This window comes from Azorhizobium doebereinerae UFLA1-100 (assembly GCF_000473085.1).
Classification (GTDB): domain Bacteria; phylum Pseudomonadota; class Alphaproteobacteria; order Rhizobiales; family Xanthobacteraceae; genus Azorhizobium; species Azorhizobium doebereinerae.
The window spans coordinates 1-90,495 of the sequence record NZ_AXBA01000029.1; the positions used below are offsets into that span (position 1 = coordinate 1).

Consider the following 90,495-nt stretch of genomic DNA (forward strand, 5'->3'; position numbering starts at 1 on the left):
AGCTTACCGGTACTAATCGCTCGATTGGCTTGATCGTTCTCATCCTCTATGTCCATCCGCTCAAAACGAGCCGGATCCGGACCCATCCTAAAACCAGCTTCATCCCTATCATGTGCTTCGCCGGCCTGGTGGTCATTGCGAGGAGCCTGAACCCGATTCCATCCCGAACTCGGCCGTTAAACTCCTCTGCGCCAATGGTACTTCATCTTAAGATGCGGGAGAGTAGGTCGCTGCCAGGCCTGCAAAGCACATGATCAGGATCCGCCCAGATCACAAGACACACAAGACCCCCGGTCCGCTCAACGCGGCCGGGGGTTTTGCGTTGCCCGCCCGCCGCGCGCGGCACCGCCCCTGAGCAACGGCTCAGCAGCCGGCCAACCGGCGCCCCGCCCGCCGGGCGGGGCCGGCGGCCATCCCGGGCGCCGCCCAGGCACCACGGCCGCCAGGCGCCGATGGCCGCGCCGGGCGCCCCGCCGAGCTCGCCGCCACCGGGAGCTCGGCCTCCGTCACCAGCCCCGGCACCACCGGCAATCCTGAGCGCAAGATCAACATCTCCGCTGAGCCCGAGCCGCCCAGCCCCGCCGAGCCAAGCCCCTGACCTCCGCCAACAACTGCTGGCCTCCGACCCAGCCCTGCGCCATGGTCCCGCTTCGAGCGATTGTGACCGCCGGCAGCGGCCGGCGCGGGGAGGCGTTGAATGACCTTGGAGACGGACCGCCATTTCTACGAACCATCGAAGGGCCACGGCCTGCCGCATGATCCGCTCAATGCGATCATCGGCCCGCGGCCGATCGGCTGGGTGGCGACGCGCGGCAGCGACGGCAGCGTCAATCTGGCGCCCTACAGCTTCTTCAACGCTTTCAACTACAAGCCGCCGATCATCGGCTTCTCCAGCACCAGCGCGAAGGATTCGCTGCGCAATGCGCGTGAAACCGGCGTGTTCGTCTGGAACCTGGTCACGCGCGATCTGGCCGGCCGCATGAACGAGACCAGCGCGCCGCTGCCCTATGGCGAAGATGAGTTCACCCGCGCCGGCCTGACCAAGGCGCCCTCGCGCCTCGTCGACGTGCCCCGCGTGGCCGAGAGCCCGGTGCAGTTCGAGTGCAAGGTGGCGGATATTCACCAACTCCGCAGCGCGTCGGGCGCGCAGATCGGCGCCTGGCTGGTGCTGGGCGAGGTGGTCGGCGTCCACATTCGCCGCGACCTGCTCAAGGACGGCATCTTCGATACGTTCGGTGCCGGTGTGGTGCTGCGGGCCGGCGGCCCGACGGCCTATGCGGAGGTGACGCCGGACACCCGATTCGATCTGGAGCGGCCGCTCAGCTAGAGCAGGTTCCGTTCAGACGCCCACCGTTTGAACGGTAAGACGTCCTCGACCGACGTGCCGGGGCGGATCCATCAATCAGTCTGTCGCAACCTGACGGGATCCGGCTCCAGGCGACATAGGTGTGCGCCGCGCCCGGCCCCGTCGCTGCCGTCGCATGGCGGCCCTTCACCCGCTGGCGGGCCTTCCCCTATGCTGGCGGGCAGATCGGGGAGGACGGCGTGGGACAGACGATACTCATCACCGGCGGAAGCCGGGGCATCGGCCGGGCGACGGCGAAACTGGCGGCCGCGCGCGGCTGGTCCGTCGCGGTGAATTATGTGCGCGACGTGGCGGCGGCCGAGGCCGTCGTGGCGGACATCGCGGCGCAGGGCGTGCGCGCCCTGGCGGTCCAGGGCGATGTCGCGTGCGAGGCGGATGTCCTCCGGCTGTTCGACGCGGCGCAGACGCTGGGTCCGCTCGCCGGCGTGGTGGTGAATTCCGGCATCGTCGCGGAGGGCGCCAAGCTCGCCGACATGAGCGTGGACCGCCTGCGGCGCATGTTCGACGTCAATCTGCTGGGGGCGTTCCTCTGCGCCCGGGAGGCGGCGCGCCGGCTCACACGGGGCGGGTCCATCGTGATCGTGTCCTCGGCCGCCGCGCGGCTGGGCGGGCCGGGCGAATATGTCGACTATGCCGCCTCCAAGGGCGCTATGGACACGCTCACCATCGGCCTGTCGAAGGAGCTGGGCCCCAAGGGCATAAGGGTCAATGCCGTGCGTCCGGGGCTGATCGAGACGGAGATCCATGCGTCCGGCGGCCGTCCCGACCGCGCCCAGGCGCTCGGCGCGACCACGCCCATGGGGCGGCCCGGCACGGCGGAGGAAGTGGCGGAGGCGATCGTCTGGCTGCTGAGCGACGCCGCGTCCTATGTGACGGGCAGCCTGATGGATGTCGCCGGTGGGCGGTGAGGCCGATGCCGGTCCTGCGCCCGCCCGCCCGATGAGGCCGCGGGCGGGCCATCCCGCCGCGACCGTGGCGGAGGAGGGCAGGGCGGAGGAGAGCACCGCGGAAGAGAGCGCCGCCGTGCGCGCGGCTCTTTCCCGCCGCGTGCTCGATCCGGTGTCGCGGGCGAGCGAGATCCTGTTCGGCTTGATCATGGTGCTGACCTTCACGCTGTCGCTCTCTGCCACCGGCGCGGGGCGGGCGGATGTACGGACCGTCCTGCTCGGTCTCCTGGGCAGCAACCTGGCCTGGGCCATCATCGATGCGGTGATGTATCTGATGGGCGCCTGGGGCGAGCGCAGGCTGGCGCTGGCGACGCTGCGGGCGATCCGCGACGCCAGGAGCGCGGCCACCGGGCGCGCCATCGTCGCGACGCATCTGCCCTCGTCCGTCCTGCCCGCCCTCACCGATCGCGAGCTTGAGCGCATCCGCGTCCATCTGTGCGCTGTTCCGGCCGAGAGCCTCCAGGCGCGCTTCAGCCGGGAGGATTATCTCGCCGCCCTCGGGGTTTTCCTGCTGGTCTTCCTGTGCCTGTTCCCGGTCGCCGCGCCCTTCATCCTGCTCGGCGACGTCGCTCTGGCTGTCCGGCTGTCCAATGCCGCTGCCGTCGCCATGCTGTTTCTCGCCGGCTTCACCTTCGGCTGGCAGGTGGGGCGGCCGTGGCGCACGGGTTTCATGATGGTGGCGATCGGCGGCGCGCTGGTCGCGGTTGCCGTCGCCTTCGGCGGTTGAAGCCGCGGCCACGACCCATCGGCCGCGTGACATCGCGGCAGCCAAGCTCAAGGATGAGGTGATCGCTCCGGGCCCTGGGCGTCAGCCGACATGGCCGTCTGTAGCGTGCGGTCGCAAGGGAGGCTGGCGGAGAGGGGGAGATTCGAACTCCCGATACGGTTGCCCGTATGCCGCATTTCGAGTGCGGTGCATTCGACCACTCTGCCACCTCTCCATCAGGAAGGCACGAGACCGATAGGTCCCGCCGTGGTTGCCAGCGCTTCTAGCCGAGACCTGGGGGCGAGACAAGAGCACCCTGTGGGCAATGCAAGGTCCGGGCAATCCCGCAGGGCGGGACGGCGGGCGGGGAAAGGCGGACGGAACGGCCCGCTGCCCCGCGCCCGGCACCGGCCGGGGCATCAGCCGTCGGTGGGGACGGGGCGGGAATTGCCCTGGGCGTCGATGGCGACGAAGGTGAAGATGGCCTCCGTCACCTTGCGCGTTTCCTCGCTCTCGCGCGCCCGGCGCCAGGCTTCCACCTCGATGCGCAAGGAGGTGCGCCCGACCGAGAGCAGCTTGCCGAACAGCGTCACCTCGTCGCCCACATAGACCGGGGAGAGGAAGGTGATGGCTTCCACCGCCACGGTGGCGGCGCGGCCGCGGGCGCGGCGGGCGGCGATGTTGCCGGCCGCGAGGTCCATCTGCGACATCAGCCAGCCGCCGAAGATGTCGCCGGAGGGGTTGGTGTCGGCCGGCATGGCGATGGTCCGGATGACCGGAACCTCGTCGGGCATCTTGGCGGACGTGGGCAGCATGGGCGGTCCTTTGCGGCGCTCGCCGCTCCATTGCCGCGGGCGGCGGAACGGGCGGGGTCTTCGACTGGGGGCAGGGCGCGGGTCCGGCCTTGCGGTCGGTGGCGCGTCGATGCCAAAGGATCGGCCGCCGCGCAAGCGGGATTGCAGGAATTCCAATGTCTCGCGCATTGACATGCGGCCCCCTCGCGCGTAAAGGAACCCCTCCCATGAGAGCCTTTTGGCACTTGCGGGAATTCCCAATCGACCGAAAGAAGCCTGCCCTTCGAGGCGTGGCTGAACACGAAAGCGAGACAAGATGTTCGCGGTCATCAAAACGGGCGGCAAGCAGTATCGCGTTGCCGCCGATGATGTGATCACGGTGGAGAAGCTCGAAGCCGCGGCTGGCGAGAGCGTGACCTTCCCGGTTCTTCTGCTGACGGGCGAAGCCACCCATGTGGGCGCGCCGATCGTGGAAGGCGCTTCCGTCACCGCCGAGGTGGTGGAGCAGACCCGGGGCGAGAAGGTCATTGCCTTCAAGAAGCGCCGCCGGCAGAATTCCCGCCGTAAGCGCGGTCACCGTCAGGACCTGACGGTGGTGCGCATCACCGAGATTTCGGGGCTCAACGGCGAAGTGGCCAAGGCCGCTGTCCGCGCCCCCCGCACGGCTCCGGCCGCCGCGGCCGAAGCCTGATAGGACGGAGAACGCAAAATGGCTCATAAGAAAGCAGGCGGTTCCTCCCGCAACGGGCGCGACTCCGACGGTCGCCGCCTTGGCGTGAAGAAGTTTGGCGGCGAAGCCGTCATCTCCGGCAACATCATCGTGCGCCAGCGCGGCACGAAGTGGCATCCCGGCCTCAATGTGGGCATGGGCAAGGACCATACCTTGTTCGCCCTCGTGGAAGGCCGAGTCGAATTCCGCACCAAATCCAACGACCGAACTTACGTATCCGTGGTCCCCGCCGCCCTTCAGGCGGCTGAATAAGCGGCGAGAATCCAAGGTGATGGATCCCGCCGCGCTCGTCGAGCCGGTGGGAGCCTGACCAGGACGCCTGGGCTTCCGGAAAACCGGGGAGACGAGTGAATCGTCTCCCCGGTTTTCGTTTGTCCACCGCCCTGCCTGCCAAGGAGCCTGCCATGACCATCGTCGAACAGCCTTTGGGCGTTCAGCTCGCGGAGAGCTGTATCCCCGTCCTCGAAACCGAACGGCTCGTGCTCCGCGCGCCGCGCATCGAGGACATCCCGGCCGTGGCGGCCCTGGCCAACAACCATAAGATCGCCGAGATGACGGCGAACCTGCCCTATCCCTATCGCCTGTCCGATGCCCGCGCCTTCGTGGAGACCCTGGCCCAGACGCCGGACGCCGCCACCTTCGCCCTGTTCCTGAAAAACGAAGGCGAGCAGGCCCTTGTCGGCATGTGCGGGTTCGGCCGCCGGCCGCCCGAGCCGGTGCACGAGATCGGCTACTGGATCGGCGAGCCCTTCTGGGGCCGCGGGATCGCCACCGAGGCCATGCGCGCCGTGATCGACTACGTCTTCTCCGAGACCGACATCGATCTCCTGGCCGGCGCGGCGCGGGTGGTCAATCCCGGCTCCCGCCGGGTGCTGGAGAAGTGCGCCTTCCAATGGTCCGGCGTCGGCCTGTGCCGGGTGCGGGCGTTGTCCGCCTCGGTTCCGGTGGACCGCTTCCAGCTGGAGCGCCGCACCTGGGCCTCGCTGCGGGCCTGGGGCTCCACCGCCATGCCCATGCAGCGCGCCCGCGCCCATTGAGGGATCCGGCAGGCGGGCCGGCGGTGCCGGCCCGCGAGGGTGCCGTGACGACCTCGCTTTGTGGAAGATCGCGTCCGCTTCGTTTCATCCGCGACCTTTTGCCCGGCGGCCCCTTGCCAGGGCCGTCCGCCTGCGCTTCGGTTGCGCGATGCGCCGGAGCAGGGCCGCCGAACCGGCGGCCGCCGGTCTGGAGTGCGGCGCAGCGGGAAAGGTAGTGATGGCACGTCTCGAGGATCTTCCCTACCGCCCCTGCGTGGGGCTCGCCGTCTTTCATCGCGACGGGCGCGTCTTCCTCGGCCAGCGCCTCGGCGGAGCCGAGCATGTGGACGCCACCCATTCCTGGCAGATGCCGCAAGGAGGCATCGACCGGGGCGAGGACCCCTATGAGGCGGCGCTGCGGGAACTCTATGAGGAGACCTCCATCCGCTCCGTGGTGAAGCTGGGCGAGGTGGAGGACTGGCTGACCTACGACCTGCCCGGCCGGGTGGCGGGCGAGGCCTGGCGCGGCAGATATCGCGGACAGACGCAGAAATGGTTCGCTTTGCGCTTCACCGGCGAGGAGGGCGAGATCGAGATCCTGCGCCCCGGCGGCGGCGCCCATAAGGCCGAGTTCAGCGCCTGGCGCTGGGACCATCTGGAGCGGGCCGTTGACCTGGTGATCCCGTTCAAGCGGCGGGTCTACGAGCGGGTGGCCCGGGAATTCCGCCGCTTCGCCCGAGACTGAGGCGGCAGGAAGCGGGTGATCGTTCGAATTTGTTGAACGTCGAGTGCAACATTATTCGACTATTTCCCGTCATCTTCCCATGCGAAGGTCCGGCCACGTTTCAGGCGGCGCGGTCGCGCGCCCCATGTCCGGGAGGCCGCAATGGCTAAGGTTCTGGTTCTGTATTATTCGTCCTACGGCCACATCGAGACGATGGCGAACGCCGTCGCCGAAGGTGCGCGCAGCACCGGCGCCACGGTGGATGTGAAGCGCGTGCCCGAGACCGCTCCGGAAGAGATCGCCAAGGCGGCCCATTTCAAGCTCGACCAGGCGGCCCCCGTCGCCGCCGTGGCGGACCTTGAGCATTATGACGCCATCATCGTCGGCGCCCCCACCCGTTTCGGCCGCATGCCCTCGCAGCTTGCCGCCTTCCTCGACCAGGCCGGCGGCCTGTGGGCGCGCGGCGCGCTGAACGGCAAGGTGGGCGCGGCCTTCACCTCCACCGCCACCCAGCACGGCGGCCAGGAAGTGACGCTGTTCTCCATCATCACCAACCTGCTGCACTTCGGCCTGACCATCGTCGGCCTGCCCTACAGCCACCAGGGTCAGATGACGCTGTCGGAGATCGTCGGCGGCTCGCCTTATGGCGCCACCACCATCGCCGGCGGCGACGGCTCCCGCCAGCCGAGCGCCATCGAGCTGGAAGGTGCCCGCCACCAGGGCGGGCTGGTCGCCAAGACCGCGGCCAAGCTGTTCGGCTGATCGCACCCGCTGCAACGAGAGGGCCGGCCCGGCATCCGCGGGGCCGGCCCTTTTCGTGTGCGGCGGGGTCAGCCGCTGTTCTTGGCCTTGTCCTTCAGTTCGCCGTTCTGCTTCGCCTTCTCCACCTCGGCCTCGTAGAGCTTGCGGATCTCGGCGATGTCCACGTCCGCGGCGGGCGGCTTCAGGGCCATGTCCTCCATCGTGTTGGCGATGATCTGCGAGATGGCGAGATCGCGGAACCACTTGTGGTTGGACGGGATGACGTACCAGGGCGCGTGGGTGGTGGAGCAATTGACGATCATGTCGTCATAGGCCGCCATGTAGTCGTCCCAGCGGGCGCGCTCGGTATAGTCGGCGGCGCTGATCTTCCAGTGCCGTTCGGGATCGTTCAGCCGGTCGCCGAAGCGCCTCAGCTGCTCCTCCTTGGAGATGTAGAGAAAGAACTTCAGGATCGTCGTTCCGGCCAGCCGCAGGCCGCGCTCGAAATCATTGATGACGTCATAGCGCGCCCGCCACACCTCCTCGTCCACCAGCTTATGGACGCGGCCGACGAGCACGTCCTCGTAATGCGAGCGGTTGAACACCGCGACGCTGCCGAGCGCCGGCGTGTGGGGATGCACCCGCCACAGGAAATCGTGCGCCTTTTCCGCCGCCGAGGGCTCCTTGAACGAGGCCACGTGGCACCCCTGCGGGCCGATGCCCTTCAGCACGTGCCAGCACACGCCGTCCTTGCCCGCCGCGTCGATGCCCTGGAGCACGATCAGCAACGCGTGCCGCCGCTCGGCATAGAGCTTTTCCTGGAGATCGCCCATGCGCTTGAGCTGGGCGTCGATCTCAGGCTGGGCGTCCGCCCGGCCGGAATAGGAATTGTGCATGGCCGGATCGCGCGCGGCGAGCTTGAACGGCGTGCTGGGGAGGGCGATCAGTGACGTGCGGTAATCCATGCCCTATCCTGCACATTCCGCAGGCGAATTTCGAGTGCCTCCCCGAAAGCGGCGCGAAAGCCGTCCCGGCGCGCGCCACGGGATACCGGAGAACAGCCTCGTGCAAGCTTGGCCCACCACGGTCCGGTCCGGTGGTGGGGATCACCGGAGCTGGCTCCTATGACCAGTATTTCATCGACGCAGAGTTCTGCGAGTACGAGTCTTTCCACCATTTCAAGCAGCGCTTCCAAGCTCGCGAAGCTTCAGGCCGACCTTGAGAAGGCCCAGCAGGCCCTTGAGACGGCCCAGAAGGAAAGCGACCAGGAAGCGATCACCACGCAGCAGCAGCTCATCGAGAAGCTGACGCAGCAGATCCAGCAGTTGCAGCAACAGCAGCAGGCCCAGCAGAGCCAGGGCACGCAGGCGACGTCCGCGTCCTCCAGCACGGACTCCACCTCGTCCACTTCGGCGACCTCCAGCACCGCGTCGTCGTCCAGCAGCACCAAGAGCGATGGGACCAATCCCTACAAGCCCGTGGTGAAGCTCGACCTCGCCGGCATCGCGGAAGCGGTGAAGGCGGCGCAGGAGAAGAAGGACGCCGAAGCCAAGGACGCCGCCGACGCGGCGGCGGAAGACGACAGCACCGCTTCGCTCGAAGAGACCGCCCTGACGGTCTGAGCGTAAAGGCTTCGTCTCTGGTGCCTGCCCGCACATGAGCCTCAGAGCGACCCGCGCCTCGCGGCCATTCCCCAGGCCGTACCCACAGCATGGTGGCCGCGAGGAACGGTGTGACCTGCTCGCGCGTTGATCCCCGGCCGAATTGCCGGGAGGATCCGCTTGGCTCCGCGCGCGCTCTGGAAGGGATTTCTCAAGGTGGCTGAGCTGTCCTGCGCGGTCGGCCTGTATGCCGCCGTGTCGAGGGCGGAGCGCATCTCATTCCACATGGTGGACCGGGCGAGCGGCCAGAGGGTCGCGCGCCAGTTCGTGGACGAGGAGACCGGCGCGGAAGTGCCGCGCGAAGACCAGGTGAAGGGCTACGAGACCGGGGCCGGCGACTATGTGGTGCTGGAGCCGGACGAGATCGCGGCGGTGGTTCCCGACAGCACCAAGACCCTGCCGGTGGAAGCCTTCCTCGCCTGCGACGATATCGACCCGCTCTATTTCGACATGCCCTATTATCTGGCGCCCGCCGACCGCGCGGCGGGCAAGGCGTTCGCGCTGATCCGCGAGGTGATGGCGGCGCGCAAGGTGGCGGCGCTGGCGCGCACCGTGCTGTTCCGCCGCGTGCGCACGGTGCTGATCCGGCCCCAGGGCGCTGGCTTCATCGCCACGACGCTGCATTATGACTATGAGGTGCGCTCCGCCGACGCCGCATTCGAGGATCTGCCGGAGATCAAGGTTCAGGGCGAAATGCTGGAACTGGCCGAGCACATCATCAAGACCAAGAGCGGGTCGTTCGACCCGGCGGCGTTCGACGACCGCTACGAGGCCGCGCTCGCCGAGTTGGTGAAGGCGAAGCTGGAGGGCCGCAAGGTGCGCGCGCCCAAGCCCGCCGCCACGGGCAAGGTGGTGGACCTCATGGACGCCCTGCGCCGCAGCGCCGGCCGGGACGCGCCGGCCAGCGGCGGCACCAAGCGCGCGACGAAGCGCGCGAGCGCCACCAAGACGGCCGCCAAGACCGCCACCAAATCCGCTTCCAAGGCCAAGTCCAAGGCCAAGACCACCTCCAAGCCGGCCGCGAAAGCCGCCGCGCCCGCACGGCGCAAGGCGGGCTGAGCCATGGCGCTCGACACCTATCGCGCCAAGCGCGACTTCTCCCGCACCCAGGAGCCCTCCGGCGCGGCGGACGTGGCCTCCGCCGGCCTCTATGTGATCCAGAAGCACAACGCCACGCGCCTGCATTACGACTTCCGGCTGGAGCTGGACGGCGTGCTGCTGAGCTGGGCGGTGACGCGCGGCCCCAGCCTCGTGCCGGCGGAGAAGCGCCTCGCCGTCCATGTGGAGGACCATCCCGTCGCCTATGGCGATTTCGAGGGCACCATCCCGCAGGGCGAATATGGCGGCGGCACCGTCATCCTGTGGGACCGGGGCACGTGGACGCCCCTCGGCGATCCGCACGCGGGCCTCGCCAAAGGCCATCTGGAGTTCGAGCTGCACGGCGAGAAGCTCACCGGCCGCTGGCATCTCGTCCGGCTGCCCGCCCGCCCGCGGGAGAAGCGCGACAACTGGCTGCTGATCAAGGGCGAGGACGCCGCCGCGCGCACCGAGGCCGACCCCGACATCCTGGAGGCCGAGCCCAATTCGGTGAAGACCGGGCGCTCCATCGCGGAGGTGGCGGGGGAAGCTCCGGGCTGGTCCTTCAGGACCGGGTCCATCCCCAAGGGCAAGGGCGCGGCCGAGAGCAAAGCCGAGAGCAAAGCCAAGGACAAAGCCAAGGGCAATGCCAAGAAGGGCACCGGCAAGAGCAAGGCGAAGGCCGCGGCCAAGGCGGACAGCGTGACCGGCACGGCGGACGCCTTGCCCGACCGGCCGGACCCGTCCGCCGTCGCGGGCGCGGTCGAGGCGGCGCTGCCCCGCTTCGTGCCGCCGGCGCTGGCCAGACTGGTGGCGAAGCCCCCGGTGGGGCGCAGATGGCTGCACGAGATCAAGTTCGACGGCTATCGCCTGCAGGCGCGCATCTCCGGCGGCAAGCTCAGGCTGCTCACCCGCAGCGGGCTCGACTGGACGGAGCGCTTCGGCCCCAAGGTGGCGCAGGCGCTGCTCGCTTTGCCGCTCAGGACCGCGCTGATCGACGGCGAACTGGTGGTGGAGGGCGGCAGCGGCGCCTCGGATTTCTCCGCCTTGCAGGCGGACCTCAGCGAAGGCCGCAGCGACCGCTTCATCTTCTACGCCTTCGACCTGCTGTATCTCGACGGCATCGACCTCACCGGCGCGCGGCTCTGCGACCGCAAGGCGGCGCTCCAGCGCCTGCTGGCGGGGGCCGACCCGCTGCTGCGCTTCAGCGGCGATTTCGGCGACGACGGCGCGCTGATCCTGCGCCATGCCTGCCGCCTCAGCCTGGAGGGCATCGTCTCCAAGCTGGCGGACGCGCCCTATCGCTCCGGCCGCACCGGCGACTGGGTGAAGAGCAAGTGCGCGGAGCGGCAGGAATTTGTCATCTGCGGCTATGTCCCGTCCTCCACCGGAGCGAAGGCCATCGGCTCGCTGGTGCTGGGCTATGGCGAGGGCGGCAAGCTGAAGCATGCGGGGCGCGTGGGCACGGGCTTTTCCGCCGCCGTGGCCCATGACCTCTACGCCCGCCTGGAGCCGCTGCGGGTGAGGGCGAGCCCGCTTTCCGAACGCCTGTCCGCCGAGGCGGCGCGCGACGTGCGCTTCGTGCGCCCGGAACTGGTGGCCGAGGTGGAATTCCGCGCCTGGACGGCGGACCGGCACGTGCGGCACGCTGCCTTCCGCGGGCTGCGGGAGGACAAGACCGCAGCGGAAGTGTGCCGCGAGACGCCGGAGGCCGCCATGCCGGGTGCCAGGGTCAAGGTGGAGACGAACGGGGCGGGCAAGACGGACGCGGGGAAGACGGGGGCAGGCAAACCCAAGGCGGCGCCGGCGCCGAAATCGCGGGTGACGTTGACCCATCCCGACCGGCTCTACTGGCCGGACGCCGGCGTCACCAAGGCCGGGCTGGCGGACTATTACGCCGAGGTGTGGCGCTGGATGGGGCCGCACGTGACCGGGCGCCCGCTGGCGCTGGTGCGCTGCCCGGAGGGCACGGCGGGGGCCTGCTTCTTCCAGAAGCACGTATGGCGCGGCGCCAGCAAGGCGATCCGCCTGGCGCGCGATCCGCTGGACGAAAGCGGGCAGGACCTTGTGGCCATCGACGATCTGGACGGCCTGACCGGCCTCGTGCAGGCGGGCGTGCTGGAGGTGCATCCCTGGGGCGCGACGCTCGCCGATCTGGAGCATCCGGACCAGATGATCTTCGACCTCGACCCGGGCGAGGGCGTTGCCTGGCCGGCCATCGCGGCGGCGGCCCGGGAGGTGCGGGCGCGCCTCGCGCAAGCGGGCCTGGAGAGCTTCGTGAAGACCTCCGGCGGCAAGGGGCTGCACGTGGTCGCCCCGCTCGTGCCCAAGGCCGGCTGGGACGCGGTGAAGGGCTTCGCCAAGGACCTGGCGGTCGCCATGGCCAAGGACAGGCCGGAGGCCTATGTGGCGGTGGTCACCAAGGCCAAGCGGCGGGGCCGGATCCTCATCGACTATCTGCGCAACGGGCGCGGGGCGACGGCGGTGGCGCCCTATTCGACGCGGGCGCGGGCGGGCGCGCCGGTGGCCATGCCGGTGGCCTGGGATGAGGTCGAGGACGTCGGTCCGGCGCGCTTCACCGTGGACACCGCCCCCGCGCGCCTCCTGAACCTGCCGCGCGACCCGTGGGCGGATTTCCGCGCCGCCGCTTCCGCGTTGCCCGGGGCGAAGGGCAAGCGGCCGCGGCGAAGCTAGCGGCCGGCGTCAACCGGGCGTCATACAACTGTAGCAAAGATCCGCCGCGCGGCCTTTCCTCCTGCCAAGCTCAGCCGGGGTTCCATGGATTATTTCAGGCGGTTCAAGTTCCTGTTCTCCACGCCGGCGTTCGATGGCGACGACCTGGAAGGCATCCGGTTCAACGAGATCGTCGACGAGATCGAGCGCTCCGGCTTCGAGGTGGTGAAGGCGCGCAAGGTCGAGGATGCGGAGATCGCGGTGCAGACCGACGCCGCCATCGGCTGCATGCTGGTGGACTGGGGCAAGAAGGGCCTGGAGGGCAAGACCGCCTCGCTGATCAACCTCATGCGAAAGCGCGGGCTGGATTTTCCCATCATCCTCCTGATCCGCCGCCGGCGGTTTGAGGAACTGCCCGTCGAGGTGCTGGACTTCATCGACGGCTACGTCTTCCTCGCCGAGGAGACGCCCTCCTTCATCGCCAAGAACATGATCAGCCGCCTCAAGCAGTATGCCGAGACGCTGAAGACGCCGTTCTTCGGCGCGCTGGTGGACTATGCGGAGGAGGGCAACCAGCTTTGGACCTGCCCCGGCCATAACGGCGGCGTGTTCTACTCCCGCAGTCCCATCGGCCAGGTGTTCATGGATCACCTGGGCGAAGCGGTGTTCCGCGACGACCTGGACAATTCCGTGCTCGATCTCGGCGACCTCTTGACCCACGAGGGCCCGGCCCTCCAGGCGCAGAAGGAGGCGGCGCAGATCTTCGGGGCGGAGAAGACCTATTTCGTGCTCAACGGCACCTCCACCTCCAACAAGGTGGCGCTCGCGGCGCTGGTCACCGAGGGCGACCTGGTGCTGTTCGACCGCAACAACCACAAGGCCGCCCACCACGGCGCGCTGATGATCTCCGGCGGCATCCCGGTTTATATCCCCACCGCCCGCAACGCCTACGGGCTGATCGGTCCGATGCGCTGGGAGGAACTGGACGAAGAGGTGCTGCGCGCGCGCATCCGCGAGCACCCCCTGGTCAAGGACCCGGAGGCATGGCGCCGGCCGCGGCCGTTCCGCGTGGCGGTGGTGGAGCAGTGCACTTATGACGGCACCATCCACAATGCGCAGATGATCATCGAGCGTATCGGCCATCTGTGCGACTACATCCTGTTCGACGAGGCCTGGGCCGGCTTCATGAAGTTCCACCCGCTCTATGCGGGGCGCTTCGCCATGGGACTGAAGGACCTCGGCCCAGAGGCGCCGGGCATCATCGCCACCCAGTCCACCCACAAGCAGCTGGCGAGCTTCTCGCAGGCCTCGCAGATCCACATGAAGGACCGCCACATCCGCGGCCAGAAGCGCCGGGTGGAGCATCGCCGCTTCAACGAGAGCTTCATGCAGCATGCCTCCACCTCGCCCTTCTACCCGCTGTTCGCCTCGCTCGACGTCGGCGCGCAGATGATGAAGGGCCGGCAGGGCGAGGTGCTGTGGGACGATACGATCCGGCTCGGCATCGAGCTGCGCAAGAAGATCCGCGCCGTGCGCCGCGAGTTCGAGGAGAAGGAGAGCCGCCCCGAGCGGCGCTGGTTCTTCGAGCCGTTCGTGCCGGACCGGGTGCGCATCCGCGACGTGCTGAAGGAGGACGGCAGCCACGACGTGCCGTGGGAGGCCATCGGCACCGACCAGTTGGCATCCGACCCCGCCTACTGGCAACTGGCGCCGGATGCGGGCTGGCACGGCTTCTCCGGCATGGCGCCGGGTTTCGCCATGACCGACCCGAACAAGCTGACCCTGCTCACACCCGGCTTCGACCGCGCCACCGGCGCCTATGCGGAGCATGGCATTCCCGCGCCCGTGGTGGCGCAGTATCTGCGCGAGAACCGCATCGTCGCGGAGAAGAACGACCTCAACTCGCTGCTCTTCCTGCTGACGCCGGGCGTGGAGGCCAGCAAGGCCGGCACCCTCATCAGCGGCCTCGTGGCCTTCAAGAAGCTGCATGACGAGAATGCGCTGCTGGAGGAGGCGATCCCGGAATTCTATCGCCGCCGCGCGGCGCGCTATGCGGGCGTGCGGCTGCGCGATTTGTGCGCGGAAATGCACGGCTTCTTCCGCGCGGCCAACGTCAGCGCGCTCCAGGTGCTCCAGTTCGCCGCCGCGCACCTGCCGGACCTCGCGCTCACCCCGCAGGAGGCGGCCCGCCGGCTGGTGCGCAACGATGTGGACTACCTGCCGATCGGTGATCTCGCCGGGCGGATCGCCACCACGCCGTTCGTGGTCTATCCGCCGGGTATCGCCACCATCGTGCCCGGCGAGCGCCTCACCGAGCGCGCCCAGCCGATGATCGACTACCTGAAGATGTTCGAGACCTGCTTCAACACCTTCCCGGGCTTCGACGTGGAAATTCAGGGCGTATATCGTGAGGTGGATTCGTCGGGCCAGATCCGGCTTTACACCTACGTGGTCGCCGAATAGGCGCGCCCGCGCAGCACCAGGGATGAGGATGGACGAGATTCCGGTGGTGATCCGGCCCACGCGCGATGCCGACGTGGATGCGATGCTGGCGATCTATCGCCGCCATATCCGGCGGGGGGTCGAGGAGGGGGTGGAGGATACCGACACGCCGCAGCCCGACGACCTGCGGGACCGGCGCAAGAACTTCCGCAACCGCCGCTTCCCCCATCTGGCCGCGACGCTGGACGGGGTGGTGGTGGGCTATGCCTATGTGGTGCTGTTCCGCAAGCGCCCCGCCTACCGCTACACGGTCAAGCATTCCATCTACATCCACCACGACTACGTGGGCCGCCGCATCGGCGGGTTGTTGATGCAGGGGCTGATCGACGCCTGCGCGGCGGCCGGCTTCCGCCAGATGATCGGCTATATCGACGCCGACAATGCCGCCTCCCTGGCGCTGCACGAGAAGTTCGGCTTCGTCCGCGTCGGCCATCTGCCGGCGGTCGCCTACCGTTATGGCAAATGGTCGGACAGCGTCATGGTGCAGCGGTCCCTGGGCCCCGGCGCCACCACGCCGCCACCGCCGGTGGTGGTGCGCTGAGATTCCGCGCGCCGGGGGCTCAGCGCTTCCGGCCGCCGGCCTTCTCGGCGGCGAGGCTGCGCTTCAGCGCATCCATGATGTCCACCACGTTGCTCGCCGCCTTGGGCGGCGGGGCGGCCTTCTTCGGGCGCTTGCGGCCCTTCTGCTTGGCGGCGATCAGGTCGAGCAGGCCGGCCTGCACCGGATCGGCGACCATGTCCGCCGACCAGGGCTTGGTGCGGGCGGCGATGAGGCCGGAGAGCATCTTTCTCAGGCCGGCGTCCTCGCTGTCCTTCTTCTCCACTTCAGGCGTGCCGAACACGCTTTCCGAAGTGCGGACCTCGTCGCCATAGCGCAGGGTCCACAGCATCATGCCCTTGGGCTGGGGTACCAGCATCACCGCGCGCTCGCGCCGGTAGAGCACGAGGCGCGAGATGCCGACCGTGGCGGTCCGTGCCATGGCGGCGCGGATCACCTCGAAGGCTTCCTCGCCCACTTTGTCGTCGGGCATGAGAAAGTGCGGCTGGTCGTACCAGATCCACGCGATGTCCCGCGCCGGCACGAAGGTCTCGATGTCGATGGTGCGGGTGCTCTCCAGCGCCACCGCCTCCAGTTCCCCATCCTCGAAGGTCACGTGGCTGCCCTCGGCCTGCTCGTAGCCGAGCACGAGATCGTCCTCGTCCACCGGGTCGCCGTCCGGGTCCACGTAGCGCGACCGCACGCGGTGCCCGGTGGCGGCGTTGAGGGTGTGGAAGCGCACCTTCTCCGCCCCGCTCACCGCCGGCTGCATGGCAACGGGGCAGGTGACCAGGGAGAGCTTGAGATAGCCCTTCCAGAAGGCGCGCGGGGCCATGACGCCGCTCAGGCGGACGTGTCAGCGTGGCCGGGCTTGCCCTTCTGCGGCGTCGCGGCCATGTCGTGTAATTCCTTTTCGTCCATGGATCTGTACATGGATTTTGAGGCGCCTTTCAGGTCCTTGACCTTGCGCTCGCCGCGCTTGGCCGAAAGGGCGGCACCGGCCGCCATCTGCTGGGCCTTGGATTTCGCCGGCATGGTGGCTTCCTCTCGCTGGGTCCCCTGCGGCCACAACGCCCGACCGGGGCGGAAGTTCAACCGGCCGGCGGCTTTGGCGCTAGCCCGGACATTCCGCCGCGCGACGGGCCGCGACAGGGGCATTGTCGCACGCCGGCCGGAGTGCTAATCAGTTTATAACTATTCCAAACAAGGCGTATCCCATGCTTCCCGGTTTTGCCGCGCGGCGGCAATTCTCCGACCTGTCCGAACAGGAAGTCCTCGCGCTCGCCATTTCCTCGGAAGAGGACGACGGCCGCATCTATGCCGATTATGCCGAGATGGTGCGGGCGGAATTCCCCGGCACCGCCCGGGTGTTCGAGGGCATGTCCGCGGAGGAGAACGGCCACCGCCGCCACCTCATCGCCGAGCATGAGCGGCGGTTCGGCAACCATATCCCGCTGATCCGGCGCGAGTACATCTCCGGCTTCTATGCCCGCCGCCCGGCGTGGCTGGTGAAGAATCTCGGCATCGCGCGCATCCGCGCCGAGATCGCCAAGATGGAGGAGGACAGCGCCAATTTCTATCTGGAGGCGGCCAAGCGCTCCAGCGATCCGGGCACGCGCAAGCTGCTCGGCGACCTTGCCGAGCAGGAGCGGCGGCACGAGGAGATCGCCGAGGAGCTGGAAGTCGCCAACCTGCCCCCCGACGTGAAGGCGGAGGAGGAGGGCAAGGCGCACCGGCAGTTCGTGCTCACCTGGGTGCAGCCTGGGCTCGCCGGGCTGATGGACGGCTCGGTCTCGACGCTGGCCCCCATCTTCGCCACCGCCTTCGCCACGCAAGATTCCTACACCACGCTGCTGGTGGGCCTCGCGGCGGCGGTGGGCGCGGGCATCTCCATGGGCTTCACCGAGGCAGCGCACGACGACGGCGTCATCTCGGGGCGCGGCTCCCCGCTGAAGCGCGGCCTCGCCTCGGGCGTGATGACGGCGGTGGGCGGCCTCGGCCATGCCCTGCCCTATCTCATCCCCGAATTCTGGACCGCGACGGTGCTGGCCGGCATCGTGGTGTTCGTGGAATTGTGGGCCATCGCCTGGATCCAGAACCGCTACATGGAGACGCCCTTCTTCCGGGCGGTGATCCAGGTGGTGCTGGGCGGCGCGCTGGTGCTGGCGGCGGGCATCCTGATCGGCGGCAGTTAGCCGCAGCGGGGCGGATAAGGCAGGCGTTCGAAGGGGTCGCCTGACGTTGGGTGATCGCCCGCTCAGTCGTCCTCGATCGGCTCCGCCGGCTCGGCCTCGGCCGTGCCCTTGCCATCGCGCTTGTTGGTATACATCGCGAGGTCGGCGCGGCGGATGGTATTCTCCAGCCGCTCGCCGATCCGGCTGGTGGCCATGCCCATGGAGAGCTTGAGCGGGGTCTGCGCGGAATGGAACTGGTTGTTCAGTTCCACCAGCTTGAACAGGCTTTCCAGCACCGCTTCCCCGCCCTCCGCGTCCACCCCCGGCAGCAGGACGGCGAATTCGTCGCCGCCGATCCGGGCGGCATGGTTGGGCTTCTCGACCAGCGAGTTCAGCACCTCGCCGATCCGCCGCAGCAGGTCGTCGCCGGCGGCATGGCCCCACTGGTCGTTCACATTCTTCAGGTCGTCGAGATCGATGATGATGAGGGTGACGGGGCGCGGCCCCTTGCGGTCCAGCCGGTTCAGTTCCTCCACGTAGAAGGAGCGGTTGTAGAGCCGGGTAAGCACATCGTGCTTGCCGAGATATTCGAGGTAGGCTTCGGCTTTCTTGCGTGCGGTGATGTCGGTGAGGGCCACCTGCACCTGCGACCAGTCCTGCTCGTGCCCCGGCAGAACTGAGAATTGCATCAGCACGTGCAGGGTCGTGCCGTCCAGCGCGTAATTCACCACCTCGCGCTGCTGGAACAGCTTGCCGTCCCACAGGTCGATGAGCTGTTCGCGGAACGCCACAAGCATCTCGTCGCGGAAGATGGTGTCGAGCGCCCGCAGCAGGCTGGCCTTGTCCGGCGCACCGAACAGTTGCAGCGTCTGGCGGTTGACGTCCAGCACCCGGATCTCGCTGGCGCACTGCTCGACGAACTCGGGGTGGACGTCGGTGAAGACCCGAAAGTCCATGATGCCCTGCCGCCGCACATTATCGAGCAGGCGCTTAACGTTGCTGAAGTCCTCCACCCACAGCGAGATGGGGGAATGCTCGAACAGCCCGCGCGCATAGGCCTCGCTCAGCACCAGCCGGCGGCGCGCCTGCACGCTCTCCGTCACGTCCTCCAGCGAGACCAGCACTCGTTCCCAACTGTGCTCGTAGCCGGGCATGATGACGCCATGCAGCTGCACGTCGAGCCGCCGTCCGCCCAGCGTGTAGTTGCAGGTGTGGCTGAAGAAGCCGGTCTCGCCCTCCCAGAGCTGTACCAGTTCCTCCGCATGAACCGACAGCATGTCGTCGCGGAAGATCTTGTCGAGATTGGCGGCCAGCTCCTCGAAGCTTGCGGCCTCGAACATTTCCAGCGTCTTGCGGTTCACCTTCACGAGGTCGATGTGCGCCGCGCAGACGCTCACCCGCCCCATGTCCTCGGCGAAATGGTGGCGCAGGTCACGCACGCCGGCCCGGCGCCAGGCCTCGAACAGTCCCTTCAGGCGGCTGTAGTCCTCCACCCAGAGCGAGACGGGGGAGAGGTCAAAGATCACGGAATCGTCGAGCATGGCGTGTCTGCGGAGAAGAGAGAGCCCGGAAGCAAGGCGTCTGGTATGCTGGCCGCGGGGCGAACCTGACGCGGACATGCCCCCAATGGCAAAGCGGACGGCCTTTGCCCGCGCCGCTGCGTGGGAAGTCTTGAACCTATCATCTACAGTTCCGAAATATCGGGCAGAAAATCAACCTAGCCATACCACAGGAACGCGTGCCCGCGCACACTTGCGCCCGACCATTGTGCGCGAGATGGCCTGCGGCAGGATGCGCGGAGGAAAAGTCTAAACAAATAGGCGGAAGGTGCCGCCTGACCTTGGGTGCGAGCTTGGCGGTCCGGGCGGGCAGCGGGCCGTGCATGGGAGATGCTGCATGGACGTCATGGTGCTGACCGCCGAGGGCCTGCCGCTTGTGGCCCAGAGCTGGGCCGACCCGGTGCCGGGGCCGGGCGAGGTGTTGATCCGCGTGACCGCGTGCGGGGTGTGCCGCACCGATCTGCACGTGGTGGACGGCGACCTGCCGCCGCTGCGCCGGCCCATCGTGCCGGGGCACGAGATCGTCGGCCGGGTCACCGCGCTGGGCGCCGGGGTGAGCCATCTCGCCCTGGGTGAGCGGGTGGGCGTCGGCTGGCTCGGCCGCTCCTGCCAGGCCTGCCCCTACTGCCGGGAGGACCGCGAGAACCTGTGCGACGATCCCGAGTTCACCGGCTATACGCGCAACGGCGGTTTCGCCACCCATGCGGTGGCCGACGCGCGCTTTGCCTATCCGCTGGGGGAGGTCGGGGAGGACGCCGCGCTGGCGCCGCTCCTGTGCGCCGGGCTGATCGGCTGGCGGTCGCTGGTGATGGCGGGCGAGGGGCGTCGGCTCGGCCTCTACGGCTTCGGCGCGGCGGCGCATATCCTGACCCAGGTGGCGCGGTGGCAGGGGCGCGACGTCTACGCCTTCACCCGTTCCGGCGACGCCCAGGCGCAGGACTTCGCCCGCCGCATGGGGGCGGTCTGGGCCGGTGGCTCCGATGAGGCGCCGCCCGAGCCGCTGGACGCGGCGATCATCTTCGCGCCTGTGGGCGCGCTGGTGCCCGCCGCGCTGAAGGCAGTGCGCAAGGGCGGCCGGGTGGTGTGCGGCGGCATCCACATGAGCGACATCCCGAGCTTTCCCTACCGCTGGTTGTGGGAGGAGCGGCAGGTGCTGTCCGTCGCCAACCTTACCCGCAGGGATGCGGCGGACTTCCTGGCGCTGGCGCGGCGGGTGGGCATTCATACGCAGACCGTCTCCTATCCGCTGGCGCGGGCCAATGACGCTCTGGACGACCTGCGCTCCGGGCGCCTGTCCGGCGCCGCGGTGCTCATTCCCCCGGCCTGAGGCTCCGGCCGGGGCGGCGGGCCGGCTCAGCGCTGCATCACGTAGGTGCCCGGTGCCGGGCCGAGCGGCGGATAGCCGGCCGGGCCGTTGCCCATCGGCGGCGGCGCGACCCGCATGGGGCTGGAGCGCGCCGCGAGCCAGGCGCTCCATTCCGGCCACCAGGAGCCCTGCTGCGGCTGGGTCGCGGCCACCCATTCGTCGGGGCTGATATAGGCATCCGCCGCTGCCTTGTGACGCAGGCGGAAATGGCGGTGCGGATGGCCGGGCTCGGAGACGATGCCCGCATTGTGCCCGCCCGAGGTGAGCACGAAGGTGACGTCGGTGTCGCTGAGATAGTGCAGCTTGTAGACCGAGTGCCACGGCGCCACATGGTCGCGCTCCGTGCCCACGGCGAAGATGGGCTGGCGCACGTTGGGCAGCGCCGCCGGATGGCCGTCCACCACGTAATGTCCGCTGGCGAAGGCATTGTCGAGGAACAGGTCGCGCAGATATTCGCTGTGCATGCGGTAAGGCATGCGCGTGGTGTCCGCGTTCCAGGCCATCAGGTCGATCATCGGCGATCGCGCGCCGAGCAGATATTCCTGGATCATGCGCGACCAGACGAGGTCGTTGGAGCGCAGCATCTGGAACGCCCCGGCCATCTGCTCGGCGGACAGGTAGCCCTGGTCCCACATCATGCTCTCAAGGAAGAACAGCTGGCTGTCGTCGATGAACAGCTGCAACTCGCCCGGCTCGGTGAAATCGGTCTGCGCCGCGAACAGGCTGAGGCTTGCCAGCCGCTCGTCCCCGGCCCGGGCCATGGCGGCGGCGGTGATGGCGAGCAGCGTGCCGCCGAGGCAATAGCCGGTGCCATGCACGCGCGCGCCGGGCATGATGGCGTTGATGGCGTCGAGCGCGGCCAGGACGCCCTGCCGGCGGTAGTCGTCGAAGCTGAGGTTGCGATCCTCCGCCGTGACGTTGCGCCATGAGACGCAGAACACCGTGTGCCCGCGCGAGACCAGATCCTTGACTAGCGAATTGTGCGGCGACAGGTCGAGGATGTAATATTTCATGATCCAGGCGGGCACGAGCAGCACCGGCTCGGCATAGACGTCCGGCGTCGCCGGAGCATACTGGATCAGCTCCATCAGATGGTTGCGGAAGACCACCTGGCCGGGCGTGACCGCCACCTCGACGCCGGGACGGAAATTCTCCGTGCCTTTCGCCGGCGCGCCGGACATGGCGGCGACCGTGTCGTCCATCCAGTTCTGCCAGCCGCGCATGAAGTTCGCGCCGCCCTCCGCATGGGCCGCCGCCAGCACGTCCGGATTGGTGAGCGGCAGGTTGGAGGGCGAAGCCATGTCCAGCATCTGCCGCACGAGGAAGGAGGTGACGTCCTGGGTGTGGCGGGACGTGCCGGGCACCTCGTGGGTGACATTGTGCCACCACTGCTGGGTCAGCAGGAAATTCTGCGCATAGAGGCTGTAGGGCCATTTCTGCCAGGCCGGCGAACTGAAGCGCTCGTCGCCCGGCAGCGGCGCGATCACCGGCGGGGCGTTGGCGTCGAGGCTGGCGCGGGCCGCGTAGCCGGCGAGCCGTGCCGCCTTGCGCCACGCCTTGAGAATCAACTCCGCCCGCTTGCCGGGGGCGGAGGCCATGTGGATGCCCCAGTCGGTCCAGGCCAGCTCCAGCGCCGCCGGCGACAGGCCGCCGGTGAAGCGGGCGACGAAGGCTTGGACCATGCGGTCGTAGGCGCGGAAGCCTTCCAGCCCCAGCGAGACATCCTCCACCGGGGCGGCCGCCACGGAAACGGGCGCCCTGTGGGCGGCGGGGGCCGCCGGTTTGGAGGACGCGGGCGGGATGGTGGCGGGCAGGGAGGCGGGAGCGGAGGGGGCGAGCGGCGCATTCATCGGATCGGACCCTATTCTCGCGGAGATGTTCCCATGGACCCGCGGGCCGCGGCCGGCCTTGAGGCGGATCAACGGGCGTTACAATCCGGCCGTCACATGCCGCCGCGCTCCTGGGCGATCATGGCGGCGATGTCCACTAACTGCGTGGCCGGGCTGTTGTCGGGCGCCGAGCCCCAGGCGGCATAGAACGGCAGGTCGGCCAGTTCCACCCGCGTCTCCACCAACGCCAGCCTGCCGCTCTCCAGTTCTTGGCTGACGATGGCGGGAGGAATGACGGCGATGCCCAGCCCTTCCGTCGCCATGTGCACCACGGTGGACAGCGAGGCGCTGGCGTGCAGGCGCACCGGCGGCAGGTCGTGGCGGGCGAACAGGGAGCGGACCGCCACATAGGGCTGGGTGTTGCGCGAGAAGGTGATGATGGGGTGGGTCGCCAGTTCCTCCAGCGGCACCGGCTGGCGCTGCCAGCGGATGTCCGGGCTGGCGATGAAAGTGACCGGATAGGAGCACAGCAGGCGGCTTTCCATCGTGGGCAGGATGCTCGGGCCGAGCATGAAGGCGACATCCAGCTCCTGCGCCGCCAGCCGGTCGCGCAGGTTGGGCGAGATGTCCACCTCGATCTCCAGGCCGAGCTGGGGATGCACCGCGTTCACGTGCTTGAGGAAGCGCGTGAGCCAGGTGTGGACGATGGTTTCCGCGAGGCCGATGCGCATGACGCCGCGCAGGCTGCTGGAATCGCCGAACGCGGAGAGCATCTCGGCCCGCAGCGCCAGCATCTTCTCCGCATAAGCGAGCAGGGTGCGGCCGCGCGGTGTGGGGGTGACGGTGCGGCGCTCGCGCTCCAGGAGCCGGGCACCCAGCTCGCCTTCAAGCTGGGCAATGCGCTGGGAAATCGCCGGCTGGGTTGTATGCAGCTTGTTGGCGGCGGCCCGGAAGCTGCCGAGCTCTGCAACGCGCACAAAGGTTTCCAGGGCCTTGAGGTCGATCATCCGGCTTCTCCGATAAGCCTACTTTATCGAAAATGATCCGAATTTAAAATTCGACAATATGATTGCGTGGTGATGACATGGGCATGCGCAACCAATGAGCAGATTCCCATGACAGCCCCTGCCTTCGCCTTGTCCCCCGGTGGGATCCCTCTCGCGACCGGGCGTGATGTGCGGCTCGCCAGCCGCAACGGCAGCCTGACCGGCTCCACGGCCGGCTTCGCGCCGGGCTATGTCCAGGCCAACCTCGCCATCCTGCCGGAGCGCCTGGCCAACGACTTCCTGCGCTTCTGCCAGCGCAACCCCAAGCCCTGCCCGCTGATCGGCGTGTCCGAGCCGGGCGACCCGAGCATCCCGTCCATCGGGCTCGATCTCGACATCCGCACCGATGTGCCGGCTTACACCGTGTTCAAGGACGGCGAACTGATCGCCGAGCCCACCGACCTGCGCGATCATTGGCGCGACGATCTCGTCACCTTCGCCATCGGCTGCTCGCTGTCGTTCGAGGAGGCCCTGTTGCAGGCGGACGTGCCGCTGCGGCATGTGGAAAAGGGCGTGAAGGTGCCGATGTTCCGCACCAGCATTGCCTGCAACCCGGCGGGCGTGTTCGCCGGCCCCATGGTTGTGTCCATGCGTCCCATGACCCCGGCCCAGGCGATCCGCGCGGTGCAGATCACCTCGCGCTATCCCGCCGTGCACGGCGCGCCGGTGCACATCGGCCTGCCCGAGGCCATCGGCATCAAGGACCTGTCGAAGCCCGACTATGGCGATGCGGTGGAAATCCTCGACGGCGAGATCCCGGTGTTCTGGGCCTGCGGCGTCACCCCGCAATCGGTGATCGCGGCGGCGAGGATCGAGTTTGCGCTCGCCCATGCGCCCGGCGCCATGCTGGCCACCGACCTGAAGAATTTCGAACTCGCCACGGGCTGAGGCCCGCGGCGCCCGCGTCGCACTGATGTCACTACCCCAATTCAGACAAACGCCGTAGAGCGTGAACGGGGCCATCCAACAGAGGGATCCTTCCATGTCGTTTTCGATCAATCGTCGTAACCTCCTCGTCGGCAGCGCCGCGACGCTGGCCTTCGGTGCCGGCGCGGTGCGCACCGCCAGCGCCCAGACCAAGGAAGTGGTCATCGGCGCCCTCTATCCCATGTCCGGCGCCAGCGCGCAGATGGGCGTGGACGCGCAGAAGGCCTTCGAGACGGCCCTCGCCTTCATCAACGAGAAGTCCGATGCGGACCTGCCCCTGGCCGGTGCCGGCGGCCTGCCGAACCTCGGCGGCGCCAAGGTGCGCATCGTCTATGCCGACCACCAGGGCGACCCGCAGAAGGGGCGCGCCGAAGCTGAGCGCCTGATCACGCAGGAGAAGGTGGCCGCCATCGTCGGCACCTACCAGAGCGCGGTCGCCGCCACCGTCAGCCAGTCGTGCGAGCGCTATGGCGTGCCGTTCTTCTCCGCCGACAACTCCTCGCCGAGCCTGACCCGCCGCGGCCTCAAGTTCTTCTTCCGCGCGGCGGCGCACGACGAGATGTTCTCCGCCGCCATGTTCGACTTCCTCGACGCCCAGAAAAAGAAGGGCGAGAAGATCGAGACCGTCGCGCTGTTCCACGAGGACACCATCTTCGGCACCGACAGCGCCAACGCCCAGCTGAAGCTCGCCAAGGAGCGCGGCTACACGGTGGCCGCGGACATCAAGTATCGCGCCAATTCGCCCTCGCTGACCGCCGAAGTGCAGCAGCTCAAGGCGGCCAACGCCGACGTGCTGATGCCCTCCAGCTACACCACCGACGGCATCCTGCTGCTCAAGACCATGAACGAGCTGGGCTACAAGCCGAAGGCGCTGCTCGCCCAGGCGGCCGGCTTCTCCGAGCAGTCGCTCTATGACGCGGTCGGCCCGCTGGCGGAAGGCTCCATCACCCGCGGCTCGTTCTCGCTCGACCTCGCCGCCAAGCGCCCGTCGGTCGGCAAGGTGAACGACGCCTTCAAGAAGCTGTCCGGCAAGGACCTCAACGACAACACCTCGCGCGAATTCATGGCCCTGCTGCTGCTGGCGGATGCCATCAACCGCGCCAAGTCCACGGACGGCGAAGCCATCCGCGCCGCGCTGGTCGCCACCGACCTGCCGGGCGAGAAGACCATCATGCCGTGGTCCAAGGTCAAGTTCGACGAGACCGGACAGAACCCCTACGCCGACCCGGTGCTGTTGCAGCGCATCGGCAACAAGTTCGTCACCGTCTTCCCCGCCCAGGCCGCGATCGCCGAAGCGGTGTGGCCGATGAACAAGAGCTGAGGCCGGAGGGCGCACGGAGCAAGGCCATGACAGCCGCAATCGTTATTCAGAGCTTGGCCAGCGGCCTGCTCATGGGCTTGCTCTACGGCCTCATCGCCGTGGGGCTGGCGCTCATCTTCGGTCTGATGGACGTGACCAACTTCGCGCATGGCGAATTCCTCATGTTCGCCATGTACGTCACCTTCTTCTGCTTTTCCTTCTTCGCCATTGATCCGCTGCTCGCCTCGCCCATCGTGGCGGCGGCGCTGTTCGTCTTCGGCGCGGTGGTCTATCTCGGCATCGTGCGGTTCGCCATGCGGGCCAGGACCAATGTCGGCATGGTGCAGATCTTCGCCACCTTCGGCCTCGCCATCGTGATGCGCGGCCTTGCCCAGCTGCTGTTCACGCCGGACTATCGGTCGATCCCGCACACCTGGCTGGGCGGCAAGACGGTGTCCATGTTCGGCATCTACCTGCCGGCGCCGCAGCTGGCCGGCGGGGCGGTCTCCATCCTCGCCTTCGCCGTCTTGTACGTCCTCATCAAGAAGACGGACTTCGGCAAGGCGCTGGAGGCCACCCGCGAGGACGCCGGGGCGGTGGCCCTGGTGGGCATCGACAAGAACAAGGTGTTCGCTTTGGGCTGGGGCCTCGGCTCCGCGCTGGTGGGCCTTGCCGGCGCCATCATGGCGAGCTTCTTCTACATCTATCCGGATGTGGGCGCCTCGTTCGCGCTGATCGCCTACGTCACCGTGGCGCTGGGAGGCTTCGGCTCGGTGTTCGGCGCCTTCGCCGGCGGCATCGTGGTCGGCCTGGTGGAAGCCATGACCGCCATGGTCCTGCCGCCGTCGCTGAAATCGGTGGGCATCTACGCGGTGTACCTGCTGGTGGTGTTCTTCCGCCCCCGCGGCCTGTTCGGGAGCATCTGATGAGCGCCTCCTCCTTCACCGCGCGCCGCACGCGGCAACTGGGCCTCGCCCTCGTCATCTTGGTGGTCGTCGCTTTGCTGCCGTTTGGCGTCAAGGACGTCTACACCCTCAACATCCTCATCCTGATGCTGATGTATGCGGCTCTCTCGCAGAGCTGGAACATCCTCGGGGGCTATTGCGGCCAGCTCTCGCTCGGCCACGCCTTGTACTTCGGCATCGGCGCCTACAGCTCGACGCTGCTCTACACCAAGTTCGGCATTCTGCCCTGGTTCGGCATGGCGCTGGGCGGGGTGATCGCCGCCGGCATCGCCATGGCCATCGGCCATGCCTGCTTCCGCCTCGCCGGCCATTATTACGTCATCGCCACCATCGTCATCGCCGAGATCGGCCTGCTGCTGTTCCACAACTGGGACTGGGCGGGCGCGGCGACCGGCATCGAGTTGCCGTTCGGCCGCGACTCGTGGGTGACCTTCCAGTTCGCCCGCAACAAGCTGCCCTATTTCTACTTCGCGCTGGGCTTCGCCGCCGTGACCTGGCTGGTCACCTGGAAGATCGAGAACTCCAAGTGGGGCTATTGGTGGCGTGCGGTGAAGGACAATCCCGAGGCCGCCGAGAGCCTGGGCGTGATGGTGTTCAATTCCAAGATGATGGCCGCCGCAGTCTCGGCCTTCTTCACCGCGGTGGGCGGCAGCTTCTACGCCCAGTTCGTCGCCTATATCGACCCTGAGTCGGTGATGACCTTCCAGTTCTCCCTGCTGATGGCCCTCCCGGCGGTGCTGGGCGGCATCGGCACGCTCTGGGGGCCGGCGCTGGGCGCGCTCATCCTCATCCCCATGACCGAGCTGACCCGCACTTTCATGGGCGGCTCCGGCAAGGGCATCGACCTCATCGTCTACGGCTGTCTCATCATGGTCATCGCGCTTGCCCGCCCGGATGGTCTCGTGGGCCTGTTCCACCGCCGCAAGAGGAGCGCCGCATGAGTGCCGCTGCCCTTCTCGAGGTACGGAACGTCTGGCAGCGCTTCGGCGGCCTCGTGGCCAACAGCGACGTCAGCCTCTCCGTCCAGGCCGGCGAGATCGTCGGCCTCATCGGCCCCAACGGCGCCGGCAAGTCCACGCTGTTCAACGTCATCGCCGGCCTCAGGCCCCCGACCGAAGGTTCGGTCTGGTTCGACGGCCAGGACGTGACCCGGCTCTCCGCGCCGGAGCGCTGCGCCCGGGGCATCGGCCGCACCTTCCAGGTGGTGAAGAGCTTCGACAGCATGAGCGTGGCCGACAACGTCATTGTCGGCGCCCTGGTGCGCACATCCTCCACCAAGGAGGCGCGCCGCAAGGCGGACGAGGTGCTGGAGTTCGCCGGCCTCGCCCACCGGGCCGAGGTCTCGGCCATCGAACTGACCCCGCCCGAGAAGCGGCGCCTGGAAGTGGCGCGCGCGCTCGCCACCGAGCCCAAGCTGCTGTTGCTGGACGAGGTGATGACCGGCCTCACCCCGTCCGAGGCGCGGGCGGGCGTGGACCTGGTCCGCGCGGTGCGGGCCAAGGGCGTCGCCGTGCTCATGGTGGAGCATGTGATGGAGATCGTGATGCCGCTGGTGGACCGGGCCGTGGTGCTCAACCTCGGTGCCGTGCTGGCGCAGGGCAAGCCTGCGGACGTGGTCCGCGACGAGCGCGTCATCGGCGCCTATCTGGGGGAGCGTCACCGTGCTTGAGGCCACCGACATCACGGTCACCTATGCCGGGCTGATCGCCGTGGCCGGCGTCTCCATCGAGGTGAAGGCGGGCGAGATCGTCTGCGTCGCCGGCGCCAACGGCGCGGGCAAGTCCTCGCTGCTGAAGGCCATCGCCGGCATGGAGAAGGCCAAGTCCGGCACCGTGCGCTTCAACGGCGAGGATCTGGCCGGCGTGCCGGCCCACCTCATCACCGCGCGCGGCATCGCTTATGTGCCGGAGAACCGCCGCCTGTTCCCGCGCCTGTCGGTGCGGGACAACCTGCGCCTCGGCAGCTACATCTACCGTGCCAAGGAGGATCGCGAGGCGCCGCTGGACATGGTGTTCCAGCTCTTCCCGCGCCTCGCCGAGCGTCTCGACCAGCGGGCCAACACGCTCTCCGGCGGCGAGCAGCAGATGCTCGCCATCGGCCGCGCGCTGATGACCCGTCCCCGCCTGCTGATGCTGGACGAGCCCTCTCAGGGCATCATGCCGAAGCTGGTGGACGAGATTTTCCAGGCGGTGACCACCATCCGCGACACCGGCATGACCATCCTCATCGTCGAGCAGCGGCTCACCGAATGCCTGGAGATCTCCGACCGGGCCTATGTGCTGCAGACCGGCCGTGTGACCATGAGCGGTCCGGCGGAGGAAATCCGCGCCAATCCGGATGTGCGCCGCGCCTATCTCGGCCTGTGACGACCCATATGGCCGGCGGCCGGCGTGCGCGCCGGCCATGGTCCCGAGGCGCTTGAAATCCGATCCGCTCCGGCCGATGGCTGGCGTGGGCCATATTGAAGAGGCAGATGATGCCGACCGTTGACCTGAATTCCGACCTCGCCGAAGGCTTCGGCGTCTGGCACCTGACGGAAGACGAGGCCCTGATGGGCGTCGTCACCTCCGCCAATATCGCCTGCGGGCTGCATGCGGGCGATCCCGAGATCATGGCCAGGGCGTTCACCTTCGCCAAGTCCAAGGGCGTGGCCGTGGGCGCGCATCCGGGCTTCCCGGACCTGTGGGGCTTCGGCCGCCGGCGCATGCCGTTCACCCCCGGCGAGATCGAGCGCCTCATCGCCTATCAGGTGGGCGCGGCGCAGGCCCTCGCCACCTATGCCGGCCACCGCATCACCTATGTGAAGACGCACGGCGCGCTGGGCAACATCTCCGAGCAGGAGCCGGAGGTGGCCGAGGCGGTGGTCCGCGCGGTGAAGGCGGTGGACCCCTCGCTCGCCATTCTCGCCGGCCCGCTGGGCGAGCAGGCGCCCGCCGCGCGCGCCGCCGGGCTGCGCCTCGTGGCCGAGATCTTCGCCGATCGCGGCTATACCGAGCAGGGCCGCCTCATTCCGCGCGGCCAACCCGGCGCCATGATCCATGATCCCGATGCCGCCGCCGACCGCATCATCGCCATGGTGAAGTCCGGCGCCATCATCACCGCCAGCGGTGCGCGCCTGCCCACCCCCATCGAATCCATCTGCGTGCATGGCGACGGCCCGCACGCGGTGGAGACGGCGCGCCACGTACGCACGCGCCTGGAAGCGGCGGGAATCACGGTGGCGCCCTTCGCGCCCTGACGGCTTGGCCAGAGTATGCAGACATGAGCGGTCCCAATGTCAGCGAGGAGGCGGCCTATGCCGAGCCTCGCTTCCTGAATTCCGGCGAGACCGCCCTGGTGGTGGAGTTCGGCCGCAGCGTCGATCCTGCGATCAGCGACCGCGTTCTGGCGCTCGATGCCGCCTTGGTGGCGCGCGCGCTGCCCGGCGTGCGCGAGAGCGTGCCGACCTATCGCTCGCTGATGATCCACTACGACCCGCTGGTGATCGATCGCGCGGCGCTGGTGGCCGAGGTGGCGGCCATCGCCCACGCCCCGCGCCCCGCCGCCGGCCCGGTGACGCGCTGGATCCTGCCGTGCTGCTACGACCCGGAATATGGCGAGGATGTCGGCGAGGTCGCCCGCATGACAGGCCTCTCCGAGGAGAGGGTAGTGTCGCTGCACGCGGGGGCGGTGTTCCGCGTCTACATGTACGGCTTCGCCCCCGGCTTCTGCTATCTGGGCGGCCTGCCGCCGGAGCTGTCGGTCTCCCGCCGCACGCGGCCGCGCCCGCCGCATCCGCCCAACACCACGCTGATCGGCGGCGGGCTCGCCATCGTGACCACCTTCTCCATGCCCACCGGCTGGTGGCTGATGGGCCGGACCCCCGAGCGCATGTTCTCCCCGCAGCGCGACCCCGCCTTCCTGGTGGCGGTGGGCGATGAACTGAAGTTCGAGCCGGTGGATCGCCCCACCTTCCTCGCGCTGGATGCGCGCGCCGCCTCCGGAGAAATCGTCGCCCGGCGGGAGGTGACGCCGTGAGCGGATCGGAACGAACGGCGCCGGACCAGGGCGCGACGGGCGCGCTGCGCATTCTGTCTGCCGGGCCTGGCGTGACCATCCAGGATGCCGGCCGCCACGGCCTGCTGCGCTTCGGCGTCACCGGCGCTGGACCCATGGACCCGCTGGCCTTCGCCCTCGCCAATCGTGTGGCGCAGGTCCCCGACGGATCGGCGGCGCTGGAGATTTCCATGGGCGGCGTCGAATTGGAGGCGGCGGATGCGCCCGTCACCGTCGCGCTCGCCGGCGGCGATTTCCGCGTCACGCTGGACGGCCAGGCCATGCCGGCCGCCGCCCGGCTCACGCTGGAGCCGGGCGCGCGCCTCGCGGTGAAGGCGGGCGCCTCGGGCGCCTGGTGCTATTTGGCGCCGGCGGCCCGCATCGACATCGCGCCGACGCTCGGTTCGCTCTCCACCCATGCCCGCTCTGGCATCGGCGGCCTCAATGGCCGGGCGCTGGCGGCGGGGGACGTGCTGCCGCTCGCCGACCCACGCGTGCTGCCGGGCGGTGCCATGGAGCTGAGCGCCCCCGCCCTCGTGCGCCCGGGCGAGGTGATCCGCGTGCTGCTCGGCCCGCAGGACGATTATTTCTCGCCCGCCGAGATCGCCGCCTTCCTTGCCGGCCCCTGGACGGTTTCGGTGCGCTCGGATCGCATGGCCTATTTCCTCGACGGCACGCCGATGACCCATGCGGGCGGTTTCAATATCGTCTCCGACGGCATCGCGCACGGCGCGATCCAGGTGCCCGGCGAAGGCTATCCGGTGGTGCTGATGGGCGATCGACAGCCCACCGGCGGCTATCCGAAGATCGCCAATGTCATCGGCGCCGATCTCGGCCGCATCGCCCAGCTCCGTCCCGGCTCCGTCTTCCGCTTCGCTGCGGTGAGCCTGGAGGAGGCAGTGGAGGCCCGCCGGGCGGAGGCCGCTGCGGTCGCGGACGGCTGGTCGCTGGCACCGCTGGTGCGGACCAACCTGTCGTCCGAATTCCTGCTGGGCTGCCGGCTGGTGGACGGCTGGGTGGACGCTTTCGCCGAGTGGTGAGCGGCGGCCGCGCGGGCCGTCGTATCCGGCAGTGTCAGACCAAAGAATTGGAGACGGATTTGCCGATCAGGTGTTGCAACCTGATCGGATCCGGCTGCACTGCCGGTGGATGAGGCTAACGGATTGAAACGTCACGGCTTCTCACGGCTGCATCGTATCTCCAGAAGGTAGCCGCGCCGCGTCGGGACCGACAGCGCGGGCTCGAGAACATCTGCACCGAGGTCACGGGGCGTTGCGTGCCCGGCTCATTGCACCTTCTCCCAAAGGTCGATGCGCGCCTTCAGCGGGTCCGGCTCCACGCGGATGCCGGCATCGGTGAAATTGAGGATGATGTCGTGCCCGGCCTCATGCATCGGCCAATGCGTCAGGCCGGGGCCGTTGGGGCCGCCCGTCTTGGCGAAGGCGACCCAGGCGGCGCTCATCTTCCGCCCCATCTCCACATCGGCCGGCGCGAGCTTGCCGGGCGGCACGTTCAGCTGCGGCATGTCGAAGGCGTAGGCCACGTCTCGCCCGTGGGTCGCGCCCTTCACCTGGGCGCGTTCGCTCACGGCCACATAAGAGAAGCGATAGAGGAAGGAGGGCTGGCCGGCGCGCCTGACGGCATCCGCCAGATGGCGGGTCGGCTCCACCATGGTGCGGTCGGCGAAAGCCTGCTGGATCAGTTCGTCCAGGCTTTCCGTGCCGGTGGGGTCGTAGAGGCGCCGGGCCTCGGCCGCGAACGGCCCGAAATAGGCGAACAGTTCCGCCTTGGTCTTGGCCTGCCCGACGCCGATGTCCCGATTGGTCGCGCCGGTGATGACCGGCACCTTGTTCCAGCGACCCGTCCGCAGCGCCGTCTCCGGCGCTTCGGCCAGCACAAGGCCGTCGCGTAGCGGGCCGGGAAAGCCGGGCATGGTCTCGCCGCGCACCAGGGCATTGAGCTCGTCCCGGGTCGAGGACAGCAGTCGCGCGGCTGGCAGTGCCCGCAGGGCGGCGAGCCCATCTGCGCCGCTCGCGGCAACCCCCAGGCCCTTGGCGTAGAGGAGTGCGTCGGCCTTAGCCGCCTCGGGCTCGGAAAGGGAGGTGATGTTCGCGCGCGGCGACGGCATGGCGGGGGATTGCAGGATGGCGCGCACGAACAGCCCATGCGACGGGGGCGAGACGAGATGCGTCAGCACGGAGCCGCCGCCCGCGCTCTCGCCGAACAGTGTCACGTTGCGCGGATCGCCGCCGAAGGCGGCGATGTTGCGCCGGACCCAGTTCAGCGCCGCCTGCTGGTCGAGAAAGCCGTAATTGCCCTTCGGCTCGTTCTCCGCCTCCTGCCAGAGCGCGGGATAGGCGAAGAAGCCGAGGCGCCCCAGCCGGTAGTTCAGTGTCACCACCACCACGCCTTGCCGCGCCAAGGCATCGCCCGGCGTCGCGGAGGCCATGCCCGCCACCAGCGCGCCGCCATAGATCCAGACCATAACCGGCCGGGGGGCCGCATCCGCCGCGAGCGGCCGCCACACATTGATCGTCAGGCAGTCCTCGGACTGGGGAATCGGGGTGGACTGCGGGCAGGCGGGGCCGAATTCGGCCGCCGGCCGCTCTCCCGCCCAGGGCGTCACCGGCTGGGGCGCGCGCCAGCGCAGGGGGCCGACAGGAGGCGTGGCGTATGGGATGCCTTTGAAGGCGACCACGTCGCCTTCCACCGTCCCGCGCACGGCGCCGGTATCGGTGATGGCGAGCGTCAGGTCCGTGGCGCGTGCGGGCGGGGCGGCGAAGGATGGGGAGAAGGAGAGGGCGAGCATGCCAAGCAGAGGCAGCAGCGCCGTGGACATCCGTGGCCGCATCGCGAGGCTCCCAGTTCGCCCGGGCGACCGCGGCGCGTCGGCAGATGCCGACGACGGCGCGCGGGTCACCCGCGAAGACGGGCCGGCCACAGGGTTACCTCTACAGATAACCCAGGTCGACCGGCTGATGGAACTGGAATTCAAGATAAATGGCGCGCCCGAAAGGATTCGAACCTCTGACCCCCAGATTCGTAGTCTGGTGCTCTATCCAGCTGAGCTACGGGCGCGTTTCCCTTTTGCGATCAACAGCTCGGCTGCGATCCGGAGGCTGGTCCTCCAGGGCCCGCTGGGGTGTCCCGCCAGCGAGGGTTCGTCAGTTACTGCCTTTTCCCGGGGCTGGCAAGGCCCTTCGGCGTCAAAGCGCCGTTCGGCATCGCCAGCCTGTGGACAGCGCAGGGCTCGGGTAGGCGCTCGCGCGAGGGAATGCCGGGGCGCTGATCCGGAGGCACGGAAAGGCCTGCGCGACTACGCCCGGGCGCGCTGGGCGCGCTGGCGCAGCTCGATGGGGCGGTCGGGCAGGGAGATGAGGAAGGTGGCGCCGAGCGTGCCGTCCAGCAGGCGCAGCTCGCCGCCATGGGCGCGCACCAGTTCGTCGGCGATGGGTAGGCCGAGCCCCGTGCCTCCCCGTCGCGCCGAGGCCTGGAAGGCGGCGAACAGCCGGTCGCGCCGCTCCGCCGGAATGCCGGGGCCGGTGTCGGACAGCTCGATCTCCACCACCGATCCCACACGGCGGGCGTTGATGCGGATCTGGTCGCGCTCCGGCGTGTTGGGCGCGCGCGCCTCCAGCGCCTGGAGCGCGTTGCGGGCGATGTTGAGCAGCACCCGGAAGAGCTGGTCGGGGTCGGCATCGGCGCTGAGGTGGCGCTCCACCGAGGCGATCCAGCCGACCGGCGCATCCAGGCCGAGGCCCAGCGTCTCGCGGACGTCGCCGAGCAGGGCGGCGATATCCACCTCGCGCCGGTCGGGCAGGGGCTCCTGGGCCCGGCCGTAGGACAGGGTCTGCTGGCAATAGGAGATGGCGCGGTCGAGCGCGGCCATGAGCTTGGGCGCGAAGCGCTGCACCGCCGGGTCGGGAATGTCCACGAGACGGTCGGAGATGAGCTGCGCCGAGGCCAGCAGGTTGCGCAGATCATGGTTGATCTTGGACACTGCGAGACCTAGCGCCGCCAGATGGGTCTTCTGCGAGAGGGTCTGGGCCAGCTCCGTCTGCATCTCGGCCAGGGTATCCTCGGCGACGCCGATCTCGTCGGCGCGGCCGCTGGGCACGATGATGCGGGAGGCGTCCTCCGGCGCGTCGCGGAAGTCGGACATGCGCGCGGTCAGGCGCCGCATGGGCCGGACGAACAGCCAGTGCAGGCTGAAATAGACCAGCATGCCGGCCAGCACCGACACCGCCAGCGAAATGCCGAGCACAGTGGCGGCAAACCGCAGCATGGCCACCCGCAGCGGCGTTTCGGGAATGACGATTTCCAGGAACTCGCCGCCGCGTGGCGCATCGCCGACCACCCGCAGCGTGCGGCCGTTGCCGGCCATGAGCGTGTCGAAGGCATCGGCCACTGCGCTCCACAAGGTGGTGCCGCGGGTGTCCACGTGCCGGTCGATGGGCGGGGGCATGTCCGACATGGCGAGCAGTCGGCGGGTATCCTCCCGCTTCACCACCACCACCTTTGCCCCGACGCTCTGGAGTAGCTGGCGGGTGAGGTCCATGGGGATGGTGTCCTCGGGCGCGGCGTCCAGCACCAGCGCGGCGATACGCGCCGCGGCCAGCCGGTCGGAGATCCACGAGAGGCGGAAATTGGCGATGGTGGGCACGAAGATCGCCACCTCCGCCATGGTGACGAACGCCACCGTCAGCGCCAGCAGCTTGGCGGACAGCCCAAAGCGCACCCGCCGCGCGGCGGCGGGTATCTCGGATGCCTTGATGCCTGACTGGCCCATGTCCCTCATACGCGCGACCATAGGATGTCGGATGCTCGCGCAATCGCGGATACGTGAAGAAGTGGGCGGTTTGGTGTGCGCTCGCGCAAACCGTGCATGCGGGGAGCTTGGACGCAGGAAACGTGGATGGCGCTGCCGCCGCTATTCCTCTTCGCCAAACCGATTGGCGACAAGGGCGTCCAGGGCGGCCAGCACGGCTTCCGCCTGGTTGCCGGTGGCGGTCACCACCACGCTGGTGCCCGGAGCGGCGGCGAGCATCATCAGCCCCATGATGGAATTGCCGTCCACCGCCTCGCCGTTGCGGCAGACGGTGACATGGGCATCGAAGCTTTCCACCGTCTGCACGAACTTGGCCGAGGCGCGCGCATGCAGCCCGCGCTTATTGATGATGGGCAGGCGCCGCACGAGGGCGTTGTCCGGCGCGGCGACACCGCAGGCGGCCTCCACATCCTCCCCCGCCACGGGCGAGGCGGACAGGCTATTTTCCGGCGAGGACGCGGCTGGCGACATTGATGTATTTCCGGCCAGCTTCCTGGGCCACGTTCACCGCCTCGGAGAGCGGCAGCTCGCCCCGCACCTTCGCCAGTTTCACCAGCATGGGCAGGTTGATGCCGGCGACGACTTCGACGTCCGGCGCGTTCATCACCGAAATGGCGAGATTGGACGGTGTGCCGCCGAACATGTCGGTGAGGATGACGACGCCCTGGCCGCTCTGCACCTGGGCCACGGCGTCGATAATATCGTGGCGCCGACGCTCCATGTCGTCGTCGGGACCGATCGTCACGGCCGCGATCTGGGTCTGCGGCCCCATGACGTGCTCCAAGGCGGAGCAGAACTCAGCGGCCAAACGGCCATGGGTGACGAGCACGAGACCGATCATGTTGCCTCCGCCTTCACCTCTTCGTGGGTGAAGGCCTTCCCGCACTGCGGGGAAGCCATATTCAGAGCGGCTCAAAAATTACGCAAGGGGTGCAGCGCACAATTGCTTGAAATGTTGTCAGCCTCGGCCGTGGACAGGGCGGCTGCCAGTAGCAGGGCTGCATCGGCATTCGGCGGCACCGCGATGCGGAAAACGCTTATGCCTTCTATGTTCTGCAATTGCGTGTCGGGTGCAGGAAGACGCTCGGCGTCCGCCGCGGCAAGGTCGATCACGAGATTCACCTTCACAGAAAAAAGATGGGGAACCCGCCGCAAACCGAGGTTCCGCACCTCGATGACGCCCGCGAGGGCATCGGGCGCACGCGCAATGAGCGTTCCTTGCGTCACCTCCAGCAGCACCCGGTCGTCGGCCACCAGCGTCGCCGGCGGCAGGATGCGGGGCGGATCGAGCATCAGCCGCAGGGCCAGGGTGGATTTTCCCGCGCCCGAGGGGCCGCGGATCAGCACGCCGTTCGGGCCGATGGCGATGCAGGTGGCGTGGATGCTCGGCTTCGGCGCGGCGCCGGCGGTCACGCCCTGGTCGCTGGCCGGGGCCACGGCGCCTAGCCGTTGGGCAGGCGGACGATGAAGCGGGCGCCCAGCACGGGCGCGTCCTCCTCGCCGGGGGCTGGCAGGGCGGTGCGGTTCTCGGCCCAGATCTGGCCGGCATGGGCTTCGACGATCTGCCGGGAGATGGACAGGCCGAGACCGGAATTCTGGCCGAAGCCCTGGTGCGGCCGGTCGGTATAGAAGCGCTCGAAGATGCGCGAGAGCGCGTCGGGGCGGATGCCGGGCCCCTCGTCGTCCACGACGATCTCGGCCCCGCTCTTCAGCCGTCGGCAGAGCACCCGCACCGTGCCGCCCTCGGGCGAGAAGGAGCGGGCGTTGGAGACCAGATTGTCCACCACCTGGCCAAGGCGCGAGGCGTGGCCGGCGATGATGAAATCGGCGGGGGCGCCCTGCGCCCGCTCGAAGGCGAGCGTGACGGTGACGCCGTCGTCCTTGCGCACGTCCTGCGCCATGCCCACCACCATCTCCAGCAATTGCTTGAGGTCGACGCTGGCGGCTTCCTGGCGCTGAAGCTCGGCATCGAGGCGGCTGGCGTCGGAAATGTCCGAGATCAGCCGGTCGAGGCGCTTCACGTCGTGCTGGATCACCTCCATGAGCCGCCCGCGCGAGGTGTCGGTCTTGGCGAGCGGCAGGGTTTCCACCGCCGAGCGCAGGGAGGTGAGCGGGTTCTTCAATTCGTGCGCCACGTCCGCCGCGAAGCTCTCGATGGCCTCGATGCGGTTGTAGAGCGAGCTCGTCATGTCGCGCAAAGCGCCGGAGAGATGGCCGATCTCGTCGGCGCGGCCGGTGAAGTCGGGGATTTCCACGCGCGTCTTGATACGCCGGCGCACCCGCTCGGCGGCGTCCGCCAGCTTGCGGACCGGGTCTGCGATGGTGCCGGCCAGCAGCACCGACAGCAGCACCATGACGGCGGCGGCCACCAGGAACACGCGCACGATGACGAAGCGCTCGGCCTCCACCGCCTCGTCGATCTCGCCGCCCTGGGTGGACAGCAGCAGTACGCCGAGGATGGCGCGGAAGCGCTGGATGGGCACGGCGACGGACACCACCACGCGGCCGCGGTCGTCCACCCGCACGGCGCTGGCCTTCTGGCCGAGGGCGGCGGAGGCGACTTCCGGATAGTCCTTGCCGCTCTGGGGCCCGAGTTCCTTGTAGAGCGGCAGGTCACCGCGGCCGATCCAGCCCTGCACCCCGCGCCAGGCCCGCTCCAGCAGGCCGGGCGGGGCCTGGGTGGGCGGCGGCAGATCGAAGCGCAGGATCTCACCCTTGGAATAGAGCGAGCGGGAATCCAGCAGCATGATGCCGTCGCGGTCATAGATGCGCGCGCGGGTGCGGGTCGGCCCCACCAGGCGGCGCAGCACCGGGGCCACACGCTCGGGATTGATGGGAAATTCCAGCGGCGCGAAGCCTTCCTCGGAGGGGCCGTAGCTCTCGCCCGCCTGGAGTTCCAGCAGCCGCTCGGGATCGATGGTGATGGCGTTGGTTTCGACCTGCGCCGAGGCGGCGATGGCGCCGGCGATGATCTCGCCTTGCACCAGCAGGCTCTGCACGCGGGCATCGATCAGCCCGGCGCGGAATTCGGAGAGATAGAGGATGCCCGAGACCAGCGCGCACAACCCCGCCAGATTGAGCAGGACGATGCGGCGCGTGAGGCTGGAGAAGCTCTTGAAGGCCACGAACCGGCGCACGCGCCGCAGGGCCGACAGAATCCCAAGCCCCCGCGGTGCGGGGACCTTGGGTCCGTTGAGTGGCTCCGCGGCGTCGGTCATGTCGAACGGCGACCTGTACCCGCCTTCAGGTTTCCTTGAAGCGATAGCCGACACCGTAAAGGGTTTCGATCATGTCGAAATTGTCGTCAGTGGACTTGAACTTCTTGCGCAGCCGCTTGATGTGGCTGTCGATGGTGCGGTCGTCCACATAGACCTGATCGTCATAGGCCGCGTCCATGAGGGCGTTGCGGCTCTTGACCACGCCGGGACGCTGGGCCAGCGCCTGGAGGATGAGGAATTCGGTCACGGTCAAGGTGACCGGCTCGTTCTTCCAGGTGCAGGTGTGGCGCTCGGGATCCATGCGCAGCAGGCCGCGCTCCAGCACCTTGGCGCTGTCGGTCTCGCGCGGGGCGGTGCCGTCCTTGGCGCCGACCCGGCGCAGCACGGCCTTGACGCGCTCCACCAGCAGGCGCTGGGAGAACGGCTTCTTGATGAAGTCGTCCGCCCCCATTTTCAGGCCGAACAGTTCGTCGATCTCCTCGTCCTTGGAGGTGAGGAAGATCACCGGCATGTCGGTCTTCTGGCGCAGGCGGCGGAGCAGTTCCATGCCGTCCATGCGGGGCATCTTGATATCGAGGATCGCAAGATCGGGCGGATTGGTCTTGAACCCGTCCAGCGCCGAAGCCCCATCGGTGTAGGTGTCGATGCGATAGCCTTCCGCTTCCAGGGCGATGGAGACGGACGTCAGAATGTTGCGATCGTCGTCGACGAGGGCGATTGTGGGCATGACACCTCTTTCAAGCGTCGGGGTCAGTCAAGATCTCGGCCTCCTGCGGTGAAGCCGGTTCGCGTGGCCGAAATGTGACACCGCGCCTATTTATGCCTGCAAAATAGCTGGAAAAGCTTGAGTCGCCAATGCGCCTGCTTGGAAGAGGTCGAACTTTGCCGCTGCGCCAAGCGGTCGGCTTGACAGCACCGGGACCGCGGCGGAGACCCTGAAGCCGGCTTTGGTACAGGGGAGAGGCGCCGTGGGAGAGGCTGTGACGCGCGCGACGGCGGTGATCCGGCGGCTGATGCGGGAGGCGCGGTTCGGCGCGCTGGGAACGCTGGAGGCCGACGGCGCGCCTTATACGTCCCTGGTCGCGGTGGCCCCCGATGCGAGCGGGGCGCCCGGCCTGCTGGTGTCGGGCCTCGCCCGCCATACCCACAATCTCACGCGTGACGGCCGCGCCTCCCTGCTGCTGGCGTCCGGCGGCGCCGACCCGCTGGATGCGCCGCGCGCCAGCCTCCTTGGCCGCGTGGTGAAGAGCGAGGACGGCGATCTGCGGGCCCGCTACCTCGCCCGCCATCCCGGCGCGGCCCAATATGCCGACTTCACCGATTTCGCCTTCTATCGCTTCGAGGTGGCCGAGGCCCACCTGGTGGAAGGCTTCGGCCGCATTGTGACCCTGCCGGCGGCCGGGCTGCTGGCGGACTGGCGTGACGCGGACGCCCTCCGGGCGGCGGCCGAAGGCGTCATCTCCCACATGAATGCGGATCATGCGGACGCGCTCGCCCTCTACGCCACCCGCCTGCTCGGCGAGCCGGACAGCGCCGTGGAATGGCGCATGGTGGGGCTCGATCCCGAGGGATGCGAGATCGCGGCGGGCGACGTCGTGCGCCGTCTGGATTTTCCGCAGCGCGTGACAAGTTCTGCTGCAGTGCGGCAAGTCCTTGTGGCGCTTGTTGCGCAAGCGCGAGAAAAATCGAAATAGTTTTTCAAACGATTTGAATGAATTCAGAAGAATAGACCGCCGCCTTAACGTCGCCTTATCCTGCCGGCTCCCTTAGGGGCAGCGGTGTGGCGCGCCCGTTACGTCGCGCGCAGAGGAGACGTTCCCGTGATCGAGACAGGACATCGCAACAGCGCGCAGGGCAGCGAAGCGTTCGGCCTCAAGAACCTCGCAGGCGTGCATTGGAACCTGACGGAACCGCTGCTCTACGAGCACGCCATCGCCAAGGGCGAGGCGCGCCTTGCGGCCGGCGGTGCGCTGGCGGCCGATACGGGCGTCCATACCGGGCGCAGCCCCAAGGACAAGTTCGTCGTCCGTGACGCCGTCACCGAAGGCGAGGTCTGGTGGGACAATAACGGCGCCATCAGCTCCGAGCAGTTCGAGACGCTGTACCAGGACTTCCTGACCGCCGCCGAAGGCAAGACGCTGTTCGCGCAGGATCTCTACGGCGGCGCGGACCCGGCGCACCGCATCTCCACCCGCGTCTATACCGAATATGCGTGGCACTCGCTGTTCATCCGCACCATGCTGCGGCGGCCGGAACGGGCCGAACTGGACGGCTTCGTACCGGCGCTGACCATCATCGACCTGCCGAGCTTCAAGGCCGACCCGGCCCGCCACGGGGTGCGCAGCGACACCATCATCGCGGTGAACTTCTCGCGCGGCATCGTGCTGATCGGCAACTCGTCCTATGCGGGCGAGATGAAAAAGTCGGTCTTCACCTTCCTGAATTATCTGCTGCCGGCCAAGGGCGTGATGCCCATGCACTGCTCGGCCAATGCCGGCAAGGACGGCGACGTGGCGCTGTTCTTCGGCCTGTCGGGCACCGGCAAGACCACACTGTCCGCCGATCCCAAGCGCACGCTCTTGGGCGATGACGAGCACGGCTGGAGCGAGACCGGCGTGTTCAATTTCGAGGGCGGCTGCTACGCTAAGACCATCCGCCTGTCGAAGGAGGCCGAGCCGGAGATCTTCGCCGCCTCCGACCGCTTCGGCACCATCCTGGAGAACGTCATCCTCGATGACGTGACCCGCGTGCCGGATTTCGACGACGGCCGGCTGACCGAGAACACCCGCTCCGCCTATCCGCTGGACTTCATCCCCAATGCGAGCCCCTCTGGGCGCGCGGGCATCCCGAAGAACATCATCATGCTGACGGCGGATGCCTTCGGCGTGATGCCGCCCATCGCCCGGCTGACCCCGGCCCAGGCCATGTACCACTTCCTCTCCGGCTACACCGCCAAGGTGGCCGGCACCGAGAAGGGGGTGAAGGACCCGGAGGCCACCTTCTCAACCTGCTTCGGCGCGCCCTTCATGCCCCGGCACCCGTCGGTCTATGGCAACCTGCTGCGCGATCTCATCGCCACGCATCAGGTGGATTGCTGGCTGGTGAACACGGGCTGGACCGGCGGCAAGTTCGGCGTCGGCCGGCGCATGCCCATCAAGGTGACGCGCACTCTGCTGACGGCAGCGCTGGACGGCTCGCTGAAGGACGCCGCCTTCCGCACCGATCCCTATTTCGGCTTCGCCGTGCCGACCTCGGTGCCGGGGGTGGAGCCGCACATCCTCTATCCGTCCAAGACCTGGGCGGACAAGGCCGGCTTCGATGCCACCGCGCGCAAGCTGGTGGCCATGTTCCAGGAGAATTTCGCCAAGTTCGAAAGCCATGTGGACGCCGCCGTGCGCGATGCCCAGCCGCATGTCCGCATCGCCGCCGAATAGGCGGGGGACGCGGGTGGGACCTGCGCCGCCGGGCCGCTCGCGCAACGAATAAGGGGCCGCCCCGGCTGCATAGTCCGGGGCGGACCCATTGCGTGAAAGGGGCGAGGCGACTTCACCGAGCGGATGACTTCGTCGCCCGGATCAGGCCGCTCTAGCGGGCGGCGTCGCAGCCGGTGTCGAAGTCCGCTGCGGCATAGGTGCCGGGCTCAAGGAACTGGAGCGAGGTGGCGGCGGGGCGGCCGGGCAGGCGGGTGCAGGCGACGGGCGCCGCCGGAGCGGCAGTCGCGGGAGCGACCGTTTCCGTCACGCTCTCGATGGTTTCCGGGGAGGCGGCGCGTCCGAGACCGCCGAAGATCGAGGCGCTCCCCGCAACCACCAAAGCACCCAGGATCACGACATCCAACCGCATGACACTCTCCGTCCGGCCCCCCGAAGATCTGAGATGCGGCATTGCAACATGATCTGCCGCATCGCACAATAACGTGAAGCTCATGGCCGCCCTGTTCCTGGCGCAGACCTGCGGCGCAAAGGGCGGCGGCCAGCCGTTGCACCGCAGCGCGTCGCGCGCCCTCCTGCACATTGTCGCGGCACGCTGGAACTGCTAAAAAACCGCATGGCCTGCCCGTCCCTCCATGCCCCGCGCCTGTCCAAGGCGGCGTTCTGCGCCACCGGACATTATGCGTGCACGACCATGGACTTCGCCGCGGTGCCCGACCATGTGCGGCTGCCCGGGCGGTTCTTCGGGCGCTTTACGACGGCCGCGCTGGCCGCCCTTGGTCGCTGACGCCCTTTTCTCGTCGCACCGTCTCGACCCGCCCGGCGCCTGAGGCCCGGGCCATGATCCTTAGGACATTCCCCATGAACGCGCCTACCAGCGGCCCCAGGACCCTCTACGACAAGATCTTCGACGACCATGTCGTCTCCCGGCAGGAGGACGGCACCTGCCTGCTCTATATCGACCGCCACCTCGTGCATGAGGTGACGAGCCCGCAGGCGTTCGAGGGCCTGCGCATGTCAGGCCGCCCGGTGCGGGCGCCGAACAAGACGCTGGCGGTGGTCGATCACAACGTACCGACCACGGACCGCACGCTGCCCAATCCCGACGCGGAGAGCGTCGCCCAGATCGCCGCGCTGGCGGAAAACACCCGCGAATTCGGCATCGAATATTATGACGGGTTCGATGTGCGCCAGGGCATCGTCCACGTGATCGGCCCCGAGCAGGGCTTCACCCTGCCTGGCACCACGATCGTGTGCGGCGACAGCCACACGTCCACCCACGGCGCCTTCGGCGCGCTGGCCCATGGCATCGGCACCTCGGAGGTGGAGCATGTGCTCGCCACCCAGACGCTGATCCAGAAGAAGGCCAAGAACATGCGCGTTACGGTCGACGGCACCTTGCCCGAAGGGGTCGGCGCCAAGGACGTGGTGCTGGCCATCATCGGCACCATCGGCACTGCCGGCGGCACCGGCTACGTGATCGAATATGCCGGCGAGGCGATCCGCTCGCTGTCCATGGAAGGCCGCATGACGGTCTGCAACATGTCCATCGAGGGCGGTGCCCGCGCGGGCATGGTGGCGCCAGACGAGAAGGCGTTCGCCTATCTCAAGGGCAAGCCCAAGGCACCCGCGGGCGTGCATTGGGACGAGGCCATCCGCTTCTGGGAAACGCTCAAGAGCGACGACGGCGCGTTTTTCGACAGCGAAATCCGCCTGGACGGCGCCAGCCTGCCGCCGATCGTCTCCTGGGGGACGAGCCCCGAGGACGTGATCTCGGTGGAGGGCCTGGTGCCTGATCCCGATGCCATCGAGGACGCGGTGCGCCGCGACGCCAAGAAGCGCGCCCTGGCCTATATGGGCCTCACCGCCGGAACCCGCATCACCGACATCACCCTCGACCGGGTGTTCATCGGCTCCTGCACCAACGGGCGCATCGAGGACCTGCGGCAGGCGGCGAAGATCGTCGAGGGCCATCGCGTCAACGCGAACGTGAACGCCATGGTGGTCCCCGGCTCCGGCCTGGTGAAGCTGCAGGCGGAGGCCGAGGGCCTGGACAAGATCTTCCTCGCCGCCGGCTTCGAATGGCGCGAGCCGGGCTGCTCCATGTGCCTCGCCATGAATGCGGACCGCCTCGCCCCCGAGGAGCGCTGCGCCTCCACCTCGAACCGCAATTTCGAGGGACGTCAGGGCTTCAAGGGTCGCACGCATCTGGTGTCGCCGAGCATGGCGGCCGCGGCCGCCATCGCCGGCCGCTTCGTCGACGTGCGGACCTGGCCGCAGGTCTGAGGGCAAAGCACCGCCGATGAGCGGACACAAGAACAACAACGGCCGCGGAAAGCATCCGCGGCCGTTTTATTGTCTGCAATATTGAGGCTGCCGCCGGGCTGTCGCGCCGGACGGAAAGCCGGGGCGGGCCCTTGTCAGTGCAGGCCGGCGAAGGTCGCGGCAATCATCCCCGCGTTCGCCTCATGGGGGGCCAGATACGCGGCGAAACCCAGTATCGTCACCAGCGCGCCGGTGACCGCAAGCTTGCGAAGCATGGTCACTCTCCAAATCTGTGTCTGTGACTGCAACGACGCTTTTCGCTAATGGTTCCTTAACCACGAAGGCGTGGCGTCAACTTGAGCGAAACTGGGCGGCCGGCGCCGGAACTCTGGCTTTGCCGTGACTTCGATCACGGGTGCGCGAGGCTGCCGCGAGCGTGGCAGCACGAGCCGGGGCGTGGCAGTGTAACGGCTTGATCCGCTGGAGTTCGCCCGCATGACCGACGTCCCGAACTGGCGCACCGCAGAGGCGCCGAGCCTCGAACAGATGGAGGTGCTGGCCGACGAGGTGTTCACGCGGCTGCCCGAGCGCTTCCGTCGCCTGTGCACCGGGATCATCATCCGGGTGGAGGACTTCCCCACCGAGGAGGTGCTGGACGAGATGGAGGCGGAGACGCCGTTCGACCTGCTGGGCCTGTTCCAGGGGGTGGGTCTCGCCCAGGATGAAGCGGTGGCCCAGACCGGACGCCTGCCCAACATGATCTTCCTCTATCGGCGGCCCATTCTCGATTATTGGGCCGAGCACGAGGAGGCGCTGGGCGCCGTGGTCGCCCATGTGCTCGTGCACGAGATCGGCCACCATTTCGGCCTGTCGGACGCCGACATGGAGCGCATCGAGGACGCAGCCGACCTGTAGGCCCTCCGCCGCGCCCCGCCCGCGCCCCTGCCGCATCTCGCCGAGCCGTGACATTCCGCCGAATTGCTCCCGGAGGGAGGAGGGCGTAGAGTGGAATCATTCTAAATTTTGGGGTGCGGGATGGAAACGGTTCACCGATATCCGGCGGCGCTACGCGCCATTCACTGGGTCACGGTCGCGCTCATCGTGATCGTCTACGGCATCACCTATGCCGAGGGCCTGTTCGAGCGGGGGACGGCGGCGCGGGCCATGGTGTGGTCGCTGCACATTTCCTTCGGCCTGCTGCTGATCGCCTTTGTCGCCGCGCGCCTGCTGGTCCGCGCCACCGCGCCCATGCCGCCGCCCTCGGCCGCGCTGAGCCCGCTCATCCACATGGCGTCCAAGGCGGCCCACGTGCTGCTGTACGTGCTGCTGATCGTCACCCCGCTGGTGGGGGTCTATCTCGCCTTCCTGCGCGGCAACGAGGTGTCTCTGTTCGGCCTGTTCACCATTCCCTCGCCGGTGCCGGTGGACCGGACCTTCGGCCGCCAGGTGCAGGAGGTGCACGAGTGGCTGGCCAATGCGCTGGTACTGGTCGCGCTGGTGCACGCGCTGGCAGCGCTCTGGCATCATTTCATCCGGCGCGACGATGTGCTGCGCCGGATGCTGCCGGGGCATTGAGACTGCTTTATCCGCGCCCGACTTCGGGTTAGAAACAGGACAGACGCGCCGCGGCGATGCCGTGGCGCGAGGCCCTGTGTGTTCCGCACCGCTCTGCGACGCGTGAACCGCCCCGGGGAGCCGCGCGCCGCGCGGCGGCATCCGCAGGCCGGGCGACAGAAGACTGGATTGAGGAGCCTCCGAGGACCATGGAAAAGTTCACGACGCTGGAAGGCGTGGCTGCCCCGCTGAAGATTGTGAATGTCGATACCGACATGATCATCCCCAAGCAGTATCTGAAGACCATCAAGCGCACCGGCCTCGGCACCGGCCTGTTCTCGGAGATGCGTTACAAGGAAGACGGCTCGGAGAATCCCGACTTCGTGCTGAACCAGCCGGCCTATCGCCATGCCAAGGTGCTGGTGGCGGGCGACAATTTCGGCTGCGGCTCGTCGCGCGAGCATGCCCCCTGGGCGCTGCTCGACTTCGGTATCCGCTGCGTGATCTCCACCTCGTTCGCGGACATTTTCTACAACAATTGCTTCAAGAACGGCATTCTGCCGATCGTCGTGTCGCAGAGCGACCTCGACAAACTGTTCGACGATGCCGACCGCGGCGCCAACGCGACGCTGAGCATCGATCTGGCGGCCCAGGAGATCCACGGTCCCGACGGCGGCACCGTGCATTTCGAGATCGACCCCTTCCGCAAGCGCTGCCTGCTGGAGGGCCTCGACGACATCGGCCTCACCCTGGAGAAGGGCGAGCAGATCAATGTCTATGAAGGCCGCAAGCATGTGGAGCAGCCCTGGCTCTGAACCGGCCGCGCTTCCCGCTGTCAGAAGGCGCCGCTCGCGGCGCCTTTTTTTTCTTTTCCCCGGCGCCTGCCGAAAAAGTTTCCCCTCCGGCATGCGGAAGTCACTGTTCCGCCTTCGATATTGGCTTAAACTGATCCGCGCCCCCCGCTTCGCGCGCCTGTGGCCTCCTCCCCGGGGGTCGGTGTGCTTCCATCATACCGCTCTCCGGAGGATGTCCCGTGCCTCATGAAACGCCGCTCGTCGCCACCATTGTGGGGGCCATCGTCCTGGCCTTCCTGCTGGGCACGGTGGCGCAACGGCTCCGGGTGTCGCCCCTCGTGGGCTATCTGATGGCGGGCATCCTGGCCGGCCCCTTCACCCCGGGCTTCACCGCCGATCCCGAGCTGGCTCTGGAACTGGCGGAGATCGGCGTCATCCTGCTGATGTTCGGCGTCGGGCTGCATTTCTCCCTCGCCGACCTGCTGTCGGTGAAAGCCATCGCCATTCCCGGCGCGGTGGCGCAGATCGCGGTGGCGACGCTGCTGGGCATGGGCCTTGCCCATGTCATGGGCTGGAGCCTCGGCGGCGGGCTGGTGTTCGGCCTGGCCCTGTCGGTGGCGAGCACGGTGGTGCTGCTGCGGGCGCTGCAGGAGCGGCGCATCCTCGAAAGCGAGCAGGGCCGCATCGCGGTGGGCTGGCTGATCGTGGAAGACCTCGCCATGGTGCTGGCGCTTGTACTGCTGCCGGCCTTGTCCGAGACGCTGGGCGGCAAGCCCATGGGCAGTTCCCAGGCCGAGATGCTGTTCGGCACCTCCAGCATCGCCGCGACCCTCGGGCTCACCCTCGCCAAGGTGGCGGCCTTCGTGGTGCTCATGCTGGTGGTCGGGCGGCGCGTCATCCCCTGGCTGCTGGACATGGTGGCCGGCCTCGGCTCGCGCGAGCTGTTCCGCCTGGCGGTGCTCGCCATCGCGCTGGGCGTCGCCTACGGCTCGGCGAAGATGTTCGACGTTTCCTTCGCGCTCGGCGCCTTCTTCGCCGGCATGGTGCTGAGCGAATCGCCGCTCTCCCACCGCGCGGCGGAGGAAACGCTGCCGCTGCGCGACGCCTTCGCGGTGATGTTCTTCGTCTCCGTGGGCATGCTGGTGGACCCCGGCATTCTCCTGCGCAACCCGCTGCCGCTCCTCGGCACTCTCTTGATCGTGCTGGTCGGCAAGTCGGTCGCCGCCTTCGCGCTGGTGCGGATGTTCGGCTACGGCAAGAGCACGGCGCTCACCATTTCCGCCAGCCTGGCGCAGGTGGGCGAGTTCTCCTTCATCCTGGCTGCGCTGGGCGTGGACCTCGGCTTGCTGCCGCAGGAGGGCAGGGACCTCATCCTTGCCGCCGCCATTCTCTCGATTCTCGCCAACCCCTTCTTTTTCATGGCACTCGACAAGCTGCGGCCGGTATTGGCCAAGGCCAAGCCCCATGCGGTGGCCGAGCCGACGGCCAGCGTGGTGCTGCCGGTGTCCGAGAAGACGGGCCACACGGTCCTCGTGGGCTATGGCCGGGTCGGCCGCCTGGTGGCGGCGGGGCTGGAAACCGCGGGTGCGCCCTTCGTGGTCGTCGAGGACCAGGAGGACGCGGTGGAGCAGCTCAAGGCCGGCGGCGTCGAGGTGATCGCCGCCAATGCCGCGCTGCCCGAGGCGCTCGTCGCGGCGAATGTGGCGGGAGCCCGCCGCCTGATCCTCGCCATTCCCGACGGCTTCGAGGCTGCGCGGGTGCTGCGCAAGGCGCGGGCGCTCAACCCCGAGCTCGACATCATCGCCCGCGCCCATTCCGACGCCGAGGTGGAGCATCTCCGCCTGGGCGGCGCCGGCTTCATCATCATGGGCGAGCGTGAGGTGGCGCGGGGCATGCTGGGCCATGTCTTCGGCCTCGACGGCGCCGCGCGCGAAGCGTCCCCAGGGGCGGAAACGGGCGCGCCTGCGACCATCATCACCCCGCAGGGCGAGGCGGTGCCGCTGGACGTCGCGGCCCTGCCGGCGGACGACGGGGTGCTGCCCGATATCGGCGAGGTGCTGGCCGGCACGGCGGACGGGGATAAGCCCGAGCCGCCCAAGGCCCCCGCCGCCACCACGGCGGACTGAGCGGCGGCCGCGGGCGGGGCCTTTCGCCTGTGCCCAGCGGGGTGTTCACCGTTGACGCGCGGCCCGCCCAGCCCTATAAGCCGACCCCGAACTCGGGTGGCTGCGCCTCCTGGGACCCTGCCTTGTTCCCGAGCCGCCCCCGTTACCGGGCCGGCCTTGGAAGCCCCGGTGGCACAGCCACCGGAAGGGTTCGGTCTCAAAAGCAGTTGCCGGAGCCCGGCGTCGGAAAGCGCGTTGCGGTTTCCAGGCGGTCGGGCTCAAGAACAGACGAAATAGACCAAGCCTTTGGGCAGGGTCGGGAAATCCGGAGACAAGACCCGTGAAGCGCACTTACCAACCGAGCAAGCTCGTGCGCAAGCGTCGGCACGGCTTCCGTGCGCGCATGGCGACGAAGAACGGCCGCAAGATCATCGCCCTGCGCCGCGCGCACGGCCGCAAGCGCCTGTCCGCGTGAGGCGTGCCCGCGGAGCTGCCCGTCGTGGATCGTCTCCGCAAGCGTCGTGATTTCCTGGCCGCCGCCAAGGCTGAGCGAGCCAGCGTCCCGTCCTTCCTTTTGCAGGGGCGGGACCGTCGCGATGAAGCGGAGCCCCGGCTCGGCTTCACGGTGACCAAGAAGAATGGCAACGCCGTCGTGCGGAATCGCATGCGCCGGCGGCTGCGCGAGGCGGCCCGCCAGGTGCTGCCGCAGACCGGCCGAAACGGCTTCGATTACGTTCTGGTGGCCCGCAGCCCTTGTCTCAAGGCGCCCTTCCAGACCTTGGTGCGCGATCTTGAGCGCGCCGTTGCCCGGCTGCATGCCGCGAAAAAATCCAAAGATTCATCCGCCCCCGCCGACGGAGGCCGCCCGGCATGACCGACAATCGCAACATGTTCATCGCCATCGGGCTGTCCCTGGCGATCCTGATCGGGTGGCAATATTTCTACGCGCTGCCGCAGGCCGAGAAGCAGCGCCAGGTGCAGGCGCAGCAGCAGGCCGCCCAGCAGAGCCAGACGCCGCCGGTCACCGCGTCCGAAACCACCACGCAGCCCGACGCCGCGCCTTCCGCGCCCGGCGCGCAGCAGACCGCCCCGCGCGCGGCGACCAGGGCGCAGGCTCTTGCCGCGAGCCCCCGCGTCCTCATCGAGACCCCGCGCGTGAAGGGCTCGATCTCGCTGCGCGGCGCCCGCGCCGACGACCTCTCGCTGTCCGACTATCGCGAGACGGTGGATCCCAAGAGCCCGAACATCGTGCTTTTGTCGCCGTCCGGCGCGCCTGAGCCCTTCTATGCGGAGTTCGGCTGGACCGCCGCGCCCGGCTCCAACGTGGCGCTGCCCGGGCCGGACACGCTGTGGACCGCAGAAGCGGGCGCCAAGCTGACGCCGGCGACGCCGCTGACCGTGACCTATGACAACGGCCAGGGCCTGCTGTTCAAGCGTACCTTCACCATCGACGACCATTACATGTTCACGGTGAAGGACGAGGTGGAGAACAAGGGCACCGCTCCGGCGACGCTCTATCCCTATGCGCTGGTGTCGCGCCACGGCATGCCGCACACCCAGGGCTTCTACATCCTGCACGAGGGCCTCATCGGCGTGATGGGCGACCACGGCCTGCAGGAAATCACCTACGCCAAGATGGACGACGCCAAGCCCGCGACCTTCAAGGCTACCGGCGGCTGGCTCGGCATCACCGACAAATATTGGGCGGCGACCGTCATTCCCGACCAGAAGGTGGCGGTGGATTCCCGCTTCTCCTCCAGCATGCTCGGGCAGACCCGCACCTTCCAGGCGGACTATCTGGCCGCCGCGCAGACTGTGGCGCCCGGCGCCAGCATCGCCTCGCAGTCCCGCCTGTTCGCCGGCGCCAAGGAAGTGGCGGTGGTGGACGGCTATGAGAAGCAGTACGGCATCGACCGCTTTGACCTGCTGATCGACTGGGGCTGGTTCTATTTCATCACCAAGCCGCTCTTCCTGGTCATCGACTGGATCTACAAGCTGGTCGGCAACTTCGGTGTCGCGATCCTGATCGTCACCGTGCTGCTCAAGGGCCTGTTCTTCCCGCTGGCCAGCAAGTCCTACGCCTCGATGGCGAAGATGAAGGCGCTGCAGCCGGAGATGGTCGCCATCCGCGAGCGCTATGCGGACGACAAGGTCAAGCAGCAGCAAGCGACCATGGAGCTGTACAAGAAGGAGAAGATCAATCCGGTGGCGGGCTGCCTGCCCATCGTGATCCAGATCCCGGTCTTCTTCGCGCTCTACAAGGTGCTGTTCGTCACCATCGAGATGCGGCAGGCGCCGTTCTTCGGCTGGATCCGCGACCTGTCCGCGCCCGATCCGACCACGGTGTTCAACCTGTTCGGCCTCATCCCCTGGGATCCGAGCGTGGTGCCGGTGCTCGGCCCCTACATGATGCTCGGCGCCTGGCCGCTCATCATGGGCGTGACCATGTGGGTGCAGATGAAGCTGAACCCGGCCCCGCCGGATCCGACCCAGCAGATGATTTTCAACTACATGCCGATCATCTTCACCTTCATGCTGGCCCATTTCGCCGCCGGCCTGGTGATCTACTGGGCCTGGAACAACACCCTCTCGGTGCTCCAGCAGGCCGCGATCATGAAGCGGCACGGGGTGAGGATCGAATTGTGGGACAATATCCGCGGTGCCTTCCGCAAGAAGGCCCCGGCCAAGGGCTGAGACGATCTGGGACGCTGACGAGAAAGGGCCGCGCATCGCGCGGCCCTTTTTTATTGCCGCGCTCATGACGTCCGCGTGAGCGGGGCATCCGGCGGCGAGCGCCAGCGTAAGAGGGGAGGGCGCGCACTTTCCTACCCCCTCGGGGGCGGGAGAGGGACGGGTGCCATCGCGGGAGGCTTTGACCTGCGCGGCGCGCCCATTCCGGGACATGGCTCCCACTGACCGTCGAGCTTGCAGGAGGTCGCCATGCCGTCCTTCCCACGTCTATTGTCCGCTCTGCCGCTTGGTTTTGCGGTCCTCGCCCTGGCGGCGCCCGGCGCCCGCGCCGAGACCTACCGCATCGATCCGGCGCATACGCAGATCCGCTTCGAGGTGGGCGCGCAGGGCTACCCCGTGACCAAAGGGGTCTTCCGGCGCTTCACCTCGAACCTGGCCGTCGATTTCGACACGCCCGCCCGCAGCAAGGTGAGCTTTCACGTGGCCGCCGGTTCGCTGGAGACCGGGACGCCGGTGCTCGATGCCTATGTGCGCGGCCCGGTCTTTCTCGATGCGGACCGCTTTCCCGAGGTGATGTTCGAGTCCGCCGCCGTGGAGAAGCTGGACGACCATCGGGTCCGGGTCAGCGGGGTCCTGACCCTGATGGGCGTCAGCCATGCCGAGACGTTCCTGGTGGACGTGAACCGCGCCACCGGCACGGCCTCTCTCAGCCTTTCCGCCGAGGGACGCATCCATCGCTCGGACTTCGGCATGGTGGCAGGGCTGCCGCTCATCTCCGACGACGTGGCGATCACCGTCGCCACGCTGGCCGATCAGCCATGACCGCGGCCGTGCGGCGGTGGAGCCTGCCGCTGCGGGCGCTGCACTGGATCATGGCCGCGCTGATCCTGGGGCTGCTGGCCTTGGGTTTGCTGATGACGCACCTGCGGTTCGACCTCGGCACCACCTTCGCGCTCTACCAGTGGCACAAGTCCATCGGCGTCGTCGTGCTGTTGCTGTGGGGCGTCCGGCTGGGGACGCGAGCAGCATGGCCGGCACCGCCGGAGGAGACACCGGCCGGATGGCAGCGCGCTGCCGCTCGCGGCACGCATCTGCTGCTCTACGGCCTGATGCTGGCACTGCCGCTCAGCGGCTGGATGCTCGCCTCCGCCTCGCCGCTGCATCTGCCGACACGGCCGTTCAACCTGTTCACCCTGCCCGACCTCGTGACGGCGGGGCCCCGCCTCTTCGCGGCCCTGGAAGGGGTGCATGCCGCCCTGGCCTACGGCCTGCTGGCGCTGGTGGCGGTGCATGTGGCGGGCGCGCTCAAGCATCGCTTCGTCGACCGCGACGGGGTGATGGCCCGCATGGGGTTCTGACGGCGGCTGGGGCCGGGGCGGGGCGCCCCGGCCGTGGGAGCCCGCCGTCTTGCGCTTGCGCGGAGCGGAGCGGCGGACCATAAGCGGGCATGACCGACACACGCGCGACCGAAACCCCATCCGACGAGCCGGAGGCTGTCGACCCCTTCCTGGAAAAGGGGCGGCTGCTGTTCGCTGCGGAATGGCGCTTCATCACCGCCGCGCCGACGGTGGAGTTCCTGCCTCCCATGGAGGGGATGGAGATCGCCTTGGCCGGGCGCTCCAATGTGGGCAAGTCGAGCCTCGTCAATGCGCTGACCGGCCGCAACTCTCTGGCCCGCACCTCGGTGACGCCGGGCCGCACCCAGGAACTGATCTTCTTCCGGGTCGGCCCGGAACTGACGCTCGTGGACATGCCCGGTTACGGCTTCGCCAAGGCGCCGAAGGACAAGGTGGACGCCTGGGTGCGCACCATCCGTTCCTACCTCAGGGGGCGGGTCAACCTGGCGCGGGTGTTCGTTCTCATCGATGCCCGCCACGGCATCAAGCCGGTGGACGAGGAGATTCTCGATCTCCTGGACAAGGCGGCGGTGTCCTACGCCATCGTGCTGACGAAGGCCGACCAGGTGAAGCCGACGGATTTCGTGACCCGCCTTGCCGAGACGCGGGAAAAGATCCGCCGCCGGCCGGCGGCCTATCCGGAGATCTTCCCGACCTCCAGCCACACGGGGGCGGGGCTGCCCGAACTGCGCGCCGCCGTGGCGCGGCTGATCGCCGAGCGGACCTGACGCCGGCGCGCGAGGATAGCTATGGCCTGCGTCAGCCCGGCAGGATAATGCGCGCGAAACGGCCGGTGCCCGGCCGCTGCGCCCGGTGGCGCTGCCCGATCCTGCGGAATTGTCGATGGCGGGGCAGGGAAGACCTGAGCCTGGACCGGCCCGACGAATGCCTGGAATGATCTCTGGCCCTGGGCCCGGCGATTGCCCGTCTTCCAGGCGAGCGGTGCTCGAGAGCCTGGATCTGAAAAGGGATCCGGCGCCGCCCACGTTCCCCTCGGGCCGGCGCCTGGAACCTTCGCGGTCAGCGCCGCTTGGTTTCTTCCTGCATGAGGGCTTCGGTGGCCGCGATGGCCCCTTCCAGCTCGGAAATCTTCCGGAGCGCCCCGTCTGACGGAAGCGTTGCAGTCGTCGCGGCAGTGAGAAGCAGATCCCGCTGCGCGACTTTCAGTCTGTGGAGGAGGCCTTTTAGATCCGCCTCGGCACTTTGAGCCATGTAACGCCGAACTCCCAAAACACAGGAACGGACGCCACCTGCGACGGCGGCGTCCGTTCCCGAACTCAAGTCGATGCTGGGCCGATCAGTCGGCGACTTCGATGCCGCGCGCCTCGGGGCCCTTCGGACCCTGGCCGACCTGCACCACGACGCGCTGACCTTCCGCCAGATCGGCAAGACCGGAACGGGACACGACGGTGACGTGCACGAACACGTCCTTGCCGCCGCCTTCCACCGCGATGAAGCCGAAGCCCTTCTCGGGGTTGTACCACTTCACGGTGCCGACACGCTCTTCGGTCGGGCCCGACGCAGCGCGCGGGCCGCCGCCGGCGCCGCCCATGCGGGGAGCGCCGCCGCCGAAGGCACCCGGAGCGCGGCGCGGAGGCGCGGCTTCGGCCGTGGAGGTGTCAACCTCGAGCACTTCGGTGACCTGACGACCCTTCTGTCCCTGGCCAACGCGCACGCTCAGCTTGGAGCCGGGCGGAACGCTGTCCTGGCCAGCGGCCTCAAGGGCGCGGGCATGGAGAAACACGTCGCCGGAGCCGTCAGCCAGCTCGACGAAGCCGAAACCCTTCTCGGGGTTGAACCACTTGACGGTGGCCTCGATGGGCGGACCCGAGGGCACAGGTGCGCTGAAAGAGCTGCTGGGCGAGGAGAAAGCACGCTCTCCACCGCCGAAGCCACGGTCACGTGACGGCGGGGCAAAATCGTCATCAAAGCCACGACGGCGCGGCTCTCGGAAGTCTCGGTTACGGCTCATGTGTATTTCCGTTGAGGTCAGGTCGCCAATTTTGGCTAAGGCCATCCACCATTTGCTGAACTTGTCGTCGTTGATACTGATACCGTCTTGGAACGACCTGAAAGAAGTCCCCCTCGACACGCTCAAGCCAGCTTCCCGCTTCTCGCCTCGCAGCCTTAATGGACACGGCCGGATTTTCCCCGCGTTCTATGCAGAAACGCGCATCACACCGGCATGTTGACACACTAACACACATTCCTGCCGATTTGGTACATCAATGTTTATCTGCCGTGATCGCATCCGGGGCAGATAAAGGCTTTGTTTTTCCATTCAGCGCATTGGCTGGGAAAGACCGGCCGCCGAGGCTGGTAGATGGTTTGCGCTTCATGCAGCCGCAGGTCGCCGCCGCCGCGAACTGCACGTGGAGGGAGAGGGCATGACGATTTCGCACCCGCCGGTCCCGGAGGCCGGGGCGCCCGGCGGGCGCCAGCATGGGGCCGCACCCCGGCACGATGGCGTCGCCTTGCCGAGGCGCCGCGTCGAGGCGGCGCTGGAGCTGCTGGAAAGCCGGCGCTCGCTGCCGCTGCGCTCCCTCGTCGAGCCGGGGCCGGACGCCGGGGACCTGGCGCGCATCCTGGCCGTCGCCGCCCGCGTGCCGGACCATGGCCGTCTCGTGCCGTGGCGCTTCATCGTGCTGGCCGGCGCGGCCCGCGCCGAGGCCGGCGAGCGGCTCGACGCGCTCTACAGGCGGCAGAATCCCGATCTGCCGGACGCCAAGGCCGACATGTGGCGCCTGTATCTGCTGCGGGCGCCGGTGACCGTGGTCCTGGTCAGCCGGCCGGACCCGGCGGCCAAGGTGCCGGTGTTCAATCAGGTCCTGTCGGCGGGTGCCGCCGGCATGGCGCTGGTGAGCGCGGCGACCGCACTCGGCTTCGGTGCGCAATGGCTGCTGAAATGGCCGGGGCGTGATCCCGAGGCGGCAGCACTGCTGGGCGTTGGCGTGGGCGAGCAGGTGGCCGGCTTCATCCACCTGGGCAGCCCGGCGGAGCGGCCGGAGGACCGCCCCCGTCCGGACCCGGCGCAGGTGGTGACCTATTGGTGGCCGGAGGCCTGAGCGGGCGGCGGCGCCCGCTCAGCTCCATGTCAGTCGAAAACGGCGGTGGTCTTGTCGCGCTTGCGGTCGTAGCGGATGGTGATCTTCTCCACCGAGCAGAGGTCGATGTCGTACCAGACCGCGCTGGAGCCATCGTCCGAATACACCACCTTGAGGTCCCATTTGCAGGTGCGGGTGGCGCGGTGGAACTTGATCTCCCAGGAATCGCCGTCGTCCAGCGTGTCCTTGCCCAGGACGTCCTCTTCCCAGTCCCCGGACTTGCTGGGGGAGACGAAGACCTTGTCGATGTCGTAGCCGGTCTTGTTGACCAGCGTGAAATCCTGCTTGGCTTCGGCTGCGGCCAGCGGTGCCGCGAAGCCGATCATGGCAACCAGCGCCATGGCGATAGCAAAAATCCGTCCCCGCATCGTATGCCCCTTAGTATGCTACCGTTATCGGCGCATTGCGGGGCATAGCGATCCGATCCCGGCGGGTCAATACAGCAGAAAGATGTGACGCAGGGGGCGGAATGCCTTGCGCGCTCAATAATGCGCGTTGGTTTCCGCCTGGATCGCCTTGCGCACGTAAAGGGCGCTCACATAGAGCGCGAGCAGGCCGAACAGTCCCATGAGGCCATATTCGCCGACGTCGCCGAGATGGAACAGGCCGCCGAGCGCCCAGCCGGCAGCGATGGCGACGGTGACCGCCTGGCAGGCCACGAGAATGCTCGCGCTCACCACGCTCACCAGACCACGTGCACTCAGCCCATCGCTCGTCCGCGCCATACCCGTCTCCCGTGCGCCGCCCGGCCAGTGCCGCGCGCGCGTGCCGTCGCATCTGCCTCGCGGGTACGCCCCTCCCTGCTTGCGCTTTCAGCGGGGCGAAACCTGCTCTATGAGGCCGGGACACTGCTCTGCAACGCCGCGCGGGTCAAGCGCGTGACAGGAACTCGCCCATGAGCCAGGAAAGCGTCCACGCCGCCCGCGGCATCGTCGCCGCGCCGCACGCCCTCGCCGTGGAGGCGGGGCGGCAGGTGCTGGCCGACGGCGGCAATGCCATCGAGGCGGCGCTGGCCACGGCGGCCGCCATCGCGGTGGTCTATCCGCATATGAACCATATGGGCGGGGACGGCTTCTGGCTGATCCGCGAACCCTCCGGCCGGGTGCGCTATATCGAGGCATGCGGCTTTGCCGGGGCACGGGCGAGCATCCCCTTCTACCGCGAGGAGGGCTACGACACGATTCCCGAGCGCGGCCCGCTGGCGGCGCTCACCGTGCCCGGGCTGGTGGGCGGCTGGGCTCTGGCGCTGGAGGCCGCCCGCGCGGCCGGCGGGCGCCTGCCCTTGCCGCGCCTGCTGGAAAACGCCGTGCAGCACGCCCGCGCCGGCGTGCCCGTCACCGCCTCGCAGGTCCGCCTCACCACGGAGAAGCTGGCGGAACTGAAGGATGCGCCCGGCTTTGCGGCGGCCTTCCTGGTGGATGGCAAGCCGCCCGCCGTTGGCCACGTGCAGCGGGCGTCGGCTCTCGCCGACACGCTGGAGCATCTCGGCCGCGCGGGGCTGGAGGACTATTATCGCGGCGACGTCGCGCATGAGATCGCCGCCGATCTGGAGCGCATCGGCAGCCCGGTGACGCGGGCGGATCTCGAACGCTACCGGGCCGTGGTGCGCGAGCCGCTGCGCGTCGATCTGGCCGCGGGGCGGGTGTACAATGCGCCTCCGCCCACGCAGGGTCTCGCCTCGTTGCTGATCCTCGGTCTCTACGACCGCCTCGCCGTCGCGCGCGCCGAGAGCTTCGAGCATGTGCACGGCCTCGTGGAGGCCACCAAGCGGGCCTTCCTGGTGCGCAACGCCGTTGTGCGGGACTTCGAGCATCTGGAGCATGATCCAGCGCACTTCCTGGCGAAGGCGGCGCTGGATGCGGATGCGGCGAAGATCGACATGAGGCGGGCGCTGCCCTGGCCGCAGCCGGCCAAGCGCGGCGACACCATCTGGCTCGGCGCGGCGGACGCCAGCGGGCTGGTGGTCTCCTATATCCAGTCCATCTTCTTCGAGTTCGGCTCCGGCTGCGTGCTGCCGCGCACCGGCGTGCTGATGCAGAACCGCGGCGCCAGCTTCAGCCTCGATCCGCGGGCGGTGAACCCGCTGGCGCCCGGGCGGCGGCCGTTCCACACGCTCAACCCGGCGCTGGCGGAACTGAAGGACGGCCGCATCATGGCCTATGGCACCATGGGCGGGGAGGGGCAGCCGCAGACCCAAGCGGCGGTCTTCACCCGCCATGTGCTGCACGGTGTGCCGCTGGCCGAGGCCATCGACCGGCCGCGCTGGCTGCTCGGCCGCACCTGGGGCTCGGCCCATACCAATCTGCGCCTGGAGGCACGCTTCGACGAGGATCTGGTCCGCCGCCTGCGCTCGGCCGGGCACGACCTGGAGGTGCTGCCGGAGGACTATTCCGACACCATGGGGCATGCGGGCGCGGTGATCTTCACGCCGAAGCGCGACCTTGAGGGGGGCCATGACCCGCGGGCGGACGGCGGGGCGGCGGGGCTCTGAGGCCGAGGCTGCACCTCCGGCGGCCGCGCTGGCGGGATTGACGTGAGGGCATGACCGTCGGCTCGCCCGGCGGGGCCGCCTGCGCCGTGCCGAAAGAGCGCCGTGCCAAAAGAAAAGGCCCTGCGCAGCAGGGCCTTTCTCATGTCTGTGCAGAAGTGGAAGCGCCGATCAGGCGGCCTCTTCCGCTTCCATGTCGGTCTCGACGTCGGCTTCGGTCTCCTCGACCTCCTCCGCCTTGGCGGCGCCGCGCTTGGGACCCTTCTGCAGGTTCTGCTCGATCAGCTTGACCGATTCCGTCTCGGTGATGTTCTGCACCGCCGACAGTTCGCGGGCCATGCGGTCCAGGGCGGCCTCGTAGAGCTGGCGCTCGGAATAGGACTGCTCGGGCTGGGCCTCGGAACGGTAGAGGTCGCGGACCACTTCCGAAATGGCGATCAGGTCGCCGGAATTGATCTTGGCTTCATATTCCTGGGCGCGGCGGCTCCACATGGTGCGCTTGACGCGGGCGCGGCCCTTGAGGGTTTCGAGCGCCTTGGCGACGACCGGGCCGTCGGACAGCTTGCGCATGCCCACGGTGGCGATCTTCGGCACCGGAACGCGGAGCGTCATCTTGTCTTTTTCGAAGGAGATCACGAACAGTTCGAGCTTGAACCCGGCGACTTCCTGTTCTTCAATAGCAGTGATCCGACCGACACCGTGCGAAGGGTACACAATGTGCTCTCCCGTCTTGAAGCCAAGACGGGCCTGCGTGCTGCTCTTTTTTGTCGACATGCTCTGAACCGCTCCTGATCCGCCCCGGAGGCCGGATCGAATTGGCACACGGAAACCGTCATCCGGCTTTACCGGCTCGCGTGCGCCTTGTGCTGACGACTGGGTTGCGGAGACGTCCGGCAACCCGCTCTGGCAGTCGAAAACCAACAATCAATCCTTCGCGCCAAGCCGTACCCCGCGGCTGGACACGCCAACTCTCGCCCCTATGTTCCCGAGAATGCGCAGATGATGTCAGCGCGGGATGGTTGACTGAGACGCAATCGACTGTAACTCCTTGTATAACACAAAAATCGCATGAATCAAAGCGCCGCTCTTTTCCTGCGCGGGCAGCTTCGCGCAAGGCACGCATGCGTTTCTGCGCCAAGTGCGATCGCAGGCGAGACCTGCGATATAAACATTTGTTTATATCCTTATTGATGCTTTTGCCTGTCCGTGCTACTGGGCCGACCATCGGTAGCGCGTACCCATAACCGCGCGGCCGCCGGGGCCCGACAGGGAGAGCAGACATGACCGACTATGTGGTGAAGGACATCAATCTCGCCGATTGGGGCCGCAAGGAGCTCGACATCGCCGAGACCGAAATGCCGGGCCTGATGGCCACGCGCGCGGAATACGGCTCGTCGCAGCCGCTGAAGGGCGCCCGCATCGCCGGCTCGCTCCACATGACCATCCAGACCGGCGTCCTCATCGAGACGCTGAAGGCGCTCGGCGCCGACGTGCGCTGGGCGTCCTGCAACATCTACTCCACCCAGGACCATGCCGCCGCGGCCATCGCCGCCGCCGGCACGCCGGTCTTCGCCGTGAAGGGCGAGACCCTGGAGGAATACTGGGAATACACGCACCGCATCTTCGAGTGGGCCGACGGTGGCGCGCCGAACATGATCCTGGACGACGGCGGCGACGCCACGCTGCTGGTCCACCTCGGCCTGCGCGCCGAGAATGGCGACACCGCCTTCCTCGACGGCGCGACCAATGAGGAAGAGGAAGTCCTCTTCGCCGCCATCAAGCGCCGCCTGAAGCACAAGCACGGCTGGTACACCCAGCTCGCCAAGTCGATCCGCGGCGTGACCGAGGAAACCACCACGGGCGTGCACCGTCTCTACGAGATGCAGAAGAAGGGCATCCTGCTCTGGCCTGCGATCAACGTGAACGACAGCGTCACCAAGTCGAAGTTCGACAATCTCTACGGCTGCCGCGAGAGCCTGGTGGACGGCATCCGCCGCGGCACCGACGTGATGATGGCCGGCAAGGTCGCCATGATCGCCGGCTTCGGCGACGTGGGCAAAGGCTCGGCGGCGTCGCTGCGCAACGCCGGCTGCCGCGTCATGGTGTCCGAGGTGGATCCGATCTGCGCCCTGCAGGCGGCGATGGAAGGCTATGAAGTCACCACCATGGAAGACGCTGCGCCCCGCGCGGACATCTTCGTGACGGCGACCGGCAACCTCGACGTCATCACGGTCGAGCACATGCGGGCCATGAAGGACCGCGCCATCGTCTGCAACATCGGCCACTTCGACAGCGAGATCCAGGTCGCCGGCCTGAAGAACTTCAAGTGGCACAACGTCAAGCCGCAGGTCGACGAGGTCGAGTTCCCCGACAAGAAGCGCATCATCCTGCTGTCGGAAGGCCGCCTGGTGAACCTCGGCAACGCCACCGGCCACCCGAGCTTCGTGATGTCGGCGTCCTTCACCAACCAGACGCTGGCCCAGATCGAGCTCTGGACCAAGCCTGGCGTCTACGAGAAGAAGGTCTACACGCTCCCGAAGAAGCTCGACGAGAAGGTCGCCGCGCTTCACCTGGAGAAGATCGGCGTGAAGCTGACCAAGCTCTCCGACAAGCAGTCCGACTATATCGGCGTGCCCCAGGAAGGCCCCTTCAAGCCGGAACTCTACCGCTATTGATCGTCGCCGGGCCGCATCCCTCCGGGGCTGCGGCCCGGGCGCAATTCCGGGCCGGGGCGTACCGCCCCGGTCCACCGCATTGTCAGCTTACGCGAACGGAGCTAGGTGTGGGCAGCGGCCGCCGAAATGGCGGCGTGTTGCGGGGGGCTGCCTTGGACCGTTTCGACTGGAATTCGGGGCGCGTCAGGCGCTCCCGATGCAGAGAGATCGCCTTGCGCATCCGGCCCCTGTCCGTCCCTTCACGACCGAAACCCTGAGCGACCGGAACTCGAGCAATGTCCTTGAGCTTCAGTCGTGACCGCCAGCGCGTGGTGCCGTTCGCCGCAGAGATCGGCGCGCTCGGCGTGGTCTTCGGCGATATCGGCACCAGCCCGCTCTATGCCCTCAAGCAGGGCGTGCTGGCGGTGGGCGGTACCGATTTCGTGCCCGCCGACGTGCTCGGCCTGCTCTCCCTCATCACCTGGAGCATCATCCTCTCCGTCACGGTGAAATACGTGATGCTGGTGCTGCGGGCGGACAATGACGGGGAGGGCGGCATCCTCGCCCTCGTCACTTTGCTCGACCTGCACCGCAGCGCGCTCGGGCTGCGCTGGTACCTGCTCGGCGCCGGCCTCGTGGGCGCCGCCATGCTGATCGGCGACGGCGTGCTCACCCCGGCCATGTCGGTGCTGTCCGCCATCGAGGGCTTGCAGATCATCTCGCCGGCCCTCAACGCCTGGATCGTCCCGGTCACGGTGCTGGTGCTGCTGGCGGTGTTCCTGTCGCAGCGGCTCGGCACCGAGCGGATCGCCAGCTTCTACGGGCCGATCATGCTGATGTGGTTCGGCTCCTTGGCGGTGCTCGGCGTCTATGGGATCGTCCAGGCGCCGGAGGTCCTGGCCGGGCTCGACCCGCGCGCCGGGTTCCGCACGCTGGTGGATCATACGGGCCTCGCCGGCGTCATCATCGGCGCCTGTTTTCTCGCCATCACCGGCGGCGAGGCGCTCTATGCCGACCTCGGCCATTTCGGCCGCAAGGTCATCGCCCGGGCGTGGCTGGTCGTCGCAATGCCGGCGCTGCTGCTGAATTATTTCGGCCAGGGTGCGATCCTGCTGCGCGACCCGGTGGCGGTGCGCAACCCGTTCTACGACCTCTGCCCCGATCCGTTCGACATTCCCCTGCTGATGCTCGCCACCGCGGCCACGGTGATCGCGTCCCAGTCGATCATCACCGGGGTGTTCTCACTGGCCAAGCAGGCCATCGAGCTTGGCTACCTGCCGCCCATGCGCATCCGCTACACCAGCGAGCACAACGAGCAGCACATCTATGTGGGCCGCCTGAACTGGCTGCTGATGATCTCCTGCATCGCCGTGGTGCTGGGCTTCGAGGCATCCGACCGGCTCGCCTCCGCCTACGGCATCGCGGTGGCCTTCGCCATGGTCACCACCTCCATCCTGTTCGTGGCCCAGGTGTATCGCGCCTGGAATTGGCCGAAGCCCGCCGTGGTGGCGCTGGCCATCGGCCTGCTGAGCCTGGACGCGGCCTTCGCCAGCGCCAACATGACCAAGCTGCATGACGGCGGCTGGCTGCCGCTCACCATCGCCGGCATGGTCATCTTCGTCATGATCAGCTGGCGTCGCGGCCTGGAGGGCGTGGTGGCGCAGCAGGTGCGCTTCACCGAGCCCATGGACGAGTTCGTCGCCCGCAAGGACCGCGCCAACGACGCGGAGAGCCCGCGCACGGCCATCTTCCTGTCCCGGGCCGGGGCCATGACGCCGGTGGCGCTGTCGCGCATGGCGGACCTGCTGAAGATCCGCTTCCAGCGGGCGGTCATCGTCTCGGTGTGGATCGCTGCCCGGCCGCGCGTGTCGGTGGACGACCGGGTGCGGGTGACGGTGCTGGACGGCGCCTATGTGCGGGTGGACCTGCGCTTCGGCTACATGCAGCAGATCGACGTGCCCTCGGTGCTCGGCCCGGCGCTGAGCGCGCGCGGCGTCGATCCGGACGAGGCGATCTATGTGATCGGCCATGAGCGCATCATCCCGCCGGACGAAGTGACGCGCATGCGCGACGTGGTGGCCCACGTCTTCGCCTTCCTGGCGCGCAATGCGGAGCGTTCCGTGGACCGCTTCGGCCTGCCGCGCAGCCGGACCGTGGAGATCGGCTATCCGGTAAAATTGTAAATCTGTTCACGGTGCCACGGGAGCGCCGTCTTGAGGCGCTAGGCCTTCAATGCAAGGATGGTGGCGACGTAGCGTCAGCCCATCCGATCCGCAGCGGTCCATCCGCTTGGACCTTTCCGGCATGTGGGTTCGGCCGTCGGCGGGGGAAACGGTGCCTTATGAGCGTTCCATCACGGGTCTGGCGTTTTTTGCGGGAGAAGGTGGGCCTGCACGGGCTGGGTTTTATCGCGAGCCTGGTGGTGATCGGCTTTGCCATCACCGTCCTCTACCGCATGCTGCACAAGCTGAATTTCGCCGACGTGGTCGCGGCGTTGCAGGCGAAGGATCCGCTGCACGTGGCGATCGCCTTCGTGCTGGTGGCCTGCGCCTACATCACGCTGACCTTCTATGACTGGTTCGCCCTGCGCACCATCGGCAAGTCCGAGGTGCCCTATCGCGTCGCGGCCCTGTCCGGCTTCTGCTCCTATTCGGTGGGGCACAACGTTGGTTTCACCGTCTTCACCGGCGGCTCGGTCCGCTATCGCATCTATTCCGCCTGGGGCCTGAATGCGGTCGACGTGGCGAAGATCTGCTTCGTCGCCGGCCTGACCTTCTGGCTGGGCAACGTGGCGGTACTGGGCCTCGGCATCCTCATCCACCCGGACGCCGCCACGGCGGTGGATCAGCTCCCGCCCTTCGTCAATCGCCTGCTGGGCGTGGCCGCGCTGGCCGCCCTGGTGGGCTATGTGGTGTGGGTGAGCGCCGCGCCGCGCAAGATCGGCCGCGCCAGCTGGTTCGTCACGCTGCCGGCGGGCAAGACCACCCTGCTGCAGATCGGCATCGGCATCCTGGATCTCAGCCTGTGCGCGGCGGCCATGTACATGCTGATGCCCGCCAGCCCCTATATCGATCCCATCTCGCTATCGGTGATCTTCGTCACCGCCACGCTGCTGGGGTTCGCCAGCCATGCGCCCGGTGGCCTCGGGGTGTTTGACGCCGCCTTGCTGGTCGCCCTGCCGCAGTTCGAGGCGGGCGAGATGGTGGGCGCCCTGCTGGTGTTCCGCCTGTTCTATTACATCGTGCCCTTCGCCCTCGCGCTGACCCTGCTGGGCGGGCGGGAAATCTATCTCGGTGGCCGCCGGCGCGCCGCCGGGGCGGCCGAGACCGCCGCCGCCGCACCGCCGGTGGCCGAGAGCAAGCGCGTCACCGCCGCCGAATAGGCGGGTGAAACGGCGCGGCGCCGCGGGCGTCGCGCGGCGTCACTGCGAGGGCGTGCCGAGCCCGGCGGTGAACGGCGCGAGCCCGGGCAGGGCCGCCGCGGCGTTCTTGGGGATCTTGACCGTCTGGACGCCGGTGGGGAGGACGAATTGGCGCGGGTCCTGCGGGCCGCGGGTGAGCGAGGTGACCTCGTACAGCACCTCCGTCTTGCCCTTGATGTCCATCTCGGTGCGCAGCGCGATGCCGTCCGCCGTGATGCAGGACACCGTCGGCCCCGTTCCCGCCTGGCTGGCGGTGGCATCCACCTTCCAGAGATCGCAAGGCTCGCCCGCCACTTCCGCGCTCCCGGTCTTGGTGCCGGACCCGTTCATCGAGGCGAAGGTGAAATCGGGCGGCAGGTCCATCTGCACCGCCATCTTCGGCATGGCCGGCACCATGACCACCATCTTGCCGGCGCGCAGGTCGAGAAGCCCGACCACCATGGCGGGGGCGGCCTTGGGCAGCATCTCCAGCCGCATCCGGCCGCCGGAATGGGCAAGGTCCAGCGTGCCGCCGTCGCGCGTCTTCGCCTTCAGCGCGAAGTCGCCGGTGGGGGTGGGGAGGGGATCGGCTTGGGCGCTGTGCGCCGCGCAGGCGGCAAGGGCGGCGGCGATCAGGCGGAGACGAACAGACATCGGACACTTCCCAGCAACACCGGGCCCCAGATCGGCCTGACGGTTAAAGCGCGCATCATGGGCGGCCGTTCCCATTTCCGCATTGAAAAACCAGACTTGCGGCGAAACGCTGTCTTATTGCCTTCGCACGCGGAATTCACCATCGCTGGGCTATTGAGTCGCAACCGAGGGAAAGGACACCCCGGCGGGCGCATCTTATGTGGTGTCTCTTTGAGGATCGAGCCCATGCCGGGCGGCAGGACGGACGATAGAGGTCGCAGCGCGACGGTGCCGGGGTACCGGGCAGGGGGGCGGTCATGAGCATGCTGCCGCCTGTCCCGGTGGTGCCGCCGGCCGATCCGCGCGCCCCGTGGTGGTGCTATGCCCGGCTTTGGTTCGCCCTCCTCGGCCTTGTCGCACTGGCGGGGGCGGCCGCCGGCCTGGTCCACCTTGCGGTCGCCGGCCTCATCCTCATCGTCGCGCTGGCCGGAGCGATCTGCGTGCGCCGGGGCCGGGCCTGGCGTGTGCCGCTGCCGATCGTGCCCTCCGCGGCGAGCGCTCCGCCCGCGCAGCGCCCCCGGGTCGACCCGCCGCTCATCGCCTTGGTGGCGGCGCTGCCCGAGCCGGCTCTGCTGCTGACCCCGGACGGGGAGATCCTGTCCGCCAACGAGCGCGTGGCGCTGGCCGTGGGCGCCGCGCGGGTCGGCGATCCCCTGTCGTTCCTGGTGCGCGTGCCGGAAGTGCTGGCGGCGGTCCGGGCCGGGGCCGAGGACGGCGTGCCGCGCCGGGTGGAATTCGCCGAGCGCATCCCGCTCGATCGCTGGCTGGAAGCCCATGTGGTGCCGCTGCACCTGCAAGGGGGGCGTCCGGGCGGCCGGCCGGACGCGGTGCTGCTGACCTTCCGCGACCTGACCGCGCAGCGGCGGGTGGAGCAGATGCGGGCGGACTTCGTCGCCAACGCCAGCCATGAGCTGCGCACGCCTTTGGCCTCGCTCTCGGGCTTCATCGAGACCCTGCTCGGCCCGGCGCGCAATGATGCCGCCGCGCGGGAGCGCTTTCTCACCATCATGGGGGCCCAGGCGCGGCGCATGTCGCGGCTGATCGACGATCTCCTGTCGCTGTCGCGCATCGAGCTCAACGTCCATGTGCGCCCGGATACGCCGGTGGACCTCGGTGGCATCCTCGCCCATGTGTGCGATACGCTGACACCGCTGGCCCAGGATCGCGGGGTGACCATCGAGCTCAGCCGCGGAGCAGGCGCCGCCATGGTGCGGGGCGACCGGGACGAATTGATCCGGCTGTTCGAGAATCTGGTCGAGAACGCGCTGAAGTACGGCCTCACCGGCAAGCGCGTGGAAGTCGGGCTGGCGCGGGAGGCGGGGCCGACGGGCGAGGTGGCGGTGATCAGCGTGCGCGACTTCGGGCCGGGCATCGCGCCCGAGCACCTGCCGCGGCTGACCGAGCGCTTCTACCGGGTGGACGTGGCGGCGAGCCGCGACCAGGGCGGCACGGGACTCGGGCTGGCCATCGTGAAGCACATTGTCGCCCGGCATCGGGGGCGGATGACGGTGGAAAGCAGCCCCGGCGAGGGCGCGAATTTTACGGTCCGGCTGGAGCTCGCCGAGGAAACTTCGAAAAACGAAGTCAATCCAGCGGCTTGAGCTGTCATTCTTGTGTCATGCGTCGGTCATAGAAGGTTCGGGCCACGCCGCTATGTCTGTGCGGCCCAAAGTTGCGTCGGGACGGCAACGTCCAGTGGCGGCACCTGATTGGCAATGGAGAGAATCCGTGAAGCTCACCACCATTTTCGGCGCGGCGATCGCTGTCGCCGGCACTCTGATCGCCGGTAGCGCGTCTGCCCTTGATTTCAACGGCGCTGGCGCTTCCTTTCCCGCCCCGGTGTACCAGTCCTGGGGCGCCAAGTATAAAGAGAAGACCGGCAACGGTCTGAACTACCAGTCGATCGGCTCCGGCGGCGGCCAGAACCAGATCATCAACCGCACGGTTGATTTCGGCGCCTCCGACGCGCCGATGGAGAGCGCCAAGCTCGCCTCCGCCAACCTGCTCCAGTTCCCGGCGGTGATCGGTTCCATCGTCGCCACCGTGAACATCGACGGCATCGCCTCCGACCAGCTCAAGCTGACCGGCCCGATCCTCGCCGACATCTATCTCGGCAAGATCACCAAGTGGAACGACAAGGCGATCGCCGACCTCAACGCCGGCGTGAAGCTGCCCGACCAGGCCATCGTGCCGGTGTATCGCTCGGACTCGTCCGGCACCTCCTACGTGTTCACCAGCTACCTGGCTGAAGTGAGCCCGGAGTGGAAGTCCAAGGTCGGCGCCGCCACCTCCGTGCAGTGGCCCGCGGGCGCGGGCGCCAAGGGCAATGAAGGCGTTGCCGGCACCGTGAAGAACACCAAGGGCGGCCTCGGCTACGTCGAGTTCGTCTACGCCGCCGCCAACAAGCTGGTGGTGACGCAGCTCCAGAACAAGGCGGGCAAGTTCCTCGCCCCGTCCGTGAAGTCCTTCATGGTTGCGGCCGACGCCGCCGACTGGACCGGTTCGAAGGACTTCGCCGCCTCCATGCTGAACACCAGCGGCGAAGGCGCCTGGCCGATCGTGTCCGCCACCTACATCCTGCTGCCGAAGAACCCCACCAATGTGGAGGCCTCCAAGGAGGTCATGAAGTTCTTCGAGTGGTCGTATGGCAAGGACGGCGGCGAGATCGCCGAGAAGCTGCACTACATCCCGCTGCCGGAGTCGGTGGTGAAGCGCATCGAAGCGGCCTGGAAGGCCGAGGTGAAGACCCCGGACGGCAAGCCGGTGTTCTGATCCGACGATCGCCGGTCCGCCCATCGGGGCGGGCCGGCTTTTCTCCCGCCGCCCGCCGTGCCGATGGCGCAGCGCAGGGCGAGGGCGCCGTTGGAACACACTTTCCCATTTGCGACACCGTGTCTTGCGACGGGGATTTCCCGGTCCGGGGCGCAGACGGGTGGTCGCCGGGGTGGCGCGTCGCCGGCGGCAGGATTTTGACGACGGGATTTGGATGGTCGGACAGGCGGCCGGGGCGCGGCCGCTGACCGCCGCCGGACGGCGCGGTCGTGAAGGAAGGGCAGGGGATGGACGCGACGATCGACAGTTCAGGAGCCACGGGCCGCATTCCCATTCACCAGGCGAAGAGCATCGGCGGTCTGTCCGATCCGCTGTTCGTCGGGGCGCTGTGGGCCAGCGGCATCTTCGTCCTCATCCTGCTCGGCCTCATCATCGCCCAGCTGTTCCTGGGCGGCCTGCCGGCGCTGCAGGAATTCGGCCTCGACTTCCTCTGGACCGCCAGTTGGAATCCGGTGACCGAGAAGTACGGCGCCCTGGTGATGATCTACGGCACGCTGTTCAGCGCCGTCATCGCCGTCGTGGTGGCCCTGCCGCTGTCGTTCGGCATCGCCTTCTTCCTCACCGAGATCGCGCCGCAGCCGCTCAAGCGCCCGATCGGCGTCGCCGTGCAGCTGCTGGCCGCCGTGCCCTCCATCATCTACGGCATGTGGGGCTTCTTCGTCATCGCCCCGCTGATGGCCGCCTATGTGCAGCCGCCGCTGATCGACCTGCTCGGGCCGATCCCGGTGCTGGGCGCCCTGTTCCAGGGTCCGCCGCTGGGCTCGGGCATGTTCACCGCCGGCCTGATCCTGGCGGTGATGATCGTGCCCTTCATCACCGCCATGTTCGTGGAGACGCTGGAATCGGTGCCGCCCATGCTGAAGGAATCCGCCTACGGCGTCGGCTGCACCACGTTCGAGGTCTACCGCAACGTCTCGGTGCCCTACGGCCGCACGGCCATGGTGGGCGCGGTGATGCTCGGCCTCGGCCGGGCGCTGGGCGAGACCATGGCGGTGACCTTCGTCATCGGCAATGCGACGCGCCTGTCCGCCTCCCTGTTCGCGCCCGGCGCCACCATCGCCTCCACCATCGCCAATGAATTCCCCGAGGCGCCGATCGGCTCGCTGAAGCTGACCTCGCTGCTCCAGCTCGGCTTCATCCTGTTCGTCATTTCCTTCATCGTCCTCGCTCTGTCCCGTGCGCTCGTGCGCTCGCGGCTCGACTGAGGGAGACCCGCGCCATGGCTTCTCTCGCCGCCCGCCGGGCCAAGGACACCACCGTCAAGGTGGTCTCCACCGGCTTCGCCGTCCTCGCCATCCTGCTTTTGGCCTGGATCCTGCTGACCCTGGTCGCCAAGGGGCTTCCCGCCCTCGGGCTCAGCGTGTTCACCAACGTGACCATGCCGCCCGGCCAGAACGGCGGCCTGCTCAACGCCATCGTCGGCTCGCTGATCCAGATCGCCATCGCGCTCGCCATCGGCGGCCCCATCGGCATCTTCGCCGGCACCTTCCTGGCCGAGAACGGCAAGGGCACCAAGATCGGCTCCGCCGCCCGCTTCGTGAACGACATCCTGCTCTCGGCGCCCTCCATCCTGGTGGGCCTGTTCATCTACCAGCTCCTGGTGGTGCCGTTCGGCGGCTTCTCCGGCTGGGCCGGCTCCCTGGCGCTGGCCATCCTGGTGATCCCGGTGATCGTGCGCACCACCGAGGACATGCTGAACCTCGTCCCCGTGGGCCTGCGCGAGGCCGCCTTCGCGCTCGGCGCGCCGCAGTGGAAGGTGGTGATGATGGTGACGTGGCGGGCCGCCCGGGCCGGCATCGTCACCGGCATCCTTTTGGCCATCGCCCGCGCCGCCGGCGAGACCGCGCCGCTGCTGTTCACCTCGCTGGGCAACAATTCCTGGTCGGTGAACCTGTCCAAGCCCATGGCGAGCCTGCCCATCGCGATCTATCAATATGCCGGCAGCCCGTTTGACGACTGGGTTGCGCTGGCCTGGGCCGGCGCCCTGCTCATCACGGTGGGCGTGCTGGTGCTCAACGTGGTGTCGCGGCTCGTGCTTGCGCGGTCGCATTGATCGCGCTCGACCCCATCAGACCGATTGCCTTGCCCCGCCCGGCAGGGTCCGAGACCGAACGAGGCCTGTCATGAATTCAGCCGTCGATCCGACCTTCAATCTGTCCTCGTCCGTCGCGGCGAAGCCCGGCGCCGTCGAGGCGCCGGTGAAGATCCAGGTCAACAAGCTCAATTTCTACTACGGGCAGAACCATGCCCTGAAGAACATCAACTTCACCATTCCCGAGAAGCGCGTGACCGCCATGATCGGCCCGTCGGGCTGCGGCAAGTCCACGCTGCTGCGGGTGTTCAACCGCATGTACGACCTCTATCCCGGCCAGCGGGCCGAGGGCGAGGTGCTGTTCGACGGCGTGAACGTGGTGGGCAAGGACCTGGACTCCACCGTGGTGCGCAGCCGCATCGGCATGGTGTTCCAGAAGCCGACCCCCTTCCCCATGTCGATCTACGACAACATCGCCTTCGGCGTGCGCCTGCACGAGAGCATCAACAAGGCGCAGATGGACGAGCGGGTGGAAAGCTGCCTGCGCAAGGCCGCCATCTGGGAAGAGACCAAGGACCGCCTGCACACCTCGGCGCTGGGCATGTCCGGCGGCCAGCAGCAGCGCCTGTGCATCGCTCGCACCATCGCGGTGCGCCCGGAAGTCATCCTGCTGGACGAGCCCACCTCGGCGCTCGACCCCATCTCCACCTCGAAGATCGAAGACCTGATCGACGAGTTGAAGCAGGAATTCACCATCGTCATCGTGACGCACAACATGCAGCAGGCGGCGCGGTGCGCGGATCTCACGGCGTTCTTCTATCTCGGCGAGCTGGTGGAGGTCGGCACGTCCGACGTGATCTTCACCAATCCCAAGGAGATCAAGACGCGCGACTACATCACCGGCCGCTTCGGCTGAGCAGAGCGGGAGGTCCCCTATGCCCGAACATACCGTTTCGGCGTTCGACGTCGAATTGAAGGAACTGGGCCGCAAGGTCGTGGAGATGGGCGGCCAGGCGGAGCGCCTGGTGTCCGATTCCGTGCTCTCGCTGATCCGCCGCGACGCCGCCGCCGCCCAGCGCGTGGTGCTGCTGGACGCCACCATCGACCAGCTTCAGCGCGAGATCGAGGACAAGGCCGTCCTGGTCATCGCCAAGCGCCAGCCGGTGGCCAGCGACCTGCGCGACATCGTCGCCACGCTGCGCATCTCCAACGACCTGGAGCGCATCGGCGACCTGGCCAAGAACATCGGCAAGCGCGTGCTCGCCATCGAGGGCGAGTACCACCCGCAGAAGCTGGTGCGCGGCGTCGAGCACATGTCCGAGCTGGTGCTCGAACAGCTCAAGGAAGTGCTGGACGCCTATGCCGGCCGCGATCCGGAGAAGGCGCTGGAGGTGTGGCGCAAGGATGCGAGCGTCGACACCATGTACACCTCGCTGTTCCGCGAACTCCTCACCTACATGATGGAGGATCCGCGCAACATCTCCGTGTGCACGCACCTGCTGTTCTGCGCCAAGAACATCGAGCGCATCGGCGACCACGCCACCAACGTGGCCGAGACGGTCTATTACATGGTCACCGGCGGCATGATCTCCGATGACCGGCCGAAGGCCGATGCCTCCAGTGAAACCACGGTTTCGTTCCCCCCGCGGACCGTCCAGGGATAATTGCCCGTGCCTGCGCGCATCCTGATTATCGAGGACGAGGAGCCCCTGACGCTCCTGCTGCGGTACAACCTCGAATCCGAGGGCTATGCCGTGGACAATGTGGGTCGGGGCGACGAAGCCGAGACCCGGCTGCGTGAAAGCGTGCCGGACCTCGTCATCCTCGACTGGATGCTGCCCGGGCTGTCCGGCATCGAGCTCTGCCGCCGGCTGCGCACGCGGCCGGAGACCGAGCGCCTGCCGGTCATCATGCTCACCGCCCGTGGCGAGGAGACCGAGCGCGTGCGCGGTCTCGCCACCGGCGCGGACGACTACGTGGTCAAGCCCTTCTCCGTGCCCGAGCTTCTGGCCCGGGTGCGGGCGCTGCTGCGCCGGGCCAAGCCCGAGCACGTGGCGACCCTGCTGCGCGCCGGCGACATCGAGCTGGACCGGGAGACCCACCGGGTCCACCGCTCCGGGCGCGAGGTGCATCTCGGCCCCACCGAGTTCCGCCTGCTGGAATTCCTCATGCAGAGCCCCGGCCGGGTGTTTTCCCGCGAGCAATTGCTCGACGGGGTGTGGGGGCAGGACGTCTATATCGACGAGCGCACCGTGGACGTGCATGTGGGCCGCCTGCGCAAGGCGATCAATCGCGGCCGGCAGCTCGACCCCATCCGCACGGTGCGCGGGGCGGGCTATTCCTTCAACGAGATGTTCGCCCGCGCCCATTGACGCGACGGGCGCCGTCCCGGCAATCCGCCATTGACCTTTCGCCGTAGAAGAGCAGCCTGTCCGGTGTACGGGCAGCGATGGCACGGTCGCGTCGGGGAGGCGGACATGGGCCTGGCAGCGAAAGCAGCGGAACGTCGCACATCACGCCGGGCGCATGCGCCCTGGCCGGTCCTTCTGGGGCTGCTGGCGCTGGCGGCGTCGGCCGCCCCGGCCTTGGCCCGGCCCTCCACCCAGGCCATGACCTGCGCCGCGGCGGCGGGCCTGGTGAAGCGCAGCGGCGGCATCGTCCTCGACACCTCGCCCACCACCTTCGATCGGTTCGTGAGCGACATGCGCTTCTGCCAGCCGGACGAGGCGCTGCGGCCGGCGTTCGAGCGGACCCGCGACAACCCGCAATGCTTCATCGGCTACACCTGCTATGAGCCGGACTGGGGGCATCGCGACTGGTGAGCCGTCTGGTTCGCCGGGGCCTTTGCGTCTATGGTCGGGACCGCCCCGGGGGCGGGACGAAGGGGACCCCGGGTGCGCGCGGACCCTGCCGCGCGACGACGGGCAAGGTGGTGCCGGCAAGAAGACGGTGCCGACAAGACGGTGCCGGGAAGATGGTCCCGACAGTCGTGCTGACAAGATGATGCCGACTAGGTGATGCCGACAAGGTGATGCGGACGGTCGATCCCGCCGTGGGAGTGAGTGTCATGAACAAGAGTGTGCGTGCGGCGCTGGCGCCGATGGCGGTCGCGGCCGTCCTGATCCCCACGGCGGCGCTGGCGCTGCCGGCGACCATGCAGATGACCTGCCGCCAGGCCGCGACCCTGATCCGCACCGGGGGCAGCGCGGTGCTCGCCACCTCCGCCACCACCTATGACCGCTTCGTCATCAGCCGGGCCTATTGCCCGGCGGACCAGATGACCGAGCCGGCCTGGGTGCCGACGCGCGACAGCCGGCAGTGCTTCATCGGCTACACCTGCTTCGACCCGACGCGCGACCGCCGCTAGAGCACGTTCCGTTCGAATGGCATCGCCATTCGAACGGAAAAACGTTCTCTATCAAAATGTTAGAGGACGATTCACTCGACCGCAGGTCTTGGGGCCGATAGTGCTGCGGCCGGGATTCCCGCCGCCAAGACTCCTGCCGCCAAGCCTCCTGCGGCGTCACCGAACATTCGAAGCCGGCGCCCGCCCGCCTATGAGGGGGGCGTTTGGGGCGGCCCGGAGCAAGGACAGGCAGGGGCACCTCCCCCCTTGCGGGGAAGGGGGTGCGTCGCACGGGATTGAGGAGGACAGCCCTGCGTTACGAGAGGTCCAGCCTGAATGTGGATCCCCGCTAGCCCGCCGCGCCCCGCCAGACGCGGGGCTCTGCACATATGAAAAAGCCCCGCAGTGCGGGGCTTTTGTCGTGATGCGCCGAGCCTGGGTCGGGCTCAGATCCGGGCGACCCGCCGGTCGCGCCGGCGATCCTGCACCGGCTGATAGGCCATGCGGGCGTGCTGCGCGCAATAAGGCATGCCGGTCAGGCTGCGGCCGCCGCAGAAGTAGAAGGCGTCCGTGCCCGGTTCGCCCAGCGGCCAGCGGCAGGTGGATTCCGTGAGGTTCATGATGGTGCAGCGCTGCCCGATGGGCAGCACGTTGTTGGACGGCTGGGGGGCCGGCGCCGGAGCCGGCGCGCTGTCCACCAGTTCCTCGAAGGCCGGGGCCAGCGCGGTGTTGCCGTGCGTCGCCGGCCGGACGGGGGCCTGCGGGCGCTGGGCGGGGGTGTCGGGCCGGGCGGCCTTGCGGGGCCGGGCGGCCACCGCCGGTGCCTTCGCCCGGCCGGACAGGCCGAGGCGATGGACTTTGCCGATGACGGCATTGCGCGTGATGCCGCCGAGCTCTCCAGCGATCTGGCTGGCGGACAGACCGTCGCTCCAGAGCTTCTTCAAGAGTTCGACGCGCTCGTCGTTCCAGCTCATCGCTCTCCTCCTTGGCTGCCTCATCGAATCCCCGGCCGCTTCCCGAAACGCGCGTATCGCACGCAGGATGTTGGGGATCCGACGCCACTTGGGAACGGTGCCGCGCACGACATATCGTGGCCGGCGATGTGGAAGCTACAATATGAGGCGTGTGACGCGAAGAGCGAGAATCGCCCCCGGGGCTGTTTTCCCCAAGTCGTTGCAGAAACGTTAACCATTCGGGGTATGTTGACCCTGCGAGGACGATCATTAGAATCCCCTCGTCGGGCTGCCCCCGTGGGCGGCCTTTTTCCATTTGTCCAACGGCCTCGGCCCGCGGCGTCTCCAATCCACCCTCTCGAGGAGGGGTCCGTGATATCCCCCGTTCTGCCAACCTATGCGCGCGTCAATCTTGAGTTCGAGCGGGGGGAGGGCTGCTGGCTCGTGACCACGGACGGGCGACGTTATCTCGACTTCACCGCCGGGATCGCGGTCAACGTGCTGGGCCATGCCAACCCCTATCTGGTGGCCGCGCTCACCGAGCAGGCGCAGAAGCTCTGGCACACGTCCAACCTGTTCCGCATCAAGGGCGGCGAGCGGCTGGCGCAGCGGCTGACCGAGGCGACCTTCGCCGATACGGTGTTCTTCACCAATTCCGGCGCGGAAGCCCTGGAGTGCGCCATCAAGATGGCGCGCAAGTACCAGTACGTGGCCGGCAATGCCGAGCGCGCCCGCATCATCACCTTCGAGGGCGCCTTCCACGGCCGCACGCTCGCCACCATCGCCGCCGGCGGCAACGCCAAGTATCTGGAGGGCTTCGGCCCGGAGATGCCCGGCTTCGACCAGGTGCCGTTCGGCGACATCGAGGCGGTGAAGGCGGCGATCGGGCCGGAGACCGGCGGCATCCTGCTGGAGCCGGTGCAGGGCGAGGGCGGCGTGCGCGTGCCGCCGCCGAGCTTCCTCACCGCGCTGCGCGCTTTGTGCGACCAGCACGGCCTGCTGCTGATCCTCGACGAGGTGCAGAGCGGCGTCGGCCGGACCGGCAAGCTGTTCGCGCATGAATGGGCCGGCATCACGCCGGACATCATGGCGGTGGCCAAGGGCATCGGCGGCGGCTTCCCCATGGGGGCGTGCCTCGCCACCGAGGAGGCGGCCAAGGGCATGACGCTCGGCACCCACGGCTCCACCTATGGCGGCAACCCGCTGGCCATGGCGGTGGGCAATGCGGTGCTGGACAAGGTGCTGGACCCCGCCTTCCTGGAGCATGTCCGCATGATGAGCCTGCGCTTCACGCAGCTCCTGGCGGAGGTGAAGGACCGGCACCCGAACGTCATCGCCGAGGTGCGCGGCCAGGGCCTGCTGATGGGCCTCAGGGCGCAGGGGCCGGCCGCCGAGCTGGTGCTGGCACTGCGCGAGGAAGGACTGCTGGCGCCGGGCGCCGGCGACAATGTGGTGCGCCTGCTGCCGCCTCTGGTGGTCAGCGAGGAGGAAGTCGGCATCGCCGTCCAGAAGATCGAGGCGGCGTGCCGGCGGATCGAGGACGGGATGGCGGCTGCGCCGGTGAAGGGGGCCGCCGAATGAGCGGGACGAGCGTGCGTCATTTTCTCGACCTGACCGATCTCGAAGCGGTCGACCTGCGGCGGGTGCTGGAACTCTCCAAGACGCTCAAGGCGCAGCGCAAGGCCGGCCAGGAGGAAAAACCCCTGGCCGGCAAGTCGCTGGCCATGGTGTTCGACAAGCCGTCCACCCGCACGCGGGTGTCGTTCGACCTCGCCATGCGCCAGCTCGGCGGCGAGACCATCATGCTGACCGGCGCGGAGATGCAGCTCGGCCGCGGCGAGAGCATCGCCGACACGGCCCGCGTGCTCTCGCGCTTCGTCGACGCCATCATGATCCGCATCCTCAGCCATGAGGACCTGATGGAGCTGGCGCGCTACGCCACCGTGCCGGTCATCAACGGCCTGACCCGCATCTCCCATCCCTGCCAGGTGATGGCGGACGTGCTGACGTTCGAGGAGCACAAGGGGCCGATCACCGGCCGCCACGTGGCCTGGACCGGGGACGCCAACAACGTGCTGGCCTCCTGGGTGCACGCGGCGGCGCAGTTCGACTTCTCCATGAGCGTGGCCTGCCCGAAGGAACTCTCGCCGCGCCAGGCGCTCAAGGACTTCGTCAAGCGCACCAAGGCCAAGGTCCGCTTCATGCGCGACCCGGACCAGGCGGTGGAGGGCGCGGACTGCGTCATCACCGACACCTGGGTGTCCATGGGCGACAAGGAGGCCGAGCGCCGCCACAACCTGCTGAAGCCCTACCAGGTCAACGCGGCGCTGATGGCCCGCGCCAATCCCGGCGCCATCTTCATGCACTGCCTGCCGGCCCATCGCGGCGAGGAAGTGACCGACGAGGTGATGGACGGCCCGCAGTCGGTGGTGTTCGACGAGGCCGAGAACCGCCTGCATGCCCAGAAGGGCATTCTGGCCTGGTGCCTGGACAAGGCGCAGGCCTGACGGGCAGGGCCCGGTCCGACTGGACAAAGCGCGGGTCCGATACCACCTGTCGGCAAGGCCCACCCCGTCGCGGGGTGGGCGCGTGGCGTTTGGCCGGATCGGCCCCCGGATGCTTCGGCAGGTCCGGGGCCGGTGACTTTTGTGATGCGTGGAGCCCCCATGGTTGAAGAGGCGAGATCCCCCCGGCTGGACGCGGACGACTGCGTGACGCCGTTCCAGGTGGAGGGGCTGGACGTGCGCGGCCGCGTGGTGCGCCTCGGCGCCGGCCTCGACGCGGTGCTGGCCCACCACGCCTACCCCGCCCCGGTGAAGCGGGTGATCGGCGAGGCGGTGGTGCTCACCGCCTTGCTCGGCTCCTCGCTGAAGTTCGACGGCCGCTTCATCCTCCAGACCCAGACCGACGGGCCGGTGGACATGGTGGTGGTGGACTTCGTCACCCCCGACAAGATCCGCGCCTATGCCCGCTTCGATGCGGACGCCGTGGCGGCGGCCGAGGGCGGCAACGCCGCCGCGCCGGCCCAGCTGCTGGGGCGCGGGCATCTGGCCATGACCATCGACCAGGGCCTCTCGGTCAACCGCTACCAGGGCGTGGTCGCCCTGGCGGGGGAGGGGCTGGAGGAGGCCGCGCACGAATATTTCCGCCAGTCGGAGCAGATCCCCACCCGCGTGCGCCTCGCCGTGGGCGAGGAACTGCACGCCGGCGGGGCGTCCTCCTGGCGGGCGGGCGGCTTCCTGGTGCAGTTCCTGCCGGAGGAGGCCGGCCGCGCGGCGCAGGCCGACCTGCATCCGGGCGATGCGCCGGAAGGCGCTGCGGTCCACGCGGTGGACGAGGACGACGCCTGGACCGAGGCGCAGGCCCTGGCCACGACCCTGGAGGACGTGGAACTCATCGATCCGGCCCTGTCCGGCGAACAGCTGCTGTTCCGCCTGTTCCACGAACGGGGCGTGCGGGTGTTCGAGACCCAGCCGCTGGCGGCGCAATGCTCCTGCTCGCGAGAGCGCGTGGCGGGCGTGCTCGCCAGCTTCTCCCCGGAGGAGCGGCGCGACATGATCCAGGACGACGGGCGGGTGACGGTGACCTGCGAGTTCTGCGGCCGCTCCTACGGCTTCGCCGCCGAGGAGGTGCTGGGCCACGCGGATTCCTGATCCCCGGGGCCGTCTCCGGTCTCCGGGCCTCAGCGCATCCAGAAGCGCGGCAGGGTCAGCACCAGCACGGTCACGATCTCCAGCCGGCCCAGCAGCATCACCAAGGTGAGGATGCCGATCACCGGATCGGACAGGTTGGCATAGGTGGTCGCCGGCCCGACCAGCGGGCCGAGGCCCGGCCCCACGTTGGACAGGCAGGCGATGGTGGCGGACACCGCGCTGCGCAGGTCGAGCCCCAGGGCGCTGAGCAGCGCGCTGGCGACGGCGAAGGTGGCGATGTAGAGGAAGATGAAGCCGAGCACCGAGGCGACCACGTCGTCGGCCACCGGCGCGCCGCCGTAGCGGATGGGAAACAGCCCGTTGCGGTAGGAGATGCGCTTCAGGTGCTGGCGCACCGCCTTCATGGCGATGAGCAGGCGCAGGCTCTTCAGCCCGCCGGCGGTGGAGCCGGTGCAGCCGCCCAGGAACATCAGCACGAAGAACAGCGCGTCGGAGAGCGGCCCCCAATTGGTGTAGTCCACCGACATGAAGCCGGTGGTGGAGACCAGCGAGGCCACGGTGAACAGCGCGCCGCGCAGCGCCGGCTCGCCCTCCGCCACCCCCTGGAACACCTGTTGCAGGAAGGAGGCGACGGTGAAGGCCGCGACGATGGCGAAGAACAGCCGGACCTCTGAATTGCGGAACAGCTTCCACACGTCGCCGCCGAGCGCCCGCACATAGAGCGGGAAGGGCAGGCTCGCCGCCAGCATGAAGACGATGGCCACATAGTCCACCGCCGGGTTGGCGAATACGCTGATGGAGGAATCCGAATTGGCGAACCCGCCGCTGGACACGGTGGACAAGGCGAGCGTGACGGCATCGAACAGCGGCATCCCGGCGAGGACATATCCCGTCGCGCACAGGATGCTCAGGACCACATAGGCGGTCAGCAGGCCCTTCGCCACGGCCCCCGCGCGGGGCAGGAACTTCTCCGAGCGGTCGGAGGATTCGGTGCGGAACAGCTGCATCCCGCCGATGCTCAGCGCCGGCAGCACGGCGATGGCGATGACCACGATGCCGATGCCGCCGAACCAGTGCAGCATGGCCCGCCACAGCAGGACGCCGGGGGCGGCGGCGTCCAGCCCGCTCATCACCGTCGAGCCGGTGGTGGTCAGGCCGGAGACGCTCTCGAACAGCGCGTGCACGAAGCTGAGGTGCGGCGGCCCCCACATCAGCGGCAGGGTGGCGAACAGGGACAGCACCACCCAGACCGAGGTGGTGAGCAGGAAGGCCTGGCGCAGGTCGAGCCGCAGCCGGCCGCCGGCGCGGCCCGAGACGGTCAGCAGCACGCCGACGAAGATGGTGATCGCCGCCGAGCCGACGAAGGCGCCCTGGCCGCCCGATCCGGCGCGGAAATCCGCCAGCGCGGGCAGCAGCATGCTGGCGCCGAGGATGGTCAGCAGCGTGCCGAGCGTCGCCGCGATGGGGCGCAGGTCGAGCGCCGGCGTGGCCTCCCTTTGCACCCGTGAGGCTCTCGCCAGAGTCATCAGCGCCGCCGCTTCAGTTCAGGACCCGGGGCATATGGGGAATGTCGAGAGAGAACGCCGGGATTTCCACGGAGAAGGTCTCGCCACCCTCGGTGAGCATGTCGTAGCGCCCGTTCATGATGCCGGTGACGGTGGAGAGCGGGACACCGCTCGTATATTCGAACCGGCCGCCGGGCGGAAGCACGGGTTCCTCGCCCACCACGCCGGAGCCGTGCACCTCTTCCACATGGCCGCGCGCGTCGGTGATCACCCAGTGGCGCGCCTTGAGCTGCACCGTGGTGCGGCCGAGGTTCACCACCTCGATGGTGTAGGCCCAGAAATGCCGGCCTTCGTCCGGCTCCGACCGTTCCGCCACATAGCGCGGCGTCGCGGTGACCTGGATCTTGCGCGTGGTCGCCCGGTACATGCTGACGCGTCCCTTTCCATGCATCCACGGATGGCGAGGAAATGGATGCACCGGCAGGATGCGAGCATGAGGCTTTCAGTTCAAGGCCGCAGGTGCCGCATCGGGCGGCGGGGGCAGCATCTCGTCCAGGTTCCGGCGCATCTCGTCCGGGGTGAGGGGCGCCGGCGCGGCCGGCGGCGCGAGGCCGAACCGCTCGCGCGGATGGACCAGGGCGGGGATTGCGAAGACGCTGGCGAGCACCAGCACCTGGACCGCCACATAGGGCAGCAGCGCCCGCAGGACCGCCGGCATGGAGGCCTTGCCCTTCAGCATGTCGCGCGTCACCACCAGGGCATAGCCGAGCGGCGGCAGCAGGAAGCTGAGCTGGAGGGTCAGCAGGATCAGCACCGCCACCCAGGTGGCGTCGGGCACGCGCATCAGCAGCGGCGGCACGATGATCGGCACGATCACGAACACGATCTCGAAGGCGTCGAGCACCAGGGCGCAGGCGGCCAGGACGACCAGCGCCGCGCCGGTGGCGAGGTGGGGGCCGCCGGGCAGGGCCAGCATGGCGTCGGCGATCAGCTTGTCGGTGCCGAACAGCCGGAAGACCAGGGTGAGCGTCGTCGCCGCCGCGAGCAGGGCGAACAGCGCCCCGGTCATCCGCATGGCCTGGTCGAGCAGCGGGCCGATGGTGGCGCGCGAGACGTGGCCGCTGGCCAATCCGGCGACGAACAGCACCAGCGCGCCGCAGGCGGCCGCCTCCACCGGATAGACATAGCCGAGCGTGACGCTCGCCAGCAGCCCGCCGACGAAGGGCAGGGCCAGGGCGCTGATGATGGCGTCGCTTCGCCGCAGCGGCACATGGCTGGGGCGGACCTGCCCCGGCCGGTGGCGCCAGAGGAACAGGGTCATCAGCACGGCGCCGCCGATGAACAGGGCGGCGGGGACCAGCGCGCCCTGGAAGACGTTCTGGGTATTGACGACCTGTTCCATCCGCCCGGTGGCGTTGAGCGCCACGGTATGGGCGTTGAGCATGGCGTCGCCCAGCAGGATCAGCACCAGCGAGGGCGGCACCACCACGCCGAGCGTGGCGGCGGTGGCGGTGACGGCCTGGACCGTGGCGAGCGGCACGTGCCGGGCGCGCATCTCCGGCGCGATGGTGCGCGACAGGGCCATGGCGCTGGCCCCGACCGATCCGTTCATCGGGCCGATGAGCACGCCGATGGCGAGCCCCGCCACCGGCGCGCTGGCGCCGGAGCGGGGCAGGAGGGCGAGGCCGGTGTGGAACAATGCGGAGGCCACCGGCAGGCGGTTCAGCAGCAGTCCCATGAGCACGAACAAAGGCAGGGCCTGGAGCAGGTCGCTGCTCATCAGGTCCACGATGCGCGCGGGCAGGGCATAGAGCAGGTTGGGCGCGATCGTGCCGCTGAGCAGCCCGACCACCAGCCCGACCACAGCGGTGCCGAGCAGGATGACCACGTTCGGCAGCCCGGTGAACACCGTGCCGAGGCCGATCATCAGCAGGAGCACGAGGCCGAAGGCGCTCATGGATGGGGGTCCGCGGGGCGCGCGTCCGCGGCGAAGACGTCGAGCAGCGCCTGGAGGAAGGCCAGCAGGGCCAGCAGCCACATGGCGGCTTTCACCAGGAAATAGCCGGGATTGTAGGTCTCGGGGAAGGATTCCAGGCTCGCCAGGGATTGCGCCGTAAGGCTGGAGCCCGTCACCAGGAGCCAGATCGACCAGGGCAGCATGCCCAGCGCCGCGCCGACGCGCGCGAGGCGGGCGCGGGTGGGAGCGCGGTAGCGGTGGGCGAACAGGTCGCTGGCGAGATGGGCCCGGGCCCGCGTCGCCGCGGTGACGGCGACCGCCACATAGAGGGCGAACATCCATTGGCCGAGGTCGTTGGCCTCGCGCGAATAGGCCCGGACCAACTCGCGCAGTGGCCATTGCAGGAACAGCAGCAGGGAGACAGGGAGGATCAGCCAGCGCGCCGCGCGGAGCGCGGCGTCGAGGCCCTCCGAGACCAGCCCCGCCAGCCTGCGTCCCATCCCCCGGTCTCCCGCCTCCGGGTTGGAGGCGTGGGACCAGGGTAGCGAGGGGCGAAGGGTTGTCCAGCCCGCCCGGCGGTCAGACCGCCTTGAGCGCCTGGTCGAGGTCGGCGATCAAATCGTCGGGGTACTCCAGGCCCACCGAGAGGCGCACCAGCCCGTCGGAAATGCCCATGTCCGCCCGCGCCTCCGGCGTGAAGCGCTGGTGCGTGGTGGTGGCGGGATGGGTGAGCAGGCTCTTGGCATCGCCGAGATTGTTGGAGATGCGGATCACCTTCAGCGCGTTGGCGAAGCGGAAGGCCCCGTCCTTGCCGCCTTCGACCACGAAGGTGACGAGAGTGCCGCCGCCGCGCATCTGCCGGCGGGCGAGGGCCGCCTGCGGATGGTCGGCGCGGAACGGATAGAGCACCTTCTCCACCTTCGGCGCGCCGGCCAGCGTGTCCGCCAGCGTGGCGGCGGTGGCCTGCGCCCGCTCCACCCGCAGGCCCAGCGTCTCCAGGCCCTTCAGCAGCACCCAGGCGTTGAACGGCGAGATGGAGGGGCCGGTCTGGCGCAGGAAGGTCTGGAGGTGGTCGGTGACGAACTGCTGCGAGGCCAGCACCACGCCGCCCAGGCACCGCCCCTGGCCGTCGATATGCTTGGTGGCGGAATAGACCACGATGTCGGCGCCGAGCGCGAATGGCTTCTGCAGCAGCGGGGTGGCGAAGACGTTGTCCACGACCAGCTTCGCCCCGGCGGCATGGGCGATGTCCGCCACCGCCTTGATGTCGATGATCTCCAGCGTCGGGTTGGTCGGGCTCTCCAGGAAGAAGATGCGCGTATTGGGCCGCGCGGCGGCCTGCCAGGCGGCAAGGTCGGTGCCGTCCACCAGCGTGGTCTCGACGCCGTAGCGCGGCAGGAAGTCTTCCAGGATCCAGCGGCAGGAGCCGAACAGCGCGCGCGCCGCCACCACATGGTCGCCGGACTTCAGCTGGCACAGCAGCGCCGCATTCACCGCCGCCATGCCGGAGGCGGTGGCGCGGGCGGCCTCCGCCCCGTCCAGCAGCGCCATGCGCTCCTCGAACATGGCGGTGGTGGGGTTGCCGTAGCGCGAATAGACGAAGCCGGGGTCCTCGCCCTTGAAGCGGGCCTCGCAGGCCTCGGCGCTGTCGTAGACGAAGCCCTGCGTGAGGTAGAGCGCCTCCGACGTCTCGCCATAGGGCGAGCGCGTGGTGCCGCCATGGACGAGCAGGGTCTCGGGATGCAAAGTTGCGGGATCCGGGGGGATGAACGTCGACGCCACGGTATAAGCCTTCCGACGAGGCCGGGACCCGTGCACGAGGGTGCGAAAGCGCCTTGTGACGTTCCCCGGCCTTTTAGCGATTTGTTTAACGTGGCAGCAAGCCGGCCGGCTCAAATTCACCACGAGCGTTCGGCACTTAAATCCCTCGCCACCTTGGCGTCAAGGGAAGCGTCCGTTAAAACGAACGCGACGAGCGGAAGCGGAGCTGAGCGTGGCCGAACAGCAAAGAGCAGGCATTCTCCCGGCGCAGGCCATCGCGGCGCTCGCCGAGGAAGGCGGGATTCGGACGCGCCGTCCCCTGGACGACGACCAGATCCAGCCGGCGAGCCTGGACCTGCGGCTGGGGCGCAGCGCCTGGCGCATCCGCGCCAGCTTCCTGCCCGGCGCCGGCATCACGGTGAAGGACCGCCTGTCCGAGCTGGCGCTGCACAAGCTCGACCTCGCCGACGGGGCGGTGCTGGAGACGGGCTGCGTCTATCTGGTGCCGCTGTTCGAGAAGCTGCGGCTGCCCGTGGACGTGGCGGCCTCCGCCAATCCGAAGAGCTCCACCGGGCGGCTCGACGTCTTCACCCGCGTCATCGCCGACGGCGCGCGGGCGTTCGACGCCATCCCCATGGGCTATGAGGGCCCGCTCTATCTGGAAATCTCGCCGCGCACCTTCCCCATCCTGGTGCGCACCGGCTCGCGGCTGTCGCAGGTCCGCTTCCGCCGCGGGGTCTCCCGCCTGTCCGACCTGGAACTGCTGAACCTCCAGCAGGAGCAGCGGCTGGTGGATTCCGACGCGCCGGACGTGGCGGGGGGCGGCATCGCCCTCGGCGTCGATCTCGCCGGTGAGGCCTGGAACGGCATCCTCGGCTTCCGCGCCAAGAAGCACACCGGCGTGGTGGACGTGGACAAGCGCGGCGGCCTCGACGTGGAGGATTTCTGGGAGCCGCTGCGCGCGCGCGGCAGCACCTCCCTGGTGCTCGACCCCGACGCCTTCTACATCCTCGCCTCGCGCGAGGCGGTGCACGTGCCCCCCGACCAGGCGGCGGAGATGGTGCCGTTCGACCCGCTGGTGGGCGAGTTCCGGGTGCATTACGCCGGCTTCTTCGACCCCGGCTTCGGCCATGCCCCGGCGGGCGGGGCGCATGCGCGGGCGGTGCTGGAGGTGCGCTCCCGCGAGGTGCCGTTCATCCTGGAGCACGGCCAGACGGTCGGTCGCCTCGTCTATGAGCGCATGGCGGCGCGGCCGAGCCACCTCTATGGCGAGGCGCTCGGCTCCAACTACCAGGGCCAGGGGCTGAAGCTGTCCAAGCATTTCCGCCCGTTCGTGCCGGGCGGCTGACGCCGGCGCGCGGTCAGGCCGCCTCCTGCGCGCCGTCCGCCGCCTTGTCCTTCGCCTTCGCCGGGCTCGCCGGGGCCGGGTTCAGCACCGTGCGCAGGTCGGCCAGCGGCTGGAGGATGGCGTCGGAAAAGGCGAGATAGTCGGCCACGAACGGCAGCAGCCGGCGGGAGGTCTCGTCGGTGGTGTCGCCGAGCGCGGCGGACAGCGCCGCCTCCACCTGCGGCGCGCCGCGGATCTCCGCCTCCGGCGCCGCATCCCCGAGCGCCAGGTCGAAGCCCTGCAAGGTGCGCGAGCGCGCGGCCTCCAGCGCGTTGACGATCTCCTCCGGCGGCGAGAGCGCGGACAGGCGCTGCGCGGCGTCCTCCAGCAGGGCCAGATAGGTGGTGAGGATGTCCAGCGTGGACACCAGGTTCACCACGTCGCCGGCGGTGCGGTGGCCGAGCGAGGATTCCGCGTCGATCTGCGGCAGGCGCTCCATCACCGGGCGCATCTCCCAGGCCAGCGCGCTCACCGATTCCCGCTTCTCGCCGCGCGGCCACCAGCCGGCGAAGGCCGAGCGGCAGCGGGCGACCACGGTCTTCACCTGGGTCAGCACCTCGTCGCTGCCGTAGATGGGCAGCACCAGATAGGACACCACCAGCGCCACCACCGCGCCGATGGCGGTCTCGTAGATGCGCGAGATCATGCCCTCGGCGCTGAGGCCGGTGACGAGATGCAGCCCCACCACCACCGACAGGCCGGTGGCGGCGGAGGCGATGTCGTAGCGGTCGCGCATGGTCAGCAGGCCCACCACCTGCCCGATCAGGCAGATGACGGCGAGGAACCACACCGCGTCGCTCAGCATGTGCACGGCGGCGACGCCCACCAGCACGCCCAGCACCGTGCCCCAGGTGCGGTAGCGCACCCGCACATAGGTCTCGCCCAGGCTGTTGCCGAGCACGAACATCACCGTCATCGTCGCCCAATAGGCGTGGTCGAGGCCGATGACGATGTCGAGGCCGGTGGTGAAGCTGGTGGCGATCAGCGCCTGGATGGCGACCCGGATGGCCGGGGTGGCCGAGAGCGGCGTGGCGGGGGCGGCGGACGTGGCTGCCTGGGACGCGGCCTTGGGCGCGGGCGGGCTGGCGAAGGCGGCGACGCTCGCCTCCACCGGGCGGTCGAGGCGGAATTTCTCCAGCCCGCCCACCAGCAGGGCGAGGCGCTCGAACGCGGTGACCGCGCGCAGCAGGGTCAATTGCACCTTGGCGTCGATGTCGGCGGCGGTCGCGGCGCGGCGCAGCCGCGACAGCGCCGTGTCCAGCTTGAGGTCGCGGGCTTCCGGCCCGTGGCCGATGCGGTCGAGGTGGCGGGCCACTTCCTCCGCCATGGAGGCGACCGGAACCGCCCAACTGCGGCGGGTGGGATCCTCGGCATGGACGGGCGGGATGCAGTCGCGCAGCAATTGGGTGGCGACGCGCAGGCGATAGACGTTGGTACGCACCGCCTCCACCCAGGCGCGGGCGTCGGGGGCCTCGGCGGTGGCGGCGAGCAGCGCCACCCGCACCCGCACCCGGAGGCGGTGGAGCACCGTCTCGGCGGGCTTGGGCACCTCGTGGCCGGCGCGGATGGCGTCCGCCAGCAGGCGCAGATAGTCGCCGACGCCGCGCACGGCATCCACCACGGCGTCGTTATAGGCCTGCATCGCGCTCGGCCGGAACGGCGACAGGCGGATCAGGGCGGTGACGATGAAGCCTTCCACCGAGGCCAGCAGCAGCCAGGTGCCCTGCTCGTGGGTCGGGCGCAGGATCGCGGCCACCGTGGCGATGATGATGAGGGCGATGCCGAGCCGCTGGCCCTCCATGCCGTAGCGGCGCAGGTACATGGCCACGAACGACAGCGGCACCAGCATCAGCTTGAGGATGAGGCCGTTGGTCTCGTGGTTGCCGGGGCCGATGATGGCCACCAGCAGCAGGAAGCTCAGGGTGACGCCGAACACGCGGGCGAAGGATTTCGCCTCGATGGCGATGGAGGCGGCGGGCGTGAAGGTGATCAGCACCGAGGCGGTCATCGCCCCGACCATGGGGAAGATCACGTCGAGATGCAGCCCGAAGATGCGGGATGTCGCATAGCCCAGGATGATGATGACGACGTAGGCCAGCGCCAGATCGAACGCCCGGAACTGGTCGATGCCGCCGGGGTCGTGGTCGTCCAGCCAGGCCCTCAGCCGGTGGAGGAGCGGCCGGTGCCCGGACATGCCGTCTTGGTCCGTCACGCTGTCTTGGGAAGGCCTGAACTTCACTGCGCGCACCCGCATCCCGCTCCGGAACCCAAGGTTGGGCCATGGCGGAGACCAAATGTCCAGGGCCGGAACCGCCCGGACGAAGGCGTTGCGGAGGCGCGGTTAAGGAAATCGTCCCCCGGCGCGGGCGGGGGCTCGCGCCGGGGGACAAAAGCCGGTGGAGGGAGCCTTAGTAAGGCGAGGCGGGGGCGTAAACCGCGCCGTAGGACGGCTCGGGCGTGACCACGTAGGTCGGGGTCACCGGCACGTAGACCCGGGGCGCGGGCACCACCATGGTGGAGTTCCGGCCGCCGACCGCCTGGGAATACTGGTCCTGCATCAGCATGTAGCCGCCGTGCCGGCTCAGGTAGTCCATCTGCCGCTGCTGAACCATGCTGTCGTTCACCTGGTTGACGGAATCGTCGGCCGAGGCGGCGGCGGAGAGCCCGGCGGCGCCGGTGGCGAGGGCCAAAGTGAAAGCGGCGGTCCGCAGAAGAGACGTGCTCATTGGCTGTTCCTTTCGCTGCTTGCCCCGCTCCGGCTGGCGGGCGGGGCGGTTGGCGATCCGTCGCGCTGGGCGCGGGGGCGCCGGCCGCGGATCGACGACGCGCAAGGTGCCCGAAGGCGGCCGTTCCGCCGCCGCGCCCTGCGCTCACACGGGAAAGCAACGTCCCATTCCGGATTTGGTTTCCTCCGCTTCCAGGGCCGAAGGCGCAGGCTCCGGCTTGCGGGCGCGCGGACGGGCGTCTAGAGCACGGGCCGAGCCCTCCCGCAGTGCGGGAGGCGTCACGATGAGAGCTGAGGCGACGGCCCTGGGCCGCGGGCCGGAGGAGCCATGGGCATCGAGAGCGGCAGCCGCGTTCTGGCGCGGTACAGGGCCATGCTGGCCGGCGGGGACATCAAGGAAGACGTCGCGCAGGCGAGCGTGGTGGAGGCCCTGGCCCGGCTCGAACTGGCCCTGAAGGACCGGGCGCTGGCGAAGAAGTCGTCGGCGCTGGGCTGGCTGTTCCACCGCCGCGCCGCCGCGCCGCCGCCGCGCGGCCTCTACATCTACGGCCGGGTCGGGCGCGGCAAGACCATGCTGATGGACCTGTTCTTCGACGCCGTCAGCCACGTGTCCAAGCGCCGGGCGCATTTCCACGAGTTCATGGCCGACGTGCACGAGCGCATCTATGCGGAGCGCGAGGCCCAGAAGCGGGGCGAGCGCCGCACCGCCGATCCGCTGGTTCCCGTGGCCGCGGCCCTGGCGGCGGAGGCCAAGGTATTGTGCTTCGACGAGTTCCACGTCACCGACATCGCCGACGCCATGATTCTCGGACGCCTGTTCCAGCGCCTGTTCGACGACGGCGTGGTGCTGGTGGCCACCTCCAACGTGGCGCCGAAGGACCTCTATGCCGGCGGCCTCAACCGGGCGCTGTTCCTGCCGTTCATCGGCATGATCGAGCAGCGCACCGAGGTGCTGGCGCTCGACGCCAACACCGACTACCGCATGGAGAAGCTGGACGGGGTCAAGGTCTGGCACCATCCGCTGGACGCCGCCGCGCACGACGCCATCGCCGCCACCTGGCTGAAATTGGCCGGGCCGGACGGCGGCAAGCCGATGGAACTGCACATGAAGGGCCGCATCCTGCCGGTGCCGCTGGCGGGCGGCGGGGCGGCGCGCTTCACCTTCGCGGACCTGTGCGAGCACCCGCTCGGCGCGTCGGACTATCTGCGCCTCGCCCGCACGTTCCACACGATCGTGGTGGAGAATATCCCCGCGCTCAATCCCGAGCGGCGGAACGAGGCCAAGCGCTTCATCACCCTGATCGACGCGCTCTATGACAATAACGTCAAGCTCGTCGCCTCCGCCGCCACCGACCCGGAGGGCCTCTATGGCGGGGCGGACGGGACCGAGGCGTTCGAGTTCGCCCGCACCGTCTCGCGCCTGCACGAGATGCGGTCGGAGGAATATCTGTCCCAGCCGCACGGCCGGGGCGACTCCGCCGCAAGCGGGGATGCCACCGGACTGGTGGAAACCTGAGCCCGTCCGGGGGCGGTTGATTCCGGGGACCGCTGCGAAAGCCGTAGACGCGGGTGTCTTGAACCCCTGTGCGGATGGGAGTAGTCAAGCCCCGCTCGGCACCAGCCGTGATCCCCCTGTTGTTCCGAGGATCCCTCCTTCATGGCGCGCAGCAAGATTGCCCTGATCGGCGCCGGCCAGATCGGCGGTACGCTTGCATTGCTCGCGGGCCTGAAGGAGTTGGGCGACATCGTCCTGTTCGACGTGGCCGAGGGCACGCCGCAGGGCAAGGCGCTGGATCTGGCCGAGCTTGCCCCGGTGGCGGGCTTCGATGCCCGGCTGCTGGGCACCAATGCCTATGAGCATATCGCCGGGGCCGACGTGGTGATCGTCACCGCCGGCATCCCGCGCAAGCCGGGCATGAGCCGGGACGACCTGCTCAGCGTCAATCTCAAGGTCATGGAGCAGGCCGGCTCGGGCATCGCCAAATACGCCCCCGACGCCTTCGTGATCTGCATCACCAATCCGCTCGACGCCATGGTGTGGGCGCTCCAGCGCGCCTCCGGCCTGCCGCGCCAGAAGGTGGTGGGCATGGCCGGCGTGCTGGACAGCGCCCGGCTGCGCTTCTTCCTGGCCGACGAGTTCAACGTCTCGGTGGAGGACGTCACCGCCTTCGTGCTGGGCGGCCACGGCGACAGCATGGTGCCGCTGCTGCGCTATTGCACCGTGGCGGGCATCCCGGTGCCGGACCTCATCCGCATCGGCTGGACCAGCCAGGAGCGCATCGACGCCATCATCGAGCGCACCCGCAACGGCGGCGCGGAGGTGGTCGAGCTGCTGAAGACCGGCTCGGCCTTCTATGCGCCGGCGGCCTCGGCCATCGCCATGGCGGAGAGCTACCTGAAGGACAAGAAGCGGGTGCTCCCGGTGGCCGCCGCCTTGTCGGGGGAATACGGCCTCAGGGACATCTATGTGGGCGTGCCGGCGGTGATCGGCGCCCGCGGCGTGGAGCGCATCGTCGAGCTGGAGCTCGAACGGGGCGAGCGCGCGCAATTCGACAAGTCGGTGTCCGCCGTCCAGGGACTGGTGGATGCCTGCCTCAAGATCGCACCGGACCTCGGACGGTGAGAGCGTGACCACCGGCGGCCTTGCGGGCCGCCGTTTTCATGCCGGCGGGGCGACCCGCGGGCAAGTTTCAACCCGAAGTGTTCCACTCCCGTCCGGGAGGAGGGCAGTTCGCAACCCTTAGGGACGGAGCCCCATGAACATCCATGAGTATCAGGCGAAGGCTCTTCTGAAGACGTATGGAGCGCCGGTTTCGCGCGGCGTTCCGGTTCTGGCTGCGGGCGAGGCGGAAGCNGCGGCGCGTGAGCTTGGCGGCCCGCTTTGGGTGGTCAAGTCGCAGATCCACGCGGGTGGCCGCGGCAAGGGCAAGTTCAAGGAAGCGGCTGCGGGCGAGAAGGGCGGCGTGCGCCTGGCCCGTTCGGTGGAGGAGGTGAAGACCTTCGTCGAGCAGATGCTGGGCAACACGCTGGTGACGGCGCAGACCGG

General features: G+C 68.5%; 88 protein-coding genes, 2 tRNA genes, 1 rRNA gene and 1 riboswitch. Of the genes, 60 read left to right on the top strand and 31 right to left on the bottom strand.

Annotated elements, in window-relative coordinates; genetic code table 11:
• Positions 1-124: 124 nt before the first annotated feature.
• From rrf to YU1_RS0119085, 4 genes are all read left to right on the top strand, one after another.
• Positions 125-239: ribosomal RNA gene (rrf, locus tag YU1_RS0119070) — 5S ribosomal RNA — on the top strand.
• Positions 240-697: 458 nt separating this feature from the next.
• Positions 698-1,327 carry a flavin reductase family protein gene (locus tag YU1_RS0119075; protein ID WP_029005446.1) on the top strand — a complete coding sequence of 210 codons (630 nt, stop codon included), beginning with the start codon at positions 698-700 and terminating at the stop codon, positions 1,325-1,327.
• A gap of 218 nt (positions 1,328-1,545) precedes the next feature.
• Positions 1,546-2,274, top strand: a complete 729-nt coding sequence (locus tag YU1_RS0119080; protein ID WP_029005447.1) for an SDR family oxidoreductase — start codon at positions 1,546-1,548, stop codon at positions 2,272-2,274.
• Positions 2,275-2,389: 115 nt separating this feature from the next.
• On the top strand, positions 2,390-3,040 hold the full coding sequence (locus tag YU1_RS0119085) for a hypothetical protein (RefSeq protein ID WP_029005448.1): 651 nt from the start codon (positions 2,390-2,392) through the stop codon (positions 3,038-3,040).
• A gap of 124 nt (positions 3,041-3,164) precedes the next feature.
• On the opposite strand, the gene YU1_RS0119090 is transcribed toward YU1_RS0119085, so the two are convergent.
• Together YU1_RS0119090 and YU1_RS0119095 are read right to left on the bottom strand one after the other, a co-directional pair.
• A tRNA-Ser gene (locus tag YU1_RS0119090) sits at positions 3,165-3,254 on the bottom strand.
• A gap of 184 nt (positions 3,255-3,438) precedes the next feature.
• Complete coding sequence (locus YU1_RS0119095; RefSeq protein WP_029005449.1) at positions 3,439-3,834, bottom strand: acyl-CoA thioesterase; 396 nt, start codon at positions 3,832-3,834, stop codon at positions 3,439-3,441.
• 295 nt (positions 3,835-4,129) lie between these two features.
• On the opposite strand from YU1_RS0119095, the gene rplU reads away from it, so the two are divergent.
• The 5 genes from rplU (at position 4,130) to wrbA (ending at position 7,045) form a co-directional block, all read left to right on the top strand.
• Positions 4,130-4,504, top strand: a complete 375-nt coding sequence (gene rplU, locus YU1_RS0119100; RefSeq protein WP_029005450.1) for a 50S ribosomal protein L21 — start codon at positions 4,130-4,132, stop codon at positions 4,502-4,504.
• A gap of 18 nt (positions 4,505-4,522) precedes the next feature.
• On the top strand, positions 4,523-4,795 hold the full coding sequence (gene rpmA / locus YU1_RS0119105; RefSeq protein WP_029005451.1) for a 50S ribosomal protein L27: 273 nt from the start codon (positions 4,523-4,525) through the stop codon (positions 4,793-4,795).
• A 152-nt stretch (positions 4,796-4,947) separates the two neighbouring features.
• Positions 4,948-5,580 carry a GNAT family N-acetyltransferase gene (locus tag YU1_RS0119110; RefSeq protein WP_029005452.1) on the top strand — a complete coding sequence of 211 codons (633 nt, stop codon included), beginning with the start codon at positions 4,948-4,950 and terminating at the stop codon, positions 5,578-5,580.
• A gap of 217 nt (positions 5,581-5,797) precedes the next feature.
• A complete protein-coding gene (locus tag YU1_RS0119115; RefSeq protein WP_029005453.1) occupies positions 5,798-6,304 on the top strand; it encodes an RNA pyrophosphohydrolase in 507 nt (168 codons plus the stop codon).
• A 141-nt stretch (positions 6,305-6,445) separates the two neighbouring features.
• Entirely contained in the window at positions 6,446-7,045 is a 600-nt protein-coding gene (wrbA, locus tag YU1_RS0119120) for an NAD(P)H:quinone oxidoreductase (RefSeq protein ID WP_029005454.1), read from the top strand.
• 68 nt (positions 7,046-7,113) lie between these two features.
• Here wrbA and YU1_RS30210 read toward each other — a convergent pair whose 3' ends face one another.
• Positions 7,114-7,989 (bottom strand): polyphosphate kinase 2 family protein, encoded by an 876-nt coding sequence (locus YU1_RS30210; protein WP_051357030.1) that lies wholly within the window; start codon positions 7,987-7,989, stop codon positions 7,114-7,116.
• Between the two features lie 159 nt (positions 7,990-8,148).
• On the opposite strand from YU1_RS30210, the gene YU1_RS0119130 reads away from it, so the two are divergent.
• The 5 genes from YU1_RS0119130 to YU1_RS0119150 all read left to right on the top strand — a co-directional run bounded on the left by YU1_RS0119130 (position 8,149) and on the right by YU1_RS0119150 (position 15,478).
• A complete protein-coding gene (locus tag YU1_RS0119130; protein WP_029005455.1) occupies positions 8,149-8,646 on the top strand; it encodes a hypothetical protein in 498 nt (165 codons plus the stop codon).
• A gap of 159 nt (positions 8,647-8,805) precedes the next feature.
• The gene (gene ku, locus YU1_RS0119135; protein ID WP_029005456.1) at positions 8,806-9,744 is read left to right on the top strand and encodes a non-homologous end joining protein Ku; all 939 of its coding nucleotides are present in this window, start codon (positions 8,806-8,808) and stop codon (positions 9,742-9,744) included.
• Between the two features lie 3 nt (positions 9,745-9,747).
• Positions 9,748-12,456 carry a DNA ligase D gene (gene ligD / locus YU1_RS0119140; protein ID WP_029005457.1) on the top strand — a complete coding sequence of 903 codons (2,709 nt, stop codon included), beginning with the start codon at positions 9,748-9,750 and terminating at the stop codon, positions 12,454-12,456.
• An 84-nt stretch (positions 12,457-12,540) separates the two neighbouring features.
• The gene (locus YU1_RS0119145) at positions 12,541-14,898 is read left to right on the top strand and encodes an Orn/Lys/Arg family decarboxylase (RefSeq protein WP_029005458.1); all 2,358 of its coding nucleotides are present in this window, start codon (positions 12,541-12,543) and stop codon (positions 14,896-14,898) included.
• 28 nt (positions 14,899-14,926) lie between these two features.
• Complete coding sequence (locus tag YU1_RS0119150; RefSeq protein ID WP_425339167.1) at positions 14,927-15,478, top strand: GNAT family N-acetyltransferase; 552 nt, start codon at positions 14,927-14,929, stop codon at positions 15,476-15,478.
• A 19-nt stretch (positions 15,479-15,497) separates the two neighbouring features.
• On the opposite strand, the gene ku (YU1_RS0119155) is transcribed toward YU1_RS0119150, so the two are convergent.
• Positions 15,498-16,310: a non-homologous end joining protein Ku gene (gene ku / locus YU1_RS0119155; protein ID WP_029005460.1), complete on the bottom strand. Its 813-nt coding sequence runs from the start codon at positions 16,308-16,310 to the stop codon at positions 15,498-15,500.
• Positions 16,311-16,318: 8 nt separating this feature from the next.
• Positions 16,319-16,510 carry a DUF3008 family protein gene (locus YU1_RS0119160; RefSeq protein ID WP_029005461.1) on the bottom strand — a complete coding sequence of 64 codons (192 nt, stop codon included), beginning with the start codon at positions 16,508-16,510 and terminating at the stop codon, positions 16,319-16,321.
• 182 nt (positions 16,511-16,692) lie between these two features.
• Between YU1_RS0119160 and mbfA the strand changes: the two genes are divergently transcribed.
• Complete coding sequence (gene mbfA, locus YU1_RS0119165) at positions 16,693-17,670, top strand: iron exporter MbfA (RefSeq protein ID WP_029005462.1); 978 nt, start codon at positions 16,693-16,695, stop codon at positions 17,668-17,670.
• Positions 17,671-17,732: 62 nt separating this feature from the next.
• On the opposite strand, the gene YU1_RS0119170 is transcribed toward mbfA, so the two are convergent.
• Positions 17,733-19,190 (bottom strand): sensor domain-containing diguanylate cyclase, encoded by a 1,458-nt coding sequence (locus YU1_RS0119170; RefSeq protein ID WP_029005463.1) that lies wholly within the window; start codon positions 19,188-19,190, stop codon positions 17,733-17,735.
• 355 nt (positions 19,191-19,545) lie between these two features.
• Here YU1_RS0119170 and YU1_RS0119175 point away from each other — a divergent pair, with 355 nt between their 5' ends.
• Complete coding sequence (locus YU1_RS0119175) at positions 19,546-20,535, top strand: zinc-dependent alcohol dehydrogenase family protein (protein WP_029005464.1); 990 nt, start codon at positions 19,546-19,548, stop codon at positions 20,533-20,535.
• 26 nt (positions 20,536-20,561) lie between these two features.
• Here the strand turns inward: YU1_RS0119175 and YU1_RS0119180 are convergent, their stop codons facing one another.
• Positions 20,562-22,424 (bottom strand): PHA/PHB synthase family protein, encoded by a 1,863-nt coding sequence (locus YU1_RS0119180; RefSeq protein WP_084539978.1) that lies wholly within the window; start codon positions 22,422-22,424, stop codon positions 20,562-20,564.
• Between the two features lie 92 nt (positions 22,425-22,516).
• Positions 22,517-23,410, bottom strand: coding sequence for a LysR family transcriptional regulator (locus YU1_RS0119185; protein ID WP_029005466.1), 894 nt, complete (start codon positions 23,408-23,410; stop codon positions 22,517-22,519).
• A gap of 108 nt (positions 23,411-23,518) precedes the next feature.
• On the opposite strand from YU1_RS0119185, the gene YU1_RS0119190 reads away from it, so the two are divergent.
• From YU1_RS0119190 to YU1_RS0119230, 9 genes are all read left to right on the top strand, one after another.
• Positions 23,519-24,337 (top strand): putative hydro-lyase, encoded by an 819-nt coding sequence (locus YU1_RS0119190; protein ID WP_084539979.1) that lies wholly within the window; start codon positions 23,519-23,521, stop codon positions 24,335-24,337.
• 94 nt (positions 24,338-24,431) lie between these two features.
• Entirely contained in the window at positions 24,432-25,697 is a 1,266-nt protein-coding gene (locus YU1_RS0119195; protein ID WP_029005468.1) for an ABC transporter substrate-binding protein, read from the top strand.
• Positions 25,698-25,723: 26 nt separating this feature from the next.
• Positions 25,724-26,602, top strand: a complete 879-nt coding sequence (locus YU1_RS0119200; protein WP_029005469.1) for a branched-chain amino acid ABC transporter permease — start codon at positions 25,724-25,726, stop codon at positions 26,600-26,602.
• Positions 26,602-27,582 carry a branched-chain amino acid ABC transporter permease gene (locus YU1_RS0119205; RefSeq protein WP_035715943.1) on the top strand — a complete coding sequence of 327 codons (981 nt, stop codon included), beginning with the start codon at positions 26,602-26,604 and terminating at the stop codon, positions 27,580-27,582. Before YU1_RS0119200 ends, YU1_RS0119205 begins: the two co-directional genes overlap by 1 nt.
• Positions 27,579-28,310: an ABC transporter ATP-binding protein gene (locus tag YU1_RS0119210; RefSeq protein ID WP_029005471.1), complete on the top strand. Its 732-nt coding sequence runs from the start codon at positions 27,579-27,581 to the stop codon at positions 28,308-28,310. The genes YU1_RS0119205 and YU1_RS0119210 overlap by 4 nt, the downstream gene beginning before the upstream one ends.
• Positions 28,303-29,007: an ABC transporter ATP-binding protein gene (locus YU1_RS0119215; RefSeq protein WP_029005472.1), complete on the top strand. Its 705-nt coding sequence runs from the start codon at positions 28,303-28,305 to the stop codon at positions 29,005-29,007. The genes YU1_RS0119210 and YU1_RS0119215 overlap by 8 nt, the downstream gene beginning before the upstream one ends.
• 110 nt (positions 29,008-29,117) lie before the next feature.
• Positions 29,118-29,879, top strand: a complete 762-nt coding sequence (locus tag YU1_RS0119220; protein WP_029005473.1) for a LamB/YcsF family protein — start codon at positions 29,118-29,120, stop codon at positions 29,877-29,879.
• A 23-nt stretch (positions 29,880-29,902) separates the two neighbouring features.
• Complete coding sequence (locus YU1_RS0119225) at positions 29,903-30,658, top strand: 5-oxoprolinase subunit B family protein (RefSeq protein ID WP_035715945.1); 756 nt, start codon at positions 29,903-29,905, stop codon at positions 30,656-30,658.
• Positions 30,655-31,716: a 5-oxoprolinase subunit C family protein gene (locus YU1_RS0119230; protein WP_051357031.1), complete on the top strand. Its 1,062-nt coding sequence runs from the start codon at positions 30,655-30,657 to the stop codon at positions 31,714-31,716. Before YU1_RS0119225 ends, YU1_RS0119230 begins: the two co-directional genes overlap by 4 nt.
• 245 nt (positions 31,717-31,961) lie before the next feature.
• Here YU1_RS0119230 and YU1_RS0119235 read toward each other — a convergent pair whose 3' ends face one another.
• The 8 genes from YU1_RS0119235 to YU1_RS0119270 form a co-directional block, all read right to left on the bottom strand.
• Positions 31,962-33,527: a carboxylesterase/lipase family protein gene (locus tag YU1_RS0119235; protein WP_245263382.1), complete on the bottom strand. Its 1,566-nt coding sequence runs from the start codon at positions 33,525-33,527 to the stop codon at positions 31,962-31,964.
• Positions 33,528-33,677: 150 nt separating this feature from the next.
• Positions 33,678-33,754 (bottom strand) — tRNA-Arg (locus YU1_RS0119240).
• 238 nt (positions 33,755-33,992) lie between these two features.
• The gene (locus YU1_RS0119245) at positions 33,993-35,465 is read right to left on the bottom strand and encodes a sensor histidine kinase (protein WP_029005477.1); all 1,473 of its coding nucleotides are present in this window, start codon (positions 35,463-35,465) and stop codon (positions 33,993-33,995) included.
• A 141-nt stretch (positions 35,466-35,606) separates the two neighbouring features.
• Positions 35,607-35,942, bottom strand: coding sequence for an HPr family phosphocarrier protein (locus tag YU1_RS0119250; RefSeq protein ID WP_425339168.1), 336 nt, complete (start codon positions 35,940-35,942; stop codon positions 35,607-35,609).
• A gap of 1 nt (position 35,943) precedes the next feature.
• Positions 35,944-36,345, bottom strand: coding sequence for a PTS sugar transporter subunit IIA (locus tag YU1_RS0119255; RefSeq protein ID WP_029005479.1), 402 nt, complete (start codon positions 36,343-36,345; stop codon positions 35,944-35,946).
• Positions 36,346-36,416: 71 nt separating this feature from the next.
• The gene (locus YU1_RS0119260; protein WP_051357033.1) at positions 36,417-36,941 is read right to left on the bottom strand and encodes an HPr kinase/phosphorylase; all 525 of its coding nucleotides are present in this window, start codon (positions 36,939-36,941) and stop codon (positions 36,417-36,419) included.
• Positions 36,942-36,946: 5 nt separating this feature from the next.
• Positions 36,947-38,722 carry a sensor histidine kinase gene (locus YU1_RS0119265; protein ID WP_029005481.1) on the bottom strand — a complete coding sequence of 592 codons (1,776 nt, stop codon included), beginning with the start codon at positions 38,720-38,722 and terminating at the stop codon, positions 36,947-36,949.
• 25 nt (positions 38,723-38,747) lie between these two features.
• Positions 38,748-39,449, bottom strand: coding sequence for a response regulator transcription factor (locus YU1_RS0119270; RefSeq protein ID WP_029005482.1), 702 nt, complete (start codon positions 39,447-39,449; stop codon positions 38,748-38,750).
• 241 nt (positions 39,450-39,690) lie between these two features.
• Here YU1_RS0119270 and YU1_RS0119275 point away from each other — a divergent pair, with 241 nt between their 5' ends.
• On the top strand, positions 39,691-40,416 hold the full coding sequence (locus tag YU1_RS0119275) for a HugZ family pyridoxamine 5'-phosphate oxidase (protein WP_035715947.1): 726 nt from the start codon (positions 39,691-39,693) through the stop codon (positions 40,414-40,416).
• A gap of 126 nt (positions 40,417-40,542) precedes the next feature.
• Positions 40,543-42,156 (top strand): phosphoenolpyruvate carboxykinase, encoded by a 1,614-nt coding sequence (locus YU1_RS0119280; protein ID WP_029005484.1) that lies wholly within the window; start codon positions 40,543-40,545, stop codon positions 42,154-42,156.
• Positions 42,157-42,307: 151 nt separating this feature from the next.
• On the opposite strand, the gene YU1_RS0119285 is transcribed toward YU1_RS0119280, so the two are convergent.
• Positions 42,308-42,565 carry a hypothetical protein gene (locus YU1_RS0119285; RefSeq protein ID WP_029005485.1) on the bottom strand — a complete coding sequence of 86 codons (258 nt, stop codon included), beginning with the start codon at positions 42,563-42,565 and terminating at the stop codon, positions 42,308-42,310.
• A 204-nt stretch (positions 42,566-42,769) separates the two neighbouring features.
• On the opposite strand from YU1_RS0119285, the gene YU1_RS33580 reads away from it, so the two are divergent.
• The 12 genes from YU1_RS33580 (at position 42,770) to yihA (ending at position 53,687) form a co-directional block, all read left to right on the top strand.
• Positions 42,770-42,940 carry a hypothetical protein gene (locus YU1_RS33580; RefSeq protein WP_156922268.1) on the top strand — a complete coding sequence of 57 codons (171 nt, stop codon included), beginning with the start codon at positions 42,770-42,772 and terminating at the stop codon, positions 42,938-42,940.
• 74 nt (positions 42,941-43,014) lie between these two features.
• Complete coding sequence (leuC, locus tag YU1_RS0119300) at positions 43,015-44,439, top strand: 3-isopropylmalate dehydratase large subunit (RefSeq protein WP_029005486.1); 1,425 nt, start codon at positions 43,015-43,017, stop codon at positions 44,437-44,439.
• A gap of 474 nt (positions 44,440-44,913) precedes the next feature.
• Positions 44,914-45,333, top strand: coding sequence for a metallopeptidase family protein (locus tag YU1_RS0119310; protein WP_029005487.1), 420 nt, complete (start codon positions 44,914-44,916; stop codon positions 45,331-45,333).
• 120 nt (positions 45,334-45,453) lie between these two features.
• On the top strand, positions 45,454-45,993 hold the full coding sequence (locus tag YU1_RS0119315) for a cytochrome b (RefSeq protein WP_029005488.1): 540 nt from the start codon (positions 45,454-45,456) through the stop codon (positions 45,991-45,993).
• A 188-nt stretch (positions 45,994-46,181) separates the two neighbouring features.
• Complete coding sequence (gene leuD / locus YU1_RS0119320; protein WP_029005489.1) at positions 46,182-46,787, top strand: 3-isopropylmalate dehydratase small subunit; 606 nt, start codon at positions 46,182-46,184, stop codon at positions 46,785-46,787.
• A 218-nt stretch (positions 46,788-47,005) separates the two neighbouring features.
• Entirely contained in the window at positions 47,006-48,892 is a 1,887-nt protein-coding gene (ybaL, locus tag YU1_RS30215) for a YbaL family putative K(+) efflux transporter (protein ID WP_084539982.1), read from the top strand.
• A 319-nt stretch (positions 48,893-49,211) separates the two neighbouring features.
• Positions 49,212-49,346, top strand: coding sequence for a 50S ribosomal protein L34 (gene rpmH / locus YU1_RS0119330; protein ID WP_029005490.1), 135 nt, complete (start codon positions 49,212-49,214; stop codon positions 49,344-49,346).
• Positions 49,347-49,370: 24 nt separating this feature from the next.
• Positions 49,371-49,745: a ribonuclease P protein component gene (gene rnpA / locus YU1_RS0119335; protein ID WP_029005491.1), complete on the top strand. Its 375-nt coding sequence runs from the start codon at positions 49,371-49,373 to the stop codon at positions 49,743-49,745.
• On the top strand, positions 49,742-51,565 hold the full coding sequence (gene yidC, locus YU1_RS0119340) for a membrane protein insertase YidC (protein WP_029005492.1): 1,824 nt from the start codon (positions 49,742-49,744) through the stop codon (positions 51,563-51,565). The genes rnpA and yidC overlap by 4 nt, the downstream gene beginning before the upstream one ends.
• Before the next feature lie 246 nt (positions 51,566-51,811).
• Positions 51,812-52,384: a YceI family protein gene (locus YU1_RS0119345; RefSeq protein ID WP_084539983.1), complete on the top strand. Its 573-nt coding sequence runs from the start codon at positions 51,812-51,814 to the stop codon at positions 52,382-52,384.
• On the top strand, positions 52,381-52,920 hold the full coding sequence (locus YU1_RS0119350; protein ID WP_029005494.1) for a cytochrome b: 540 nt from the start codon (positions 52,381-52,383) through the stop codon (positions 52,918-52,920). Before YU1_RS0119345 ends, YU1_RS0119350 begins: the two co-directional genes overlap by 4 nt.
• An 89-nt stretch (positions 52,921-53,009) precedes the next feature.
• Positions 53,010-53,687, top strand: a complete 678-nt coding sequence (yihA, locus tag YU1_RS0119355) for a ribosome biogenesis GTP-binding protein YihA/YsxC (protein WP_051357034.1) — start codon at positions 53,010-53,012, stop codon at positions 53,685-53,687.
• Between the two features lie 292 nt (positions 53,688-53,979).
• On the opposite strand, the gene YU1_RS30220 is transcribed toward yihA, so the two are convergent.
• Entirely contained in the window at positions 53,980-54,171 is a 192-nt protein-coding gene (locus tag YU1_RS30220) for a hypothetical protein (protein WP_035715950.1), read from the bottom strand.
• 85 nt (positions 54,172-54,256) lie between these two features.
• Positions 54,257-54,931, bottom strand: coding sequence for a cold-shock protein (locus YU1_RS34770; RefSeq protein ID WP_029005496.1), 675 nt, complete (start codon positions 54,929-54,931; stop codon positions 54,257-54,259).
• A 415-nt stretch (positions 54,932-55,346) separates the two neighbouring features.
• Here YU1_RS34770 and YU1_RS0119370 point away from each other — a divergent pair, with 415 nt between their 5' ends.
• Entirely contained in the window at positions 55,347-56,024 is a 678-nt protein-coding gene (locus tag YU1_RS0119370; protein WP_084539984.1) for a nitroreductase family protein, read from the top strand.
• A gap of 29 nt (positions 56,025-56,053) precedes the next feature.
• Here YU1_RS0119370 and YU1_RS0119375 read toward each other — a convergent pair whose 3' ends face one another.
• A complete protein-coding gene (locus tag YU1_RS0119375) occupies positions 56,054-56,404 on the bottom strand; it encodes an argininosuccinate lyase (protein WP_156922270.1) in 351 nt (116 codons plus the stop codon).
• A 141-nt stretch (positions 56,405-56,545) separates the two neighbouring features.
• Entirely contained in the window at positions 56,546-56,740 is a 195-nt protein-coding gene (locus tag YU1_RS30225) for a hypothetical protein (protein WP_245263383.1), read from the bottom strand.
• A 218-nt stretch (positions 56,741-56,958) separates the two neighbouring features.
• Here YU1_RS30225 and YU1_RS0119385 point away from each other — a divergent pair, with 218 nt between their 5' ends.
• Positions 56,959-58,554 carry a gamma-glutamyltransferase family protein gene (locus YU1_RS0119385; protein ID WP_029005499.1) on the top strand — a complete coding sequence of 532 codons (1,596 nt, stop codon included), beginning with the start codon at positions 56,959-56,961 and terminating at the stop codon, positions 58,552-58,554.
• 168 nt (positions 58,555-58,722) lie between these two features.
• Here the strand turns inward: YU1_RS0119385 and YU1_RS0119390 are convergent, their stop codons facing one another.
• Positions 58,723-59,325: a CarD family transcriptional regulator gene (locus YU1_RS0119390; RefSeq protein WP_029005500.1), complete on the bottom strand. Its 603-nt coding sequence runs from the start codon at positions 59,323-59,325 to the stop codon at positions 58,723-58,725.
• A 506-nt stretch (positions 59,326-59,831) separates the two neighbouring features.
• On the opposite strand from YU1_RS0119390, the gene ahcY reads away from it, so the two are divergent.
• From ahcY to YU1_RS0119405, 3 genes are all read left to right on the top strand, one after another.
• A complete protein-coding gene (ahcY, locus tag YU1_RS0119395; protein WP_029005501.1) occupies positions 59,832-61,226 on the top strand; it encodes an adenosylhomocysteinase in 1,395 nt (464 codons plus the stop codon).
• A 275-nt stretch (positions 61,227-61,501) separates the two neighbouring features.
• Positions 61,502-63,388 carry a potassium transporter Kup gene (locus YU1_RS0119400; protein WP_198018986.1) on the top strand — a complete coding sequence of 629 codons (1,887 nt, stop codon included), beginning with the start codon at positions 61,502-61,504 and terminating at the stop codon, positions 63,386-63,388.
• Positions 63,389-63,546: 158 nt separating this feature from the next.
• On the top strand, positions 63,547-64,587 hold the full coding sequence (locus YU1_RS0119405) for a putative bifunctional lysylphosphatidylglycerol flippase/synthetase (RefSeq protein ID WP_029005503.1): 1,041 nt from the start codon (positions 63,547-63,549) through the stop codon (positions 64,585-64,587).
• Positions 64,588-64,626: 39 nt separating this feature from the next.
• Here the strand turns inward: YU1_RS0119405 and YU1_RS30230 are convergent, their stop codons facing one another.
• Positions 64,627-65,259 carry a hypothetical protein gene (locus tag YU1_RS30230; RefSeq protein WP_051357035.1) on the bottom strand — a complete coding sequence of 211 codons (633 nt, stop codon included), beginning with the start codon at positions 65,257-65,259 and terminating at the stop codon, positions 64,627-64,629.
• A gap of 302 nt (positions 65,260-65,561) precedes the next feature.
• Here YU1_RS30230 and YU1_RS30235 point away from each other — a divergent pair, with 302 nt between their 5' ends.
• From YU1_RS30235 to YU1_RS0119455, 9 genes are all read left to right on the top strand, one after another.
• The gene (locus YU1_RS30235; protein WP_051357043.1) at positions 65,562-66,899 is read left to right on the top strand and encodes an ATP-binding protein; all 1,338 of its coding nucleotides are present in this window, start codon (positions 65,562-65,564) and stop codon (positions 66,897-66,899) included.
• 127 nt (positions 66,900-67,026) lie between these two features.
• Positions 67,027-68,070 carry a phosphate ABC transporter substrate-binding protein PstS gene (gene pstS / locus YU1_RS0119420; protein WP_051357036.1) on the top strand — a complete coding sequence of 348 codons (1,044 nt, stop codon included), beginning with the start codon at positions 67,027-67,029 and terminating at the stop codon, positions 68,068-68,070.
• Positions 68,071-68,357: 287 nt separating this feature from the next.
• Positions 68,358-69,335 carry a phosphate ABC transporter permease subunit PstC gene (gene pstC / locus YU1_RS0119425; protein ID WP_029005505.1) on the top strand — a complete coding sequence of 326 codons (978 nt, stop codon included), beginning with the start codon at positions 68,358-68,360 and terminating at the stop codon, positions 69,333-69,335.
• A gap of 14 nt (positions 69,336-69,349) precedes the next feature.
• Positions 69,350-70,183 (top strand): phosphate ABC transporter permease PstA, encoded by an 834-nt coding sequence (gene pstA / locus YU1_RS0119430; protein WP_051357037.1) that lies wholly within the window; start codon positions 69,350-69,352, stop codon positions 70,181-70,183.
• A 70-nt stretch (positions 70,184-70,253) separates the two neighbouring features.
• Complete coding sequence (pstB, locus tag YU1_RS0119435; RefSeq protein WP_029005507.1) at positions 70,254-71,078, top strand: phosphate ABC transporter ATP-binding protein PstB; 825 nt, start codon at positions 70,254-70,256, stop codon at positions 71,076-71,078.
• A 19-nt stretch (positions 71,079-71,097) separates the two neighbouring features.
• Positions 71,098-71,826, top strand: coding sequence for a phosphate signaling complex protein PhoU (gene phoU / locus YU1_RS0119440; RefSeq protein WP_029005508.1), 729 nt, complete (start codon positions 71,098-71,100; stop codon positions 71,824-71,826).
• A 6-nt stretch (positions 71,827-71,832) separates the two neighbouring features.
• Entirely contained in the window at positions 71,833-72,534 is a 702-nt protein-coding gene (phoB, locus tag YU1_RS0119445; RefSeq protein WP_029005509.1) for a phosphate regulon transcriptional regulator PhoB, read from the top strand.
• Positions 72,535-72,639: 105 nt separating this feature from the next.
• Positions 72,640-72,984 (top strand): hypothetical protein, encoded by a 345-nt coding sequence (locus YU1_RS0119450; RefSeq protein WP_245263384.1) that lies wholly within the window; start codon positions 72,640-72,642, stop codon positions 72,982-72,984.
• Positions 72,985-73,229: 245 nt separating this feature from the next.
• Positions 73,230-73,529: a hypothetical protein gene (locus tag YU1_RS0119455; protein WP_035715954.1), complete on the top strand. Its 300-nt coding sequence runs from the start codon at positions 73,230-73,232 to the stop codon at positions 73,527-73,529.
• A 425-nt stretch (positions 73,530-73,954) separates the two neighbouring features.
• Here YU1_RS0119455 and YU1_RS0119460 read toward each other — a convergent pair whose 3' ends face one another.
• On the bottom strand, positions 73,955-74,482 hold the full coding sequence (locus tag YU1_RS0119460; RefSeq protein ID WP_029005512.1) for a GcrA family cell cycle regulator: 528 nt from the start codon (positions 74,480-74,482) through the stop codon (positions 73,955-73,957).
• Positions 74,483-74,833: 351 nt separating this feature from the next.
• On the opposite strand from YU1_RS0119460, the gene YU1_RS0119465 reads away from it, so the two are divergent.
• The 3 genes from YU1_RS0119465 to YU1_RS0119475 all read left to right on the top strand — a co-directional run bounded on the left by YU1_RS0119465 (position 74,834) and on the right by YU1_RS0119475 (position 78,114).
• Positions 74,834-76,042, top strand: coding sequence for an aspartate aminotransferase family protein (locus YU1_RS0119465; RefSeq protein WP_029005513.1), 1,209 nt, complete (start codon positions 74,834-74,836; stop codon positions 76,040-76,042).
• Positions 76,039-76,968: an ornithine carbamoyltransferase gene (argF, locus tag YU1_RS0119470; RefSeq protein WP_029005514.1), complete on the top strand. Its 930-nt coding sequence runs from the start codon at positions 76,039-76,041 to the stop codon at positions 76,966-76,968. The genes YU1_RS0119465 and argF overlap by 4 nt, the downstream gene beginning before the upstream one ends.
• 159 nt (positions 76,969-77,127) lie before the next feature.
• On the top strand, positions 77,128-78,114 hold the full coding sequence (locus YU1_RS0119475) for an Hsp33 family molecular chaperone (protein ID WP_029005515.1): 987 nt from the start codon (positions 77,128-77,130) through the stop codon (positions 78,112-78,114).
• A gap of 29 nt (positions 78,115-78,143) precedes the next feature.
• On the opposite strand, the gene YU1_RS0119480 is transcribed toward YU1_RS0119475, so the two are convergent.
• The 5 genes from YU1_RS0119480 to YU1_RS0119500 form a co-directional block, all read right to left on the bottom strand.
• Positions 78,144-79,640, bottom strand: coding sequence for a TrkH family potassium uptake protein (locus YU1_RS0119480; RefSeq protein WP_051357038.1), 1,497 nt, complete (start codon positions 79,638-79,640; stop codon positions 78,144-78,146).
• Between the two features lie 13 nt (positions 79,641-79,653).
• Complete coding sequence (gene apaG / locus YU1_RS0119485; RefSeq protein WP_029005517.1) at positions 79,654-80,046, bottom strand: Co2+/Mg2+ efflux protein ApaG; 393 nt, start codon at positions 80,044-80,046, stop codon at positions 79,654-79,656.
• Positions 80,047-80,121: 75 nt separating this feature from the next.
• Positions 80,122-81,576, bottom strand: coding sequence for a TRAP transporter large permease subunit (locus YU1_RS0119490; RefSeq protein WP_029005518.1), 1,455 nt, complete (start codon positions 81,574-81,576; stop codon positions 80,122-80,124).
• Positions 81,573-82,076 carry a hypothetical protein gene (locus tag YU1_RS30240; RefSeq protein ID WP_051357039.1) on the bottom strand — a complete coding sequence of 168 codons (504 nt, stop codon included), beginning with the start codon at positions 82,074-82,076 and terminating at the stop codon, positions 81,573-81,575. Before YU1_RS30240 ends, YU1_RS0119490 begins: the two co-directional genes overlap by 4 nt.
• A gap of 79 nt (positions 82,077-82,155) precedes the next feature.
• Positions 82,156-83,358 carry an O-succinylhomoserine sulfhydrylase gene (locus YU1_RS0119500; protein WP_156922274.1) on the bottom strand — a complete coding sequence of 401 codons (1,203 nt, stop codon included), beginning with the start codon at positions 83,356-83,358 and terminating at the stop codon, positions 82,156-82,158.
• 53 nt (positions 83,359-83,411) lie between these two features.
• A riboswitch (SAM riboswitch) is annotated at positions 83,412-83,491 on the bottom strand.
• Positions 83,492-83,569: 78 nt separating this feature from the next.
• On the opposite strand from YU1_RS0119500, the gene YU1_RS0119505 reads away from it, so the two are divergent.
• Positions 83,570-84,685 (top strand): 2'-deoxycytidine 5'-triphosphate deaminase, encoded by a 1,116-nt coding sequence (locus tag YU1_RS0119505; RefSeq protein ID WP_035715956.1) that lies wholly within the window; start codon positions 83,570-83,572, stop codon positions 84,683-84,685.
• 13 nt (positions 84,686-84,698) lie between these two features.
• On the opposite strand, the gene YU1_RS0119510 is transcribed toward YU1_RS0119505, so the two are convergent.
• Both YU1_RS0119510 and YU1_RS0119515 read right to left on the bottom strand, forming a co-directional pair.
• On the bottom strand, positions 84,699-86,918 hold the full coding sequence (locus tag YU1_RS0119510; protein WP_156922276.1) for an FUSC family protein: 2,220 nt from the start codon (positions 86,916-86,918) through the stop codon (positions 84,699-84,701).
• Positions 86,919-87,132: 214 nt separating this feature from the next.
• Positions 87,133-87,450 carry a hypothetical protein gene (locus YU1_RS0119515; protein ID WP_029005522.1) on the bottom strand — a complete coding sequence of 106 codons (318 nt, stop codon included), beginning with the start codon at positions 87,448-87,450 and terminating at the stop codon, positions 87,133-87,135.
• A 327-nt stretch (positions 87,451-87,777) separates the two neighbouring features.
• Between YU1_RS0119515 and zapE the strand changes: the two genes are divergently transcribed.
• From zapE to YU1_RS0119530, 3 genes are all read left to right on the top strand, one after another.
• Positions 87,778-88,965, top strand: a complete 1,188-nt coding sequence (gene zapE / locus YU1_RS0119520) for a cell division protein ZapE (RefSeq protein ID WP_029005523.1) — start codon at positions 87,778-87,780, stop codon at positions 88,963-88,965.
• Between the two features lie 141 nt (positions 88,966-89,106).
• Positions 89,107-90,072, top strand: a complete 966-nt coding sequence (gene mdh, locus YU1_RS0119525) for a malate dehydrogenase (RefSeq protein WP_029005524.1) — start codon at positions 89,107-89,109, stop codon at positions 90,070-90,072.
• A gap of 133 nt (positions 90,073-90,205) precedes the next feature.
• The coding region (locus tag YU1_RS0119530; RefSeq protein ID WP_029005525.1) for an ATP-grasp domain-containing protein at positions 90,206-90,495 on the top strand (290 nt) is incomplete at its 3' end.

Excerpts from the sequence above, each read along its gene's own strand:
- YU1_RS0119370 (WP_084539984.1), top strand. The coding sequence starts at position 55,347 with ATGACGATTTCGCACCCGCCGGTCCCGGAGGCCGGGGCGCCCGGCGGG.
- YU1_RS0119220 (WP_029005473.1), top strand. The coding sequence starts at position 29,118 with ATGCCGACCGTTGACCTGAATTCCGACCTCGCCGAAGGCTTCGGCGTC.
- YU1_RS0119235 (WP_245263382.1), bottom strand. The coding sequence starts at position 33,527 with ATGCGGCCACGGATGTCCACGGCGCTGCTGCCTCTGCTTGGCATGCTC.
- YU1_RS0119185 (WP_029005466.1), bottom strand. The coding sequence starts at position 23,410 with ATGATCGACCTCAAGGCCCTGGAAACCTTTGTGCGCGTTGCAGAGCTC.
- YU1_RS0119515 (WP_029005522.1), bottom strand. The coding sequence starts at position 87,450 with ATGAGCACGTCTCTTCTGCGGACCGCCGCTTTCACTTTGGCCCTCGCC.
- leuD (WP_029005489.1), top strand. The coding sequence starts at position 46,182 with ATGGAAAAGTTCACGACGCTGGAAGGCGTGGCTGCCCCGCTGAAGATT.
- YU1_RS0119255 (WP_029005479.1), bottom strand. The coding sequence starts at position 36,345 with ATGATCGGTCTCGTGCTCGTCACCCATGGCCGTTTGGCCGCTGAGTTC.
- YU1_RS0119400 (WP_198018986.1), top strand. The coding sequence starts at position 61,502 with ATGTCCTTGAGCTTCAGTCGTGACCGCCAGCGCGTGGTGCCGTTCGCC.
- YU1_RS0119200 (WP_029005469.1), top strand. The coding sequence starts at position 25,724 with ATGACAGCCGCAATCGTTATTCAGAGCTTGGCCAGCGGCCTGCTCATG.
- YU1_RS0119075 (WP_029005446.1), top strand. The coding sequence starts at position 698 with ATGACCTTGGAGACGGACCGCCATTTCTACGAACCATCGAAGGGCCAC.
- ku (WP_029005460.1), bottom strand. The coding sequence starts at position 16,310 with ATGGCCCCGCGCGCCTTCTGGAAGGGCTATCTCAAGCTCTCCCTGGTC.
- YU1_RS0119095 (WP_029005449.1), bottom strand. The coding sequence starts at position 3,834 with ATGCTGCCCACGTCCGCCAAGATGCCCGACGAGGTTCCGGTCATCCGG.
- YU1_RS0119310 (WP_029005487.1), top strand. The coding sequence starts at position 44,914 with ATGACCGACGTCCCGAACTGGCGCACCGCAGAGGCGCCGAGCCTCGAA.
- YU1_RS0119390 (WP_029005500.1), bottom strand. The coding sequence starts at position 59,325 with ATGTCGACAAAAAAGAGCAGCACGCAGGCCCGTCTTGGCTTCAAGACG.
- YU1_RS0119490 (WP_029005518.1), bottom strand. The coding sequence starts at position 81,576 with ATGAGCGCCTTCGGCCTCGTGCTCCTGCTGATGATCGGCCTCGGCACG.
- wrbA (WP_029005454.1), top strand. The coding sequence starts at position 6,446 with ATGGCTAAGGTTCTGGTTCTGTATTATTCGTCCTACGGCCACATCGAG.
- YU1_RS0119190 (WP_084539979.1), top strand. The coding sequence starts at position 23,519 with ATGACAGCCCCTGCCTTCGCCTTGTCCCCCGGTGGGATCCCTCTCGCG.
- YU1_RS30210 (WP_051357030.1), bottom strand. The coding sequence starts at position 7,989 with ATGGATTACCGCACGTCACTGATCGCCCTCCCCAGCACGCCGTTCAAG.
- yihA (WP_051357034.1), top strand. The coding sequence starts at position 53,010 with ATGACCGACACACGCGCGACCGAAACCCCATCCGACGAGCCGGAGGCT.
- pstA (WP_051357037.1), top strand. The coding sequence starts at position 69,350 with ATGGCTTCTCTCGCCGCCCGCCGGGCCAAGGACACCACCGTCAAGGTG.
- YU1_RS0119450 (WP_245263384.1), top strand. The coding sequence starts at position 72,640 with ATGGGCCTGGCAGCGAAAGCAGCGGAACGTCGCACATCACGCCGGGCG.
- YU1_RS0119130 (WP_029005455.1), top strand. The coding sequence starts at position 8,149 with ATGACCAGTATTTCATCGACGCAGAGTTCTGCGAGTACGAGTCTTTCC.
- YU1_RS0119265 (WP_029005481.1), bottom strand. The coding sequence starts at position 38,722 with ATGACCGACGCCGCGGAGCCACTCAACGGACCCAAGGTCCCCGCACCG.
- YU1_RS33580 (WP_156922268.1), top strand. The coding sequence starts at position 42,770 with ATGGCCTGCCCGTCCCTCCATGCCCCGCGCCTGTCCAAGGCGGCGTTC.
- YU1_RS30220 (WP_035715950.1), bottom strand. The coding sequence starts at position 54,171 with ATGGCTCAAAGTGCCGAGGCGGATCTAAAAGGCCTCCTCCACAGACTG.
- zapE (WP_029005523.1), top strand. The coding sequence starts at position 87,778 with ATGGGCATCGAGAGCGGCAGCCGCGTTCTGGCGCGGTACAGGGCCATG.
- YU1_RS0119160 (WP_029005461.1), bottom strand. The coding sequence starts at position 16,510 with ATGCCGGCGAAATCCAAGGCCCAGCAGATGGCGGCCGGTGCCGCCCTT.
- YU1_RS0119285 (WP_029005485.1), bottom strand. The coding sequence starts at position 42,565 with ATGCGGTTGGATGTCGTGATCCTGGGTGCTTTGGTGGTTGCGGGGAGC.
- mbfA (WP_029005462.1), top strand. The coding sequence starts at position 16,693 with ATGCTTCCCGGTTTTGCCGCGCGGCGGCAATTCTCCGACCTGTCCGAA.
- YU1_RS0119270 (WP_029005482.1), bottom strand. The coding sequence starts at position 39,449 with ATGCCCACAATCGCCCTCGTCGACGACGATCGCAACATTCTGACGTCC.
- YU1_RS0119245 (WP_029005477.1), bottom strand. The coding sequence starts at position 35,465 with ATGGGCCAGTCAGGCATCAAGGCATCCGAGATACCCGCCGCCGCGCGG.
- rplU (WP_029005450.1), top strand. The coding sequence starts at position 4,130 with ATGTTCGCGGTCATCAAAACGGGCGGCAAGCAGTATCGCGTTGCCGCC.
- rpmA (WP_029005451.1), top strand. The coding sequence starts at position 4,523 with ATGGCTCATAAGAAAGCAGGCGGTTCCTCCCGCAACGGGCGCGACTCC.
- YU1_RS30230 (WP_051357035.1), bottom strand. The coding sequence starts at position 65,259 with ATGTCTGTTCGTCTCCGCCTGATCGCCGCCGCCCTTGCCGCCTGCGCG.
- YU1_RS0119455 (WP_035715954.1), top strand. The coding sequence starts at position 73,230 with ATGAACAAGAGTGTGCGTGCGGCGCTGGCGCCGATGGCGGTCGCGGCC.
- YU1_RS0119350 (WP_029005494.1), top strand. The coding sequence starts at position 52,381 with ATGACCGCGGCCGTGCGGCGGTGGAGCCTGCCGCTGCGGGCGCTGCAC.
- pstC (WP_029005505.1), top strand. The coding sequence starts at position 68,358 with ATGGACGCGACGATCGACAGTTCAGGAGCCACGGGCCGCATTCCCATT.
- YU1_RS0119475 (WP_029005515.1), top strand. The coding sequence starts at position 77,128 with ATGGTTGAAGAGGCGAGATCCCCCCGGCTGGACGCGGACGACTGCGTG.
- YU1_RS0119510 (WP_156922276.1), bottom strand. The coding sequence starts at position 86,918 with ATGTCCGGGCACCGGCCGCTCCTCCACCGGCTGAGGGCCTGGCTGGAC.
- YU1_RS0119405 (WP_029005503.1), top strand. The coding sequence starts at position 63,547 with ATGAGCGTTCCATCACGGGTCTGGCGTTTTTTGCGGGAGAAGGTGGGC.
- YU1_RS0119315 (WP_029005488.1), top strand. The coding sequence starts at position 45,454 with ATGGAAACGGTTCACCGATATCCGGCGGCGCTACGCGCCATTCACTGG.
- pstB (WP_029005507.1), top strand. The coding sequence starts at position 70,254 with ATGAATTCAGCCGTCGATCCGACCTTCAATCTGTCCTCGTCCGTCGCG.
- YU1_RS0119110 (WP_029005452.1), top strand. The coding sequence starts at position 4,948 with ATGACCATCGTCGAACAGCCTTTGGGCGTTCAGCTCGCGGAGAGCTGT.
- YU1_RS30235 (WP_051357043.1), top strand. The coding sequence starts at position 65,562 with ATGCTGCCGCCTGTCCCGGTGGTGCCGCCGGCCGATCCGCGCGCCCCG.
- apaG (WP_029005517.1), bottom strand. The coding sequence starts at position 80,046 with ATGTACCGGGCGACCACGCGCAAGATCCAGGTCACCGCGACGCCGCGC.
- YU1_RS0119460 (WP_029005512.1), bottom strand. The coding sequence starts at position 74,482 with ATGAGCTGGAACGACGAGCGCGTCGAACTCTTGAAGAAGCTCTGGAGC.
- YU1_RS0119170 (WP_029005463.1), bottom strand. The coding sequence starts at position 19,190 with ATGCTCGACGATTCCGTGATCTTTGACCTCTCCCCCGTCTCGCTCTGG.
- ahcY (WP_029005501.1), top strand. The coding sequence starts at position 59,832 with ATGACCGACTATGTGGTGAAGGACATCAATCTCGCCGATTGGGGCCGC.
- leuC (WP_029005486.1), top strand. The coding sequence starts at position 43,015 with ATGAACGCGCCTACCAGCGGCCCCAGGACCCTCTACGACAAGATCTTC.
- YU1_RS0119115 (WP_029005453.1), top strand. The coding sequence starts at position 5,798 with ATGGCACGTCTCGAGGATCTTCCCTACCGCCCCTGCGTGGGGCTCGCC.
- YU1_RS0119480 (WP_051357038.1), bottom strand. The coding sequence starts at position 79,640 with ATGACTCTGGCGAGAGCCTCACGGGTGCAAAGGGAGGCCACGCCGGCG.
- YU1_RS0119150 (WP_425339167.1), top strand. The coding sequence starts at position 14,927 with ATGGACGAGATTCCGGTGGTGATCCGGCCCACGCGCGATGCCGACGTG.
- ligD (WP_029005457.1), top strand. The coding sequence starts at position 9,748 with ATGGCGCTCGACACCTATCGCGCCAAGCGCGACTTCTCCCGCACCCAG.
- YU1_RS0119195 (WP_029005468.1), top strand. The coding sequence starts at position 24,432 with ATGTCGTTTTCGATCAATCGTCGTAACCTCCTCGTCGGCAGCGCCGCG.
- YU1_RS30240 (WP_051357039.1), bottom strand. The coding sequence starts at position 82,076 with ATGGGACGCAGGCTGGCGGGGCTGGTCTCGGAGGGCCTCGACGCCGCG.
- argF (WP_029005514.1), top strand. The coding sequence starts at position 76,039 with ATGAGCGGGACGAGCGTGCGTCATTTTCTCGACCTGACCGATCTCGAA.
- YU1_RS0119145 (WP_029005458.1), top strand. The coding sequence starts at position 12,541 with ATGGATTATTTCAGGCGGTTCAAGTTCCTGTTCTCCACGCCGGCGTTC.
- YU1_RS0119205 (WP_035715943.1), top strand. The coding sequence starts at position 26,602 with ATGAGCGCCTCCTCCTTCACCGCGCGCCGCACGCGGCAACTGGGCCTC.
- YU1_RS0119385 (WP_029005499.1), top strand. The coding sequence starts at position 56,959 with ATGAGCCAGGAAAGCGTCCACGCCGCCCGCGGCATCGTCGCCGCGCCG.
- mdh (WP_029005524.1), top strand. The coding sequence starts at position 89,107 with ATGGCGCGCAGCAAGATTGCCCTGATCGGCGCCGGCCAGATCGGCGGT.
- yidC (WP_029005492.1), top strand. The coding sequence starts at position 49,742 with ATGACCGACAATCGCAACATGTTCATCGCCATCGGGCTGTCCCTGGCG.
- YU1_RS0119375 (WP_156922270.1), bottom strand. The coding sequence starts at position 56,404 with ATGGCGCTGGTTGCCATGATCGGCTTCGCGGCACCGCTGGCCGCAGCC.
- YU1_RS0119225 (WP_035715945.1), top strand. The coding sequence starts at position 29,903 with ATGAGCGGTCCCAATGTCAGCGAGGAGGCGGCCTATGCCGAGCCTCGC.
- YU1_RS0119180 (WP_084539978.1), bottom strand. The coding sequence starts at position 22,424 with ATGAATGCGCCGCTCGCCCCCTCCGCTCCCGCCTCCCTGCCCGCCACC.
- YU1_RS0119175 (WP_029005464.1), top strand. The coding sequence starts at position 19,546 with ATGGACGTCATGGTGCTGACCGCCGAGGGCCTGCCGCTTGTGGCCCAG.
- YU1_RS34770 (WP_029005496.1), bottom strand. The coding sequence starts at position 54,931 with ATGAGCCGTAACCGAGACTTCCGAGAGCCGCGCCGTCGTGGCTTTGAT.
- YU1_RS0119210 (WP_029005471.1), top strand. The coding sequence starts at position 27,579 with ATGAGTGCCGCTGCCCTTCTCGAGGTACGGAACGTCTGGCAGCGCTTC.
- YU1_RS0119345 (WP_084539983.1), top strand. The coding sequence starts at position 51,812 with ATGCCGTCCTTCCCACGTCTATTGTCCGCTCTGCCGCTTGGTTTTGCG.
- phoU (WP_029005508.1), top strand. The coding sequence starts at position 71,098 with ATGCCCGAACATACCGTTTCGGCGTTCGACGTCGAATTGAAGGAACTG.